Here is a 115,343-nt window from a genome sequence, read left to right on the forward strand (position 1 = left end):
CTATATTCGGCGCTGGGTATCTTTTTGCCGCTCATCACCGTGAACTGCGCCATCCTTGCCGGTTCACTCTTCATGGTTGAGCGCAGCTACAACTTCGCTGAATCCGTCGTTTACGGCGTTGGCAGCGGCAGTGGCTGGGCGCTGGCGATTATCGCAATGGCGGGCATCCGCGAAAAAATGCGTTACGCCGACGTACCCAAAGGGCTGGAAGGGCTGGGTATCACCTTTATCATAGCCGGCCTGATGGCACTGGGCTTTATGTCCTTCTCGGGCGTACAACTATAAAGGGGGACAAACATGGAAATATTCTACGGCGTACTCATCTTCACCGGCCTCATCATCATCCTGTCCGCCATCATCCTGCTGGCGCGCAAATACCTCGTGCCGCAAGGTAACGTCAAAATACTCGTTAACGGTGAACGCGAACTGGACGTACCAATGGGCGGCAAACTGCTCAATGTTCTGGCGGATAACAAAATCTACGTCTCCTCCGCTTGTGGCGGCGGCGGTAGCTGCGGCCAATGCGTCGTCAAAGTACACGAAGGCGGTGGCGAAATCCTGCCGGTCGAGCTTAACCACATCAGCAAGCGCGAAGCACGCGAGGGCGAACGCCTGTCCTGCCAAGTTGCGGTAAAGAGCAACATGAAAGTCGAAGTGGACGAATCCGTCTTTGGCGTCAAAAAATGGGAATGCACCGTCATCTCCAACGACAACAAAGCGACCTTCATCAAAGAACTCAAACTCAAGATCCCGGAAGGTGAAGTTGTGCCTTTCCGTGCGGGTGGCTACATCCAGATTGAGTGCCCAGCCTACGACATCAAATACAGCGACTTTGACATCGCTCCGGAATACCGCGACGACTGGGAAAAATACGGCCTGTTCAAACTTGAAGCGCATAACGCGCATCCGACCATGCGCGCCTACTCAATGGCCAACTACCCGGACGAGAAAGGCATCATCATGCTTAACGTCCGTATCGCCACCCCGCCGCCGAAAGTCCCCGAAGCCAAGCCAGGCATCATGTCCAGCTACATCTTCAACCTTAAACCCGGCGACAAAGTCACCATTTCTGGCCCCTTCGGCGAATTCTTTGCCAAAGACACCGATGCGGAAATGGTCTTCATCGGCGGTGGTGCCGGTATGGCGCCGATGCGTTCGCACATCTTCGACCAGCTCAAGCGCCTGCATAGCAAACGGAAAATTACCTTCTGGTACGGCGCGCGCTCCAAGCGGGAAATCTTCTACCAGGAAGACTTCGATGCCCTCGCCAAAGAGTTCCCGAACTTCACTTGGCACGTTGCGCTTTCCGACGCCTTGCCGGAAGACAACTGGACAGGCTATACCGGCTTCATCCACAACGTCGTGTATGAAAACCACCTGAAAAACCACCCTGCGCCGGAAGACTGCGAATACTACATGTGCGGCCCGCCGATGATGACCAAATCCGTCATCGACATGCTGCATAACCTCGGCGTGGAAGACGAAAACATCCTCCTCGATAACTTCGGAGGCTGAAGTGCATCGCACGAGCACAACAAAACAAGCGCTGTTGCTATTGGCAACAGCGTTTTTCCTTATGGCCTGTGGCGAAAGCCGCGCCGAAAACGTGAGTCGGCTTTCAGGCGAGACCATGGGCACCTTCTGGAACGTGAGCATCGCGGCCGAGCTTGACGATGCTGCCAGAAATACCCTCAAACAGCGCATCGAGAGCGAACTCGAAGCGGTGAATGACAGCATGTCCACCTACCGCGACAATTCCGAGCTGATGCGCATCAACCACAGCCGCAATACCAGCCCGCAGACTGTGAGCGATGGCCTGCGCCGCGTCCTCGCCAAAGCGCTGGAAATCAGCAAAGAAAGCGAAGGCGTGTATGACATTACCGTCGGGCCGCTGGTCAACCTGTGGGGATTTGGCCCGGAAAAGCGGCGAGACAAGCCTAGCGACGCGGAAATTGCCGCTGCCCTGCAACACGTCGGTTACCAAAAGCTGCAACTCAGTGCGGAAGGACTCAGCAAAAGTGACCCGGAAATCTTTATAGACCTCTCATCCATCGCCAAAGGCTATGGCGTGGACGTCGTCGCTGAAACCATCGATGCAGCGGGATACCCCAACTACCTCGTTGAAATCGGTGGTGAAATCCGCAGCAAAGGCAATAAATATGGCGCACCGTGGCGCGTCGGTATTGAGCGACCGGAAGCCGGGTTAGTCAGCGGTGCAGCCGTGGCCAATATCATCGCGATGAATGACCGCCTGCCAGCCATGGCAACCTCCGGTAACTACCGCAACTACGCCGAAAAAGGCGGTGAAATGGCCTACCACATCATTGATCCGAAAGACGGCAAATCGCATAGCTCGCGTCTCTTGTCCGCGACCGTTCTCGCGGGCGATTGCATGACGGCAGATGCCTACGCCACCACCCTGATGCTGCTAGGCGACAAAAAAGCGTTGGTCTTTGCTGATGCGCACAACCTTGCTGCCGAACTCATCTTGGCAGGCGAGGGCGACAAACCCTACCTCATTCAGAGAAGCAAAGCCTTCACCCAGGCCATACAGGAGGAACAACCATGAGCACCTTCATCGTCGCATTCATCATCCTCATGCTCGTCGGCGCCGGCATGGCTATCGGCGTCATTTTTGGCCGCCAGCCCATCAAAGGCAGCTGTGGCGGACTGGGCGCCGTTGGTGTCGAGCGCGCCTGCGGCTGCAAGGACGTGTGCGAAAACAGAGAACCACCCGCTACGGACGAGCCAACAGATACGGCAAAAGTCGAGCGTTATCGCCCCTGACGCCTGCCAGATATCGATAAAAAACGGACGCCGTAAGGCGTCCGTTTCTTTTTGGCATCGCACTTGCTACATGCAAATTTTGTTGCGAAACGGGATGCAAACGAAGGGTGGCGCGTTGGTGGGAGACGGCATGTGTCATGCGCATCAACCCACCCCAATATCATGAACGGAAAATTCAAATAATAACGCAAAAACAAAATCTTATAATCCACCAGCTTTTTCGCTGAATGCAAGGAATACCGCATTCGCATTCACTTTTTTACAGGAAACCCCATGAACCATATCTTCAAAACTTACTACAACCGTGCCCTCGGCACTTGGGTCGCCGTGCCGGAAACCGCATGCGTCCACGGCAAATCATCCACTCGTGCGGGCAAACCGCGTTTTATCCGCCATGCACTGGCTGCGGCACTGTTCTTTGTTGCCGCGCCGGGCCTAGCAGCGCCGGTGATAAATAACGGCTCCAACCCCAACAGTTTGATCATCAGTCCTAACCCGGCCACCCCGGCCCAGGCCAGTGGTACCGATGACATAGCAGTAGGTAACGGTAGTAAAGCCGACTCCAGTAACCATTCACAACATAAGCGGGGCGCCATTGCCATTGGTAGAGATAGCCAATCCCTTAATAAGGAAACCATCGCCATCGGCTATAAGGCTAACGCTGCGTTGAGCCAGGGCATTGCCATCGGCGCCGAAACCAAGGCCACCGGCGATCAGTCTACGGCCCTGGGCAATAACGTGGTGGCCCAAGGCAATTCCTCGGTGGCTATTGGTGGCGATGACCTTGATAAATTCGCCGTAACAAACGGAGCGGGTCTTTATAAGACGTTGACGGGTGACGAAATAAAAAACGGGGTATATGTCTCCACAGCAGCAGGTGATGCCGCCGTCGCTGTCGGTGTACAGGCGACCGCCAAGGGCAGCCTGTCCACTGCCTTTGGTACGAAAACCACCGCCGGTGGTTTAGCATCCACCGCTCTCGGCGTTGGTGCCAATGCCAATAAGGATAACGCTGTGGCACTTGGGGCAGGGACGACCACGGAAACAAACGCAACAGCCGTTACCACAGCCACTGTCGGCGGAATCACGTATAAAGATTTTGCCGGTGGTGCCAATATTCAGGCGGGCGATCAAGTATCCGTAGGCAAACTGAATTTCGAGCGGCAAATCAAACACGTCGCGCCGGGGGAAATCAGCAAGACCAGCACGGATGCCATTAACGGCAGTCAGCTTTATGCCGTAGCGAAGCAAATCGACGCCAATAAAACGCACTATTACAGTGTCAAAGGCAGTGCCTCCACGGATGGCAACTACAACAATGATGGAGCAACAGGCACACACGCACTTGCCGCAGGAGTAGGTGCACTAGCAAGTGATGAGCACAGTATTGCCGTAGGATCAGATGTGCAGGCCACCAAAAGTGGTGCGATTGCGCTGGGCAATACGGCAAGGGCGACGGGGCAGGATTCGATGGCGATCGGCAAGGCCAGTAAGGCGGCTAAGAAGGATGCAACCGCCGTCGGTAATACCGCGAATGCGACAGAAGAGGCGGCGACAGCAATAGGTACCAATGCACAGGCGACAAATACGTATACCACAGCCGTTGGCACTGGCTCAGCTGCCACCGGCGGTTCTTCGTCAGCTTTTGGAAATGATGCCAATGCAGGTGGATGGAGCGCTGTCGCCGTCGGACGTGCTTCAACGGCTTCGGGCGCATCGGCGGTGGCAGTTGGTGAAACAGCCACGGCTTCTGCACAAAAAACAGTAGCTGTGGGTTTTAACGCCCAGGCGACGAAGGATGGCGCGGTTGCCGTTGGATCCGATTCACTAGCGACCAATGCTTCAACCGCGCTTGGTGACCATTCAACAGCAACCGGCCTTAATGCTACCGCACTAGGCTGGCAGGCGAATGCTGCCGGGCGTGCGGATGTCTTTATCGGCAAGCAGGCGGGCTTTGGCACCAACAACAGTGACAATTTTGACAATGTGGGCATTGGGGAGGGTGCCGCAAAAAATGCGGGTAGCCCCACGAAGGCGGTAACCAATATTGTCGCCATTGGTACTGGTGCTGCCGAGGGCATTCAGGACGACCACAACATTGCTGTCGGTGCTTATGCTAATGGTACGGGCAGCGGTAATCCGCAGGTAACCACGAGTAACAACATCGCCATTGGTCAACGTGCCTACGCAAAAGGGGGCAACTCCATTGCCATGGGCCAGCGCACCAAGGCTGAGGGAAGTGCTGCCCTGGCTTTCGGGGTTAGTGCCAATGCGGCCGGCACCAATTCCTTTGCGGCCGGACAAAATGCTAAGGCGAGCGGTGCCGGTTCAGTGGCCATTGGCGGTTCGGCCCAAGCAGCATCGGCAGCTCAAGCGAGCGGCTCTCAGGCTATTGCCATTGGTCAGGGCGGCAATGCTACGGCTACCCAGACAATGGCGATGGGCGTCAATGCCAAAGCGACCCACGCCAAGGCCGTAGCCCTTGGCTCTGAATCTGAAACCGCCGCTGCCGTCGGCACCAATGAAGCGACGGTGAATGGTATCAAGTACAAAGGATTTGCCGGAAAGACCCCCATCGCTACCGTCAGTGTGGGCAAGGCAGGAGGGGAGCGCACCCTCACCAACGTGGCCGCCGGTCGCATTAATGCCACCAGTACCGACGCTATTAACGGCAGCCAGCTTTATCTGACGCAGCAGGCACTAGGCAACGTTGGCAAGACTACGGCTGCAACATTGGGCGGCGATGCCAAGATAGATGAAGACGGCAACATCACCATGACTAACGTCGGCAACACCGGCAAGGGCACCGTGCATGACGCCATTGAGGCCGTGAATAAGACGGCCAATGCCGGCTGGAAAGTCCAGGTCAATAGCGGCACGAGCGAGAACGTTAAACCGAATGACACCGTGAAATTCAAAGATGGCAATAACATCACCATCAACAATAGCGGCAAGGAAATTACTATTGCCACCAAGCCGGATTTGACAGCGGACAGCCTGACCATCAACAACGGCGGCCCGGTCATTAACGGTAGCGGCATTGATATGAAGAATAAAAAAATCACCAACGTCGCTGCCGGCACGGCGGGCACCGATGCAGTCAATGTGAGCCAGCTCAACCAAGCCATAAATAACGTGAATAACAATGTGGCTGCCGCGAAAACCCACTACTACAGTGTCAAATCCAGCGAAACCGGTACCGGTAGCAACTACAACAACGATGGCGCCACCGGCACCGATGCTCTCGCTGCCGGCGTCAAAGCGTCTGCCGCCGTGAACGAATCGGTAGCTATCGGCAAGGGTGCTAAAACCACTGGTACAGGCTCCGGTGCCACCGCTATCGGTCGTAATGCCACGGCCAATGGTCAGGGTTCCACCTCCATTGGCATCAATGCCCGTTCGGATGGGCAATCCATTGCCATCGGTACCAATGCGAACAACCGTTTTGGTACCCCGGGAGCCATCGGAAGCAGCTCAGTCGCTATCGGCAATAATACCTCGGCTGCGGGTATAAACACCGTCGCCACTGGCAACGAAGCCATCGCCAGCCGGGAGCAGGCGACGGCGATTGGCTTCAATACCAAGGCCTACGGCAAATCGTCGGTAGCCCTCGGCGACAGCGCCGTGTCTGGTGTTGAAAATGACGCCGAAGTAGCGCAAACCGTTGCGGTTGGTGTGAGCAGTCAGGCGACGGGGCATGGATCAAGTGCGCTGGGTTCGCGGAGTAAATCTACCGCCCTCTACGGCACTTCCCTCGGTATCAGCAGCAAAAACAGCGTTGATTTCGGTGTGGCGCTGGGTGCACTCAGCACGACGGACGGCTTGACTGTGGGTAATGCCGGTTATGTCATGCCAAGCGCAAATGCAGCAGATAAAGCGGCGGTAGCGGCGACCAAGAGTAATGCCGCTGGGGTCAGCATTGGCGGTAAAGCCGAAAGCGTACCCTTCATGCCCAACGGGGTAAGTCCCGGACAGGAGATTCGTCGTCAGATTCATTACGTGGCCGCCGGTACCGCTGACACTGATGCCGTCAACGTCGCCCAGCTCAAAGCAGCGCAGACTCATTATTACAGCGTCAATGACAACGGGACGCAGGTGAATAACTACAACAATGACGGTGCGAAAGGCGTAAATTCCCTTGCTTCCGGTACCAGCGCCAGTGTGGGTGAAAGAGCCGATAACGCCGTGGCAGTCGGTAATGGGGCAACGGTTGCCGATGATGCGAAAAATGCCGTGGCCGTAGGCAACGCCGCCAAAGCGCAAGAACAAAACGCCGTCGCCCTCGGCAACAGCGCCGATGCGGCCAAAACAGACAGCACGGCCCTTGGCAACGGCGCCCGAGCGAGCGAGGATGGCGGTGTGGCGCTGGGGTCCGCATCCAAGGCCGATCGCGCTGCCCTGCCCGTAGGTGCTGACGCAACAGACAGCGCCAGTGCGGCCACGGGCACAGTCTATGCCATGCCCGATGCGGATGCGGCAGATGTCGCAGCCATCAGTGCCACCGTCAAAGGCGACAAAGGTGCCGTTTCCGTCGGCGATGCCGGCAACACCCGCCAGATTATCAACGTTGCCGCCGGTTCCGAAGATAGCGATGCGGTTAACGTTGCCCAGCTGAAAGCTGTCGCCAAAAAGGCGAACGGTACGACCATCCACAATCACAGTCACGTTACCCGTGTTACCCAGGTCGTGAATAACACCAAGGTGTCTGCCGGTAAAAATATACAGGTGCGCAAAAATGGTGATGACTACAACGTGGCTCTTGCTGATGACATCACCCTTAACAGCGTGACGACAGGCGACGCGCGCATGAACGCGGACGGCTTCGCTATCGCCGGCAACAGCCTCAATAAAGACGGGCTGACGGTCAACGGCGATACCTACGTCAGCGCCGACGGCCTGAATGCCAATAACCGTGCCATCCAGAACGTCGCCCCCGGCCGTATTGCGCCGGACAGTCAGGACGCCGTCAACGGTGCACAGCTCTACGCCTTTGGCCAGCGCATGGATAAGCGCATCGACAGCGCCCGCGCCGGTGTGGCGTCTGCCATCGCCACAGCCGGACTGCCGCAGGCTTACCGCCCCGGCGCCAGCATGGTTGCCGCCGCAGGCGGCTACTACGACGGTCAATCTGCCGTCGCCGTTGGTCTTTCCACCATCAGTGACAATGGTCGCTGGATCATCAAAGGTGCGGCTAACGTCAACAGCAAAGAAGCCGGCGCCAGTATCGGCGTGGGCTACCAGTGGTAAAGGGGAAACACATGAAACACACACTGCTTGCCATCATCACCACCGCCGCCCTGCTCACCGGCTGCACCTCAACCGTCAGCAAAAACGTGCGCGCAGACGGCAGCGTCGGCGAACTCGTTTGGCCTACGCAAAAAGACAGCTGGCGCAAAGAACCGTTGCGCCTGCCGTCGCCGACGATTGCCGCCGTAAAAGTTGGTCTGGAACGCTCCAACGTCTTCACCCTGCTGGATGTACCGCATTTCAGCGAAATCCGGGGCGCACGCGAATGGAACTACATCCTGCAACGCCCGGAATACACTCCGGAAAACCGCGCGATTTGCCATCTGAAACTCATCTATGGGGATGACAACCGCGTCGCTGCCAAATACTGGTTGCCGGAAGACTGCGCCCGCGTCTATGACGCAGAGCAGGCACAACCCTTCCGTCTCGCAACCGATGCGCTGTTTGATTTCGACTCGGCGACACTCAAAGCCGACGCCACTGGCGCCTTGCAAGATGTGCTGCACAAACTTGATGCCGCTGACAAAACGGCGCGCATTACCGTGACTGGACATACCGACCGCCTCGGCAGCGATGCCTACAACCGCGACCTCTCGCGTCGGCGCGCCGAAGCCGTGCGTGATTACCTCGTTCGTGGCGGCATCGCGGCGAGCCGCATCCGCAGCGCCGGCCTGGGCAGTGCGCACCCGCTCAGTAACTGTCGTGACAGCCTGGGCAAAGCGGCGCTGATTGCCTGCTTGCAACCCGATCGCCGCGTGGAAATCACGGTTGGTACGGCGGGTGAATAAGCGGTATGCCGCAAGCGCAGTAAAAGGCGTAGGATAACGACGACTTCCCCAACCATAGAGAATTGACCATGAACCGCAAACATACCTTCCTTGCCGCAGTCCTCGCCCTTGCACTTAGCGGCTGCGGCATCAGCCACGGCGACCGCCTGAACTACGGCAACGTTAATGCCATCCAGCGCAACGTCACTACCGAAGCACAAATCCGCGCCATGTTCGGCGAGCCGGTTTCCGTACAAATCAACCAGAAACTGGGCGTCAAGAAACTGGTCTATGCCTACCGCAACGATGACAGCATCAAGAAAGGGGCAGCGGGTATTGGCGGTGCCATCCTCGGCGGCGTGCTCGGACACCAGATTGGTGGCGGCAGCGGCCAGGCGATTGCTACCAGTGTAGGTGCCGCCGCCGGCGGACTGCTTGGCGACAATGCCGTGACCGCGCGTCAGGAATCGCAAATGCTGGAAGTGGAAATCTCGCTCGCCACAGGCCGCGTCAGCGATTACAACTACACCGAGCAAAAAGGGCGCACGCAGAGCTGGGGCATCAGCGGTGGCGTCGCTCCCTTATAAAATCTCCGCTGCGCATTGCAGTCGCCAAATCCTCCCCCAGCGGGAGGATTTTTTATGGCCGCGTCCTGCGGACATGACAAAACCCGGTATTGACGCCGCTGGGCGGTAGTTCGATTTAGCCCGCCATGCCTTTTTGCGGGCGGCGAAAACCAGCCCTACGCAACTCCAAGATTTATCCCGCTTGGCGGGGCAGATTCCCCCAAGAAAAGGTTTTTATCCGGGTGTGTGCAGCAGCTGCCGTATTGCCGGAATGAACAGCAGCGCGAGCAGCAGCAGGATGGCTTTTTCGTAGGGACGCAGACGCGGGAAGTAGCCGAAGTAACGGGTCTGCGCGTAGAGAAAGAGGGCGACGCCGGGTACGTAAAGCAGTGCGGCAAGCAGCAGGTGTTCGATGCCCGCCGCGTAGAGTATCCACACTGCGTAGAGGGTGGCGAGCACGGCGGTTAGGCGGATACGCAGGGTGAGGCGTTCGCGCCAGGCGATTTGCAACAGGTAGGCACCGATGAGGAGGTAAGGCACGAGGATCATCGAGGTCGAGATTTTCAGCAGGGTGCTGTAGCTGTTGCTGGTCAGTTGTACGAGCAGCAGGCAAATCTGGATGGTCAGGCAGGAGAAAAGCAGCGAGTGATGCGGCACGCCGCGCGCGTTTTGTGCGAGGAGGGTTTTGGGGAAGGCGCCGTATTGGGCGCCGTAGTAGGGCACTTCCATCGAGTAGAGGATCCAGCTCAGGTAGGAGGCGAGCACGGAGACGATGAGGCAGAGGGTGATGATGATTTTCCCCGCCGTGCCCATCATCGCTTGCAGCACGCCTGCCATGGAGGGATTGGGCAGGGCGGCAATGTCGGCGCGCGACAGGATACCGAGGGCCAGTACGGTGATAGCAATGTAGAGAACCAGGGCGATGAGGATGCCGAGCACGGTGGCGAGGCCTACGTCGCTGCGCTTTTTCGCGTGCGCGGAGAGGATGGCCGCGCCTTCGACACCGGTGAAGACCCACAGGGTAATGAGCATGGTGCCCTTCACCTGGGTGAGGGTGGAGGTGCCCAGCGTCGCGCCGTTGAAATCGGTGTTGAAGGTCGCGCCATTGAAGTACCACAGGGCGAGGGCGATGAAGAGCAGCAGCGGGAAGACTTTGACGATGGTGGCGATGAGGTTCACCCCCGCCGCTTCTTTCACGCCACGCGAGGCGAGCCAATAGACCGCCCAGACGATGAGGGATTCGCCCATGAAGGCGTAGAAGGTGTTGCCCTGGCCGAAGATGATGCGCTCCGGTGTGTCGGTGAAGGTGCCGATGCCTTCAAAGGCGACAACGAGGTAGCCGGTCACGCCGATGGTGGCGCAGAGCCAGTAGCCCCAGGCGGAGAAGAAACCGACGAGTTCGCCGAAGCCGGCACGGGCGTAGGCGTAGATGCCGCCGTCAAGATCGGGGCGCAGGCGCGACAGGTACCAGAAGGAGAGGCCGAGGGCGATGATGCCGACGCCGGTGATGAGCCAGCCGATGAGAAGGGCTTCGGCACCCGCGACTTCCGCCATGTTCTGCGGCAGGCTGAAGATGCCGGAGCCGATCATGGAGCTGAGGACGAGGGCGGTAAGGGCGGTGAGGCCGATTTTTTGGGGTTGCATGGGGTTCCTTGGGGCGGGGTTAATCTGCAAAGTTCACGGGACGGCGTTGCGCCTTGCTGCGCGGCGGGATGTCGAGCTCGATATCCGCCAGCGCTTCTGCCAGTTCCGGCGGTGGCGTTAGCACTTCCAGTGCGGTTTGGGGCGCATCGTTCATGTGATGTCCTTAGGCCTTGGCCCAGGCGCGGAAACTTGTCGGGTTGCGCGAACTGAGGATGACTTTGCCGTTGCCGCTGAATTTGAGCACCACCGCTTCGCCGCTCGTCACGCTATTGACGAGGTTGCCGATGAGGCCGCGACTGTTACCGGTGGTTACCGAGATTTCGTAGTGCAGGCGGCTGTCCCAGGCGACGACGTGGCCGTTGTCGATGATGACCGGATTGTCCGCCGTGACATCCAGGGTGAAAAGGGTGCCGAAGCCGTTGACCACCAGTTGCCCTTCGCCCGCCGTCTGACCGATGAGGAAGCCGCCGGTGCCGGCAAAGAGCGCCGAGCCGATGTTCTGCATCCGCGCGGTGAGGGAGACACCGCTGGTCGCGGCGAGATAGGCGCCGTCGTTCAGGTTGTACTGGGTTTTGCCGATGTCGAGGATTTCCAGGTCGCCCGGCATGAGCGGGGCGAGCAGGCAGTCGCCGTCGCCGCGTTCGGCGCGGATGTGCTGCTGGAAGAAACTTTCACCGTTGGCGAGGCGGCGCACCAGCGCGCTCATGAAGCCGCCCTGCATTTTCCCGCGCAGTTCGAGGGTGTTGTCCATCATGACCATGGCGTCGCTTTCGCAGTAGATTTCTTCGCCACGGCGCAGGTGGACGTGCAGGAAGGGGTCTTGTTCTCCGGTGGGGGTAAAGATAGGCATGGGGGTTCCTTTATTTTTTGCCCGGATTGAAGGGGCTGAACGAGATTTCGAATTTGCTGTCCTTATCCGCGCCGCCAGGAATGAATTTATCGAAGATTTCGGCCTTGGCTTGCGGGTTGTCGCCGAGGACGCCTTGCAGGATGGCGAGGGCATTGACGGCTTTGTCTGGCGCGATGTCGTCCAGTTCCAATAGCAGTTGGTAGATGCGGGCGTAGTCTGCTTCGATCATCGCGTGGGTGATGGCGGAGACGAGAGTTTGTGCTTTTTGCGCGTTTTTCATGGGGCTTCCTTGGCTGATGCCGGTTTATGAACAGGGATGTGGATTTGCGCGGACGGCACGCAGGGCGCAAACGGCGAGGAGAAATCCGGCGAGGACATCCACGCCGTAATGGTAGCGCAGGTAGATGGTGGCGACGATGGTGCCGGCAGTGAGCGGGGCGCAGATGAGCGCCGCCGTGCGTTTGCCGTCGCGCCACAGGTAGGCGGTGATGTAGAGGGTGAGGGCGGTGTGCAGGCTGGGGAAGACGTCCATGCCGGTAACGCCGTCCTTGATGATGGCGATAAGCGGTGGCGCGATGATACCGCTTGCGCCGCCGTCGGGATGGGTGGTGAAGGCGGGACCGGCAGCGGGCAGAAGGAAATAACCAATAAAGCCCGTGCTGTAGAGGAAGATGAGACCGTTGAAATAGCGGCGCGCAGCCGGCGTTGCCCGCGTGTAGGCGTACCAGGCGACGCTGCCGAGGACGATGGCGTAGAAGCTGAAATAGCAGGCGGCGAGCAGGTCGGTGAGATGCGGGTGCGCTTCATAGCGGAAATAGGCGGGCAGAATGCGCCCGCCCCAAAGATGGCGGTCAATAGTGGCGAGCAGGGCGTCCGCATGCCAGGGAAGGAGATAGTAGTTGATGTCCTTCAGCAACGGGAAGGCAAGCCAGGTGAGGAGGAAAAGATTGCTGCCCGCCCAGTCACTGCGGCAGTGGTACGCCGTCCAGCCCCAGAGCAGGCAGCCGGCGGTGAGTAGCGGCAGGTTGCCGCTGTCGGCAGCGCGGAGAGTGGCACAGGCGGCAAGGACGAGGATGGCGGCAAGCAGGGCGAGGTGGAGATGGAAGAGGGTGCGGTTCATGGGCAGTCAATGCGGTTCGGTGCGGCGGAAGATGCCGAGGTAGCGCAGGGCGTAGAGGGTAAAGGCAGCGGCGATGCAGGCGGTGGGGATGGCGTAGATGGTGATGAGGTTCGGCAGCAGCAGGGCACCGAGGCAGCGGCTGATACCGCCCGCGAGGATGAGAGCAAGGGCGAGGCGGGTGTCCGGATAAAAGCGCAAGTCCAGACCGCTGTGGCGCATACCGGCGATACTCATAATGACCAGCACCATCGCCAGCATGGCACTGATGGCGAGTAGGTGCCGCGCCGGGCTGAAGAACGCGGGTAGGCCGAGCTGGGCGACGCCGAGCAGGGTGTAACCTGCGACCAGCGCCAGGCTGACGGCGTAATGGGCGCGGACGTAAGGCGCGCGCAGCAGCATGAGACAGTGCCATTCTTGCAGGCGGGCGGCGAAGGCAGCGGCGGTGGCAAGCGCCAGCCAGCCCTGGATGGGTTCGGCGGCACCGCAAGCGGCAACGGCGGCATAAAGGCCGAGGATGAGAGCGCTGATATTTTTGGTATAGGGATTGGGCAGGAAGGTCAGGGTGCTGTGGCCGCCGTCTTCCAGCGCCTGATTGCCGATAGCGCGACCAACGCGGAAGTTGACCAGCGCCACGGCGATGAGCATCACATCCACCATGCGGTGCAGGATGTCGCCTGTGGGCCGCAGACTGTAGGCAATGGCGCAGGTGGTGAGCAGGGTGAGGACGAGGATAAAACTGATGAGACGGCTGTTGCGGTTGCGGATGACGCGCAGCGCAGTGTAGGCGGTGAGGTAGAGCCAGAAGATGCCACTAGTCCAGGCGGCAAGCGTGGGGTAGGGCAGGGCGACGAGAATAGCGGCCCAGAGGACGAGCAGGATGGTGCTGTGATAGCGGCGCGGCGCAGGGTCATCCGTCCAGGCAGGCAGGGCGGTCATGAGGAAACCGACAAAGCCCGCCCCGGCGCAGAGGTTCAGGAAGGCAAAAGCGTGCCAATGCAGTGGATAAGCGGCGTGTGCGGGGGCGAGCAGCAGCGCCAGCCACGGCAGGAGGGCAACCCAGGCACCAAGACAGGCGAGCGGGAAGAAAAGGCGGAAGGGGTGTTCGCGGTTACGCAGGGTGAGGAGGGGCATAGTTACGGTACCTGTGGGCGGGTTTTCTGGTAATGCCCGCGTCCGAGGAAAGTGAGTTGTCCCCGGTCGCGCAGGGTTTGCAGCTGTTGGCGGATTTTCGCTTCGATGTTGCGGTTGTCGGGGTAGGCGCGTTGCAGCGCGGGCACGAAGCGGTAGCAGTCGGCGAGGGTAAAGCTATCCGGCAGTTCTTCGAGGCAGCGCATGACGGCGAGCAGCCAGGTTTTCTGCGGGGTTTCGTCGCGCAGGAAAAGGTGGACACGCCATTGTCGGCGCACGGTTTCGCGGTCAACGGGCTGCATCCGGTCGATGAGCAGGATTTTGCCGCTGGCGGGTAGTGGCGTGAGGTCAATGGTGCTGCCGATCCAGTCCCGGCGCTTGGCGCGGGCGGTGAGCGGCTTGCGCGGGCGGATGTGTTCTTCGGTGAGGTAGTGTTTGGGAATAAGGGTGAGTTGTTGCACGGCGTAATCGGCGGCGCGGTAGCTGAGGATGAGGAAATTGGGATTGTCGGCAGCGCGCAGGCGGGCAAGCAGGGTGTGGTAGGCACCGTTGGTGATGGTGTTTGGCGCATGGTTGCCCCGGTGGCTTTTCAGTTCGTAGTTTTCACGGCAGCTGGTGCAGTTGAAGTCGCGGGCGGGGCTGTTGTTGCTGGTTTTGATGAGCGGTGCGCCGCAGTTGATGCAGGAGACGTTCGTTTTCAGCCAGGCTTCGGAGAGGACGCGCACGATTTGCGCCCGGCTTTTGTAGCCTTGGGCGAGCTGCGGGTCAAAATAGAGGTTCATGTTCACGCCTGCTCGATATACACCGTCTGCTCGATGTGCTTGATGCGGTCGCGTAGGGCGGCGGCCTGTTCGAATTCGAGGTTCTTGGCGTGGGTGAGCATTTCTTTTTCGAGTTGTTTGATGAGTTTGGCGGCGGCCTTCGGGTCGGCGGGCATCGTTTCTTTGTCGCGCTCGCGGTGCGCTTTTTTGGCTTTGATGGCAACGTGTGCCCCTTCCATCACGTCGGTGATTTTTTTGCGGATGGTCTGCGGGGTGATGCCGTGCGCGGCGTTGTAGGCCTGCTGTTTTTCGCGGCGGCGGCTGGTTTCGTCCATCGCTGCCTGCATGGAGCGGGTGATGTGCGCCGCGTAGAGGATGGCTTTGCCTTTGGCGTTGCGCGCGGCGCGGCCGATGGTCTGGATGAGGGCGCGTTCGCCGCGCAGGAAGCCTTCTTTGTCGGCGTCGAAGATGGCGACCAGCGAGACTTCCGGCATGTCCAACCCTTCGCGTAGCAGGTTGATGCCGACCAGGACGTCGAAGGTGCCGAGGCGCAGGTCGCGGATGATTTCCATGCGTTCGACGGTGCCGACGTCCGAGTGGATGTAGCGCACGCGCACGTCGTGTTCCATCAGGTAGTCGGTAAGGTCTTCCGCCATTTTTTTGGTCAGCGTGGTGATGAGGACGCGTTCGTCAGCGGCGACGCGGGCGCGGATTTCGCCGAGCACGTCTTCAACCTGGCTTTCGACCGGACGGATTTCGACTTCGGGGTCGAGCAGGCCAGTCGGGCGCACGACTTGTTCGACGGTCTGGCCGCTGTGTTCGCGTTCGTAGTCGCCCGGTGTGGCCGAGATGTAGATGGTCTGCGGCGCAATGGCCTCAAATTCTTCAAAGCGCAGCGGGCGGTTATCGAGCGCGGATGGCAGGCGGAAACCGTAATCCACTAGGGTTTCTTTGCGCGAGCGGTCGCCCCGGTACATGCCGTTTAGCTGCGGGATGGTGACGTGGCTTTCGTCAATCATCAGCAGCGCGTCGGCGGGCAGGTAGTCGTGCAGGGTCGGTGGCGGTTCGCCCGCTTGCCGTCCGGAGAGGTAGCGCGAGTAGTTTTCGATGCCGGAGCAGTAGCCGAGTTCGTTCATCATTTCGAGGTCGAATCTTGTGCGCTGTTCGAGGCGCTGCGCTTCAACGAGTTTTTTCTGCTCGACAAGGGCGGCGACGCGCTCGCGCAGTTCTGCTTTGATGAGTTCGATGGAGGCGAGGATGTTGTCGCGCGGCGTGGCGTAGTGGGTTTTCGGGTAGATGGTCACGCGCGGCACGGGGTCGAGCATTTCGCCGGTGAGCGGGTCGAAGTAGCGGATGTTTTCAATGGTGTCGTCGAAGAGTTCGATGCGCACTGCGTACCAGTCGGATTCGGCGGGCATGATGTCGATGGTGTCGCCTTTGCTGCGGAAGGTGCCGCGCGCGAGCTGGATGTCGTTGCGTGTGTATTGCAGCTCGGCGAGGTGGGTGTGCACGTCGTGCGGGTCGATGCGTTCGCCTCTGGAGAGGTGCAGGCGCATTTGCCGGTACTGGCTGGGGTCGCCGAGGCCGTAGATGGAGGAGACGGAGGCGACAATGATGGTGTCGCGCCGCTCCAGGATGGCTTTGGTGGCGGAAAGGCGCATCTGTTCGATGTGTTCGTTGATGGAGGCGTCTTTTTCGATGAAGGTGTCCGAAGCGGGGACGTAGGCTTCCGGCTGGTAGTAGTCGTAGTAGGAAACGAAGTATTCGACGGCGTTATGCGGGAAGAATTCGCGCATTTCGCCGTAAAGCTGGGCAGCGAGGGTTTTGTTTGGCGCGAGGATGAGCGCGGGGCGCTGCGCACGGGCGATGACGTTCGCCATGGTGAAGGTTTTGCCGGAGCCGGTCACGCCGAGCAGGGTCTGCTTGGCGAGGCCGTCTTCCAGCCCTTCGAGGAGTTGGGCGATGGCGGTCGGCTGGTCGCCGGAGGGCTGATAATTGCTGACGAGTTGGAAAAGGTCGCCGCTGGCGGCGGGTTTGGGGTCGCGCATGGTATGGGGCAGGGAAGGGGACAGGCGGGGATTATAGTGACTTCAAATAGAAACGATACGGTGTTGGCGCGACTCGCCGTACTATTTGTACTGTCTTCGCCGCGCCGCCTTGTCTCCTTTCTATTTGAAGCCACTATATACGACGGGGCTATGTGTGGAGCGGCAAGCGGCGTCGTTACTGGCCCCGCCAAGCGGCGTGGTTGCCGGGTCCAACCCGGGCAGGTTGATTTTTCCTAACCGAATAAATCGGCATGGCTACCGGTGCGCGACAAGATCAGCGCCCCATCATCTACACGGTAGAGCAGTAGCCAATCCGGCTCAATATGGGCATCACGCCAATCCTGCCAGTCCCCACCAAGTGGATGATCGTGATAGTGAATGGGGAGTGGCTGTTCTTCCAGTAGCAGCACAATCAATGTTTTCAGTTTTTCCATGTTTTTGCCGCGCTTTTGGCAGCGTTTGATGTCGCGCTCAAATTGTTTTGTGCGTAGCGGTCGCAGCGGCATTAAATCCCCAGCTTTTTGAACAGGTCCTCGGCATTTTCTGCCGCAAGCAATTCTTCGCCGCGTTCGGCTTTGGTCAGGGTTTCTGCTGTTAATGGGTTGGGGGTCTCCGGCAATGTTGCCTTGCGTTTGCGTGGGCGCGTTTTGTCATGCACGAAGTGTAGTAAATCCGTCATATGGGTTCTCCGGGTGGTTTCTGAAGGGTGATTGTAGTCCAAAACGGTATGTCTTCCAGGCAGTCAGTGCGCCTCATCCCAGTTGGCGCCGAGGCCGGTATCAACGATGAGCGGGATGCTCAGTTGTGCGGCGTTTTCCATCAGTGTCTTGATTTGCGGGATGAGGGTGGCGGTGCTTTCCGGCGCGATTTCAAAGACGAGTTCGTCATGCACCTGCATGATCAGGTGCAGGTCGTCCCTGCTGCCGAGAGCCCGGTCGAGGTCGAGCATGGCGCGCTTGATGATGTCGGCAGCGCTGCCCTGCATCGGCGCGTTGATGGCGAGGCGTTCGCTGGCCTGCCGCCGCTGCGGGTTTTTGCTGTTGATGTCCGGCAGGTAGAGGCGCCGCCCCAGGAGGGTTTCGACGTAGCCCTGACGGCGCGCGGTTTCGCGCGTCGTTTCCATGTAGTCGCGCACTTTCGGGTAGCGCGCGAAGTAGGTGTCGATGTAGTCCGCCGCCTGGCCGCGCGGGATGTTGAGCTGGCGGGCGAGGCCGAAGGCGCTCATGCCGTAGATGAGGCCGAAGTTGATCGCTTTGGCGTCGCGGCGCTGTTCGCGGCTGACGGCTTCCGGCGCGACGCCAAAGATTTCGGCAGCGGTGGCGCGGTGGATGTCGTCGCCTCTGGCGAAGGCGGCGAGCAGGCCGGGGTCGGCGGAGAGGTGCGCCATGATGCGCAGTTCGATTTGTGAGTAGTCGGCGGCCAGTATTTGCATGCCGTCGGCGGCGATGAAGGCCTGGCGGATGCGGCGGCCTTCGTCGCTGCGCGCCGGGATGTTTTGCAGGTTGGGGTCGCTCGATGAGAGGCGGCCAGTGCTGGTGACGGCCTGGTGGTAGCTGGTGTGGATGCGCCCCGTCTGCGGGTTCACCAGTTCGGGCAGGCGGTCGGTGTAGGTGCTTTTCAGTTTGGCGAGGCTGCGGTGTTCGAGGATGAGACGCGGCAGTTCGGCGCCGTGGGTTTCGGCGAGTTCGGCCAGGGTTTCTTCGTCGGTGCTGGGCTGGCCTTTCGGGGTTTTGCGGATGATGGGCAGGTTTTGTTGTTCGTAGAGGATTTTTTGTAGTTGTTTGGGTGAGCCGAGGTTGAAGGCTTCGCCCGCGAGGTCGTGCGCCTGTTGTTCGAGGGTGGCGAGGCGGTCGCTGATTTCGGCGCTGTGAGCGGCAAGTGCAGCAGGGTTGATGCGCACGCCGCGTTCTTCGATGCGGTAGAGCTGTTCGGCCAGCGGCAGTTCGAGGTCGCGGTAGAGGGCTTCAAGGCGCGGCACGGCGGCGAGTTTGGGCGCAAGGTGTTCTTTCAGGCGCAGGGTGATGTCGGCGTCTTCGCAGGCGTAGTCGCTGGCGGCTTCCAGCGGGATTTGGTCGATGGTGAGTTGTTTGGCGCCTTTGCCGACGAGGTCTTCGTAGGGGGTGGTTTTGTGGTTGAGGTAGTAGTCGGCGAGATCGTCGAGGTTGTGGCGGGTGGCGGTGCTGTTGATGGTGTAGCTCATCAGCATGGTGTCGTCCGTGATGCCGCGCAGGGTGATGCCGGCGTGGGCGAGGATGTGGCGGTCGTATTTGTGGTGCTGGCCGGTTTTGGCGATGGCGGGGTTTTCGAGGATGGGTTTGAGGCGGGCGAGGGTGGTGTCCCAGGGCAGGTTGGGCGTGAGTTGGTGCGCGAGCGGCAGGTAGTAGGCTTCGCCCGCCTGCACGGCGATGCTGATGCCGACGAGGCGGGCGCGCATGTAGTCGAGGCTGTCGGTTTCGGTGTCGAGCGCGAAGCCGTCTGCGAGTTGCGGCAGGAGGGCGTCCAGCTCTGCCAGGGTGGTGATGGCGCGGTAGTGGGTGGCGACGGGTGCGGGCGGCGCGGCGGGCGCGCTGTGGCTGAGGTATTGGGCTTTGATGCTGGCGAGTTCGTAGGTGTCGCAGAGGGCGGCGAGTTTGTCCGGCTGGCGCGGTTGCAGGGCGAGGTCGGCGATGGTGGTGCCGAGTTCGAGCCGGGTGTTGATGGTGGCGAGTTCACGCGCGAGGTGCAGGGTGGGGATGCCGGCGCGCAGGTTGTCGCCGATTTTGCCGGGGATTTTGCTGGCGTGGTCGATGAGGTTGTCGATGTTGCCGTATTCGGCCAGCCATTTGGCGGCGGTTTTCGGCCCGACTTTGGGCACGCCGGGGATGTTGTCGGCACTGTCGCCGACGAGGGCGAGGTAGTCGATGACCTGGTCGGCGCGCAGGACATCGACTTTGAAGCGCGCTGCCACGTCATCGGCGGTGGTGATGGCGTTTTTCATGGTGTCGAGCAGGGTGATGTCGGCGTGAACCAGGAGTTGCGCCATGTCTTTGTCGCCGCTTGATATGACGACCTGGTAGTGCTGGGCCAGCGCCTGCATGGCGAGGGTGCCGATGACGTCGTCCGCTTCGACACCGTCTTCGATGATAAGCGGGAAGCCGAGTGCTTCGATGAGGCGGTGCAGCGGTTCGATTTGCGCGCGCAGGTCGTCCGGCATCGGCGGGCGATGCGCTTTGTAGGCGGGGTAGAGGTCGTGGCGGAAGGTTTTGCCCTGGGCGTCGAAGACGACGCCGATGTAAGCGGGTTGGTGGTCGTCGTAGAGTTTGGCCAGCATTTTGACGACGCCATGCAGGGCACCGGTGGGGTGGCCGTCGCGGGTGGTGAGCGGCGGCAGGCCGTGGAAGGCGCGGAAGAGGTAGGACGAGCCGTCCACGAGGACGACGAGATGGTTGGGATCGGGGTGTTGCATGGGTGTCCTTGGATGAAATACCAATGCCAGACATTCGCTGAGCAGGCGGCGCGCCAACAGAGTCAGATGATGTCAGGATTGGTATGGATAGGGCTTTGCGGCACAATGCGCGCTTTCTCCGGTGCGCGGTATTGTGCGGCGCAGCGGTTTTTTGTCAATTTTTAGAGGGACTATTTATGGCTAAACGTCGTCCACCGAAGGATGTGCATGCGAATGGACAGAACATGGAAGGGGAAGCATGGCGGATATTCCGCATCGTGTCGGAATTTGTGGAAGGTTTTGCGCGGCTTGCGGTGATTCCGCCGTCGGTGAGTATTTTTGGCTCGGCGCGTATCCCGCCGGAGCATCCGGTCTATCAGCAGACGCAGGACATCGCCAAACGTCTGTCGGATGCGGGGTTTTCCGTGGTTTCCGGCGGCGGCCCCGGCGTGATGGAAGCGGCGAACAAGGGCGCGTATGCGGGCGAGAAGGGGCTGTCGGTGGGGGTAAATATCGTGCTGCCGCATGAGCAGTCGTCAAACGAGTTTCAGGATATTTCGCTGCTGTTCAGCCATTTTTTTGCGCGCAAGGTGATGTTCGTGCGCTATGCCAACGCTTATGTGGTGATGCCGGGCGGCTTCGGCACGCTCGATGAGCTAGCGGAGATCCTGGTGCTGATTCAGACGGGGAAATCGCGCAAGATTCCGGTGATTCTCGTCGGCAGCGATTTCTGGCGCGGGCTGCTCGCCTGGATGGAAACGACGATGGTCGCCGGCGGGCTGATTACCGCCGAGGATATGGCGCTGGTGTCACTGGTCGATGACACGGAGGCGGTGATTCAGGTCATCCGCGATTTTTATGCGGATCGCGAGTTTGCCCCCAGTGCGGAGGAGGAGCATTTGTTGCGGCATTTGTGATGCCCTTGCGAAAGCCCGCTACGGCGGGCTTTTTTGTGGGCGGCGAAAGCGAGGGGTTTCCCCGCTTGACGAGCCCAGTGTTTATCCCGCTTGGCGGAACCGAAACCCATATCCCGCACATATAGTTAAACATCTAAAAAATCGTAACGGCGTTGCGTCGCCTTGCCGTACTACCTGTACTGTCTGCGGCGACGCGCCTTGTTACGCTTTTTTATCTATCCAACTATAAAAAAGCTGCCCGCAGGCAGCTTTGGCTATGGCAAAGGGGAATCAGATATTGACGCCGTAATTCTTAGCCAGCGGGCCGAGGCCGCCCTTGAAACCCTGACCGATGGCCTTGAATTTCCACTCACCGTTGTGGCGGTAGATTTCGCCGAAGATCATCGCGGTTTCGACCGAGGCATCTTCAGAGAGGTCGAAGCGGGCAACTTCGGTGTTGTTGTCCTGGTTGACGCAACGGATGAAGGCGCTGGATACCTGGCCGAAGTTCTGGCCGCGCGCTTCGGCGTCGTGGATGGTAACGGCGATGGCGATTTTTTCGACATCTGCCGGGACTTTGTTCAGCTCAACGATGATGGCTTCATCGTCGCCTTCGCCTTCACCGGTGCGGTTGTCGCCGGTGTGAGCGACACTGCCGTCGGCAGATTTTGGCTGGTTGTAGAAGATGAAATCGGCGTCACTACGGACTTTGCCGTCGGCACCGAGGAGGAAGGCGCTGCCGTCCAGATCGAAATCGGCGCCGTCGGTGGCGCGTACGTCCCAGCCGAGTCCGATGAGCATTTTTTGCATGCCGGGGGCTTCTTTGCTCAGGCTGACGTTACCGCCTTTTTGCAGGCTGATGGCCATAAGGGTTCTCCTGTGAATTGAGGGGAAATGGGGGTGCAGCGGGGCTGCGCGGGCGATTATATAAGAAACCCCGCCGATGGCGGGGCTTCTGTGGGGTTATTGGCGTTTGCCGCCAAAGCCGCCCCACACGGTGCTGCCGTCCTGGTCGATGTGGCTGTAAGAGCCGAAGATTTCTTCAGCCAACGGCCCGGCAAAATTACCGCCAATGACGGTTTTTTTCTCGTCGGCGCCGAGGAAGCCGTTGCCGTTGATGTGGGCGTCGGTGATGCTGCCGCTGTGTGACGGGGTTTTGACGCTAAGGTCGAGGGTGCCCTTGGCGAAGTCGGCGCGGGCGTTCATCGTGCCGGTCTCGGTGCGCAGGTACTGTTCGTCCTTGTTGTGGAAGTTCAGGATACTGTCGCCGCTGTAAGTGGCGCTGCCGCCGCCCGGCATTTGCGTGGTTTCGTTGCCGCGCGCGAAAAACAGGCGTTCATCATTCTGGTCAAAGTTAAAGTTGCCGAACTGGATGTAACGGTAGCTGTTGTCGCTGACCTGGAAGCTGTTGTAGGACAGGTCTTCTTTGCCGTTGATATTGTTGAAGATGAGCAGGCCACCTTTGTGCTCGCTGGCTGCGAAGGTGGGCAGTTTGATCTGGCCAACGCTGAGGTTACTTTGGTCACGGATATTGCGGGCAACGGGGGTGCTCAGGATCCCGGTCGTCAAGGTGTAGGTGGCGCCGGTCAGTTCGCCGCTACGGGGAGCGATGGTCAGCGCGCTGTTGTTTGATGGTGGGTTCTGGCCGTTATTGTCAGGGTTTTGCTGGGGGGTATTGTCAGCGGTGTTGTCTGTTTGTCCGTTATCCGCCGGGGTGTTGTTTGAGGAAGTATTGCCCGTTTGTCCACTGTTGTCTTGTTGGGTGATGGGGGTGTTGCTGTCATGCGGGCTGCTGGGGCGTTGCTGGCTGTCGGTGGGCTGGATGGCAGCGCTGTCGTTGTCGCTGCTGCTGCCGCCGCAGGCAGTGAGCAGGGCGATGGTGAGAGTGGCGAGAATGGCCTGATTTTTCATGGGGGTCCTTCATGGTCTGTGTGAAAAGGGCGCGCATTGTATAGTCGTTTCAAATAGCACGGATACGGTTTTGGCGAGCCCTATTGGAAACAGCGGTACAGAAGCCATGGCAATAAGAAACCCCGCCGGGCGGGGTTGCGGAACGGTCGCTAGCATTATTTTGTCGCTGCAATCCAGGCTTCCAGTTGCGCGACGGCGGGGGCGATCTGCGGATGGCTGGACCACGTTGCATCCACCGGCGCACTGGGGGTGGCTTCGTCATCGGCGTTGTCGAGGTAGAGCGCGGCGATGGCGGTGGCGGTTGCGGCACTGGTGTCCGTTTGCAGGCTGCGCCAGTAGTCGAGTGCGCTGGCGAAGGCGAGGTTGCGCGGTGCGACATTGTCGGCGGGGTAATCGTCACCGAGGGCGGCGGCGACTTGATCGAGACTGTCGAGTTCGGCGCCGATGCGGCGTTCGTTCCAGTCCTGTTCGCGCACAAGCAGGCGCAGACGGCGGTAGTGCGGCTGTTCGATGGTGAGTTCCTGCGCGACTTCTTCGTCGCGCACCTGGGTTTCCAGCGCGGTGATGACTTTGCGCGCGAAGCGTTCCAGCGCAACTTTGCCGTGCTCTTGCAGTTGGGTGTGCAGATGGTCGAGGGTGTCCTGATAGTTCATGGTTTACTCGCGGTTGGCGCCGAAGACGGCAGTGGTTTCGGGATGATTCTGGCGGTTGACGGCTGCCGGCAGGCTGAACTGGCCGACGAGGTGTTGCGCATTCGGCCCGGCGAAGGTGGCGTCCAATACGCCGCCGCTGTACGGCACGGGGTTTTCCAGCGTGCGGTCGTTGTAGTGGACGTTACCGCTGACGCTGTTCCCGGCGATGGTGCCCTGCACGTCCAGCGCCTGGCCACCGACCGCCGAGAGGCCGCGCACGTTGCCGCTCACTGCACGGCTGCCGAAATCGACGGCGAGGCGGATTTGCCCGTCTTCGTTGTCGCGGTAGATGACGTTGCCGGCGTAGCTGGCTGTGCCATGACGTGGCATGGCAGCGGTGGGCGTCGGTTGCAGGACGTGGAAATGGCGGTAGCGGTCGCCGCTCGCGTGGAAGCTGCCGAAGGTGGCGTAGGAGAGGTTGCGGTAGAGCAGGGCGGCACCGCCGCGTGTCCGGGTTCGGAAGGCGCCGTTGCCACCGTTGAAGGTATAACTGCTGTCGCGGTCAACCGTTGCGATACAGCTGCGGCAGACGCTGCTTCCCGGGAAATAGCGCATCACGCCGTCGCCATCGACGCGCGCCGTCGTTACGCGAAAGCCGTTCAGGCGGCGCCACTGCGCACCGGGCGTCGTCGTGCCACTGTCGCCGCCGATATTGCCGGGCGGCACGAAGGCACCGCCGCCGATGTTGCCGCCGTTGTCGTTATGGTTGCGCTGCTGCCCGTTGTGGTAGGTGTTGACGGTGAAGCCGGGGCCGTTGATGGACACGGCGACGTCGTTGCCGCCGCAGGCGGCGAGCAGCAGGGCGGACGCGAGCGCACAGAATCCGTTACTGAAGCGCATGGATAACCTCCTGATTACAAAAATCTCATTGTAGCGCACAGACGCAAACTCGTCGGGCGCAGGCCGCGCCCATCCGCCGCCCGCCATACCTCGTAGAAACCGAGCGCCTGCCAGAATGCCGCCAGTTCCGCGCTGTGGCCGTAACTCACCCCTAGCGGCGCGGGGCAGGCTGCCTGTGCCGCCTGAATCAGCGCCGTCGCGATGCCTTGCCGCCGCAGGGCGGGATGCACAGCGATGCGGCTGATGCGCGCCCAGGGGTGGTTGAAACGCGCCTCCTGGGTGCGGGTGAGCAACTGCTGCAACAGCAGCCGCCCCTGCGGTCGCCGCTCGCCGCGCAACACCGCCGCCGCGAGCTCCTTCGGCAGCGGCGATTCCAATAAAATCGACAGCACCCCCGCCACCCGCGCACCGTCGGCGGCGACGAACAGCATCTGCTGCGGCAAATCCAGCAGACGTTTCAAATCCTCCGGCGTGGTGCGGTAATGCGCGGCAAAGAGCAGGGCAAACACCGCCTGCAACAAGACCTCATCCGCCGCCAGTTCTGCCCGCCCGACCTGACGCACCGTCCATGAAGCCGGTGCCTCCCCCAGCTCCGGTTGCAACAAAAACGCCGCATCCAGCACCGCTTCCAGCGCGTCGCCATGCGCAAAGCGCCACGCCTGCCGCTCGACGATGACCTCCGCACCATCACGCGCGACGAGCTGCGGCAGCACCTGCAAGGAAAACACCCGCCCGTGTCCCTCATAGCCGTCCTCACTGGCGGCGAGCGCATAGCGCGGGAAACGCGCCGTCAGCGCCAAAAGCTGCGCGGGCGGCACGGCAGAGGCTTCATCGACCAGCAAAACATCCGCTTGTGGCGCACGGAAGAGTGCGTCATCCGGCGAGAGGAAAAAAACGTTATCCATATCCGCCAGCAGCTGTTGCAAGCGGGTGAGATTGCTGCGAAACGGCGCCACCACCAGTAGCCGTTTCTCCGCCCCCAACCAGCGCGCCTTCGCCGCTAAACGTGATGACTTGCCACGTCCGCGCCGCCCAACGAACACCTGCGGCCCCTCGCTGAACTGCACCACCTCCGCTTCCGGCGCGGCATCCGTTGCCACCATCTCATTTGAGGCGAAGTGGCGCAGGCGGGCATTAAAAAAATCCGCGCAACCGTCGGTGGGGAGGCCAAAATCCAGCAGGCGGCGGTGATCGGGGTCGCCGTCCGGATAGGCGGGCGGCAAATACAGGCGCAGGTCGTGCCCGTCCGTGACCGTTCCCGCCAGCGCGGTAAACGCGTTGGGGAACAGACCGCCGCTGGCGTCGTAGCACAAACCATCGCGCGACTGCCCCAAATAGCGGCGAAAATCGCGCAAGGCCAGATCGCGCCCGAATACCCCGCTCTCGGGCAAATTCCCCGCTTCGACCAGCCGCAAACGCCGCATAATGCCTCCTCCAATCATGACTGACTGGCAATGCTATCATCCCGCCCCTATGAACACCCCTCCAGCCCTCACCCTGCCCCTGCGTGGCCGCGCCCTCATCGAAGCCTCTGCCGGCACCGGCAAAACCTGGACGCTCACCGGCATCATCCTGCGCCTGCTGCTCGAAACCGCTACCGCCCCGAGTGACATCATCGCCACCACCTTCACCCGCAAAGCCGCCGCCGAAATGCAGCACCGCGTGCGCGACCGCCTGGACACCTTGCGCGAGCGCCTCAAAAACATCGCCGATGCCTACCTGACGGATCAAACCCTGCTGGATGACGACGACGCCCTCGCAGCCCGCCTCGGCGCACAGCTTGACCGCGCGGGCGAAACCGACCCCACCAACCGCCACCTCATCCTCGCCCCCGTGCGCGAACGCGGCCTGGACGGCCTCATCCACCTCTACCGCCGCATCGAAGACACCCGCATCGCCCTGGACGAACTCACCATCGGCACCCTCGACAGCATCTGCCAGCGCTGGCTCATCGAAAACGCGCTGGAAACCGGCAGCGACGAACACCTGCAAATCAACGAACACAGCAGCGCCAACCTCGACACCATCCACGATCACCTGCGCCGCATCCGCCACGAACTCGCCCAGGCCCACCCCGCCGAATACGCCCGCCTCGTCGCTGGCGGCGGCCTGCACGACAGCGACGCCTACCTGGGTGCCGTTGCCGCCGCGACCCGCTACAACGAAGCCGCCATCACCCCCGTCACCCCGCCGGACGCAGCCGACAGCGCCGCTACCCGCGCCGCCCTGCGCGACTTTGACCCCGCCCTCATCGCCGATTGGCAGACACTTACCGACAGCGACGCACTCCTTGCCGCCACCCGCAAAGACGCCGCCTGGAAAAAACACCGCGCCGCCCTGCCCGCGCTTATCGCCCAACTACGCGACAACCGCCCGCTGGACGACGCCTGCACTGCCCTCGCAGCCGGCATCCTCGACCCCAAATTCAACAAAGGCCACGACGCCCTCGCCGCCCGCTACCACGACCACCCGCTCACCACCCTGCTGCGCGCCGCCCTCGCCCACCAGCACGACCACGACACCCTCGATGCCGCTGCGACCGCCGCCCTCATTGCCGCCGTCCGTGCCGAACTGCCCGCCGCCCGCGAACAGCGTGGAGAAACCACCTTCAACGACAAAATCACCCGTCTGAACCGCGCCCTGGAAGGCCCGCACGGTGCCGCACTCGCCCGCTACCTCACCCACCGCTACCCCGTCATGCTGGTGGACGAATCCCAGGACCTCAACCACGACCAGGCGCGCCTGCTCGAAAACACCTACCTGCGCGACGATACCGCGCCGCCGCGCAGCTTCCTCCTCCTCGTCGGCGACCCCAAACAGGCCATCTACGGCTTTCGCGGCGGCGACGTCGCCAACTACAACCGCCTCAAACAGCACATTGCCCCCGCCGACCGCCACCAGCTCCTCACCAACCACCGCAGCGCCGCCAACCTCATCGCGGCGCACAACGAACACTACACCCATCACGACAACGACCGCCTCGGCGACAACATCCACTACCACCCCGCCAGCGCCGCCAACCTGAAAAACCGCATCGTTGACCACCACGGCAATCCCATCGCCGCCCCCCTCATCTGGATGGACAGCGGCCAGAACCAGGACGAAGAAACCGACAAAATCGCCGCCCTCACCGCACAACTCCTCGCCGAAACCTCGCCCTACGCGCGGCGCAACGACGACGGCAGCCTGAGCCGCATCCGCCCGCGCGACATCCAAATCCTCATGCGCAGCAACAACGGCCTCGTCACCCTGCAACAAAAACTGCACCGGCACGGCATCGACAGCGAACTCCAGCACGAACAAAACCTCTTTACCGGCAGCGTCGCCCGCGCCTTCGCCGACCTGCTCGCTGCCATCCGCGACCCCGAAAACAGCGCCCACCACAACCGTCTCCTCTCCGGTCCCTACTACAACAAAACCCAGGCCGACCTCGACCACCTCGCCGCCATCGAACAAGGCGAAAACGAAGCAGCGGCAGACGAATACACCCTCGCCGACCTGCGCGCCGCCCTGAACCGCGCCCGCGCCCAATGGCAAAGCGGCGGCCTGCTCGCCGCCCTCACCCCGCTGCTTGACCACCCCAAACACAGCATCTGGCAAACCCTCGCCGCTGCCCCCTACCCCGACAACCACCGCCACCTCCTCGACCTGCGCCACATCCAGCAACTGCTCGCCGAACGCCCGCCCGAACAAAACCCCGCCCATTACAGCCGCTGGTGGCAACGCCAACTCGCCGATCCGCCCCAGGCCGACTGGGCCACCGTGCCGCCTTTGTTGCTGCCGCCGGGGGCGAGGATGACGATGGGCGCTTGCAGGCCTTTGGCTTTGTGGATGGTGAGGAGTTGTACGTCGTTTGTGCCCGGCAGCGGCGGCAGCAACAAAGGCGGCAACCGCGACAGTGGCGTCCGCCTCTACCCCGTGCGCGACGGCGACCGCCTCAGCCTCAGCCCGTACAAACCCGAAGGCAACGCCAAAACAGAAAACGAACGCCACGAAGACGAAGAAAACCGCCGCCTGCACTACGTCGGCATCACCCGCGCCGAAGACCTGCTCATCATCGCCAAACGCCATAAAAGCCCCGCCAAACCCAGCGAAGCCCTCTACCAAAGCCAGACAGAAAGCCCGCACAGCCAAATCCTGCCGGAAGGCGTCAGCCTCAGCCAGCACGAACGCGTCCTGCCTGCCGCCGTCGCAGAAACACCTGCTGCCGCGCCAAACGGCGAAGCCGAACCCTGGCCGCGCAAACACTACTACGGCTGGCAGCGCACCAGCTTCACCGCCCTCAGCCGCGACACCGACAACCACACCGCCATCGACCTCGCCGACTACGCCGTTGCCGAACCCCGCGACAACGCAGCGGAACCCACCTCTGACGACGCCGACATCCGCTACACCTTCCCGCGCGGCCCGGCGGCGGGCAGCTACCTGCACGCCATCCTCGAACACACCCACGGCGACCACCGCGCCGACTGGCGGCAAACCCTCAGCCGCCACGCCGCCGAATGGCAAATCCCGCTGGATGACGCCGGCCTCAGCGCCTGCGAACAATGGCTGGCGGACATCTATGCCGCGCAGTGCCCGCAAAGCGGCATCAGCCTCGCGGCAAGCAAACGCGGCGCCCACCGCAGCGAATACAGCTTCAGCCTCGCCCTAGATGACCGCGACCCGGCCAACATCGACCGCATTGACGCCCTTTTCACCGCCTGCGGCCTCCCCCTCGGCCTCAAAAAAAACCACAAACACTACCGCTACCTGCGCGGCGAAATCGACCACCTCTACAAGCACGGCGGGCGCTACTACATCCTCGACTACAAATCGAACCACCTCGGCGACAGCCCCGCCGCCTACAACGCCGCTGCGCTCAAACAGGCGATGGACGACCACCACTACTGGCTGCAAGCGGCCATCTACCAAGTGGCGCTACACCGCCTGCTGCAAACACGCCTGCCCGATTACGACCCCGAAACCCACCTCGGCGGCGTCGAATACCTCTACCTGCGCGGCGTGGACAGCACCGACCGCACAAACGGCGGCCTCGGCCACCGCTACCCGACCGACTTCATCCTCGCGCTTGACCGCGAATTCGGCTACCAGAACCCCTACCCGCGCCAAACCGCATGAACGCACTCGCCCACTACCTCGCCGCCCGGCACGGTTGCCCCGCTTGTGGCGACAGCCTCGCCGTCCTCCTCACTGCCCTGCAAGACGCACACGACAACGGCGACACCCTGACCATCCTCAAAGACAACACCGCAGCAAACGCCCCACCCGTAACCGATAGCAGCACCAAAACCCCTCCCCCGGCGGACAGCCGCACAGAAAAAAACCCTCACTCGGCGGACAGCGGCACAGCAAGAGCTCCTTCCCTAGCAGATAGCGGCACAGAAAAAGCCCCTCCCCCCATGGGGGAGGGGTTGGGGTGGGGTTAAAACAAACCAGCCATACCATCACTGTCCCCCGCTTACTTGGGGATGATACCGGGGATAGCGAAGAACCCTCCCCCCGCTTGCGGGGGGAGGTGCTGCGAAGCAGCGGAGGGGGGGTGTCACCCGACACACCCCCCATCACCGCCGCCATCCTTGCAACCCTCGCCGCGCATGGCCTCATCGGTGACGGCAGCCAGCCCACACCACTGGTGCGCCACGGCGACCGCCTTTGGTACTACCGCAACTATCAGAACGAAGCCCGCCTCGCCGCCGCCATCCACGCGCGCCTTGCCACAGACGGACAAAGCGCCGACGCGGCAGCACCCGCCGCCGACCCCAACCTGCGGCCGGAACAACAGCACGCCGTCGCCCTCGCCCGGCGCCACCGCCTCACCCTCATCAACGGCGGCCCCGGCACCGGCAAAACCCATACCCTTGCCCACCTCATCGCCGCCGAACTGCACGAACACCCCGCACGCCGCATCGCCCTTGCCGCGCCGACCGGCAAAGCAGCGAACCGCATGGAAGAAAGCCTGGCGCGGGCGACCGCCCATCTTCCCGCCGCCGCGCAAGACGCCGTCCGCCGCGCCACTGGCCGCGCCCGCACCCTGCACCGCCTGCTCGGCATCGGCACGAACGGCGTTCCCCAATACCACGCCGCGCGCCACCTGCCCTACGACGACATCATCATCGACGAAGCCTCCATGCTCCCGCTCGAACTCGCCGCCGCCCTCTTTGCCGCCACCGCTCCCGACACCCGCCTCATCCTCCTCGGCGACGCCGACCAGCTCGCCGCCGTCGAACCCGGCGCCATCCTGCACGACCTCAGCCACCACCCCGCCCTGCAAGCACACCGCATCACCCTGCACGAAAGCGCGCGCTTCACCGCTGACAGCGGCATCGGCCAGCTCGCCGCCATCCTCGGCAGCGGCGAGACACGCGGCGCGCGCCTTGTTGCTGCGCTCGAAGCGATGGCAGTAGATTTCCCCCCTTCCCGCCGCGACGAAGCACAACAGCACGACACACCGCAAGAAACACCCCCTCTCCCGCTTGCGGGGGAGGGCCGGGGTGGGGGTGTCCCGCACAGCGGGATGACGACAACCAAAACCAACCACCGCGCACAGACACCCGCCATCCACTGGCAGCCCACGCCCAGCGCCGATACCTACCGCGACCTCCTTGCGCCCTACGGCGACTACCTCGCCCTGCTGCAAAACCCCGCTGCCGACCCGGAAACACTGCTCGCCGCCTACGACCAGTACCGCATCCTCTGCGCGGGACACCACGGCGCGCTCGGCACAGCGCGCATCAACGCCGCACTGCGCCTCCTGCACCAGCGCGCGCACCACCTCGACACCACGCACAACCACTACCACGGTCTGCCACTGATGATCCTCGCCAACGACCACCGCCAGCAACTCTACAACGGCGATACCGGCATCTGCCTCGACAGCCCACACGGCCTGCAATTGCACCTGCCCGGCCGCGAGCCCGTGCCGCTCGCCCGCCTCAATCCGGCAAACCTCGCCGATGCCTACGCCCTCACCATCCACAAATCGCAAGGCTCCGAATATGCGCGCGTGGCGCTGGCCCTGGACGCGCACAGCGAACGCCTGCTCAGTCGCGAACTGCTCTACACCGGCATCACCCGCAGCAAAGGCGCGCTTGACCTCTACGCCGATGCAGCGACCCTCAGCCACGCCGCCGACACCCCGACCCAACGCAGCACCGGCCTCGCCTGGCACCTCAGCCGCCAAGAGGCGTAAATGCGGGCCTCATCAACGGGATAAATGCCCGTTTGTTGTAGAGACGTTGCCTGCAACGTCTCCATCCTAGCTATCAGCCTGCACCAAACCCCGTTAAGCGGGGTAGTTACTGGGCCCGCCAAGCGGGATAAACGCTGGGTTTGTGGGCAGGGCATGGTGCCAAGCGGGATAAATCCTGGGTTCGTGGGAAGGGTAGGGCGCCAAGCGGGATAAAACCTGGGTTCATGGCGAGCCGTCAAGCGGGATAACACTGGGCTCATAGCGTGAGCCGTCAAGCGGAATAACCACGGGCTTCTTGTTTTTTGAGACATTGCAGGCAACGTCTCTACATTTTTCTCTCTGCCGTAGTGCTGTTGTGCGATGCGAATGTCGTCAAGCGGCGTCGTTACTGGGCCCGTCAAGCGGGTATCACCAGGCTGCTTATCTATAAAACATGGCGCTCTGCTGTTTTGGCCAGCGTAATCGGCTGTAAAGAAACCGCCCTTCGGGGCGGTTTCTTATGGCGGGCAGGTTTGGGTCAGCGGCTGCTGTCCGGGCGCGTCGGGTCGGCAATTTCGCCGCTGATGTGGTGCGCGTCGAAGCAGGCAAGCAGGGCTTCCAGTCCTTCACGGTTGAGCAGTTCAATTTCGCCGGCGTAGAGCGGCATCAGGCAGTAGATATTGATGCGGTTGCCGTCTTTGCTGCGGTAGGTGCCGAAGTCGTGCGAGTGGCTGACTAGGGGCGGCAGGATGGTCACGCCGCTGAATGGGGTATCGGCGATCGGTGTCATCGGGTTGCCGTTCGGGAAGAGGTTGCCGATGGCAATCCAGTTGTCCCGGCTCTGGGCGTAGTCCGCCAGCATCGACAGCCAGACGATCGGCCAGTAGCCCTGTTCGCTGTGCAGGTTCTTCGAGCTGAGTTGCCAGTCGGGCGGCAGCATGATCATCAGTTCGGCGCGCTCGCGCTGGGCGCGGCGCGGGCCATCCGGGACGTCCATTGGCCGGTCGGAGAGCCCGCTGGTGATCAGGGCGTGGTAGGGGTGCTCGTCGCCGGGCGGCAGCCAGAGCAGGTCGATGCTGCTGTCGCTTTCTTCCCGCTTGAAGGTAGCGGCGATGGGGCCGATGTGCTGCTCAATGTGCGCGCGGATTTCGCTGCGGTAGCTGTGGTTTGCGGCGGCAAGCTGCGGCGGGTCGTCGTTTTCTTCGGGGTAGAGGGTGTAGCTGAGGAAGGTGTAGAGCCATTCGTCGAAGCTGTCGTAGTCGGTGATGATTTCGTAGTCTTCGCCGCTGTAGATGACGAGTGGTTGTCCCGTGTTGCCGTCTTCGGTCGGCGCGTAGTCGAGCGCGATGATGATGTCGCCCATTTGGTAGATGGGCAGCCACATGGGGTGGTAGTAGTAGGGCTGGGTCTGGCTGCTTTCTCCGGCATCGGGGCGTTCGGTGGTGGCGGGGTCGCTGCCGAGGCGGGCGGCGAGTTTGTCGCGCCAGGCGGCCTGCGCGGTGGCGATGGCGTCGTGGCCGATCCAGTATTCGCGGTTGTCGGCGGTGGGATGTTTGTAGCCGTTGTAGGCGTGCCAGATGGTTTTGAGGTTGTCGGGGAAGCGGATGCCGTTGATGTGTTCGGTGATGCGGATGTCGTTCGGGCTGGCGGGCGGGTTCAGCGTGAGCGCCGGGTTGAGTCGCTGGTAGGTGAGGTATTCGTCGATGAGGGTGGTCAGGCCGACGGTGTGGTGGCTGGCGCCGAGGGCGTGCGCGTGGCTGTCGAACCACAGTGCGAAGCTGTCGTCGAGGTGGATGATGTCACTGGTGGTGGGGTCAGTGTTGATTTTGGTGTAGATGATTTGTCCGCTGCTGCCGCCCGCTTCAGGATCGAAATCGACGCAGTAGAAGCCTTCGTTATCAGCCATGAAGGGCAGCCAGAAGGGGTTGTAGAGGGTGTTTTTGGCCAACCCTTCGGCGTCGATATGCGGCAGGCGGACGTTCGGCCAGTGTTTGCCATAGTAGGTTTCGCAGAATTCGCGCCATTCTTGCTGTTTGCCGTAGATTTCTTCCAGACCAAGCCAGCGCGGTTCGCCCGGCGGGATGAGTTCGTGGATCTGCCCGTTGAAGGCGCGGTAGATACTGGCAAGGCTCTCCGGCAGACGGATGCCGTGTTCGCTTTCGAAGTTTTTCAGGTCGGCTTCGGTCGCGCCCGGATTGAGCGCACTGCTGAGGCCGCGGGCGGCAAAGGTTTCGAGGTAGTGGCGCAGGCTTTCGGCGGTGTCCATGTTGGTGTTTTTGGCTGTGATTTGCCCGGCATTGTACGGGCTTTTTGCCCAGGCGGCGCGTAGAATGCGGCCTGTTTTCTTTTGTTGAGGTGTTTATGTTCGCTTTTTCTGAAACAGCCCGCTTGTTCAGTTTTCCGGTGTTTTTTGATGGTGGCGTTGCGCCGTTTGTGAAGGATGATTTGGCGTCGTTTGCCCTTGCCCAGCCGCAGGTGCGTGCGCAGGCGCGTCCGGATGATGTGCTGCTTGGGCTCACGGCGGATGCGGGGCAGGTGCGGGTAGTGTTCGTGTTTGTGGTCGATGAGGTGTTGCCGTGGCCGGAGTATGCAGCGAAAACGCGCAGCGAATGGCGCAACCGCGTGCCGCACAATGTGCTGGATGCTGCCGATGCAATATGGCCGCCGCAGAGCCGTTTCCCGTTGTCGTCATGGTCAGGGCATGGCGAGGGCGATTTCGGGCGCGATGTAGAAGTGGGACGCCATGTGCTGCTCAGTCGCCGTTTCTGGTATTTCGGGCGGGGCGACAAGGTAGCAGTGCTGTTGCCGCCGGATTTGCAGGCGTTGCTGCCCGCCGAAGGCTTCCGCGCCGGGGCGAATGAAACATGGCGGGCACACTTTGCCGAGGTATTCAATGCCGCATTGGCTGCCGCCGGGGTGCAGGCGTATGGCTGCTACGGTCAACCGCAGCATCAGCCCGAGCTGGAAGGCTTTGATTTTGTGATGTCGTGCAGCACGTTGTCCGCCAGTGCGGATGGTTGCGGGGCGCAGGTGGAAGGGCGCGTTGCGCTGGACGTGCTGCGTGATGCCGAGCGTGCAAGTGATGCCGTTGACGAGCGTTTTGATTAAAGGAAGGTAAAATTTCTTTGCTTTTTGCAGGTCGGATTATTACAATTTCTACACGACAATTTAACCTTTAACACGCCTCACCGTGGCCCACAAGGAGCGTCAACCTGCTTCGAGTAGGGTTTTCGCCGTAATTTTTTAAGGATGTTTTTATGGCTGCGACACACAATTATTACCGCATTCTGGGTGTCCCCAGTACCGCCGGTGTCCCGGAAATACGCAATGCTGTCAGTGCATTGCGCAAGCGTGACGCCGCCGGCAGTTACACCGCAACCCTCAACACGATTGAGGAGACGTTGAGTGATCCGCAAAAACGCAATGCTTATGACGACCAGCTGGGGCTAACGGCGGGACTGCGTGGCGATTATTACGTTGCCATCCAGGCACAGGCAGAACCGAAGAAACAGACATTTGTCGATGTGACCGGGCGGGAATACGGTTCTGAAGAAGCGCTGCGCAATGCGCAGCAGGCGCGCTATAACCAGATGGCGGCTGAGCTGGAAGATTGGGAAAAGGGTCTGACGGCACGTGATCATCTGCTCTCCAGCGGACGCGCGATGCTGTTCCTCGGCATGCTGGCTCTGGCCTTGGCCATCGCCTTTTTTTCCGGTAAGCCGTTTTACGATGATTATCGCGCCAAGCAGCAATCAGAAGAAGCCTATGTTGCCTTGAGCAATGCGGGCAACGAGGTCATGTCGCTCATCCGCAGCAATAAGGTTTTCCCTTCCAGCTATAGCAACGATGGCGAGTACTACCACATCGGTGTGGAAGGGGATAATGCCATCAAGCTGAGTTTCAACCAGAATGCTTACAACGGCCTGCAAGGCAGCAGCATTACCTTCGAGCTGTATCAGATTCCTAACGCGGGGGTGGACTGGCGTTGTCACTCCGATTTGCCGGAAGAATATATTCCGGTGCGTTGTCCCAAGTAATTATTCAATGCCTTTCTCCGGGGACAGGCGGCGTAGCAATACGTCGCCTGTTTTTTTGTGCCCGTTGCCGGTCGCTTCAATTCTCGGTGTCGCTAGCGAATTGCAGCGGCTGGATCATTTCCAGGCGCTTGATGCCGGCGGCATTCACCACCAGGCGCACCAGCTCGCTTGCTTGCTGCCCGGCATAGTCGATATGCCGGATCATGTAGATGTGGTAGATGCGTTCGCCCCGGCTGTCGCCGTTTTCGTCTTCGGGCAGCGGCAGCGGCTCGAAGAGGTTGTCGATTTGTTTCAGGAAGTCGGCGATGTTGAAGCGGGTGATGTCCACGATGGAATACTGGGTGCGCTCGAACAGTGCCGGGCGGTTGTGCAGGGTCACGTCTTTTTTGTAGAGGAGGATGTCTTCGTCGCGCTGGTCGTTCAGCAGTTGCAGCCAGTGCCCCCGCTCACGCAGGGCGGCGATATCCGGTGGTAGCAGTTCGTGTTCGACGAAGCGGTAGTTTTCGCGGCAGTCACCGACGATGGTTTTTTCGTCGCGGTAGATGAGCAGGCGCCGGTCGGGAATCCATTTGCGGAAGAGGCGCAGCAGTTGTTCGCGGCCAATGTCTTTCATGCGGTCTTTGAAGATGTAGGCGATGACGACGGCCATGAAGAGGTTGCTGCTGAGTGCGCCGTATTTGCCCTGCCAGAAGAAGGCGACGAAGGTGGCGAAGATCATGGCAATCGCCGCCGCCACCGCATAGACGGTGTGCATGAGCAGCGGGTTGCCTTTTTTGCGGCGCACGTCGAGGTAGAGGTAGCGGTTGATGTATTTTTTCAGGGCGCTCCAGCGGTAGAGCACTTCTTCGTTCTTGCCGGTGGCATTCGGCATGCTCGCCGGGTAGTGCGCGCGGCAGTAGGCGGTTTCTTCCCGCCACAGGGTTCGGATGGCGGCGCGCGCGGGCACATCGGCAGGGGCGGCGAGGCGGCGCAGGTATTGCACGGTCATCAGCGTGATGTATTCGTCGCAGTAATGGAAGGCGACGGAAGAGAGGCGCGCCTCTGCCGCTGCGGCGAGTGGTGCCAGGGCACGGTAGGCAGCGAGTGCGGCGCGGATGGCAGCGAGGGTGGCGCTGACGGTTTCTGTGTTTTTTTTCTGCGGGTTTTTTTCGATGAGTTTGACGGCGAGGCGCAGGGCGCGTTTATAGGTGAGCGCGTAGCGTTTCAGGGTGTTTTCGTAATCGTCTAGCGTCAGCGTCGGGTCGTCGCGGTGGGCGGCGAGCCAGGCGGCGAGGATCTCAAGCGCGCCGCCCGCTTCGCTGAGGTGGGCGATTTTTTCGGTCGGCGGGCGCAGGCGGACGTAGTTTTTCAGGCTGCGGCGGAAGTCGCCGGTGGTATAGAAGTCGGGATTGATTTGCAGGGCGGAGGGCAGGAAGAACCAGGTATCGATGCGGTAGCGGATTTCTTTGGCGTGGCGGTCGAAGAGGACTTTCTGCTTGATTTCAAGCTGGTGTTTGCCATGCGCCTTGACGGATTCTTTGATCATGCCCTGTCCCTGTTTTTACCCCCTCTGTAAAAGAGGGGGATGCTTTACCACAAGCGGCTGTTAAAGCCCATGAGCGGCATGACGTAGTGCGTCCACAGGATGAGGATAATCCAGATAAGGATGAGCTGGATGATGCCGTATTTGAAGGAATCGCCGGTGGAGTACTGGTCGGTGAGGTAGCTGATGTTGGCAGGCTTGGAGTTGAAGTAGAGCACATAAACCTGGTTGATCATGAAGCCCATCGGCAGGCAGAAGCCGACCAGATCCCAGTGGTAGCGCTGGGCGATGGCGATGATGATCGGGAAGAGGATGATGGTGCGCGCGGTTTTGCTTTCGCTGATGAGGGTGGTGAAGCCGAAGACGGCGCTGAGGACGGCAAAGACCAGCACTTTGCCCGCACCCTGCGGGTCGATGTTCCAGTGGTCGAAGGCGCGGTGCACGTAGAGGCCGACGATGTCGGTCTGATCCATCATGCCGCCCAGCACATAAGCACCGAAGCTGAACATCATCATGTGCCAGGGGATGTCGGCGTCGTTCCATTTCATTACGCCGATGGCGGGCAGGTTGGAGAACGACGGCATGAGCACGGCGCAGGCACCAGCAAGCGCGACGACTTCAGCCTTGATACCTGTCCATTTGCCGGTGCACCACAAGGCCAGCACGATGAGGAAGACGACGCCGGCCTTGATTTCTTTCACCTGAATCTTGCCGAGTTTGTCGTATTCCGCGCGCAGCCGCGCCATACCGCCGGCGAGTTTCGGGCGGCTGTCTTCTTCTTTTATCGGGAAGATGAAGCGCGTACCTGTCCACCAGGCGACCAGGCATTGCACCACCGCGAGCGGGAAGAGGGCGAGGAACCAGTCCTGGTAGGTGACGAGCGCCCCGGCTTTTTCCAGCATGGCGACGGCGAGGAGGTTGGCGGCGGAGCCGGTGAGGAAGGCGCTGGCGGAGACGTTATTGGCGAGCAGGTTGAGCAGCACCATGTTACGCCCGACGTGGTTGCGTGAAGTGCCGCCGGTCGCGCCATAAATGGCGGAAATCACCATGAAGAGCGGCAGCAGCAGCGCGGTTTTCGCCGAAGTGGCGCTGATGAAGGCGCCGAAAATCAGGTTCAGCGCGACGAAGCAGAGGAAGAGCATGGTCAGCCGTTCCTTGGTGCGCAGCACGAGGATGAGCGAAATCCGCTTGGCGAGTCCTGTCGTCACCAAAGCGCTGGCAAGGATGAAGCTGGCGATATTCAGGATCATCACCGGTTCGCCGAGCATGGCGAAGGCGGGGCGCATCTTCATCACCCCGGTGAGGACGACAACGACAATGACCAGCAAGGAAGTGAGGTAATTGGGGATGGCCTCGGTCAGCCAGAGGACGAGCGAAGCGAGGAAAATGCCCATCGCACTGTAACAATGGGCGGGCGGCACCTTCGTCTGCGTTTCAAACAGCTCGATGGTGCCGCACCAGCGCAACTGGAACATCAGGAAGAGCAGCACGGCGAGCGGCACGCCGATCAGTTTCAGGCGCTGCATGATTGGCCCGGCTTTAATTTCCTTGAATTTCTCCAACGAATAATTGCGCATATCGAGCGGGTCGAATGCGGTTTTGTCTATATCGGCCATTATCGACTCCTTATGTATCCCATTGCAGTTATAAGCCGCTGGTCAGTAAGCGGCGCGAGCATTACGCCATACCGACGACCTGCTTTCCGGCTTTCAGATAATTGATATTATCGAGTTGGGCAATGCCCAGTTTTTCAGCGGCGGATTTAATCCCCGCATAATCCTCGCTTTCACAGCAGGCAGTTTCCATCAGGGCACCGTTGAACCATACCTGCGCATATTCGCAGATGATGCCGTCCACACTGAAACCATAACGCATCTTTTCTACCGATACCGTGCATAAATCAGGATGCGCTTTGGCCATTGCCACAAATTCCGCCAATTCATATTGCGCCTTATCAAGGGCAATATCGACTTGCAGGAAACCGAGAATCGTCTGCAAATCGGCTCTACTCACCGGGAACTGGAATTTGCCGCGCGGCTGGAAGATTTCAAAACCTTCCGGCGTTTCGCCGACCTTCAGCTTGATGTCGAGCAGACTGTCGCGCACCTTGACGTTGGCGGCATCCGTTTTTGCCGAGAGAAAATAAATCTCGGCGGGCATACGGCGGGCGGCATACAGCGTCGCTTTCGCGTCCCACATATGCTGCTGCACCCCGTGGATAATATCCTTGCCGAATACGCGGAATTCGGCGCGCGGCGTAATCTTCGCGGCATCAGCGGCAGAAGTGGCGACATTCTTGGCATACGTATTCATGGCGGCCTCTCTATTTATCCCAGGTTGTATAAGGATTCTTGACCAGATTGGAATTGAAATAGCGCGGATCGGATGAAATTTCTTCACCCACCCAGGCGGGTTTCTCGAAAGCCTGCGATTCACTGGCGAGTTCCACCTCGGCGACAATCAAACCGGCATTAACGCCGAAAAATTCATCAATCTCCCACGTCAAACCGGCGAAAGGAATCTTATAGCGCGCCTTTTCAATAATCGGTTTCTCGGCGAGATTCTCCAGCATTTGCACACAATCGGCATGCGGGATTTCATATTCATATTCCTGACGGGTAACACCGACGGTCGGGCCTTTCACCGTGAGATAGGCCTTGTCGTCAATCGTGCGGATGCGCACCGTCCGCTCCTTGGCGCTGTTGAGATACCCCTGGCGATAATGGGTCCCCTTGGCGAGCTGCCGCCAGTCGTCGCCGATTACCAAAAACTTGCGTTCAATTTCTTTGGCCATGATGAGCTCCTGTTATGGATTCAGAGGTGAGTTTGCCACATCAATTCACAAAACAACAATTATTGTTGAGCATAATGCGTATAAGCTGTGCTTATGTGTTGAAACACACGGATGTGCCGCTTGGCGGGCCCAGCAATGACGCCGTTTGACGGGTCCAGCATTTACGCCGCTTGGCGGGGCCAGTATTGACGCCGCTTGGTGGTAAGCCCAGGTTTTATCCCGCTTGACGTGCTGCCCAATCCCAAATTTTGCACGGAAAAATCCCTTCCTCCGCTTGCGGGGGACGGGGCTCCCATGAAAAAATGCTCGCATTTTTTTCATGGGTACCCGGGAAGGTGGCCGAAGGCCGGAAGGGGGGATAAAAAACCAGGATTTATTCCGCCAGCGGCGGCAAGGCGTGTAAAAACTGCATGGCAGCAGGCGAGAGTTTGCGCTGGCGCGGGCGGAGCAGGTAGTAATCCGCATTCAGGGCAAAATTTTCTACCGCCAGCGCCATCAACGTGCCGCGCGCCAGGGCGTCGGTAACCGCGAGGCGCGGCAGCGCCGCCGCGCCAAAGCCTGCTGCGACCAGATCCCGCGCCGCTTCCAGGCTGCCGACGGTAATCAGCGGCGCTGACGGCGCGCGTTTGCCGCCCTGCTTCCTCACCCATTCCTCAATCTTGGCGCGGGTACGCGTGCCCTTTTCGCGCACGACCACGCTCGCCTGCAAAAATTCGTCAAGACGCAGTGGGCGGTGCATATCCAGTAGCGGCGAGCCCGCCGCTGTGACCACCACATACGGTTCGCGGTAGAGCAGGGTCTGTTCGACCTGCGCCGGGCGGCGCGTGCGGCCGGCAAAGCCCAGTTCGGCTTCCTGCCCCGCCACCCAGTCGAATACCTGTCCGGAATTGCCGATGCGGATATTGAAGCGGATTTGCGGGAACCGTTTATGAAAGCGGCGTAGCAGCGGCGGCAGATAGTAGCTGCCCATCACCGCCGAGGCGGCTAGGGTGAGCGTGCCCGCCTGCAACAAGCTGAGATCCTGAAAGACTTGGCCGATTTCGTCGAAAAGTCCGAAGAGGCGGCGGGTATAGCCATAAAGCACTTCCCCCTCGGCGGTGAGCGTGATGGAGCGGCGCGAGCGGTCGAAGAGGGCGACGTGCAGCGCATTTTCCAGTCCTTGCATTTGCTGGCTGACGGCGGGCTGGGTGAGGAACAGTAACTGCGCCGCCCGGGTAAAACTGCCGCTTTGCGCGACGTAGTGAAAGGTTTTCAGGTGTTCGAGATTCATCCGGCTGACCGCCGGCGGCAGGGGTTCCATAAGCGGCTCCGTGAGGGATTGTTCGCATATAGTTAAACATCTAAAAAATCGTAACGGCATTGCGTCGCCTGATCGCAGCAAAAAGCCCCGCTTGTGCGGGGCTTGCCATTGCAGGCGGCTATGGATGTCGGGTTATTTCGGATAAACCATGTTTTCCGGCGCGATGATTTTTTCCAGCTCGTCTTTGCTGAGATAGCCTTTTTCCAGCACGATGTCGTACACCGAGCCGCCGGTACGTTTTGCGGTTTTGGCGACGTCGGAGGATTTTTCGTAGCCGATGTAGGGGTTGAGCGCGGTAACGAGGCCGATGTTCGACAGCACTTGTTCGCGGCAGTGGGCTTCGTTGAGCTGTATGCCGTCGATGCATTTTTCGGCGAAGGTTTCGCAGGCGCGGGAAAGCATGACCATCGCGGTAAAGAGGTTGAAGGTGATGACGGGCTCAAACACGTTCAGTTGCAGTTGTCCCGCTTCGGAGGCGAGCGCGATGCTGTGGTCTATGCCCATGACGTGGAAGCAGGTCTGGTTCACGACTTCCGGGATGACCGGGTTGATTTTGCCCGGCATGATAGAGCTGCCCGGCTGTCTGTCTGGCAGGATGTAGTTCGCCAGCCCTGCGCGCGGACCGGAGCTGAGGAAGCGCAGGTCGTTGGCGATTTTCGAGAGGCGGGTGGCAATCAGGCGCAGGTTGCCGGAGAGGTGGACGTAGGCGCTGGTGTCCTGCGTTGCCTGGATGAGGTCTTGCGCGGTTTTGTACGGTTTGCCGGTGACGGCGGCGAGATGGCGTGCGCAGGCGGGGATGTAGCCAGCCGGGGCATTCAGGCCGGTGCCGATGGCGGTCGCGCCCATGTTCATTTCGTAGAGGCGGCGGCGCGGTTCGTCCAGACGCTCGATTTCGGTCGCAATCATGGTGGTGAAGGCGTTGAATTCTTGCCCGGCGGTCATCGGTACGGCGTCTTGCAGGTGGGTGCGGCCCATTTTCAGTTTGTCGCCAAATTCTTTGCTCTTGCGCGCGAAGCTGTCGTGCAGTTTTTGCAGCGAGCCGATGAGGCGTTCGATGTAGCCGTCAAGGGCGACGTGCAGAGCAGTCGGGTAGGCGTCGTTGGTGGACTGCGATTTGTTGACGTGGTTGTTCGGGTGGCAGTAGTCGTATTCGCCTTTTTTGTGGCCGAGGATTTCCAGGGCACGGTTGGCGATGACTTCGTTGGCGTTCATGTTGGTGGAGGTGCCCGCCCCGCCCTGGATCATGTCCACCAGGAATTGGTCGTGCAGTTTGCCGCTGATGATTTCGTCGCAGGCGGCGCAGATGGCGTCTTTGATTTTGCCGTCCAGCGCACCGACTTCGTGGTTGGCGAGGGCGGCGGCTTTTTTCACTTGCGCGAAGGCGTTGATGAAGGTGCTGAACTGGTCGAGGTGCACACCAGTGATGTTGAAGTTTTCCAGGGCGCGCAGGGTCTGGATGCCGTAGTAGGCGTCGGCGGGGACGTCGCGTTCGCCGAGTAAGTCATGTTCACGTCGTGTTGCTGTCATGAGGGGTCTCCTGTTAGGTTTTGTGTATTTTAACGCTGTGGACTGTGTTTGTAACGTGAATTTCGCTTTTCTTTCCGGAGGATATTACTCAGAAATTCACGAGTCCTTGTTTTTGTTATGTTCTTTGGCTGCGGGATGCTGGCGGTTTTCTGGTGTTTTTCACTTGTTGCGCCGCTTGCACCCCCACTGCATTTCCGCTTGGGTGGCGTGAATATCACTCTTTTGCGGGTGGTTTTGCGGAAAAGCCCGCTAGCGCGGGCTTTGGGTTGTGTGCTGACGCCTTCCGGTGTCTTTATTGCAGGAAGGGTTCGAGCAGTTTGTTGGCTTCTGCTGCGTCAATCAGACACAAGTCAGAGTCATTTTTAGATTTAACAATGTTGCAGTTATAGCGGTAGGCATAACCCACACCGCCATGAATGGCAGGGTCGTACACATAAACCATCATCACATCTTTGATGTCGCTCAAAGGATATTTGGGTATGGCAACGCTGTCTTTCAGCAAGACCGCTGCACAAGGTTGCTTTTGTTCCTCTTCTTTCAAGCAAGGGTCAGCACCTGCAACCCTAACATCAAAGGAAGACGCAGATGCGCTGATGTGCGCGTGCTTGACACGCCCCGTGTTCTGTTCGCTGCTTTTCTCACCAGAGCAGGCGGCGAGCATGATGAACAGGGTTGGAAGCAGGATTTTTTTCATGGTTCACCTCTTTTTGTGCTACGAGGCACGTTAGTCGATGGCGGTGGTTTATGCGGTGGGCCAAGGCCCACCCTACGCGAGTTATGGTTTTTTCGGCGATGTCGCTATTTAAATCGCCTCGGTGTTTTTGATGAGCCAGTAGTGCGCAGCTCCCGTGGTGTGCGGTGCCAGTTTTTCCCGCACAAGGGCGTGGTAGGCGTTCAGCCAGCGGGTTTCCGTCTTGTTCAACAGGGTTTTGTCGATAAGGCGGGTGTCGATCGGGCAGAGGGTCAGGGTTTCGAAGTAGAGGTAGTCGCCGAAGGCGGTTTCCGCCGGGTTTTTGACGCGGCGGTTGACGGCGAGGTTTTCGATACGGATGCCCCACTGGCCGGGACGGTACAGTCCGGGTTCGTTTGAAGTGATCATCCCCGCTTTCATGCCGCTCGCGCTGTGGATGGGCGCGTAGTAGGAAAGCACTTGCGGCCCTTCGTGTACGTTCAGGAAGAAGCCGACGCCGTGACCGGTGCCGTGGCCGTAGTTGCATTGTTCGCGCCACATCGGGGCGCGGCAGACGGCATCCAGCAGCGGGGCGGCGATGCCGTCGGGGAAGATGGTTTCCGCAAGGGCAATATGCGCTTTCAGGACGAGGGTGTAGTCGCGCTGCATGGCGGCACTCGGCGTGCCGATGGGGATAACACGGGTGATGTCGGTGGTGCCGTTCTGGTATTGGCCGCCGGAGTCGATGAGGAGCAGGCCGTCGCGGCCTATTTCGCTGTGGTGTTCCGGGGTGGCGCTGTAATGGGGCAGGGCAGCGTTGGCGTTGTAGGCGGCGATGGTGTCGAAGCTGGGCGAGATGAAGTGTGGCTGCGCGCTGCGGTGGGCGAGGAGGATGCTATCCACGTCGAGTTCGGTCAGCCGCTCACCGGCAGCGAGGCGGGCTTCGAATTCGGCGAAGAAGCCGCACAGCGCCACGCCATCCTGCACCATCGCGGCGTGGGTATGGGCGATTTCGTCTTCGTGTTTGCAGGCTTTGAAAAGGGTGCTGGGGTTGATGGCCTCGATAAGGGTAACGTCGGGGGGGAGTTTGCGCAGGGTACTGACGGCGGTTTTATCCGGATTGAGCAGCAGGCTACCGCTCAGTTTGCCGACGGCGTCAGCGATGGCTTCATAAGCGGCGACGTGGATGCCGGCGGCGGCCAGTGTCGCGGTGGCGGCGGGGTTAAGTTTGGCGGCGTCCACATAGAGGGTGGCATCGTGGTCGTTGATGTGCAAATAGGCGAGGAAGACGGGGTTGTAGGGCACGTCGCTGCCACGCAGGTTAGTGAGCCAGGCGATGTCGTCCAGCGAGGAGATGAGGTGGTGCATGGCGCCTTTTTCTTGCATTGCCGCGCGGACGCGAGCGAGTTTAGCGGCGGCGTTTTCGGGGACGTAGGCGGGGTCATGCGGGTAGATTTCCGCTTTGGGCAGCGCGGGACGGTCGTGCCAGAGCTCGTTCATCAGGTCGTGATGGTGGTTCAGGCGGATGTTTTTCGCGGCGAAGGCCGCTTCCATCTGCCGCTTGGCGGTAAGCGAGAGCATATCGGCGGCGATGCCGACGATGGCACCCTGCGGCAGGTAGTCGGCGAGCGCGTCGATGTGGGTGCGGCCGGCGCCGAGTTTTTGTAATTCGATGCCGCTACCGGCGAGTTGTTGTGTCGCCTGTTCCCAGTAGCGGCTATCCGCCCACAGTTCGGCACGTTCGGCGGTGACGATAAGCGTCGGCACGGAGCCGGTGAAGCCGGAGAGCCAACGCCGCGTCTGCCAGTGGTCGGGCAGGTATTCGGAGAGGTGCGGGTCGGCGGAAGGCGCGACCCAGGCGTCAAGGTTGTGTTGCTGCATAAGCTGGCGCAGGGTGGCGAGGCGTTTGGCGTAGAGGTTCATGGGGATTCCTTGTGGCTTGGATGGCGCGCGGTTGAGCGGGGCAACCGCGCGATTTTATCGGCGGGAGGGTGTTATTCCGCCCCTTTGAGCATTTTATTCAGCATCGGCACCATCACCAGCAGAACGAGGCCGGTAGCAATGGCGATCAGTGTGGTCAGAACGTAGAAAGAGGCCGGATTCTCCGCCTGATAGCAGGTGGAAAAGTATTTGCCGCCGAGGGTGAAACCGAGCGACAGGCTGAGGAAGTTTAGCGCCACCATCTGGGTTTTGAAGTGTTCCGGCGCGATGCGGGTGACGAAGGACAATGAAATCGGCGAAAGCAGGAGTTCGGCGAGTGTGTTGAACAGCACGGCAAGGGCCAGCACGAAAAGCGGCATTACCGTCCCGCTCATCAGGAAGGGAACGAAGACGAGATAGCTCAGGCTGAGGACAAAGAGCGATAGCGCGAATTTCAGTGGCGTTTTCGGTTGGCGTGCGCCGAGTTTCGTCCATACCGCTGCCATGATGCCGGAGAAGGCGATGACCCACAGGCTTTGCAGCGAGTCTTTCCACGAGACGGGGATGACGAAATCGCCGAAGGTGCGTTTTGCCGGCATCACTTCGTCAAAATAGACGGTAAAGGCGGTGTAGATTTGGAACCACAGCGCCCAGAAGATGCACATTGCGGAAAAGAGCGGGATGTAGGCCAAGATATAGCGGCGGTGTTCAGCGTCCACTTTGTCATCGTTCATCAGGCGGACGAAATAGCCGGTAACGGCGAAGACGACCACGACCAGCAGCACGGTGGCGAAGTTGTCCAGGCGCAGTTCCTTGAAGAATACGGCGGCGGCAATAAAGGAAGACACAATCAGCACGGCGGCAATGGCGATTTTGATGCTGTCCGGCGGTAACGGATTTGGTGCGCCGGTGCGCGGCAGATTGCGGCGACCGATGGCGTAAATCAGCAAACCAATGGCCATACCGATGGCAGCCGCGCCGAAGCCATAGTGAAAACCGCGCGTCGTTTGCAGCCAGCCGGTGATGATGGGGCCGAAAAAGCCGCCGACGTTGATGCCGAAATAGAAAATCGTAAAGCCGGCATCGCGTAGCGGACGCAGCGCGTCATCCTCATACAGCGAGCCGACCATCGAGCTGGAAGACGCCTTGACCCCACCGCTGCCCAGCGCTATCAGCACCAGACCGCAGATAAGCCCCGTCACCCCCGGCACGAGGGCAAGCGCGATATGACCGAGCATCACCGTCACCCCGGAATAGAAAAGGGTGCGCTCTGCGCCGAAGACGCGGTCAGCCGCCCAGCCGCCGAGAATGGTGGAAAGATACACGCTGCCGCCATAAGCACCCATGATGCCACCCGCGACGGTTTTATCGATGCCGAGGCCACCTTCGGTCGCCGCGTAATACAAGTAAATCATGAGGATGCCCTGCATCCCGTAGAAAGAGAAGCGCTCGAACATCTCAATGCTGAACAGCGAGAAGAGCTGGCGCGGATGGCCGAGGAAGGATTTGTGCAAATGCGTTGAAGCAGACATAGCGGGACTCCCGTTATAAGTGGTGAACTGCATCACGCGCCGACGGTGCGTGTGCATTCGGAGCATCCCACAGGGGATCGCCCCCGAACGCGCTGAATGTAGCACAAGAATCCACAAGTAAGCCACATAAAAAATAAGCATTGCTGTTAATCAGCCACAGCAAATAACATCTCAGCTTACTGCGGCTGCGCCTATAATCCGCCAATCTTCACTACCGCTTCTGCTTATGTCCAGTACGCCGCTTATTCTGCCGCGCCGCTGCCGCTTCCTCGGCTGGCTCGTCCGCACCCTCTACTATCGCCGCGTGAGCGTGCGCGGTGACAGCGTTAGCCGTCGCCCGACCCTCTTCCTCCTCAGCCACAGAAACGGCGCGACCGACGGGCAAATCTACATGACCGCCCTCGGCGATACGCCTTCGCTCATCTCCATCCAACTGCTGCGCCACTGGTATCTGCGCCTCTTTTTCGCCGGTATTCCGGTGGTGCGCGACAAAGACCGCATCCGCTACGGTATCGCTGCCGACGCCGTACCCTCGCCGGTGCGCGCCGCCATCGCACAAATCAAGAACGGCGGCAGCCTCTGCCTCTATCCCGAAGGCACCAGCGCCTGGCAGGCGCATCCCTTGCCCTACCATAACGGCATGGCAGTTATCGTCGCCCGTCTCAAAGCCGCCGGGGTGGATTTCGACGTGCAGCCGCTTGCCGCCTATTACAGCAAGCCGGACGGCTTCCGCAGCCGCGTCAGCATCATCGTCGGTACTGCCTTTCGCCCGCTGGGCGAAAGCATCGCCGATTTGCAGGCAGAACTCGCTAATGCCCTGGACTACATCAGCGTCAACGCCGCCGACAACGCTGCCTTTAACCGTATCCAGGCACGGGCCTGGCGGGGGGCGCGCGACGGTGCGGATTACGGTGCCGTCTTCCTGCGTACCCAGGCGGCAGAAAACACCGCGCAAAACTGTCCGGAAAAACCGCTTCCCGCCACCTGGCTCGTTACCCGTGCCTACCCGCCCGCAAATACCGTAGACCTCCGCGCCAGCAAAGCCGAACACCGCCCGTGGGCCAAGGTGCTGTTTGCTCTCGGTTTCCCGCTTATCGCCGCCGCGGCGTTACTCGCCGGGCGCGCCGCCGATGGTCGTAACAACACCACCTTCTTCCGCGTCCTCGGCGGCGCCGCTGCCGTCGTGCCGCAAATACTTCTCTGGCTCACTGCCTGTTACTGCGCGCCGCTGCCCGCGCTGCTGTGGCTCGTTCTCGGCATCTGTGGCTGGTATTACTACCCCGAACCGGCGCCTGTGCCGCTGGCAGAACATCCCGACGCCGCTGCGGATCATGCGGCAGACGAATAAGCTGCCTGTTGACGCTCGACCTGTGTAACGGATTCTTGCGGCAAAACGCCGCCGCAAAGTTGAGTATCAACGGGCTCTGATACATCCGCTTTACATTGCCGGCAAGCGCCTGTATGATGCGCGCCTCTTTCAATGGAGAGGTGGCCGAGAGGCTGAAGGCGCTCCCCTGCTAAGGGAGTATAGAGTTTATAGCTCTATCGGGGGTTCGAATCCCCCCCTCTCCGCCAGAACAACAAAACCACCGTCAGCGGTGGTTTTTTTGTACCCGAATGGCAGATGATGCGGATTTTTGCCCGCTGCTCCGGCAAGCGACTTTGCTATCATTACACGAACATTAACCACCCGTCCCGTCAATGTCCCGCCTGAACGCCATTCTCACCCGTCTCACACCGTTTTTCATCCATCCGGCCATCTTTTATTCGCTACTCGCCGCCTTTTTCGTGCTGTACCGTCCGCTGTCACCGGCGCTGCCGTGGTGGCAGGATGCGGTTGTCATCGTCCTCCTTGCCGTGCTGTGCGGCCTTGCGTACCACAGCAATCCGGTAGGACTGGATATCCCGATTATTATGTTCAGCGGCTTCGTCTATTCCGTTGAAGATCCGTATTTTTTCGCCCCGCCCATCCTCACCGCCCTATTCTTCTACCTCATTACCCTATGGCAGGACGTGCGCCGCAAAACCCCGCCGACGCGGCTTGAACTCGCCGCCGATTACACCGCCCACCTCGCCAACTTTGCCATCACCCTGCTGTGGCTGACGCTCGCCCGCGCCCATCCGCAATACACTGAGCTCGCCACCTACCTCATCATCATGACCCTGTTCAGTGGTGCCGCACTCCTCCACCGCACCGCAACAGCCCTCCGCCAACCCTAAGGAACCCCCATGCGCCGCCTCCCCGTTTACCTCGTTATCGACATCTCCGAAAGCATGGCTGGCGACAACCTGCGCCAGATGCAGGAAGGCATCGACCGCCTCATCAAAGCCCTGCGTGCTGACCCGTATGCGCTTGAAACCGTGCACCTCGGCGTTATTGCCTTTGCCGGTGTCGCGCGCACCATTGCGCCGCTCACCGAACTCTTCGCCTTCTACCCGCCGCGCCTGCCCATCGGCTCCGGTACCTCCCTCGGCACTGCGCTCGAACACGTCATGGCCGAAATCAAAAACAACGTCGTCGCCAACAGCCCCACACAAAAAGGCGACTACAAGCCCATGATCTACCTCATGACCGACGGCAAGGCGACCGACGACCCCGCCGCCGCCATTGCCCGCTGGCAGCGGGACTACCAAAGGCGCGCCACCCTTGTCACCATCGGCATCGGCCCCTTCGCCGACCTCGGCGCCCTGAGTAGCATCAGCGACCACACCCTGCGTCTTGATAATAACGACGAAGACGACTTCCGCACCTTCATCAACTGGATCTCCTCCTCCGTCTCCGCGCAAAGCAAAAGCCTTGGCGTGGACGTGCCGCTGACGCTCGACAAAAACGAAAGCCCGGCGCTCAGCCTCGTCAAAGACGCGATGGCTGCCGCCGCGCTGGACGAAAACTACGTCATCATCACCGGCCTCTGCGCCAAAACGCGCCTGCCATATTTGATGAAATACGAGCGGATGCCCGACATCGGCGACATCCCCTTCTTCACCAAACAGGCGCCGCAGGTGTACCGCTACGTCGGCGTCTATCCGGCGGAAAAAGACTACTTCGACTGGTCGGACACACGCGCCAATGCCAACACCATCGCCGCCTCCATGCTCGAAGGCGGTGGCGGCTGCCCGCACTGCGGCGCGACATACGGCCTCGCCACCTGCTCCTGCGGCCAAGTCTTCTGCGTGGACGGAGACGGAGAAGTCACCTGTCCCGGCTGTAACAAAACCATCTACATGGGTAGTGCCGAAGGCGACTTCGACATCGCCCGCTCACGAGGCTGACCATGACCCCGAAAACCCTCAAAGAATGGCTGCACCACGCCGACGACGAAATCCTTGCCCGCTTCATCGCCAATCACCAGAACCTCATCGCCCAGCTCATGCAGGCCTGGCAGCGCCAGCTCAACAAAGAACAAGCGGCCCACAACCTGCCGGATGACACAGCCATCACCAATAACCCCTCCCCGCTTGCCGATAACCCGGACGATATGGCGGACGACGCGACCGTCCCCCGTCCCCACGAAGGAGAGGACGACAAACAAACCGCCAGCGAAACCACAGCGACTGCTAGCATCACCCAAGAAACCCCGCAAACAGACGACGAATTCGCCCCGCTTGACCCCACAACCCCGGATACCGCCATGCCCTGCCCCGCCACCCCCACGCCTACCGCCGTGCAAACCCCGGTCATCCACCTGCCGCCATTGCCGAACGCCAACCAGGGACAGCCCTACGCATACACCCTGCCCGCCGACCTGCCCATCACCGGCCTCACCATCGAAAACGCCGACAGTGGCCTTGCCTGGGATGATGACACCCGCCGCATCTACGGCACCCCGACCGTGAGCGGCGACCTGACCATCTACATCACTCTGCGCGACAACGACAAAGAAGTCCCCATCCACCTCAACCTGCACATCAACCCCGATCCGAAAAGCCTGTGGCAAAACCTGCCCTCCGACCAGGACGCACCCTTTGCCAAACCTGACAGCGCCCACGAAGAACAAACCACCCCGCATGGCCGCCTCATCGCCGCCCGCCAGCGCGGCCGCTCACACGCCCACATCGGCAGCTACTGCGACGACGACTACCGCCTCCACTACCACGCCGCGAGCGGCCTGCACCTCCTTACCGTTGCCGACGGGGCCGGCAGTGCCGCCCATTCCCGCTACGGCTCACAACAGGCGGTTGAAGCCGTCAAAAACACCATCATCGCCCTGCTGGACGACACCGACAAACCACACTACAGACTCGCCCACGTCGATCCCGCGCAGCGCGAAAAAATCGCCGCCAACCTCATCAGCCACGCCCTGCATGCCGCGCACAAAGCCCACCTCGAAGCCGCACAACAACACGGCCTCGAAGCCAAAAGCCTTTCCTGCACCCTGCTCATCGGCCTTGCCGTCGCCCTGCCGGACGGCAGCTGGTACCACGCCGCCTACCAGGTTGGCGATGGCGCCGCTGCCCTGTGGCAGCCGGAAAGCGGCACCCTGCACCTGCTCGGCGAAGCCGACAGCGGCGCCTATTCCGGCGAAACCCAATTCCTCAGCCGTGCCCAGCTCGACGAAGCCGACATCGCCCGCCGCATCCGTCACCACAACGACGCCGCGCCATACATCCTCATCCTTATGACCGACGGCGTCTCCGACCCCAAATTCGAAACCGACGCCGGCCTGAAAAACCCCGCACTGTGGCAGGCACTGTGGCAAGAACTAAAAACCCCGCTCGCCGATCCAGCACCCGATACCGCCCTGCTTGACTGGCTGGGCTTCTGGTCCAGAGGCAACCACGACGACCGCACCATCGCCCTCCTCATCCCCGCCGACAAGGAAAGCGCATGAACAAAAACATCATCACCCTCACCGCAACCAACGGCCAGACCATCCGCTTCATCGACGAAGTCAAAGCCCAGGGCGGCATGAAAGACGTCAAATTCTCGCCGGATGGCGACTACGTCGTCGCCTTCTTCCGCGAAAAAGCCGACCCGGCCACGCGCGAACGCCTGGAAATGATCACCGGCCAATACCGCGAGCGCATCTTCAACCAGGAAGGCGGCAACTACCTGAAAAACCTCTACTGCTGGCCGACTGCTGTCGTCGAATACGAAAACCGCCTCGGCGTCGTCGTCCCCTTTTACCGTAGCAACTTCTTCTTCCAGTACGGCAGCAGAAACCACGACATGCTCAACATCAAGGGCAAAGAAAAAGACGGCAAATGGTTCGCGAGCGCCAACAACCGCAACAAATACCTTGACCCGCGCGAACTTGGCGACTGGATGCGCCACCTGAAAATCTGCCTCATGCTGGCGCGCGCCGTGCGCCGCATGCACATGGCCGGCCTCTCGCACAGCGACCTCGGCTACAAAAACTGCCTGATTGACCCGACCACGGGGCAAGCCTGCCTCATCGACATCGACGGCCTCGTTGTGCCCGGCAAACACCCACCAACCGTAGTCGGCACCCCAGATTTCATCGCCCCGGAAGTCGTTGAAACCGCCCATCTCGACAAAGATGACCCCAAACGCAAATTGCCGAGCCGTAGCACCGACCTGCACGCACTTTCCGTCCTCATCTACATGTACCTGCTCTACCGCCACCCGCTCCGGGGCGACAAAATCCACGATGCGAACGACAGCCAGCGCGACGAAGAACTGAGCATGGGCAGCCAGGCTCTCTTTATCGAACACCCGATGGATACCAGCAACCGCATCAAAACCGCGCAACTCAAAGCGAGCGAACTGCCGTGGAAAGACACTGCGAAAACCCCCTACACCCTGTGCGGCCCCTACATCGCGAAACTCTTCGAGCGCGCCTTCATTGATGGCCTGCACAACCCACCTGCGCGACCGACCGCCGACGAATGGGAACACGCGCTCGTCAAAACCGTTGACCTGCTGCAACCCTGCGGCAACGAGCAATGCGAGCAAAAGTGGTACGCCTTCGACAACAGCCGCAGCCCGCGCTGCCCCTTCTGCGGCACGGCGCACAGCGGCAAATTGCCGGTCCTGAACCTCTACTCGCAGGCGCCCGGCGGCAGCTACCGTCCGGATAACCACCGCATCATGGTATACAGCGGCCAATCCCTCTTCCGCTGGCACGCCGACAGCCGCGTCTTCCCCAACGAAAAACTGGCGGCGGCGGATGCCAAACGCGTCGGCTACTTCGTGCAGCACAATGGCGACTGGTGGCTGGTCAACGAACAACTACCGGATTGCTACGACGTACAAGGCAAAACCGCCATTCCGCCCGGCGGCAAAATCAAACTGGAAGAAGGCGCACAAATCCTCCTGCAAAAAGGCGAAGGTGGCCGCCTGCTGATGGTGCAGATGGCGGGAGCATAGCTGCCAAGCGGCATAAATACTGGCCCTGCCAAGCGGCGTAAACACTGAGCCCGCCAAGCGGCGTAGTTACTGGGCCCGTCAAGCAGCGTAGTTACTGGGCCCGCCAAGCGGCGTAAACACTGGGCCCGCCAAGCGGCGTAAACACTGGGCCCGCCAAGCGGTGCAAATACTGGACCCGCCAAGCGGTGAAAACACTGGACCCGCCAAGCGGTGCAAATACTGGACCCGCCAAGCGGTGAAAACACTGGACCCGCCAAGCGACGAAAACATTAACTCCGCCAAGTATCCACGAAGGTGATTTTCTTGCTATGTGCGAGGAAGATTGGAAAGAGATTTTGCGCGCAGGTTTCAGAAATCGTGCTGCTGCGCCCAACCAAGAAAGCGCTGGTGCAGTGCGGCGAGTTGGTGATAAGTTGCGGGGATGCCGCTTTCGTTGTTGACGATGAAATTGGCGCGACGTAGGCGCTCCTCACGTGAAATTTGTGCGGCGATGATGGCGGCGATAGCGTCGCACCGTTGCCGGTCACGCTGGCTGCCGCGCAATAGCTGTGTGGCTGCGGAGACATCCACGACCAAGACAAGATCACAGAGTACATCCAGTCCGTTTTCCAGCAACAGGGGGGCACTAAGCAAGCGGTAAGGTTCAGGCGGTGCCGCCTGCAATTGTTGCAGCAAGCGGTGACGAATGGCGGGCTGCATGATGGCATTCAGGCGGTTACGGGCAGCATCGTCTATAAAAGCGCGTACCCGCAGCACACCACGGTTGAGGTCGCCATCGGCGGTCAGAATATCGCGGCCAAACACGTCGGCCAGTTCCTGCAACAGCGGAGAGTCATTAGCGACAACTTCCCGTGCAATGATATCGGCATCAATGACGGCAACAGAACGGGCGGCAAACCAGTCGCTACATAAAGTCTTGCCACTGGCTATGCCGCCCGTCAATCCAATAATCATGAATGCTAGAGGGACAGGCCGGTTAGCGCTGCGATTCGTCCGCCATACATGAAAGTAAGCCAGCCGGCGATGGCCAGATAAGGACCAAAGGCCATCGGAATACTACGGCCAATACGATTAATAATGGCGAAGATAAGCCCGGTCACTGCCGAGAAGAACAGAATAAACGGCAGCATGGCAATCCCCTGCCAGGCACAAAGCAGCGCCAGCAGTTTGAAATCACCATAGCCCATTCCTTCCTTACCAGTTATCAGGCGGAATACCCAATATACCGACCACAATGAAAGATAGCCGACAATGGCTCCAATCACACTGGTATGCAAACTGACAAAGAGACCACCATGAATGCAGGCTGCGATAATACCAAGCCACATAAACGGCAGGGTTATCACATCAGGCAACAGCTGTTTTTCTGCATCAATGAAAATCATGGCAAGCAGTGCCCATGTCAACAGCAGGGCAAAAATTAGTTGCCATGGATCGGGGTAACGCAGCACAACCAGAATACTCAGCACGCCGCACAGTAATTCCACCAATAAATAACGGATAGATATCTTTGTGCCACAGCCGACACAGCGACCGCGTTGCAAGAGATAACTCACGATAGGAATATTCTGCCAGAAACGAATGTGGGTACCGCAATTTGGACAATGCGACCCCGGAAACATCAGATTGAAGGTTTCCGTTGTTTTGAAAGGATTATTGTCTCCACCTTCCGTTTCACCATGCAGGATCTCCCAAGCGTACATTTTCTCTTCGCGCTCCATCATGACGGGCAGGCGATAGATAACGACGTTGAGAAAACTCCCCACCATCAAACCCCAAACGCCAATCAGCACAATGCCGAAAGGCGTTTGGAAAAAAACGGCGTCTAAAGACATCATTAGAACAATTGACCCAGATTGAAGATAGGCAGGTACATCGCGATAATCAAGCCGCCAATGACAATCGCCAAGAATGCCATAATTGCCGGTTCGATCATGGCGGTCAGGTTATCAATACGCCAATCCAGTTCTTCTTCGTAATAAGTTGCAACCCGTCCCAGCATCTCACCCAAGTTACCGGATTCCTCACCGATGGCGGTCATTTGTACGGCAATCGTCGGGAATAAACCGGTATTTTTCATGGCAAAGCTCATTTGCTGACCGTTTTGCACGTCATCACGAATTTCATAAACCGCTCTTTCAAAGAGGACGCTGCCGGTTGCCGGTGCCGTTGCCTGCAAACCGCGCATTAACGGGACACCAGCATTAAACAAAGTAGACATGGTACGGGCGAAACGGGCATTGGCGCCGCATTTCAAAATTCCACCGATAACGGGCGTCTTGAACATGACAATATTGGTTTTTTCCTGCAGGTTTTTATTACGCCGTTTTATCCAGAAAAACAGATAGCAGAAGAAGATGAAGGCAATAAAGAAGTAAATTCCTTTTTGCACCATAAAGTTGGACATTCCCACGACCATTTGTGTCAATCCAGGCAATTCTCCACCATTGGCAGTGAAGAATTCAGCAAATACCGGGACGACTTTAATTAATAGAATTGCTGTTACAACAACCGCAAAAACCATAACAATTGCCGGATAGGTTAGAGCTTTTTTCACTTTTTTCTTGGTCGCTTCACCTTTTTCCAGGTTCAGAGCGATATTATCCATGGTGGACTCCAGCATACCAGCATCTTCACCCGCAGCGATCAAGCTCGTATAAAGATCGTCAAACTGCAGAGGGTGTGCCCGCATGGCTTCTGCCAAAGTTGCGCCGTTCTGGATACGTTCGTACAGATCAAAAACCATTTCCCGCATGGCCAAAGGCTTTTCAATACTTTCACCGACCAAATCCAAAGCGCGCAAAACCGGCATCCCCGCGCGCAGCATGGTCGCCATCTGACGGGTAAAAAACAGGATATCTTTACTCTTAATTTTCCCTTTGGATTCAAAGAGGGGTTTGGGTTTCTCTTTGACCGAGACATTAACCAATCCCTGTTTGGCTAGAAATGCCTTTAATACAGCATCATTTTTAGCATCGTTTTCACCGGAAATTTCTTTTCCCAGTTTGTTTCTGCCTTTCCATTGATAGGTCTTTAGTTCTTTTTTCGTTTCCATGGTGACTCCTTAACTAGTTAGTCTGTGGTGACGCGTAAAATTTCTTCAATACTGGTGAGGCCTTGGCGTACCTTGTTAAGCGCTGATTGACGCAAATCCCAGTATCCTTCTTTCTGGCATTGTTCGGCGATATCGGCTGCTGATGCATTGTGCAGGATCATTTCCGATAGTGATTCTGAAATGGGGACTACCTGATAAATACCTGCACGTCCGCGATATCCCTGATAGCTGCAGCGCTCGCAGCCTTTGGGGGCGTAAATGCGCAAATCATCAATTTCATCTTCGGCAAATCCCAAAGCTACCAGTTCGTCATGACTATGCCGACGATCGCGTATTTTGCAGTTACCGCACAAGCGGCGAGTCAAGCGTTGCGCCATGATCAGGTTGACGCTCGCCGCGATGTTATAGGACGGAATGCCGATATTGACGAGACGGGCGATCGTTTGTGGCACGTCGTTGGTGTGCAGGGTGGAAAGCACCAAGTGTCCTGTTTGTGCTGCTTTTACAGCAATCTCACCCGTCACAATATCCCGGATTTCCCCGACCATAATGATATCGGGGTCTTGTCGCAGAAAAGCCTTGAGGGCAGCGGCGAAATCGAGTCCTGTTTTGGGATTGACGTTGACCTGATTGATACCGGGCAAGTTGATTTCTACCGGGTCTTCCGCAGTGGAGATATTGACGGTTGGTTTATTCAGGATAGACAGCCCTGTATAAAGGGATACGGTTTTACCGGAACCCGTCGGACCGGTAACCAGCACCAATCCTTGAGGCTTACTGATAGCGTCTAGATAATGCTGTTTTTGATCCGGCTCGAAGCCCAAAACATCTATATTTAGTTTTGCAGCCGAGCTATCCAAAATACGCAATACAATTTTTTCGCCCCACAGCGTAGGCAGTGAACTGACCCGAAAGTCTATAGCCTTGGTTTCGGAAACTTGCAATTTTATCCGGCCATCTTGCGGCACGCGTTTTTCGGCGATGTCTAAGCTGGCCATAACTTTCAGACGAGCAGTAATCCGGTTGGCGATATTGGGCGGTGGCGCGGCAACTTCCTGCAAAACACCATCCCGACGGAAACGTACCCGATAGCTGGTTTCATAGGGTTCGAAATGCAAGTCCGAGGCACCCGTACGGATAGCATCAAGCAGCATACCGGATACAAAGCGAACAACAGGCGCTTCTTCTTCCGTTCCAGGCATGCCAGCGAGCGCTTCGCTGATAGCATTGATATTTTGTTCTTGGTTTTCGTCATCCTCAAAGATTTGTTCCATGCCGCTTACGCCGGCATAGTGATCCTCGATGAGCGCTTCGATTACACCCATATCGGCAATAATGGGCTCTACGGAAGTGAATTTCCCTTGATATTTGAATTCATCCAGCATCATGCGATTGGATGGATCAAAAGTAGCAATAAACAGGCGACCACCTGCCGCGTAAAACGGCAGAGCCATATGTTTGCGGACAATGGCTTCTTTGAATTGTGCTGTCAATTCCCGGCGAATATCCATTTCCCGCAACATGACATATGGAAGATTATAGACTTCCCGATTTATCTTTGATAACCGAGAGCCATCTAGCAATCCATCGCTAAGTAATTGTTGAAGAAAATTGCCACGTTTTTTCTGTACGCTAATCTGCACTTCCCTGATTTGTTCGGGGGTACAGATTTTATGCTGCACCATATAACCAATTAAGGGATCATAATCGCTCATGCCATAACCTTCCTGTTGTCGCCTGCGAATGTTTTAAGAAAATTGCCCAGCATTTGATGGCCGCATTCGGTCATAAAAGATTCGGGGTGGAATTGCACGCCTTCCATCATGAGTGAGGGATGGCGCATTCCCATCACGACTTGCTGGTCACCGTCGAATGACCAGGCGGTCATCATGAAACCCTGCGGTAATTGCTGCGGCGGTACTGCTAATGAATGGTAGCGCACGACTTGCACGGGATTAGGCAAATCGCGAAAAACGCCCTCGCCCTTATGAAAAACCGTCGAGGTTTTTCCGTGCATCACCATCGGTGCTCTTGTGACCGTGCCACCAAACACGTACCCCATGCATTGGTGACCCAAACACACGCCAAGTATCGGAATTTCTCCGGCAAAGGCACGGATGATGGCGTTTGCCCCTTCTGCTTCAGCGGGGGAACAGGGGCCGGGGCCGATAACGATGTAATCAGGCGACAGTGTGTGTGCTTGTTCCGGGGTGATTTCGTCATTACGATAGACAACCGTCTCCTGCCCCAGTTCAGCAAAGTACTGTACGAGGTTGTAGGTGAACGAATCGTAATTATCTATCATCAAAAGCACAGCAAAATCCCGCCTTATCTAAACAAATTGCAATTATAGCACCATCTTTTGTGCAAATGATACATATCGAACAGGAACCCGCCTTCGTCTTGCACCGCCGTCCTTACAAGGAAAATCATTATTTAATTGATGTACTTAGCGTACATTATGGCTGTTTTCGTGCCAGTGTACGCATCCCGCAGCAGCGAACGCACCGCCAGACTCATATTTATGCCCCTTTTCATTTATTAGCTGTATCAGGACAGCGAAAGGGGGAACTTGCCAGTTTATGGCAGGCGGAGGTCCAGGGCAGTTTTATCCCGCCGGCCGGTCAGCCTCTGCTAAACGCTCACTACCTGAACGAAATTCTTTTGGGCCTGTTGCCGATGGACGATCCCGTGCCGCAATTGTTTTATCAATATGCCCAAGCCCTGCAATCTCCAGATGCCTCTGCGTTGCGCCGCTTTGAATACGCCTTGTTGATGCACTTGGGCTTGCTGCCGGAGATGCAGGGGCATGCACCCTATTATTCCCTGGATAGCAGCGGAGATACGGCGGTACTGTGTGCCGCAGCGCAGGGCTATCGCCGTGAGATATTGCAGGGATTATTGCAGGGGGATCCTGATTGGTCCCATCCGGATACGCGACATTTATTACAGCGACTTGTGCATCTCTATAGTCAGCGGCGCGCCAATACCCGTAAAACCACCATCGCGCTAAAACAGCTCCTGCAAAGGTAAGCGCTGAAAAGGCGCTCATCCTTTGCCAGGGTCAATGATTTATTCGTGGCCAATTTGCGGAATCGGGCTGTCATTGCCATCACCAATGAGCCCCGTTTTGAGATAAAGCGCCAGTTTGCTGCGGCTATCGCTGATGTCGAGATTGCGCATGGTCAGCTGGCCGATGCGGTCGGCGGGGGTGAATGCCGCATGTTCCACTTTTTCCATTGACAGACGTTCCGGCGCGTAAGAAAGGTTTGGCGATTCGGTATTGAGGATGGAATAGTCGTTGCCGCGACGCAGTTCGAGGGTAACCTCACCCGTGATGGCTTTAGCGACCCAGCGTTGCGCGGTTTCGCGCAGCATCAGCGCTTGCGGGTCGAACCAGCGACCCTGATAGAGCAGGCGGCCGAGGCGGATACCGTTGATGCGGTACTGCTCGATCGTGTCTTCGTTGTGGATGCCGGTGACGAGACGTTCATAGGCGATGTGCAGCAGGGCCATACCGGGCGCCTCGTAGATACCGCGTGATTTCGCTTCAATAATGCGATTTTCAATCTGATCGCTCATGCCGAGGCCGTGACGCCCGCCGATGCGGTTAGCTTCCAGCATCAGCTCAACCGGATCGCTGTATTCATGTCCGTTCAGGGCGACCGGTACCCCTTCAGCGTAACGGATGCGCACTTCTTCCGGCGCGATGGCGACATCCTGCTGCCAAAAGGCTACGCCCATAATCGGCTCGATGATGCGGATGCCGCTGTTCAGATATTCCAGGTCTTTCGCTTCATGGGTGGCGCCGAGCAAATTGGAATCCGTGGAATACGCCTTTTCCGCACTCATCTTATAGTTGAAGCCGTTGGCGTTGAGGAACTGCGACATTTCTGTGCGACCGCCGAGTTCATCAATGAAGTCTTGATCCAGCCAGGGCTTATAAATTTTCAGACGCGGGTTGGTCAAAAGACCGTAGCGGTAGAAGCGTTCAATATCGTTACCTTTATACGTACTGCCGTCGCCCCAGATATGGACGCTGTCTTCCTGCATCGCAGCAACCAGCCTCGTGCCGGTCACGGCGCGGCCAAGCGGAGTGGTGTTGTAATAAATACAGCCGGCAGTGGTGATGTGGAAAGCGTTGCACTGGATAGCGGCGATACCTTCACGCACCAGTTGGGCACGACAATCCACCAGGCGTGCATGTTCAGCGCCAAAAGTGAGAGCCTTTTGCGGAATAGCGGCATAATCGCTTTCGTCGGGCTGACCGAGATTAGCGGTATAAGCATAAGGGCGTGCGCCTTTTTGCTTCATCCACAGCAAAGCGGTGGACGTATCCAGCCCGCCGGAAAAAGCGATACCGACTTTTTCACCGACGGGCAGGTGTTGCAGGATGGTTGCTTGGCTCATGAATTATTCCGGTAAAAAAAGACGAAAGGGCATTCTAGCACCACGAGGCGCAGATGGTAGCGCTAAAGCGTACATTACATTAGATATTCCCTATAATTGCCGATTTTTTGAGGAAAAATCGTCATGAACGAGAAGATTTTAGTCATTTTTTCCGGCGGACAAGATTCAACGACTTGCCTACTGCAAGCAATCGCGACGTGTGGGGCACCCCAAGTCGAGACAATAACCTTTTGCTATGGACAGCGACATGCCATCGAACTGGAATGCGCGCGCCGGATAGCCGCTGATTTGCAGGTACGGCAAACCGTGCTGGACATCCCCCAACTGCAAGCCGTAACCCATAACGCGCTGATAGATGAAAACGCCGCGATTACCCAAGGGGATGACGGCCTGCCGACCACCTTCGTGGACGGGCGCAACGCCCTGTTCCTCCTCTATGCGGCGATTTACGCCAAAGGGCGCGGCATCCGCCGCATCATGATTGGCGTATCGGAAGCAGATTTCTCCGGCTACCCCGACTGCCGCGACATTTTCATCAAATCCATGAACGTCAGCCTGAACCTGGCGATGGCTTACGACTTCCGCATCGAAACGCCACTGATGAACCTCAAAAAAGCGGAAGTCTGGGCGCTTGCCGACCAACTGGGGCGACTGGATTACGTCCGCGAATACAGCCACAGCTGCTATCGCGGCGTGCGCGGGGGTTGCGGCACATGCCCGGCCTGCGAACTGCGAGAACGCGGCTGGCGTGAATACCAGGCTCTACGCCAGGCGCGGGGATAAAACCGGCACCGAACTCACGGCGCCATTCCTAAAAACTGGGCTCGCCAGGCACTCAGATTCCATCTTCCGCTTGCGGGGGAGCGTTGGGGTGTGCGTCCGCAGAAGAGAAACGCCGCCAAGCGGGATAAATGCTGGGGTTGCGTAGAGTAGGCCTTGACCCACCGTAAAACGATGTTGCGATGGCATGGTGGGCTAAAGCCCGCTCTACCGTTCAAATCGCCGCCAGGCGGGATAACGGCTGGGGTTGCGTGGGGTAGGCCTTGACCCACCGCAAAACGATGTTGCGATGGCATGGTGGGCTAAAGTCCGCCCTACGGTTCAAATCGCCGCCAAGCGGGATAAATGCTGGGGTTGCGTAGGGTGGGTCTTGGCCCACCGTAAAACGATATTGCGATGGCATGGCGAGCTAAACCCCACCCCTATAGTTCAAATCGTTGCCAAGCGGGATAAATGCTGGGGTTGCGTAGGGTGGGCCTTGGCCCACCGTAAAACAATGTTGCGATGGCATGGTGGGCTAAAGCCCGCTCTACGGTTCAAATCGCTGCCAAGCGGCATCAGTACTGGACCCGCCAAGCGGCGTAAATGCTGCTCTCGCACCAAGCGGGATGGATACTGGCTTCTTGCGCACGAGGTTGCGGCGTGGTTTAGCGCGGTGTGAACCGGATTTCCACGCGCAGGCCGTTCTTGCTGTGGTGGGCGTCGTGCAGGCTGAGCTGTGCGCCGTGTTTGTCGCAGAGGCTTTTCACGATGGCAAGGCCCAGCCCCGTGCCGTCGCTGCTGTTTTCCAGGCGGCGGTAGAAGGGGTCAAGGACGCGTTCGCGTTCGGCAGCGGGGATGCCGTCGCCGTTGTCTTCGACGCTGAGGGTGGTGGTGCGCCCGTTTACTGCGATGCCGAGGTCTATGCGTTGTCCGCCGTGGCGGATGGCGTTGTCGGCGAGGTTTTTGATGAGGGTGTAGAGCTCGGTCGCCGGTAGCGGCAGTTCGGCGTCTGTGCTGTCGCTGATGCCGAGGTCGCAATCTGCCGCTTCTGCCAGCGGCAGCAGGGTTTCCACCACTTGCCGGTACACCGCTTGCACATGACAACTGGCCGGGGCGTCGTCCCGATGCTGGCTGCGCGCGAGGGTGAGCAGTTGTTCGAGCAGGGCACTGCTGCGGCGGATGCCGCTGCGTAGCGGTTCCAGCTCGCGTCGGGCGGCGTCGTTATCCATCTGCGCGGCGAGGCGTTCCGCTTGCAGGGTCAGCGCGGTCATCGGCGTGCGCAGTTCGTGCGCGGCGTCGGCGATGAAGCGTTGTTCGCGTTTGAGGGCGGCGTCGATCCGCGTCAGCAGGTGGTTGATGGCATGGATGAAGCCGCTGATTTCGCTGGGGATATGCGCGTCGGCCAGCGGCGAGAGGTCGCGTTCGTCGCGCGCGGCGAGTTGGTGCGAAAGGCGGCGCACTGGGCGCAGGGCGCGGTGTACGGTGATGAGGCTGACCACGATGAGCAGCGGTACGAGGAGGAGCAGCGGCGTGATGACGTGCCGCGCGCCAGCGTAGGCGGCCTGATCACGGTAGGTGCTGTCCTGAATGAAGGCGAGGCGGTAGCCGTCCGGATAGGTGTGGATGTACACGCGGTAGCGCTCGCCGCGCCGGCCGATGTCGTGGAAGCCGTCGGCAGGATTCTGGCGGAAGAAATGGCCGTAGCGGCCAAAGGGCGAGACGGGCTGGATATCGATGTGGTTGCTGTCGTCGCCGTCGTAGAGCGGCAGCGGGTTGTAAGGATCGATCAGGGAGGCGGTCTGGCTGAGGAGGCTGTCCTGCTCGTCGTGCGTTTCATCCAGGATGGTGTAGAAGGCGGCCGCCCCGGCGCCGATGGCGACAAGGATGATGGCGACAGTGAGGGCGAGGGCGAGACGCAGGCGGAGGGAAGGGGGCATGGTTATATCCGGTGGACGACGGGAAGGCGACGATACTGATATGGCGGGCGGAATGCCATGCCCCGGCGGACCCGGTAACGACGTCGCTTGACGGGGCAGTATTTACGCCGCTTGGCGGACCCAGTAATGACGCCGCTTGACGAACCCAGTAATGACGCCGCTTGACGAACCCAGTAATGACGCCGCTTGGCGAGCCCAGTAATGACGCCGCTTGGCGGGGACAGTATTTACGCCGTTTGACGAACCCAGTAATGACGCCGCTTGGCGAGCCCAGTAATGACGCCGCTTGGCGAGCCCAGTAATGACGCCGCTTGGCGAGCCCAGTAATGACGCCGCTTGGCGAGCCCAGTAATGACGCCTCTTGCCGGGGCCAGCAATGACGCCGCTTAGCGAGCCCGGCATTTACACCGCTTGGCGAGCCCAGTAATGACGCCGCTTGGCGAGGCCAGCAATGACGCCGCTTGGCGGACCCAGCAATGACGCCGCTTGGCGGCGTTTGTCCCCTTCCCCCGTGGGGAAGACCGGGATGGGGGCAGTGAACAAGTCGCGAAGCGATAAAACTCCATAACCACGTCACTTGCCGGGTCCAGCAATAACGCCGCTTGGCGAGCCCAGTAATGACGCCGCTTGGCGGCATTTGGCATGGCACAACAGCACAACGGCAGGAAAACGACGCTGGGCATAACGTCTAATCCCTTTGGTTCAGGGACGTTTTTTATTCCGAACGTAAAGCCCAACAAGAAGAACCTAAGTTGTCTTAATCCCTTTGGTTCAGGGACGTTTTTTATTCAGGAGTCTCTATGAATTTTAGTGAAATTCATCGGGTCTTAATCCCTTTGTTCAGGGACGTTTTTTATTCTCAAAGCAGGACTCAAAGAAGCTGCTCCAGACTGGTCTTAATCCCTTTGGTTCAGGGACGTTTTTTATTCAGATCCCGAGCACGTGTTTCCCCAAGAGCTAACGGTCTTAATCCCTTTGTTTCAGGGTCTGCCGATTGTTAGAGATCAGTTTTCCGTCATTCTAGGGCGGTTTTTCTGCAAATGCCATGTCATGTTTTCTGCGGTTTTGCCGTGTTTGCGCGCTTCGCGCCTGCAAGCCCGCCGGGGCGGTTTTCCGGCGGCGGGCAGGCATCGCAAGGGGCGGCGGCTCAGAGGGTCAGGGTTTTGAGTTTGTCGAGGCAGTCTTCCAGTTCGCGGCGGAGTTTGTCTTCGTTGTTCAGGGTGGCGGTGATGTAGTCATTGCCTCTTTCGCCATGCGTGAGCGCGTTGCGAATGTGCTGCAGCTTTTTGTATTTGTCGTAGAGGGTGTGGCTGTGCTGGCTGCCGTTTTTAGTGTCGCGCCAGTCGGCTTTGCGGCTTTGGATGTAGCGCAGCACGGCGTTTTTGCGTGTTTCGTAGTCGTCGTTGTGCTGGAAGTGGTTGTCATCCAGGATGCGTTCAAAGATGGCTTCGTAGCCGTAGAGGGCGGCGCGCAGGTAGTCGCCGTTGTGCAGCGCCTGTGTGGCGAGGTGGAAGCGGTGTTCCCAGTCGCGTTGTTTGGGGTCGAGTTTGAGGCGTTCGTGCAGGGTTGGCTGGATGAGGCCGAGCAGCGGGGTCGGGGGTTCTTTTTTCAGGGCGGCGAGGAATTGCTGGATTTTCTCGCGGTACTGGCGCAGGTTGTGGGTTTGTTCGGCGAAGGAGGCCTGGGCGAGCAGGCGGGTGGTGGCATTGCTGATGCCGATGGTGTTGAGGATGGGGACAAGGGCAGCACTGTTGCCGCTGTAATCGTAGGCGGCGAGGGCGTTTTGCCAGGCGCTGATGTGTTGCAGGCCGTCCATGCGCAGGACGGGCGTGGCATCGTCGCGGGTGAGGTCGAGTGCGCCGTAGTAGATACCTTCAATGCTGGTGCCGCGCAAAGTGGGCAGGAGGTTGGCGATTTGCTGGATGAGCATCGGCAGGTGGCGCAGGCCGTGGGTCACATCAAGGATGGCGCGGTCGCCTTTGGTGTAGTAGTGGAGGATGTGGTCTATGGTGGCGATTTGTTCGGCCTCGCTGCGGCCATAGGGGATGAGGTCGCAGGTGACGGGTTTGCCGAGCTTGTCGCTTGCCGCCTGCGCGAGCGGGGCGAGAAGGGCAGGGGTGACGCTGTCCTGTTCGGCGGCTTCGAGCAGGGCGAGGTCAGCATCAATGCTGAGCCGTTGGGCGAGGTTGTCCCACATGCTGCCGCTGGTGCCGAGGATGATGAGGTGGTCACTTTGCAGGTGTTGGTCGAGGGCAAGGCCGAAGTAGGAGGTGCGGTAGGTTTGGTCATCCAGCAGGTAGTTGGCTTCGCGGTAGTCACCGCCTTTTTGCGCTTTGCCGAGGAGGGTGATGAGTTTGCGGGTCATGGTGCGTTCTCCGGTTGGTTGGGGCAAAGGGCTTCGATGTGGTAACGGCGCAAGGTGCAGCCCATCGCCGCCATGTCGGCGGCGCTGTATTCGCTGCCGCGCTGCGCCGCTTCTTGCGGCAGTTGCAGGAAGTAGTAACGCGCGCCTCTGGCGCAGACGGCGGCGGCGATGTGGATGGGCAGGGTGCCGAGGACGGTGTCGCCGTTTTGGATGATGGCGGGGTCGTCGAGGTGGGTGAGGTAGTGGTCAATGTGCCATTCGTTCTGGCTTTTGATCCAGTCGATGGCGCCCGGGTGGCGCGAGATGAACCAGGTACTGCCGCTGTTGGTTGCGGGGGGTAAGGGGGTGAATTTGCCGAGTTCGTCGCGGGTGTCGATGTAAATGGTCAGCTGGTTGCTGTCGCCGCTGCGTGCGGCGACGATGGCATCGAGGAATGCCGGTTCGCTCAGGTAGGGGATGTTGTAGTTGCCGCGACAGCGGTCGCTGAGGATGCCTTTGATTTCCTGGCGGCTGCACAGGTAGCGCGGGATGGCGATGTGGTATGCGGGGGTGGTGTCGTCGTTGCGCAAACGCAGGGTGAGGTCGATGTTTTCGGCGTCGAGCCGTTTTTGGTTGCGCTGGTTGAAGTAGTTCTTGCCTGTGAAGAAGAGGGTGAAAGGCAGCAGGCAGAAGTTGATGAAGTTCAGGACGATTTCGAGGAAGCCGAGGTTGTTGCGATAGGTATTCGGGTATCGCTGCGCCAGGAAGAGCAGGAGGATGAAGATCAGGGATAGGGTGAGGATGATGATGAGTTCATGTTTCGGTTTTTTCATGGGTGCTCCGTGAGGGTGTAGCGGCCGAGGCCGAAGGTGGTGTTTTTGCCGAGGTGCAGCCACTGGCCGATATGCAGGGCGCAGGCGTGTTCGGGGGCAAGGTTGCCGAGATGCCAGTCGCCGATGGCGCCGCCGAGGTGCATGCTTTGTTGCTGGCGGTTGGAGTAGCGCTGCCAATCGTACCAGCGCAGGGCGGGGCGTGAGCGGACGGTGGCGGCGTGGGCTTTGAGCGCGGCGTAATCGGCCTGTGGGGTGATGCCGAGGTGGATTTGGCAGATGAGGCTGAGACGGCGCAGGGCCTGGCTGAGCAGGGTCTGGGCGCTGAGGTGGTCTACGCCGAGGGCGATGCCGTTTTTTTGCAGACGCAGCGGGGTGAGGATGTGCAGGGTGAGGTCGTGCGGGTGGTTTTCCGGCAGGGTGAGGTGGTTGTCGTGCGGGGTGATGCGACCGTCGGCGTAGATGTTTTCCCAGCCGTCTGCCCGCTCGATGGCGATGTCGGTGAGTTCGCCCTGGCCGTGCGCGATGCCGTCGCGGTTTTTGAAGGCTTGTTGCCAGGCGTAGCTGATCAGCGGCAGGTGGTGGCGGGCGTCGCCGATAAGGACGAGGCTGAAGCGGTAGGTGCTGCCAGCGGGGTATTCGCAGCGTTCGCCGTATGCTTCTGGTTCGATGATGTAGGGCGGCGGGATAGTGGCGGGGTTGGCCAGACCGATGTCGGGGCGCGGCGCGGGTTCGAAGATATGGGTGTAGGGACTGTTTTGCAGGAGCAGGGCGGAGGGTGCATGGCCGCGCGGCACACAGGCACGGCGCAGGGCGTGTCCGAAGGCGCCACGCAGGGCGGAGCCGGGGTAGGCGGGGGCGCGCATGGCACGGGTGAGGGTGAAGGTGTAGCGGTAGCGGGCGATGGCGAGGGTGGCGGGGAGGTTGAGGATGGTCATGGGATTGGTGGTTGTTCTTTTTTCCGATATGCAAAGGCTACGCTTGGCGGTGGGCTGAAGCCCACCCTACGTGTGCAGGTAAGGCTCAAGCAGTTTGTAGGCTTTGTTCTCGTTCTTTTTGTCGCTTGTTGCCCAGCCCTGCACGATGTCGCCATGTAGTTCCCCCACTAAAGCGGCGACTCTGGCGATGTCATCATTGTTGTCGGCGTCCAGTCCCAATTCTTCCAAGTATTTTTTCTTGTTTTTGCTGAGGTTGTCGGCCAGTTTACGGGGATCTTCGTGTGCGATTTCATGACGCAGCAGGGCATCGGGGTCGCTTTGCAGACAGGCTTTTTCCCAGTTATTGTGGATTTTTTCGACTATTTTGTCGTAGATCGCGTTGTTGTCACTGCGGAAGTAGCCGTAGCCCGAGGCGGTTTTGCTGCCGAGGCCCTGGTGTTCGAGGGTGGCGTTGAGGAGTCCCAGGGCGTAGCGCGTCCAGTCAGGTGCGCCTTCGATGACGAAGTAGTAGGCACCGCCGGTGGCGATTTGCTGGTTGGGGATGGGCGATTCGCTGCCGTCCGCCAGCGGGGTTTTGCCGTTGTAGTACTCCTGGTGGTGCACGGTGACGACTTCGCTGATGTAGGGACAGTCGCGTTCGTTCAGCGGCAGCCACCAGGCGTCGTGCCAGACGAGGGCACCGCTGGGTTCGCCTGTTTCACTGTCGCCGCCGAAAAGTTCGTCCAGATAGGCCGGGGCGAGGCCGTTTTGTTCGGCGTAGTGGCGTACTGCGCCTTTGATGCTGCTGCCCGGCAGGTATGGTACGCCGTAGCTGTGATGGGTGTGGACGCCGGTTTCGAGGGTGTTGCCGGTTGCAAGGCCGATGTAGAGGCGGTTTTCGCAGTGCAGTACGGTGCTGGTAAAGCGGTTGTTGTTGCGGGTCAGTCCTATCCAGCGCGCCAGGGCGAGGTGGTAGTGGTTGGGGACGGTGGTGTGGGTGATGCGTTCGATGAGTTTGTTTTTTTCGCTTTTGTTGCCGCTTTCCCATAGGGGCAGGCCGCGTTGCTGGAGGAGGCCGGCGTGGGTATCGCGGGTGTTTCGGGTGATGGCACGCAAGGCCGGGCGCATGAGGGTGGTCATCGGTGTTCTCCTGCGGTGTTGTTGGGGCTGCCGAGCAGGGCCTGGGTGTAGCGTTTGAGCCAGGCGGTGGCATCAAGGCTTTGTCGGGTGAGCAGCTGGTAGTGGCGCAGGTCGGCTTTGAGGACGTCTTCGTGCAGCTTTTGCGTATCGTCTTTGCCAAGTAGCAGTGTGGCGAGGTGTTGCAGCAGTTTGCGGTGTTCTTCGCCCCCTTTGGCGATGAGGAAGCCGACAGCCTGTGCCAGCCCGGCCTGCATGATCATGGTGGGGTAAGCGAGGGCGAGGGTGCGATATTTGGCTTCTATCGGGCTGTGTTTGATGGCGGCAACGAGCGGGTAGGCGGTCTGCGCGTAGTGTTGGGTACGGATGTGGTGGTTCATGCGTTTTCTCCTGTGCCGGGGTGAGCAAGCAGCAGGCGGCAGAAGCCGCGCCCGACGGTATGTTTGCCGCCCAGTTGTAGGGCGATTTCGCCTTCTGGTAGCAAGACGCTGAGTTCGGCGGCTTTTTTGGGGTTTCTGTCACGGTTGCGGGCGTCACTGATGCCGATGATGCCCCAGAGGACGGTTTCGGCAGGCAGGTTTTCTTCGGTCCACAGGGCACCATCCTGCACGATGCGGGTGTCGCGGTTGATGCGGATGCGGGTGCGGATTTCGGTGGCGGTGTCGGCGAGGTAGCTATAGATGTCATCAGGCAGGACGATGAGGCGTTGTGTCAGGCTTTGGCGCCATTCGGTCGCTTGCGGGGTGCCGTCGGGATAGAGGGCCTGGCTGAGGTGTTGTGCCCAGGCGGTGGTGGTGTTGTCTTCGACGCCGTTGAGGTCTAGGTCTTCGAGGGCAACTTTGTCACCCTCAACGTGCAGCAGGCTGCTTTGGGGGAGATAGGCGGTTTCTTCGCGTGCGTTCGGGATGGCGAGGTCGAGGCCGAGGTCGCGTGCGTAGCGGCGGAGGATGAAGGGGCAGGTGGCGTAGGCCACGGTGCCGGCGAAGGAGCGCACGGGCAGGAGCAGGAGGTGGGCGTCGCCGAAGGCCAGGGCGCCTGCGTGGCTGTCGGCGTCGCTGCTGTCAGGGCCGAAGAGGGTGCGGATGTCGCTGTGGTTGAGATTGTATTGGGCAGCGGCTTCGTCGCGCAGGACGCCTTTGATGGCTGAACCGGGGATTTGCGGCAGGTTGGTGGCTTTGGCGCGGGCGATGGGCAGGTCAACGACGCCGACGCCTTGGCCGGTGCCGATATGCAGGGCGGTGAGGGCTTGGATGTGGTAGGTACGTGCTTGCATGGTGGGGTTCCTTGTGATGGTGGGTTATAGTCAAACATCTAAAAAATCGTAACTGTGTTGCGTCGCCTTGCCGTACTAGTTGTACTGTCTGCGGCGGTGCGCCTTGTTACGCTTTTTTATCTGTTCAACTATAGTTGGGGGTGTGCCAGGCAGCGATGCTGACGATGCCGAAACCGTCGCGCTGCGCCTGCGGATCGTCACTAATGGCGGAAAAAGCCAGGGCGGCGATGTGGTCAGCGGGGGTCAGGGTTTCCAGCCAGTACACGGCGCCCGCTGCGACGGCTTTACGCATGGCTTTTGGGCGGTGGTGATGCATGTCCCAGCCGGAGACGGGCTGCCAGCGTTCGATGGCGCAGGCGCGCAAGCGGACGCGGATGTCGGTGTGCGGCAGGGTGCCGTGCAGGGTGTCGTCCAGCCAGCCCGGCCGCCAGCCGTGCTGGAAGATGGCGGGGGTAAGCAGGGTCAGGCGCAGGCCGCGCGCGGCGTTGATGGTGTCGGCAAGGTCAGCGGCAGGGATGAAGGCCGGGTCGGGCGGGATTTGGCGGCAGCGCGACAGGCGGCCTTCGCCGCCAAGGCGGACGAGGGGGCTGTTGCTGTCTACTTCACTCTGGATGAGGAGGCGGTAGGCGCACTCTTCCCAGCCCTGATGGTGGTTTTTGCGCGCTGCTTGCAGGTCGTAGGCGGCAGTTTGGTACAGGCGCCCTTCTGCGGCGGCATCGCGCTCGCGGTCAATTTGGACATGGGTGCGGGTTTCGATTGGTAGGGTGTGTGCGGGCAGGTCGGCGAAGTTCAGGGATTCGCCACGTTGCCAGCGCAGGCTATGCTCAAGCGGCCAGTAGGCGGGGCCGGGTTGGGGTTTGCCTTTGACGGTGTTTTGTAGCTGGACGGGCAGGAGGCCGGGCGGCAGGTCACAGCCGTCGGCATCGTGGGGCCACGGGGCGGGACGCAGGCGGTGAATGTTGGTTTTGTTGGTGGTGCGTTCTTGCAGGTAGAGGACGTCTGCCGGTTTGGGGACGAGGACGGTGATGTTGCCGTCCCGGTCTTCCTGGGCAAGGAAGGGGCCTTTGCTGGCGAGTTGTTGCAGCGCGTGGTGCTGGTCGTCGCGCAGGCGACCGCGTGTGCTGTTTTCTGTTTCTGCGTCGAGTATCCAGCCTTGGGCTTCGAGATGTTGGCTGCGCATCAGTCCTGCAGCGGCCGAAGGCAGGGGAAAGTTGATGTCGTCCGCGTCGGCTTGGGTGCCGAAGGGGCGGCCGCTGCGGCAGACCAGTGGCGCCAGCGGTTCAAGCAGGTAGTGTTTCATTGTTCTTCTTTTCCTATCTCGCGTTGGGTTTTGGCTGTCAGCCAGCGGGCGGTGATGAGTTCGTTGGCCAGTGCGTTCAGGTCGGCCAGGGCATCGTGTCGTGTACGCAGGGCGTCTGTCTGTTTTTGGTCCAGCTTGATGCCGTCACGAGTGCAGGCCTGGGCCAGCATCCGTGTCAGTTCGGCGTTGCGGATGTCGCGTAGCAGGGTAGAGTTGGTGGTGATACCGAAGTCAGTGCGCTGGTAGATGGCGCGGGCGTCGTAGGCGATGCGGCTTGGCAGTTGTTTGTCGCAGAAGGCGTTGATCCAGCCCTGGAAGGCGAGGTGCGCATCGCTGTCGTCCCAGCGTAGGCGGATGTCGCTGGTGCTGCCGGAGCGTACGGCCAGGGTGATGCCGAGGGCGTTGCGCTGTTTGTCGGGCGCACTCTGGTCACCTTTAGCAACGCGCTCGGCACGTGCCGCCAGGCTGCGGATGTGACCAAGCGGGGTGTTGATGTGGGCAATGGCCAGTCCGACGGACAGGGTGGGGGGCCGTTCTGCCTGTAATTGGGTCGCCGGTTTTTGCAAGGCGTCGGCAAAGTGCTGTGCCAATGCCTGGGTGCAGTTGTAGGCGCTATCCAGCGGGACGAAACCGAGGACGTCGTCACCACCGGCGTAGATGGTATGGCCCCGGTACTCGCGCATAATGCCGGGTACGCTGCCCGCAAATTTAGTCAGGGCGCGGGTGATGTTTTGGTGCTGCTCTATGGTCGTGGCTTTGTCCAGCAGTTCGCCCATGCGGTCACCGTCAGCGAGGAGCAGCACGCCGTAGCTGCACGGCGCATCATAATCCCGCCACAAAGAGCGCAGGACGTTGCGCAGTTTATCCAGGGCTTCGGCTTCGGCGGGGCTTTTGGGTTTTTCTGCCGCCAAACGGGCGGGATAAAGGTATTGGGCATCGTAGGGGAAATCGTGGTAGCAGCCGCTATTGCCTTTGACGCGGGTGGCGAGTTCGCAGGTAACCAGCGGTTCGTAAGCCTTGCACAGTTCGGGGAGGACAGAGGCGGGCAGTTGCCGCAACCAGCTGTCGGCAGCGATGCGGGTAAACGGGGTGAATTGTTCGGGGTCGCCGCAGAGGCGCTTGGTGACGCCGGCGCAGTCGAGTTGTTCGGCATCTGCCAGCCCCAGTTTGCGCCGGGCGGTTTGTCCCAAGGTTGGTGCTAGCAGGACGGTTTCGCGCGCGCCGTCCAGCGAGGATTTGGGCAGGCAGCGTGTGCTGTCGTCGGCGGTCAAGGCGGCCGGCAGGAAATCGCGGGTGGCTTTGCGTGCCGCCAGCAGGCTTGCCGCCCGTTCGCAGGCCAGTCGGTAGCCGTCTGCCGTGTCGTCAATGTGCGCCCATGCCGCCTGTACTTCGACGTAGTCGTTGATTTGTGCCTGCCAGATGTTATCGCGCAGGGCGGCATCGCCCAGTTTGGCGCGGGCTTCTGTGGCGAGGGTGATGAAGCGTTGTCGCACTGCCTCAGCTGCGGCGGCAGCAAGTTGGCGCACGGCGTCGCTGTCGGCTGCGGTGACGCAAGCTTGAATTTTGTTGCCGACCGAGAAGTTTTTATCGGTCAGTTTTTTTTCGTCGGTCTCAGCAGGGAAAATGAGTTCGGCTTTGTTGTGCAGCAGGTGCAGCGCGGCGGCTTTGGCGATTTCGGATAGCAGCCAGGATCCGCACCATAGGTCGCGGCTGCGTCGGGCGGCGGCGATAAAGCCCTGCACCGGCCCGATGGACTGTATCAGGATGTATCGGTTCATCTGTTTCTCCTTGTCGTGGTCATGGGGCGGCGAAGTAGTGCAGGAAGGCGTGCAAGGGATCGTCCGCCTGCTGCGTTTTGATAGGCTCGATGCTTGCTGCCAAGCGTTTTTCCCACAGTTTTACGGGGTATGTCTTTTCGCTTCCTCGCTGTAAAACGACGGGCATCTGCTGCAAATGTTCATGCGGCAGCAGTAGGGCGGCGGGTAACCATTGGCCGTTGCCGTCATGGTAGGGGCGCAGTATCAGCGGGCTGGGCAGCCGGTCTTTGCTTTGCGGTTGTAATTGGTGATCAGCCGGCTCGCCCCTGCCAACGAAGTGGAAGATGATCGGCATGCCGAACATCCCACGCGGAAAGACGTTGCCCGCCAGGTGTTCGGGCGCGTGCATTGCGGCATGTTGTCCACTCAAACGGCGGACGGCATCAGCTTCCGGCCAGCGGCTGCGCCCCGCCGGTTTTTTATTGCCCGCTTCTTTGCCTGGCAGATTGCGGCCAAGTCCCGCTTTCTGGCGGAAATCGCGCAGGCGGGCAATGGCCTGTTTCCATGCAGCGACAGGGTTGTTGCTGCTGTTTTGCCGCAGGGTAAGGCAGCACCTCGCCTCCTCTGCTTCTTGTTTGGTGACGGGGTTCAGTAATGACGGCAGGCTGTCTGCCTGCTCTACCTGTACCGCGCCCGTGCCGCGGCGGTTACGCGCACCCAGTCCGCCGAAGTTCGCCCACCAGCGCAGGGTCTCGATCACCTGCTGCCGCTGCGTTTCACTGGCGACGGTGGCAAAGCGCAGTTGCAGGGTGAAGTGCAAGCCTTCTCGTAAAACGTCGTGGCTGACATCGGTGTTTTTATCGTTGTCAGCCGGGAAGAAAACGTAGGCCAATGGCGCGTTTCTATTGTCGGCATAGTCGGTGTAAGGCACTTTGTGGATGTCCCGCACATTACGCACCCGCAGGAAAACCAGGCTGGCCGATGCCTCGGTATCATCGCTGCCCATGCCGCCCCAGAGCTGAAATTCGGCACGGCGGAGATCAGGCAAGTGCCATTTATGCGCCGCCAACAGGCGCCACCAGAAGCGTAACTGGCCGCGCAGGGCGCTGATGCGGATGGGCATGGTTTCGTCCACCGTCGCCGCCTGCACTCCGCCGCCATACAGCGGGGTGATGAGGCGGCAGCGGATGTCGTGCCAATCGCTAGGATTGCTCGGCAGGGCAGCATCTGCCGGGGCTTCGATACGGTGTTTGCGTAAACCCATAATTGTGATCCTCCTGCAATGGGTGATGGGTGTGGTGTGATAGAAGCGCGGTAATGCCGGGCATAAGAAAGCGCCCGATTTTGTCCTAAAGGGGCGCGGTGGGTGTGGCGTCTTGCTGCATGGGCTTTCCTTGCACGGGGCGGGGGTTGGGATTTTGATGTGGATTTTTTTGCAACTATAACGGATTTCGTGTGGTTTTTCGTGGTTTTTGCAAAAAAAAAAAGCGGCATCCGGAGATGCCGCTGTTGCTTGGTGTGAGCTTAGGTCGAGGCGTGCTGTTTGCGGAAGTTTTTGCCGCCGTCTTTGCGCGCGGCGAAGGGTTTTCCGCCTTTATGGGCAAAGGGTTTGCCGCCTTTTTTGCCGCCCCAGCTTTTTTTGTCGTCAAATTTTTTGCCGTAGCCTTTGCTCGGGTTGCCACGGAATTTTTTTGACGGTTTGGTTTTGGGTTTGCTGGTGATTTTTGGCTCCATGCCTTCGATGCGGTGTTCGTCGATTTTGCGTTCGAGGTAGCGGGTGATGGCCGAAAGCTGGCTGCGGTCGGCAAGGCTGCACAGGTTGATGGCTACCCCGCTGCGTCCGGCGCGGCCACTGCGGCCAATGCGGTGCACGTAGTCTTCAACTTGGCGCGGCAGGTCGTAGTTGATGACGTGGCTGATGGCGGGGATGTCGATGCCGCGCGCGGCGACGTCGGTTGCGACCAGGATGTCGCATTTGCCTTTACGCAGGTCTTCAACGATGCGGTTGCGTTTGACTTGCGGCAGGTCGCCATGCAGGAAACGGGCGCGGTGGCCGTTGTCGCGCAGGCTGTCGGCGATTTCTTCGCTGCTGCGTTTGGTGGCGGCGAAGATGATGGTTTGCCCCATGTCTGGATCGGCAACGAGGTGTTCAAGGATGCGGTTTTTGTGGCCCTGGTCGTCGCAGAAGTACACTTTTTCTTCGATGTGCGCGCTTTCAACTTTGATGCTGATGCGCTCAGGTTCGCGGGTATAGCGCGCGGCGATTTTGCCGACGGCGCCGTCCCAGGTGGCGGAGCTCATGATGGTTTGGCGGTTTTCCGGCAGGGCGTCGATGATGGCACCCAGGTCATCAGCGAAGCCCATGTCGAGCATGCGGTCGGCTTCGTCCAGGACGAGCATGTCAAGCGCCGAGGTGTCGATGCGTTCGTCGCGCAGGTGGTCAAGCAGGCGGCCAGGGGTGGCGACGATGATTTGCACGCCTTTTTTCAGGGCGCGGATTTGCCCGCCATAGGGTGCGCCGCCGACCAGCGGCACGGAGAAGAGCCATTTCAGCTCACGCCCGTATTTACGCACTTGATCCTGCACTTGCAGGGCGAGTTCGCGGGTTGGGGTGAGGATGAGGGCGCGCGGTTTTTTGCCGCGTTGTTCGCTGGTAATCAGGCGGGTAAGGATGGGCAGGACGAAGGCGGCGGTTTTGCCGCTGCCGGTTTGTGCCGAGAGTTGCAGGTCGCGCCCGGCGATGGCAAGCGGGATGGCTTGTGCCTGGATGGGGGTCGGGGTGGTATAGCCGCTGGCGGCGATGGCATTAAGCAGGGCTTCGGGGAGGTTGAGGTCGGTAAAGGTTTGCATGTTGTTTCCGATGGGTTGTGGCAAACCGTGACGACCGCAACGCCTGATACCAATCCCGGTTATAAGCAGGGGTTGGTAATTGAGGGGGATACGAATATTGATGGTTTGCCGAGAGGTCAATTTCAATTCATCGGCAACAATCAGGGGAAGCCTCGTGCTTCGGATCGCGGGCGATGTCGTCAAAAGGGCGCGCATTGTACGCTTGTGCGGGGAGTTGTCAAAAGGATTCATCCGGTTTGGTCTTGTTATCATGCCGCGAACCCTGCCGTTCGGAGCTTCTCATGTCACCTGTTCCCGCTTTTTCTCCTGCTTTTGATGATCCGCGTACCCTCGGCTGGGGCGGACGCCGGCTGTTTTCCGGGGGCGCTATTGTTTTTATTTGTCTGCTCTGCCTCGGTGCGCTGTGGATGGTCTTTGCCATGCTTTACGGCGCGCACAGCAAGGAGATTATCTGGTGGTGGGCGTGCTGGTTGCCACTATGGGCGCTCGGCAGCGGTCTCTTCTGGTGGCGGCACGGCGTCGTGCATCCGCCGTGCGTGGTCTGCGACGCGCAGGGGCTGACGCTGTACCGCCGCGACCGCATTGTCGGGCAATGGCGTTGGCAGGCCCTGCAACGGGTGGATGCACTGCCCGCGCGTCGTTTGCTCGTCATCATGCCGCACGCGGGTGGCCGCTATTTGTATGGCGAACGCCGCCTCAGCGCAGCGGATTGTACGGACATCATCCGCACCGCGCAGGCGTTCATGCAGGGAACCGCCGCTGCGCCACCTGCTCCGGCGGTTTCGCGGCAGTGGTTCAAGCGTAACGACACCGCTTATGCCGCTGTCCGCAATTTGTCGTCTTCTCTTATGTTGATTTGCATCATTGCTTATATGCTGTTCGACGGCTGGCAGCAGGCACAGAAGCCGAAAACGCCTTTTGACGATGAACCCGCGCCTTATGCCCTGCTCTTTGTCATCGTCGCTGTGGTCGTGGTGTTCTTTTTGCTGCGCCAGGTGGTGCGTCATTACCGCTATTATCTGGCTGGACAGGAGGTATTGCTGGCCGCGATCGACGGCAAGGGGCTCACCGTGCATTTTCCTGATGGCCGCAGTGTGCATGTGCCCTGGGCGGAGATGCGCGACATCAGGGCCGTGCAACGGCACACGAAGCACGGCACTACCGAGTACCTGCTGTGGACTGACCGCCTCGGCAACACGCGGGAAATCAACGCCGATCATCTGGAAAGTTTTGCCACTGCCGAGGAGATTGTGGTGGCGGTGAATGCGGTGCGCCACGGTATGCCGCTGTTGCCGCCGGGGAAAAATGCGCAGCCTGGCGGTATTCCGCGCGGCGCGGTGGCGATGTTCTGGACGCACGCCGTGGTCTATAGCGGGCTGTTTATCCTTCTTGGCAAGAGATTGCCGCTGCCTGAGGAGGTTTTTGTCGTCGCTGTTGTGCTGCTTGGCATCACAGATGTGTTTCCGCGCGTCTTTTTCGGCTGGCTGGATCGCTGATGACAAAGGCAGTCAGATGGTGCAGCCTGTTAAGCGGCGTCAATGCCGAACCCGCCCCGCCGTTCTTGCCGCTCTCTTACCGCTGTGTTACAAAGCGGTTCTGTTTTTTTGTCCGCGCCGTCGCGCGGTTTTGTTTTCTGTTTGAGGAGGGGATTATGTTGATGTTGCGTCGGAGTTTTTTGGCCGTGGCCGCAGCGTTGTGTGTGCTGACAGCGGGTGCGGAGAATGCGAAGGTGAAGGTCGGTTTTATCGCCCTGCCGTCACATGCGCCGAATTTTCTCGCCAAGGAACGCGACTTTTACGCCGAGGAAGGGCTGGATGCGGAGTTGGTGCCGTTTCAGGCGGCGCAGGCCATGGCGGTTGCGATTGCTTCCGGCGATATTGATTTCGGCGTAACGGCGGTGTCCGGCGGTCTGCTCAATCTTGCTGCGCGCGGTGATGCGGTGCGGATTTTTGGCGGCGCGCTGACGGAAGCGAAGGGCACGCCGGGGCATGTGCTGCTCGCCAGCAAGGCGGCGTTTGATGCCGGTTTGAAGTCACCCAAGGATTTGGACGGCAAGCGTTTTGCCATCACCACCCAGGGTTCGTCGTTTGCGTATATGGGCGCGCAGATTGCCAAGCAGGAAGGTATCGCCATCAAGCCGATGGCGCTGAATACGATGCCGGCGATTGCCGCCGCGTTGCAGGCGGGCAAGGTGGATGCTGCTGTCGTCCAGCCCGCGTTTGCCGCTGACTGGGTGGCGCAGGGCGCGGCGGTGGAGATTGGCCGCGTCGCCGATTTTCTGCCGGATTATCAGGTAACGGTGCTGTTTACTTCGGCGAAGCGCGCGCAGGATAACCCGCAGTCGCTTGCCGCTTTCCGGCGCGGTTTTGCCAAGGGCGCGGCACTTTATAACGCGGCGCTGGTCGATAAGTCGCTCTCTGAGGCGGAAGTGGCGGCAGTGGTCGCCGATGTGCACCGTTATGTGTTTGTCGATAAGCCCGAAGCGGAGGCGGCCAAGCTGATTCAGGCGGGGGCGATGCGCGTCTCGCCGGATGCGGCGCTGAACCGTGCCGATGTGCTCAAACAGGTGCAGTGGTTCAAGGAGGAGAAACTGGTGCCGGACGCGCTGGATGGCAACGCGCTGCTGGTGGACTGATGCGTCTGCTGGTCGATGATGTGTCGCACCGTTATCACGGGCGGCTGGTGTTGCAGGATGTGTCGTTTGCGATAGAGGCGGGCGAGATTGTCTGCATTATCGGCCCGTCCGGCTGCGGGAAATCGACGCTGCTGCGTTTTCTGGGCGGACTGGAAGCGCCGGATGCGGGCGTGGTGTGGCTGGAAGGTGAACCGCCTGCCGCATCGCTCAACCCGCTGACGTTTGTTTTTCAGGATTTTGCCCTGCTGCCGTGGCGTACGGTGGCGGAGAATGTGGAGCTGGTGCTGGCGCATCATCCGCTCTCGAAAGCGGAACGGCGCGAGCGGGTGCGCGATGTGCTGGCGCGTACGCAGCTTAGTGAGTTTGCCCATGCCTGGATTCGCCAGCTTTCCGGCGGGATGCGGCAGCGGGTGGCGATTGCGCGAGCGCTGGCGGTCAATCCGGCGGTGATGCTGCTCGATGAGCCGCTCTCGGCGCTGGATAGTCAGACGAAGGATTTGCTGCTCGATGATTTTGTCCGCCTGTGGCTGGCCGCGCCGTTTTCGGCGGCGTATGTGACGCATAATTTGCGCGAGGCGGTGCGGCTGGGGCACAAGGTGGTGGTGCTGTCGCGCCGCCCCGGCCGGGTACGCGAGGTGGTCTCGCTGGATATGCCGCTGGATGCGCGCGATGAGCGGGATCCTGTGTTGCTGGATGTGGAAGAGCGCTTGTGGGCGTTGATGCGCGATGAGGCTCGCGCCGCCGAACGGGAGTTGGAGGCATGAATACGGTGAATCGGATTGCGGTGCCGCTGCGTACCCGCGTGTTTGGCGGCAAGGCGCCGCGCTGGCAGGGTTGGCTGGTGTTTGCCGTGTTGCTGGTGGTTTGGGAGACGGCGGTGCGTCTCGGCTGGATCAGCCGCGCTTTTATCGCGTCGCCCTCGGAAATTGTGGTGCAGCTCAAACAGTTGCTCGTGTCCGGGCTATTGTGGGAACACTTGTGGGCGAGTGTGCGCCGTCTCGCTATCGGCTGGGGGCTGGGCACGCTGCTTGGTATCGTCATCGGGCTGTTAATCGGCTTGTGGCGGGTCGCGCGCGGCACGTTGCTGCCGCTGGTCTCGGCACTGTTTCCCGTGCCGAAGATTGCGCTGCTGCCGCTGTTTCTGGTGTGGTTCGGCATTGACGAAGGCTCGAAGGTGGCGACGATTCTGATCGGCACATTGTTCCCGACGGTGATTGCGACGTATGCGGCGGTCGATAATGTGGATCGCGGCCTGATTCGCATGGGACAGTCGTTTGGGCTGCCGCAGGCGGCGGTCATCCGCAGCATCATTCTGCCCGGCGCGATGCCGGGGATTTTTGCCGGCTTCCGCATTTCGGTGTCGATTGCCATCACCATGCTGGTGGTCGCCGAGATGATGAATGCGGAAAGTGGCATCGGCGCGTATATCGCGAGCGCCGGCGCGCTTTATCAGATGGATCAGCTGCTGGCGGGGGTCACGCTGCTCGCTCTCTTGGGCATCGTGCTGTCGTGGTTGCTGGGGGTGATTGAGCGGCGGGTGTTGCGCTGGCGGGAATGAAGGCTGTGATTATCCCGCTTGACGGGCGGTACGAACCCAGTGTTTATCCCGCTTGGCGGGCGGCGCGAACTCAGTGTTTGTCTCGCTTGGCGGGCAGCACGAACCCCGTGTTTATCTCGCTTGGCAGGCGGCGTGAGCCCAGTGTTTGTCTCGCTTGGGCGTCTTTCATATATGACAGAGGATTGTGATGAAAAAATTATGGTTGATGTTGTTATCCGCGCCGCTGTGGGCGCAGAACGAACCGCCGGTGGCGCTATTGCCGGTGCAGGGCGACACCTTGACGCCGGAAGCGGCGCTGGCGCGATCCAAAGGCGACAGCGGACTGCCGCAATTATCCGCGCGGGCAAACCCGCCTGGTCAGGGGGCAGGCCCGGAACCGCTTACCGCGCCGGCGGATGATTTGCCCGCCGACATTCCGGTGGTGGTGCTGAAGGACGAATCAAAGAACCCACCGCCGCCCGCTGAAGAAGCGAAGCTTGCCGCAGAGCCAGCAGAAAAAACCGCTGAGGCGAAAAAGGACAGCAAGAAAAAGACGAAAGCGAAGAAGTCTGCCGAGAAGAAAAAGCCTGCGGCAGAGGAGAAACCGGCGGAAGAGAAGCCCGCTGCCAGCGAGGAAAAACCGGCAGCCGCTAGCGAAGATAAACCCGCTGCCGCCGCAGAAAAAAAGGATGGGCAGCCTGCCGCTGCTCCTGATGCGGAAAAGCCCGCGCCGGTGAACGAGAAAGCGCAGGCGGAGGCAGCAGAAAGCGACACCAAACTGCAGACACCCGTCACGCCTGCCGTCGGCGAAGTGCAACCGCTCGCGCCCGCTACCCCGGCGCCGACCGCTGCTGAAGAAGAAGTCGATCCGCCGTGGGCAGGTTATGCGCAGGCGCAGTCAATGGCGGAAAACGGCAACCCGCGCGGTGCCCTGCGCCAACTGGAAAGCCGTCTCGCCACCAATCCGCAGGACAGCCGCGCCGCCTACCTGAAAGGGCTGGTGCTGATGCAACTGGGGCGCGGCGAGGAAGCCGAGCGTTGGTACAAAATGATGCAGGCCAATTTCCCCGACCTGCCGCAGCCGGGTAACGCCCTGGCGGTGATTTACGCGGGGCGCGGCGATTTGCCCGCTGCAGAACTGGCGCTGCGCGATGTGTTGCTGAAACATCCGGAGCACAACTCGGCACGGGTCAACCTCGCCCGTCTCTACGTACAAATGGCGCAGGCCGAGTACGAAAAGGCACTGAAAGCGACCCCTGACAATGCTATGATTGCGCGCAAATTAGAGGCCTTGAAGGCCATGCAGTAACTTGAAAACTATCGGATTTTTATGGCGAAACAGACAGAAGAACAGCAAAAGGCGCTTGCCGCCGTGCTGGCACAGCTTGACAAAACTTTCGGCAAAGGCACGGTGATGCGTCTCGGCGACCAAACCGCCGCACTCGACATTCAGGCCATCTCAACCGGCTCGCTCGGCCTCGACATTGCCCTCGGCATCGGCGGCCTGCCGCGTGGCCGGATTGTCGAAATCTACGGCCCGGAATCGTCGGGTAAAACCACGCTGACCCTGCAAGTCATCGCCGAAGCGCAGAAAGCGGGCGGCACGACGGCCTTTATTGACGCTGAACACGCCCTTGACCCGATTTACGCGCGCAAACTCGGTGTCGATACCGACAACCTCTACATCACCCAGCCGGACACCGGCGAACAGGCGCTGGAAATCACCGATGCGCTGGTGCGCTCCGGCGCGTTTGACGTGGTGGTGGTGGACTCGGTCGCCGCGCTCACCCCAAAGGCGGAAATCGAAGGCGACATGGGCGATTCGCACGTCGGCCTGCAAGCCCGCCTGATGAGCCAGGCACTGCGCAAACTAACCGCGAACATCAAGCGCACCAATACCCTGGTCATCTTCATCAACCAGATCCGCATGAAAATCGGCGTGATGTTTGGCTCGCCGGAAACCACCACCGGCGGTAACGCCCTCAAATTCTATGCCTCGGTGCGCCTCGATATCCGCCGCATCGGCTCCCTCAAAGACGGCGACGAAGTGATCGGCAACCAGACGCGGGTCAAAGTGGTGAAAAACAAAGTTGCGCCGCCGTTCAAGCAGGCCGAATTTGAAATCCTCTACGGCGAAGGCATTTCCCGTCTCGGCGAAATCATTGATCTCGGCGTCGCCATTGACGTCATCCAGAAATCCGGTGCCTGGTACAGTTACGGCGGCGAAAAAATTGGTCAGGGCAAGGAAAAAGTCCGCGCCTTCCTCAAAGAAAAACCGGAACTCGCCACCGAAATTGAGGCAAAAATCCGCGAATACTACATTGGCAACAGCGACGCCGAACTGCCAGTCAGCAGCGGCCAGAGCGATGACGGCGAGAATGCCCAGCCGTCTTTGACCGATGGCGATGAACCCTTCTGAGTTCACCCACCCCGACGACGAACAGCGCGCTATCGAAGCGCGCTGTCTCACTGCGCTCGCACAACGCGAACACAGCCGCGCCGAACTCGCCGCCAAGCTGCACGGTTTTACCTCTACTGCGATTGAAAGCGTCCTCGACACCCTCGCCGCGCGCGGCTGGCAGAGCGATGCCCGCTTTGCCGAAGCCTTTGTCCGCAACCGTCTCGCGCGCGGGCAGGGGCGGCTTAAAGTCCGCCACGAACTCGAAGCACGCGGCATCCACGGCGAACTGCTGCGCGACGTGCTCGACGACGCCGACTGGGCGGACGCCGCCCGCAGCGCCTATCTGAAAAAATACAGCACCCCCGCCACGACGGCGCAGGAAAAAGCGAAGCGGCAGCGCTTCCTCGCTCAACGCGGCTTTTCCTACGACGACATCCAGCAAGCAATGAAAGCAACCCACGATGACACATAAACGACCCACTTCTACCGCCGACATCCGGCGCGCCTTTCTCGATTACTTCGCCGAACACGGCCACAAAATCGTTCACTCTTCCTCGCTGGTGCCGGGCAACGACCCGACCCTGCTCTTTACCAACGCGGGCATGGTGCAGTTCAAGGACATCTTCACCGGCAGCGAGACGCGCGACTACAAGCGCGCCACCACCTCGCAGCGCTGCGTGCGCGCTGGCGGCAAGCACAACGACCTGGAAAACGTCGGCTACACCGCGCGCCACCACACCTTCTTTGAAATGCTGGGCAATTTCAGCTTCGGCGACTACTTCAAAGAACAGGCCATTCCCTTCGCCTGGAACCTGCTGACACAAGTCTTCGGCCTGCCGCCGGAAAAACTCTGCGTCACCGTCTATCACGAAGACGACGAGGCCTACGCCATCTGGCGTGACACCGTTGGCCTGCCGGAGAACAAAATCATCCGCATCGGCGACAAGCCGGGCAAAGCCAAATACGAATCTGACAACTTCTGGGCGATGGGGGACACCGGCCCCTGTGGCCCCTGCTCGGAAATCTTCTACGACCACGGCCCGGAAGTGTGGGGCGGCCCGCCCGGTTCACCCGAAGAAGACGGTGACCGCTTCATCGAAATCTGGAACATCGTCTTCATGCAGTTCGAGCGGGATGCGACGGGCAACATGAAACCGCTGCCGCGCCCGTCCATCGATACCGGCATGGGGCTGGAACGCATCGCCGCCGTGTTGCAGCACGTCCATTCCAACTACGAAATCGACATCTTCCGCAACCTGATTGCCGCCGCTGCTGAGGCAACCGGCTGCGACGATCTCGAACAGACCTCGCTCAAAGTCATCGCCGACCACATCCGCGCCACCGTCTTCCTGATGGTCGATGGCGTACTGCCCGGCAACGAAGGGCGCGGCTACGTCCTGCGCCGTATCATGCGCCGCGCCATCCGCCACGGCTACAAACTGGGACAGAACCAGCCGTTCTTCTACAAACTCGTCGCACCGCTGGTGGCGGAAATGGGCGAGGCCTATCCGGAAATCGTTGAAGCCGAAGCGCGCATCACCGAAGCCGTCAAGCGGGAAGAAGAGCGCTTTGCGCAAACGCTGGATACCGGCATGAACGTCTTCCACAAAGTGCTGCACGGCCTGAAATTCCTCAAACTCGAATCCCTCCTGCCGCTGGACGGAGCGCAAAAAACCATCGAACTGCACACCGCTGACGGCAAACCCTTCAACGTTAGCGCCCTGCAAGCGGCGAACCGCAAACAAATCCTGCTGCGTACCCCGCAGGGCGAGACGAAAACCATCGATATGGAAGACATGCTTGGCGACGAATCCAAATTCAGCGATTCTGAAGCCGCACCCTACATCGCCGCGCTGGAACAATACCTGAACGATAACCTCGCAAACAGCAAGCTGATTATCCCCGGCGAAGTCATCTTCAAACTCTATGACACCTACGGCTTTCCCTACGACCTCACCGCCGACATGGCGCGCGAACTCGGCATCGAACTCGACAGCGACGGCTTTGAGCGGGAAATGGCAGCGCAACGCGAGCGCGCTAAAGCCGCCGGCAAATTCGACGCCGCGCAGAAACTTGATGTCAGCGGCAAAACCGCCTTTGAGGGTTACGAACACGACCACGGTACCGCGCAAATCATGCAAATCTTTGCCGATGGCGCAGCGGTCAACCGCCTACTCGGCGGCGAACAGGGCGTTATCGTCCTTGACCGCACCCCGTTCTATGGCGAATCCGGTGGACAAGTCGGCGATACCGGCACCATCCGCACCGCAAACGGCATCTTTGCCGTCGCAGACACGCAGAAACAGGGCGATGCCTTCCTGCACTTCGGCCATGTCATCGAAGGCAGCGTGACCAGCGGCGAAGCGGCAGAAACCCAAATTGACGTGGATCGCCGCGCCGCCATCAAGCGGCACCATTCCGCCACCCACCTGCTGCACAAAGCCCTGCGCAGTACCCTCGGCACCCACGTTCAGCAAAAAGGCTCGCTGGTGGACGAACGCCGCACCCGCTTCGACTTCTCGCACGACAAACCGCTCAGTGCCGACGAAATCGCCCACGTCGAAACCATGATGAACGCGCAAATCCTGCGCAACGCCCCAGTGACCATCGAACAAATGGGCCGTGATGATGCGCAGAAAAAAGGCGCGATGGCACTTTTCGGCGAAAAATATGGCGACGTGGTGCGCGTCGTCAGCATGGGCGAAGACGGCTTCTCCATCGAACTCTGCGGCGGTACCCACGTCGCCCGCCTGGGTGAAATCGGCATCGCCAAAGTCGTCTCGCAAGGGGCCGTCTCGGCCGGGGTGCGCCGCATCGAAGTCGTCTGCGGTCTCGCTGCACTGGAACACCTGGCGCACAGCGACGCCCTGCTCGCAGAAAGCGCCGCCCTGCTGAAAACCGACGGCGAACACCTGCCGGAGCGCATCGCTGCCCTGCAACAACAGCTGAAAGCACAAGAAAAAGATATCCAGACCCTGAAACGCCAGCTGGCACAAGGCGGCGACGGTGGCAGTATCGAAGTGAAGACCGTCAAGGGCTGGAAAACCCTCGCCCTGCAACGCGACGGCCTCGATAACGCCACCCTGCGCGACACCGCCGACCAACTGCGTGATCGCCACGGTGCGGACGTTGTCGTCATCGGCAGCGCGGACGGCGATACCGCCCGCCTGATCGTCAGCGTCAACAAAACGGCAAAAGCCCTGCACGCCGGCAACATCATCCGCGAACTTGCCACCCATATCGGCGGTAAAGGCGGCGGCCGTCCTGACTTTGCCCAGGCAGGCGGAAAAACTCCCGCAGGACTGCCCGCAGCCCTTGCGGCACTGGCAGATGCCCTGCCCGACAACACATAGAGGAAACCACATGGCACTAATCGTCCGAAAATACGGCGGCACCTCGATGGGCTCGATTGAGCGCATCGAGAACGTCGCCGAACAATGTATCGCCGCACAAAAAGCGGGCAACGACATCGTCGTCACCGTCTCCGCGATGAGCGGCGAAACCAACCGCCTGATTGCGCTCGCGCACGACATCACGCCGCGCCCCAGTCCGCGTGAAATGGACGTCATCATGTCCACCGGCGAACAAGTCAGCATCGCCCTGCTCGCCATCGCCATCGAAAAACGCGGTGTGCCGGCCGTGTCCTACACTGGTGCACAAGTCAAAATCCTCACCGATAGCGCGCACATGAAAGCGCGCATCAAAGGTATCGACAGCGATAACATCAAGCGCGACCTGCAAGCGGGGAAAATCGTCATCGTCGCCGGCTTCCAGGGCGTGGACGAACGCGGCAACATCACCACCTTGGGACGAGGCGGCTCCGACACCACAGCCGTCGCCCTCGCCGCAGCGCTTCATGCCGACGAATGCCAGATCTACACCGACGTGGACGGCGTGTACACCACCGACCCGCGTATCGAACCGAAAGCCCGCAAACTTGACCGCATCACCTTTGAAGAAATGCTGGAAATGGCGAGCCTCGGCTCAAAAGTCCTGCAAATCCGCGCAGTCGAATTTGCCGGCAAATACAAAGTCCCGCTTCGCGTTCTGTCCAGCTTTGAGGACGGCGAAGGCACCCTGATCAGTCTAGAAGAGGAAAAACCCGTGGAATCAGCCATCATCACCGGTATCGCGTTCAGCCGCGACGAAGCCCAGGTCAACGTCGTTGACGTGCCGGACACCCCCGGCATTGCCTACAAAATCCTCGCCCCCATCGGCGAAGCCAACATCAACGTGGACATGATCATCCAGAACATCGGCATCGAAGGCAAAAACGACTTCACCTTCACCGTGCCGCGCGGTGACTACGACACCACCCTGGAAATCCTGCGCAAAACCTTCCCGCCGGAAAGCGGCGTCGTTGTCCACGGCTCGAACATCGCCAAAGTGTCCATCGTCGGCGTGGGGATGCGCTCGCACGCAGCCGTCGCCAGCACCATGTTCCAGGCGCTTGCCAAAGAAAACATCAATATCCACATCATCAGCACCTCGGAAATCAAAATCTCCGTGGGTATTGACGAAAAATACCTCGAACTCGCGGTGCGCGCCCTGCACGAAGCCTTCGGCCTCGATAAAGCCTGATACGCCGTTGCTGAAAACAAAAAGCGGGCAGGTCCCGCTTTTTTATACACACGCGATAAACCGCATAGTTGTCCGCCCGGCGAGCTCAATATTGATCCCGCTTGCCGGCTTGCAGCACAGAATGCTCAAAACACCCATGATAGGCACTGACATCATTGACAAACGTCGTATCGCCGCCTTATGGCGTACACACGGACAGCGTTTGGCAGAAAAAATTCTGCACCCAGACGAACTCGCCCAACTCAGTGTACAACGTGACCCGGTGCGCTATCTCGCCATGCGCTGGGCAGCCAAAGAAGCACTGGGCAAAGCACTCGGTACTGGTTTGCGTTCGCCGTTGGTCATGCCTGCTATTCGCCTCGAAAAAACCGTACTAGGTGCGCCACAATTTGCTGATACCGAACCACTGCACAGCCTGCGTCGCGCACGAGACATCGCCACCATTCATCTTAGTCTGAGCGACGAACGTGATTACGCCGTCGCTTTCGTCTGGTGCGAGCGGTAAAAATCATTGCATTGGTTACAGTCTAAAAATAACATCAAAAACATATGTATATGTGTTTTTCCTAGGCTGAAGGGCAGAACAAAAGTTGTAAAATAACCACAAAAAAAGCCTTGTTGGTTTCTTGCAACAAAATGGTTGCACGGGCACAAAAAAGCCAGTATGATTGCCCCCGGATTAGGCGATCCGCGAAATTGAATTTAGCTATTGCTAGGAGACTTAACATGAAAAAATCACTGATTGCATTGAGCGTTCTGGCCGGTATGTTCGGCGTTGCCCAAGCAGAAAACACCACGACGCTTTACGGCGCTATCGGTTATTCCGTCAAAGTTGCCGATAAATCCGAAAATAATCGTCCTTTGGAACTCAGCAAAACCACTTGGGATTTGAATCGCAGCGTTGCCCGTTTCGGTATCCGTGGTACTGAAGACCTCAACGGCGGTTTGCAAGCGTTCTACCGCTTCGAGTTCAACGTAACTGATGCTGGTGTTACAGCTAAAGAAGGCACCCGTTACGCTTATCTTGGCTTGAAAGGTGACTTTGGTACCCTGACCTTGGGCCGTCAGAAATCTATCTTTGCAACCGCAACCGATTTCAACGATAACTTCCAAGACACTTATTTCAAATATCACCACGGTCCTAATCGTCTGAGCAAAGTTATCAGCTACGTTAGCCCGGATATCTACGGCTTCAAGATTGGCGCCTCCATGATCTTGGATGGTGATAATAGTGTTATCACTACTTCTGATTCGAAGGGTATTGACGCTTGGGAAGCTGGTGCATTCTATGAAAATAGCGGCATCTTCTTCGGCGGTGCTTACCAATATCGTGATCAAGGTAAAGGTTCTACCGAGTTTATGGGTGGTTCTACTGGCTACAAGAACGACACTTTCAAAGTTGGCTTGGGCTACGAGCACGAGTCTAGCGAAGACAGCTACTACAACTTGGCTGGCGAATACTACCTCGGTAACAACACTTTCCGCGCTGGCTTCGGCTATGACGACGGCAAAGGTAAGAACGATTGGTATGAATATGCCCTTGGTTACCAATACAACCTCAGCCCGCGTACCTACACTTGGGTTGAAGGTTCTTACTATGATCCGCGTCAAAAAGGTGCAGAAGATAACTACGAAGTTGTTGTTGGCGTTCGCCACGACTTCTAATCGGTATCCTCTACCGCAAAAAGCGAACCTTCGGGTTCGCTTTTTTATTGTCCATAGAATGCTTCTATTTGTGCATCAAGGTCACGGAGTCATCCTGTCTGACAGCGGTGTTTCCGCTACACACGCAAAACAGTGGCATGGGCAGATTTTGTTTATAATGCGAACTCCACGATTTAACACAGATTTTTGCGAGTATGATGAAAAAAATGCTTTCTCTTGCACTTGCCACTTTGCTGTTGCAAGGCTGCGGCATGATGCTTGTTGGCGGCGCGGCAACGACAGCCGGCATGGTGCATGATCGGCGCTCAGCAGGTACTATCATTGACGATAACGCCTTGGAATTAAAAGTGCTGAACACCATCCGCCAAGCAAAGACACTTGCCGATAACAGCCACGTCAGCGCCACCGGCTACAACGGTATGGTCCTGCTCACGGGCGAGGCTTACAACGAAAACATTCGTCAACATATCACGGCTGCGGTGGAGCAGATTCCTGGCGTCAGACAAGTGCGTAACCAGCTGGTCATTGGGCGACGCAGCACCTTCATGGAGCGCGCCTACGATTCCAAGCAGACAGCGAAGGTCAAATCGGCACTGCTGGACGTAAAAATTGCTGGATTCGACCCGACCCGCGTCAAAGTCGTTACCGAGCATGGTTACACCTATTTACTCGGCATCGTCAGCGAAGAAGAAGCGCAGGCTGCGGTAGATATTGCGCGCCGCGTCTCCGGCGTGAAAGAAATCGTCAGCATGTTTGAAATCGTCAATAATCCGGCGGCAACTACGCTCGGTGGCAATATCTAAGCCCACTTTTCCATAAAGTCGACCGCCTGCGGTCGGCTTTATCGTTTCTATTCCCAGCAAAAAACAGGCAACCATCATGACAAAGGCAATCCCTCTCCGTTCCCAAACTTCCACTGCCGGACGCAATATGGCCGGTGCCCGCGCCCTGTGGCGTGCTACCGGCATGAAAGATGAAGACTTCCGCAAGCCCATCATCGCCGTGGTCAACAGCTTCACCCAGTTCGTCCCCGGCCATGTGCACCTCAAAGACATGGGGCAACTGGTCGCGCGCGAAATCGAAGCGGCGGGGGCGGTCGCCAAAGAATTTAATACCATCGCCGTAGATGACGGCATCGCCATGGGGCATGACGGTATGCTCTACTCGCTACCAAGTCGCGACATCATCGCCGATTCTGTCGAATACATGGTCAACGCGCACTGTGCCGACGCCATGATCTGCATCTCTAACTGCGACAAAATCACCCCCGGCATGTTGATGGCGGCGATGCGCCTCAACATCCCTGCCGTCTTCGTCTCCGGCGGCCCCATGGAAGCGGGCAAAACCGCACTTGCCAAGCACAAACTTGACCTGGTTGATGCCATCGTCTATGCCGTGGATCCGGCAGTGGATGACGCAACCGTTGACGATTACGAAAAAAACGCCTGCCCGACCTGCGGATCCTGCTCCGGCATGTACACCGCCAATTCCATGAACTGCCTGACCGAAGCGCTCGGCCTGTCGCTGCCCGGTAACGGCACCACCCTCGCCACCCATGCTGACCGCAAACAGCTCTTCCTGCATGCCGCGCGCACTATCGTCGCCATTACCGAGCGTTACTACCGCGAAGGCGATACCAGCGTTCTGCCGCGCTCCATCGCCAACTTCGACGCCTTCCAGAACGCCATGACCCTCGACATCGCCATGGGCGGCTCAACCAACACCATCCTGCACTTGCTTGCTACCGCACAAGAAGCGCACGTCCCCTACACCATGAAAGACATTGACGCCCTGTCGCGCCGCATCCCGCAGCTGTGCAAAGTCGCGCCGAACGAGCCCAAATACCACATCGAAGACGTACACCGCGCTGGCGGCATCATGAACATCCTCGCCGAACTCGCGCGCGCAGGCCTCATTCGTACCGACATGCCGACCGTGCACAGCGCAACCTTGCAAGAGGCCATTGACCGCTATGACCTGACCCGCGACCCTGCCCCGGAAATTCGTGAATTCTACCAAGCAGGCCCCGCCGGACTGCGCAGCCAGACTGCCTTCTCGCAAAACTGCCGTTACGACAGCGTGGATGATGACCGCGCGAATGGCTGCATCCGCGACATTGACCATGCCTACTCGCAGGACGGCGGCCTTGCCGTCCTCTACGGCAACATCGCCGAAGACGGCTGCGTCGTTAAAACCGCCGGAGTGGACGCAAGCATTCACACATTCAGCGGCAAAGCTATCGTTTACGAAAGCCAAGACGCCGCCGTGAACGGTATTCTCAAACGCGAAGTCAAAGCGGGCGATGTTGTCGTCATCCGCTACGAAGGGCCGAAAGGCGGGCCGGGGATGCAAGAAATGCTCTATCCGACCAGCTACCTCAAATCCATGGGCCTTGGCGCCAAATGCGCGCTGCTCACCGATGGCCGCTTCTCCGGTGGCACCTCCGGCCTCTCCATCGGCCATGCCTCGCCGGAAGCAGCATCAGGTGGCGCCATCGGCCTCGTGCGCGACGGCGATACCATCCACATTGATATCCCCGCGCGCCGCATCCACCTCGACATCAGCGATGAAGAAATGGCACGTCGCCGTGCCGAACAGGACGCCAAAGGCTGGAAACCCGCCGAACCACGCGCGCGCCAAGTCTCTGCCGCGCTGAAAGCCTACGCGCTGCTTGCCACCAGCGCCGACAAAGGGGCGGTGCGCGATCTCAGCAAGCTGGATTGAACTTTCTCGCCATAAAAAACGGGCCGTAAGGCCCGTTTTTTATGATCGCGTTGCCTAGGTAGGGCAGGGTGGTTCAGGCGGAAGTGCCCGTCTGCGGCAGTGTGGCGTTCAGCTTCGCTTCCAGTGCGGCAATACGCGCTTCCGCTTGTGCCAGCAGGCGTTCCTGTGCTTCAAATTCGCTGCGCGGCACCCAGTCAAATTTTGCCAGCCGCTCATCAATCATGGCGCGGGCGGCGGTGCGGATTTCCGCTGGCATTGGGCGCAAGGAATCGGGCAATTTTTGTTCCAGTTGATCCAGGAAAAAGGAAAAGGGGTTGTTTTTCATCGCAAGCTCCACGGCATGACATAATGGCGGCGCAGTGTAACACAGAGGCCATTATGAAAAATTCCATCATTATTATGGTTGTATGCTTCGCCGCTCACGTCGCTATCAGTGCCGAAAGTGGTGATGCAGCACGTGGCAAGGCGTTGAGCGGCGCCTGCGTTGGCTGCCACCAAGCGGACGGCAACGGTCGCGACAATGCCAGTGGGGAAGCCTGGCCGCGTCTGGCCGGACTTGATGCCGAGTACCTAGCCGCCCAGCTCGCCGCCTATAAAAGTGGCGAACGCAAGTCCGCCTCAATGAAGACGTTTTCCAGGATGATGGACGAGCAGAAAATGGCGGATATTGCCGCTTATTACGCGACATTGCCGCCCGCACCCGTTACCGCTGCCGCAGCGCCTCCTGAGGAAGCGCTACTTGCGCGCGGCAAGGTATTGGCGGAGCAGGGCGATTCCGAACGTAACATCCAGCCTTGCACGCAGTGCCACGGGGCGGGCAATCGCGGCGACGGCAAAATCCCCGCCATTACCGCCCAGCCCGCGTCGTATCTGCGCGCGCAAATTATCGCCTGGCAACGTGGCGACCGCCCCAATGACAGCGCCGACGACAAGGGAATGTTCCCGAACGCGAGTCACTTGAATAAAGAAGATAGTGCCGCTGTCGCCGCCTGGCTCTCGACGCAGGAGCCGTGACGGCGAACATGGATGCCGCTTGGCACACGTAGGATGGGCTTTCGCCCATCAAGCAGACGCTGCCTGCTTTTTGCATTCTTGCTAAGAACGACCGCAAGCGGGAAAACCAGGCGTTTTCTTGATTTTGAGAAGTTGCAGGCAACGTCTCTACGAGACCCAGCAACTACACCGCTTGGCGCCATCTGGCATCCTTCTCCGCGTGCCGCAGGTACAATGCCGCTTTCCCGCTTTAATCCAGGAACACCCTTATGAACACCGTCGTCGTTATCCCCGCCCGTTTTGCTTCCACCCGCCTGCCCGGCAAGCCGCTGCGTCTGATTGCCGGGCTGCCGATGGTGGTGCGCACGGCGCGGCAGGCGGTGCAGGGCAGTTTCCCGGTATGGGTTGCGCATGATGATGCGCGCATTGCTGCCGCGCTTGTCGGTGAGCCGGTGCAGGTGGTGGCGACGCGCAGCGATCATGCCAATGGTACGGAACGGCTGTGTGAGGTTGCCGATAAGGAAGGCTGGGCGGATGACACCATCGTCGTTAATGTGCAGGGCGACGAGCCGCTGTTGCCGCCGGCGCTGATTCGCGAGGTGGCAGCAACCCTAGGCGCGCATCCGGAGGCAGCGGTGGCGACGCTGGCCACGCCGTTTGCTGCCTCTGATGATCCGACGGCGGCGACGGCAGTGAAGGTAGTGCGCGATCAGCAGGGGCTGGCGCTGTATTTCAGCCGTGCGCTGATCCCGTTTGTGCGTGATGCAGGCGGGTTTGATGCGGCGTTTCCGTATCTGCGCCATATCGGCATTTATGCCTATCGTGTTGCGGCGCTGAAGCGCTATCCGCTGTTGGCGGCAACGCCGCTGGAAGAGGCGGAGAAACTGGAGCAGTTGCGCTTTTTGGAACACGGGCTGCGCGTCGCGGTCGGCGTGGTGAGCGAGGCGCCACCGCCAGGGGTCGACTGCGAGGAGGATGTGCGGCGCGTTGAGGCACTTTTGGACGGAGTATGAGCGAGTCCAATCAACGCCGCTTCGACCCGAAGACGTTTCTCAGCCACGTCGCCACCCTGCCGGGCGTCTATAAGATGCGTGACGGCGACGGCACGGTGCTGTACGTTGGCAAGGCGAAGAATCTGCGCAGCCGCTTGTCGAGCTATTTCCGCGAAAGCGGCATGAGCGGCAAGACGCGGGTGCTGATGCGGCAGGTGGTGGATATTGATACGACGATTACGCACAGCGAGACCGAGGCGCTGATTCTTGAGAATAATCTGATCAAGACGCATCTGCCGAAGTACAACATTCTGCTGCGCGACGACAAGAGTTATCCCTATATCCACCTCAGTGCGCATGCGTTCCCGCGTCTGACGCTGCATCGCGGCGCGCGCAAGGATGGCGAGTATTTCGGGCCGTATCCAAATGTGCAGGCGGCGCGTTATGCGCTGGAGATTCTCGCCAAGGTATTCCGCGTGCGCCAGTGTGAGGACAGCTATTTCGCCAGCCGCAGCCGTCCCTGTTTGCAGTATCAGATAGAGCGTTGCTACGCGCCCTGTGTCGACTATATCGACCGCGCCGCCTATGCGGAGACGGTCGCGCATACCCGCGATTTTCTGAACGGCAAGAGCGACATGCTGTTGCAGGAACTCACCACCAAGATGGAAGCGGCGGCAGAAAACCGCGCTTACGAGCAGGCGGCGCTACTGCGTGACCAGTTGATTCAGCTGCGCAAGACCACCGAGAAGCAGCATATGGTGGCGGGCGAGGCCGATGTGGACGTGCTGGCAGTGGCGACCGCTTACGGCGAGGCCTGCGTGCAGGTGCTGTTTTACCGTGACGGGCATAACGTCACCTCGCAGGCGTATTACCCGAAGCTACCGGAAGAAACGCCGGAAGCGGATATCCTCGCCGCCTTCATCACCCAGTATTACCACGAGCGCCAGGCACCACCACAGTTGATTCTGAACCATGAACTGGCCGATGCCGACACCATCGCCGCCTGGCTCAGCGAGAAAAACGGGCGCAAGACCACGCTAAACAGCCACCCGCGCGATACGCGACGCAAATGGCTGGAACTCGCCGAAGAAAATGCGAAACTCAGCCTCGGCCTGCGTCTGACCGGCAAACTCACCATGCAGCAACGCTTCGCCGCGCTTGCCGAAGCCTTCGCCTGGCCGGACATCCCCGAACGCCTCGAATGTATCGATATCAGCCACACCCAGGGCGAGGCAACCGTCGCTTCCTGCGTCGTTTTCGACCATCGCGGCGCGCTGAAAAGCGATTACCGCCGCTACAACATCCGCGACGTGGCAGCAGGCGACGATTACGCCGCCATCCGTCAGACCGTCAGCCGTCGCTTCGAGCGTATTCGGAAAGAAGACGGCGTCCTGCCGGATGTGCTCTTCATCGACGGCGGCAAAGGACAGTTGCGCCAGGCGGTGGAAGTGTTCAACGAACTCGGCATCAGCGGCGTGCACCTCGTCGGCGTCGCCAAAGGCCAGGGACGCAAGGCCGGGCTCGAACAATTCTGGTTCCCGCACGAAGAAACCGCGCGCTACCTGCCGCCGGACAGCCAGGCGATGCAGCTCATCGTGCAAATCCGCGACGAAGCGCACCGCTTTGCCATCACCGGACACCGCGCCGGACGCGCCAAAAACAGCAAACGGTCCGTGCTCGAACAAATCCCCGGCGTAGGTGCCAAACGCCGGCAAGCGCTGCTAAAATATTTCGGCGGATTGGCACAAATCCGGCTTGCCGGCGTCGAAGAACTCGCACGCGTTCCCGGCGTCAGCGAAACCCTGGCCAAAGAAATCTACGCCACCCTTCACGAACAAGGCTGACCCATGACACCCACACCCCCCAAACATTTCCTCAGCGGCTGGGCGATGAAACTCACCATCCTGCGCATGGTGCTCATCCCCCTCTTCATCTTCACCTACTACTGCCATCCGCACAGTTGGGGCCAGTGGCTCTCGCTCGGCGTCTATACCATCGCCTGCCTCAGCGACTTCTTCGACGGCTGGCTGGCGCGCCACCTCAAAGAAGAAAGCGCCTTCGGCGCCTTCCTTGACCCCGTTGCCGACAAACTCATGGTCGCCGCCGTTCTCATCGTCCTCATCAAAGAAAACCCCAGCATCTGGCTCATGCTCTGCGCCCTTATCATCATCGGCCGGGAAATCTGGATTTCCGCCCTGCGCGAATGGATGAGCGGCATCGGGCATCGCGGCGTCGTCGCCGTCGCCAAAATCGGCAAATGGAAAACCACCGTGCAAATGTTCTCGATGGGCTTCCTCATCTACCGCGAAGACTGGCTGGGTCTGCCCATCTGGCGTATCGGCCAGGTGCTCATCCTCATCGCCTCCGTCCTCACCATCCTCTCCATGTGGCAATACACCGCTGCCGCCTACAACTACTTCCGCGCTGCCATGCAAGAAAAAACCTGAGCCGCGCCATTGGAACCACACATGCCCCAAACCCTCATCAGCCAGCGCTTTCGCGGCTTCCTGCCGGTCGTCATCGATGTTGAGACTGGCGGTTTTGACGCGAAAAAAGACGCGCTGCTCGAAGTGGCTGCCGTCCTCGTCAACTTCGACAGCGACAACCACCTCACCCGCACCCACACCATCCACTACCACATCCACCCCTTCGCCGGCGCCAACATCGACCCGGAAGCCCTGAAAATCACCGGTATCGACCCATTTCACCCGCTGCGTCCCGCCTATCACGAAGACAAAGCGGCCGAACGCTTCTTCGACGAAATCCGCGCCTACCAAAAACAACAAGAATGCAGCCGCAGCATCCTCGTCGGGCACAACGCCACCTTCGACCTCGGCTTTATCAATGCCTTCGCCGAACGCACCGGCTACAAGCGCAACCCCTTTCACCCCTTCAGCGTCCTTGACACCGTCACCCTCGGCGCACTCGCCTACGGACAAACCGTGCTGGCGCGCGTCGCCAAACAGGGCGGCTTCGAATACGACAGCCAAAAAGCCCACGGTGCCAAATACGACGCCGAACTCACTGCTGACATCTTCTGCCACATCATTAACGCCTGGGCAGACAAAATCGGCTACAACTGGCCGAATAACGAGGAAACCCCATGACCGACATTGCTACCCTGACCCCACCCAAAGGCTGGAAAATCCTGAGCCATGCCGAACAGCAAGCCTTCATCCGCGAACATCTCGGCGACGCTAGCGACATCATTGCCATCGCCCTGCCGAGCGGCGGCGACGGCAGCGTCTTTGCGCAACTGAGCTACCGCCCCGTCGGCTATGTGGACGACAACACCCCGATTGACCCGACCCGCGTCCGTCAGGGCATCAGCGAAGACCTCGACATCCTCAACCAGGAAAGCGGCCTTACCGGCAAAGACGCCGTGCGCTGGAAAACCTTCGCGCCTGCGCCGAAATATGACCCCGCGAGCCGCTGCGTCGAATACGGCGTCGAACTGAGCGTCAGCGGCGACCCGGCCCTGAACCTCTACAAAATGTGCCTGGTACGCAACGGTGCCATCGTCCTGACCCTGGTCGGCACCCCGACGGATGGCCTCGACCTGAACAACTGGGTCATCACCCCGCAGAACAACCTGCGCTACGAACGCTTCGATCCGAAAAGCGACCGGCGCGCCGAGGGCAACCTCATCAACCTGCTGTTGATGAACCGCTTTATCTGAATACGCCAAGTGATAAGACGGCGGGGTAACTCCCCGCCGTTTTTTTTGCCCGCGTATCGCACGGAATTTATCGTCAATCTTAATAAAACCTTTATTAAACATACGGAGGTGCATATTGAGATACACAAGATGTTGAGGTGTTGGTTATAGATTACTACTATATATTGCGTATTATGGCTGAAACGTAGTTTCAGCCATGAGTTCACTTTATCCACCCGCAAAAAGCAGGAGAAGTTCAACCATGCTGCGCTATGTGCACGAAGACATCGTATGGCAGGAAGTGCCGGGCGAGGTTTCACTCGCCTACACCATCGTCGGCTGTCCGTTGCGCTGCCCCGGCTGCCACAGCACCTATACCTGGAACCCCGACCAGGGCGACGAGCTCACCCCCGCTCGTCTGCAACGCCGCATTGAGGATTACGCCGGAATGCTGTCCTGCGTCCTCTTCTTCGGCGGCGAATGGCAGGGCGAAGCGCTGCTGGCTTGCCTGCGCACGGCACGCGCCGCCGGGTTGAAAACCTGCCTTTACACCGGACTCGATGACGTTCCCCCCGCCATCCGGGCGGAACTCACTTTTTTGAAAACCGGCGCTTGGCGGCGTGAGCGGGGTGGTCTGGACGACCCCGCCACCAACCAGCGCTTTATCCGCACCGCCGATGGCGAAGTGCTGAATCAACTTTTTTGGAGGAACTGACATGCTGCGGCTGACCCCCGAACAGATTCAACTGAAACTGGACTTTATGGATGACTACGTGCGTGCGCACAACGCCGCCGATGGCTCAAAACTCGACGCCAACGCCAACGTCACCCAGAAAAATATCGCCACGCTGGAAAGCGAGCTGATGAAAGACCTGATGGTGCAGGTGAACCGCGCGCAAGTCAGCCGCAAAATCCGCGAAATTTTTGGCGACGCGGATGCCGCCGAATATATCCGCCAGATTGAGGCGCACGAAATCTACATCCACGACGAAACCAGCCTCAAACCCTACTGCGTTTCCATTTCCATGTACCCCTTCCTGCGCGACGGCCTGACCAAACTTGGCGGCGAATCGAAAGCGCCGCAGCATCTCGCCTCCTTCTGCGGCTCGTTCATCAACCTCGTCTTTGCCATCAGCTCGCAGTTTGCCGGTGCGGTGGCGACCGTCGAATTCCTCACCTACTTTGACCACTTCGCGCGCAAAGACTTCGGCGACGACTACTTGACGACGCACGAGCGCGACATCGCCAACTGCCTGCAACAAGTGGTGTACAGCATCAACCAGCCCGCTGCCGCGCGCGGCTACCAGAGCGCCTTCTGGAACATCTCCATCTACGACCAGTACTACTTTGATGCCATGTTCGGCGACTTCGTTTTCCCCGACTTCAGCAAACCCAACTGGGAAAGCGTCGCCAAACTGCAAAACTACTTCCTGCGATGGTTCAACGCCGAGCGCAAGCGCGCCATCCTCACCTTCCCGGTCGTCACCGTCGCCATGCTCACCGAAAACCGCCGCTGCAAAGACCAGGCGTTTGCCGACCACATGGCTGCCGAACTTGCCGCTGGCAACTCTTTCTTCGTGTACCAGTCCGACAACCCCGACTCGCTGGCCTCCTGCTGCCGCCTGCGCAACGCCATCGAAGACCGCACTTTCAGCTACACCCTCGGCGCGGGCGGCGTGGCAACCGGCTCCATCAACGTCATCACCATCAACATGAACCGCCTCGTGCAGGATGGGCGCGACCTCCTGAGCGAAGTCGAAAAAATCCACCGCTACCAGTACGCCTATCGCAAGCTGATGGAAGAATATCTTGAAGCCGGCATGCTCACCGTCTATGACGCGGGCTTCATCACCCTCGACAAACAATATCTCACCATCGGCATCAACGGCATGGCGGAAGCAGCCGAATCCCAGGGCATCACCGTCGGCAACAACCCCGCCTACATCGCCTTCGTGCAAGAAAAACTGAAAACCATCTACCACGCCAACCAGCGCGCGAATAAAGCCTACGGCGTCCGCTACAACACCGAATTTGTGCCGGCGGAAAACCTCGGTGTGAAAAACGCCGCCTGGGACAAACGCGACGGCTACCAAGTGGCGCGCGACTGCTACAACTCCTACTTCTACCTCGTCGAAGACGACCACAAAACAAACGCGCTGGACAAATTCATCCTGCACGGCCGCGAACTGATCGACTGGCTGGACGGCGGTTCGGCGCTGCACCTCAACCTTGATGAAGCCCTCACGCAAGCAGGCTACCGCAAACTGCTCGACATCGCTGCGCACACCGGCTGCAACTACTTCTGCGTTAACGTGCGCATCACCATCTGCAACGACTGCAACCACATCGACAAACGCACCCTGACCGCGTGCAGCGCCTGCGGCTCAACCGATATCGACTACGGCACCCGCGTCATCGGTTACCTGAAACGCGTCTCCGCTTTCAGCGCGGGACGCCGCGCCGAACACGCCCTGCGCCACTACCACCGTGAGCATCAGGAACAGGGACAACGGGAAGTGGCAGAGAACGCCGCCTGACGGATCTTCATATATAAGGAAAAAAGTGGGGCCATGCCCCGCTTTTTGCTGGGAAGCCCCGTGTTTATCCCGCTGGACTGCAACCCCAGGTTTTATCCCGCTTGACGCGCTACCCAATCCCAGATTTTGCACGGAAAAAATCCCTTCCCCCGCTTGCGGGGGAAGGTGGTTGAAGGCCGGAAGGGGGGAATAAAAAAACCAAGATTTATCTCGCTTGGCGAGCCCAGTAATTACGCCGCTTGACGAGCCCAGTGTTTACGTCGCTTGGCGAGCCCAGTAATTACGCCGCTTGGCGAGCCCAGTAATTACGCCGCTTGGCAGGCCTAGTGTTTACGCTGCTTGGCGGATCCAGTAATTACGCCGCTTGACGTGTACCCGAACTTGAATCTTGTGCAAAAAGAATCTTCCCCCGCTTGCGGGGCAAAGTGTCGCGTAGCGACGGAAGGGGGAATTATGGCAAACACCCATGAAAAATCATTTTGTCGAGTACGCAAGGCAGGGCTATAAAAAGAGCGGGGCAATATCCCGCTCTTTTATGATAAAAACCGTGTCTTGCCACAACCCCTTCCGGAATCTCTCATGACCCCTGCCGACTACCTTGCTCCCTACCTGCCTTCCCGTCTTGAACCCCTCGAAGCCGCCACCGCCTATGCGCCCGCCAATATCGCGCTCGCCAAATACTGGGGCAAGCGCGACCGTGTGCTGAATTTGCCGGTGAATGGCAGTCTTTCCATCTCGCTTGGCAGCCATGGCAGCCGTACCACCATTCGCGCGGCAGATGCCGACAGTATCACCCTGAACGGCGAACGCGCAGCTGGAGACAGTCCCCTGCACCGCCGCACCTTCGCCTTCATCGAACACATCCGCCGGGGCGCACCGCAGCCGCTGGCTATCAGCAGCGAAAACACCATTCCCACCGCCGCCGGTCTTGCTTCCAGCGCCTCCGGTTTTGCCGCCCTCACCCGTGCGCTCAATGCGTACTGGCAGCTCGGCCTGCCCGACGCCGTCCTTTCTGCACTCGCCCGCATCGGCAGCGGTAGTGCGGCGCGTTCGCTTTGGCACGGTTTCGTTAAATGGGACAAAGGTGAACAGGCGGACGGCAGCGACAGCATCGCTGCGCCCATCGTTAGTGACTGGCAGGATTTGCGTATCGCTCTCCTACCCATCGACAGCGGTGCAAAGAAAACCACGAGCGGCGATGGCATGAACCACACCACCGCCACCAGTCCGCTCTATGCCGCTTGGCCGACGACTGCCGCCCGCGATCTCGCCACCATTGAAGCGGCTATTCATGCCAACGACTTCACCACCCTCGCTGCGACCGCCGAAGCGAATGCTCTCGCTATGCACGCCACCATGCTCGCCGCTCGTCCCGCCTTGTGTTATTTGCACGGCGCGAGCCTTGATGCCCTGCACCGCCTCTGGCAGCAGCGTGCCGACGGCCTTGAAATTTACGCCACCATCGATGCCGGGCCAAACATCAAAATCCTCTATCAGCAGCGCGATGAAGCGGCGGTGCGCGCCGCTTACCCGCAGGCGGTGTGTATCAATCCCTTTGTTGTTGCCGGTTAGCGCCCCCGCAGTCGCCGCACCAGTGCCGCGATCTGCGCATCGTCGTCTTCCACGCCATGAAAGAGGCGGTCAAGGATATCGGGGTCCTGATATTCCAGCAGGGCGGCAAAAGCCTGCTGTTCGGCAGGCGGCGCATCTGCGTAGTCATCCTGCAAATAACCTTGCAGCACAATATCCAGTTCCTTGATACCGCGACGCGACAGCCAGACCAGTCTTGGGTTCATAATGTTTCCTCATCGACATAAAGAGAGTTTTTAAGTATATCGCCCGGGGCTATAATACGGCTACATAAAATCCACAAAAAACCACAGGAAAAACACCATGATTGACGATTCCCTCATTTTGAAAGTGCATGGCATCTCGGCGGGCAGCTTCCTGCAAGAACAACTTGATGGCGATCTGAATGCCTTGGCGCAAGGGCACTGGACATATGCCACCTACTGCAATGAAGAAGGAAAAGTACTGGCCTTTCTTTGGGTTTTCCCGTGGGCGGACGGCATCCTGCTGCGCCTGCCGCGTTCAACCGCCCCCACCTTTCTCGCCCATATCGAGCCGCATATCGATAACCGCGACGTCCACTTCACCGCCACTGCCCTGCATTTTGGCGCCTTGGTCAACGACAGCTCCGGTGCCGATCCCGTTCTCTACACCACCGAGGCCAATATCACCCTGGTCAGCGGCGTTCCCGGCGTCATCCCCTGCATCAGTGAACATCCCGTCGCAGAAGCGCTGGCCACAGAAGCGTGGTATGCCGCGCGCATCCGGGCAGGGATTCCCGAAATCTACGCCGATACCGCCAACCGCTTCTTGCCGCAAATGCTTAACCCCGGCCTCATGCGCCGGCACGATAACCATGACGATCACCACCTCAGTAAATGCGCACAGCATCGTCATCTCGCTTACGCCATCGTTTCTACCTACAAGACCGGGTGCCGCGCCCTTTATCACAAAAACTCACCGGCAGGCACCATTCTCGATTATGGCCACGACGACCATACCAGCATCGTCCAGGCCGTCGTGGAAGACCGCTTCATCGGCAAAAAACTCACCACACGCGACGGCGAGCAAACCCTGATCTTTCAGCGGGTCGCCGCCAATTAACCTTTTTTATTCATAGGAGCACACATGACCCCATCCGTCCTCGTTGCCGCCGCGCTCGGCTTTTTCATCGGCGCCGTTCTTGTCTGGATCATCAAAGGCACCAACCAGAGCAACGAACAGCACGCGGCAGAAGAAACCGAAACCCTGCGTAAAGAACGCGATGCCCTGAAACAATCCTATGCCCGCTTCCGCAGCAGCGTGAACGAGCACTTTGCGCGCACCGCTGACGCCGTGGATCAGCTGACCGACAGCTACAAAAATGTCTTCAACCAACTGAGCAGCGGCGCGCAAGACCTGATGGATAAAGACGCGCTGAAACAGCAACTGGAAAAACGGCGCGGCAAGACCGTTACCCTATCGTATCTCGCACAAGAACACGAAGCGGCCGAATCCGCCGCCAACAAGCCTGCCCCTGCGCCTGCGGCTAAACCAGCTATGGCAGCACCGATGCCGACAGAGGCCGCTACGGGCGACAAAAACGAAACCCCGCAGGAAGCCGTCAAACGTCACATTCACAACAACCGGGAGCAAACCCTATGAAAAGCAAAAAAATCCTCCTCGCCAGTGTCGCCCTCTTGCTCGGCGCTTGCCAGAGCGGAGGCATGAACAGCCATGACCCGACCACCGATACCGGTGGCAATACGCAAGGGCAGTGGGTGCTCGAATCAGGACAAGCCGATGGCAAAGCCCTCAACACTGCCGCCGGCAAAATCACCCTGAATACGGCAAATAAAGATGCCTTTACCGGCACCTCGGTCATCAACCAATACAACGCCCCCGTGAAAATACGCGGTAACACCATTGAACACACCGGCGAAACCACCATCACCCTGATGGCGGGCAACATGGAGGCGATGCGCCTTGAAAGCGACTACATCAAAGCGCTGAATGCGACCAAGAGCATTCGTCGCGACGGCAATACCCTCACCCTCAGCGGCGATGGGATAGAGTTGCGCTACCGCCCCGGTCCCTAAACCTACTGACAACAGACGCCGCGTCAGCGGCGTTTTTTTAACCCCGAACCCCATGACGATCAGCGAAAAATACCAGCGCAGCCTGCACGCCCACATCAGCCTCGGCACAAACTCGGACGACCGCTTCATGCCCGCCGGTTACGTGCGCAGCTTTGCGCAAAAGCCTGCCCTCGTCCTCACTGAAAAACTCGACGGCCAAAACAACTGCTTTAACCGCTACGGCGTCTTCGCCCGCTCACACGCCGCCCCCAGCCAGCACCCGTGGGACAAACCCCTGCGCGAACGCTGGCAGCATATCCGCCACGACCTCGGCGACCTCGAAGTCTTCGGCGAAAACCTCTACGGCGTCCATTCCATCGCTTACCACGCCCTCGAATCCTACTATTACCTCTTTGCCGTGCGCCAAGGCGGGCGCTGGCTTGGTTGGGAAGAAGTGCAGTATTACGCCGCCCTGTTCGATTTCCCGACCGTCCCTGAAATTCCCATCACCACGCCGCTTTCCGCCCTCTACGACGACAAACGCGACGAAAACCGCATCCTTGCCGACTGGCTCACCGCCAACCTCGGCATGCCGTGGACAGATGCCGTCGAGACCGCCGGCGCGCTTGGCGGCTACGACCCGGCAAGCGGCGCGCCCTGCTGCGAAGGCTTCGTCATCCGCAACCGTGACGGCTACCTCACTAACAACGGCGACCTGCCCGTCGCCGCAAACGAATTCGACAACCTCTGCAAACTCGTGCGCGCCAAACATGTCAAAACTGACACCCATTGGAGCAAAACCTGGCAGCCCGCTCGTCTCATTGACTATCAGAAATACGGCTGGGACGCCTACGCCTATCGGAGCAACTGAACATGTGGACCTTCCCGCACTACCACCCCGGGCACGACCCCGATTGGTCGAACCTCACCGCTGCCTACCCGTGGCTGGCAGACATGGCCGGCGTGCCGCAAGATCCCGAATGGCACGGTGAAGGCGACGTCCTCACCCATACCAAAATGGTTGTCGCCGCGTTGCTTGAGCAAGCGGACTACCAGGCGCTGGACGAAGAAGCGCAGCATATCCTCTTTGCCGCTGCCCTCATGCACGACATCGAAAAACGTAGCACGACGACCCGCGAAACCATCAATGGCAAAACCCGCATCACCTCGCCGCGCCATGCCAAAAAAGGAGAGTACAGTGCGCGCCGCATTCTCTACACCGATATTCCCACGCCCTTTACCGTGCGCGAAAGTATCGCCAAACTTGTGCGCTGGCACGGCCTGCCGCTGTGGGCCATCGACAAAACCCATCCCGCACACCGCGTTATCGCCACCAGCCTGCAAGTGAACACCCACTGGCTGACACTGCTTGCCCGTGCCGATATCCATGGCCGCATCTGCCAGGATGCCGACACCCTGCTCACCCGCATAGACCTCTTCGCCGAACTCTGCCGCGAAAACGACTGCTATGGCCAGCCGCGCCTTTTTGCGAGCGCACTCGCCCGCTACCACTACCTCAACAACCCGGACAGTTACCCCGACTACATGCCCTACGACGACCTGAAAAGCGATGTGTACATCTTGAGTGCCCTGCCGGGCAGCGGCAAAGATACCCATATCCGCATGCATTACCGAGAACTGCCCATTCTCTCGCTTGATGACATCCGTCGCGCCGCCGGTATTGATCCAACTGACAAAAAAGGTAATGGCCGCGTTATCCAGCAGGCGAAAGAACAGGCGCGTAGCTACCTGCGCGCCGGCCAGCCCTTCATTTTCAACGCCACCAACATCAGCCGTGATATCCGCGACAAATGGACGGGGCTTTTCGCCGACTACCACGCCCGCATCCACCTGCACTACCTCGAAGTGCCCTACACACAACTGCTGCAACAAAATCGCAACCGCGAACATCCCGTGCCGGAAACTGTCATCAGTCACCTGCTTGACAAACTAGATATCCCCGATTACAGCGAAGCGCATGAACTGACTTATCTCGTTACCGGCAACTGATGGCGAGCCCAGAAAATAATGGTGTTGGTATGCCAGAGTAGGCATCTATGAAAGACACAGCGATTTTTATAGAAAACCTGTGCCGTACAGCCTTTACCGTCTTCGGCGTACCGCCTTCCCGGTTTATAGTCGTTTCAAATAGAACGGAGTGGTATTGGCGCGCCTCGCCGTACTATTTGTACCGTCTTCGGCTCGCTGCCTTGTCTCATTGCCATTTGAAACGACAAAAATTTCTGTGCTTGGTATGAAATAGCCTAATGACGATAAAACCCCGATGGGTAAGGGAGTTTCAGCGGCTATCCGCATGGTTTGAACGGTGGTTTCTCCTACCTCCCTCCACTATTTTCTGTTTGCCAGAGCAGATTCTGACGACTGCTAGCGAGCGATGCATACAAAAAAATCCGCAACTCAAAAAAGTTGCGGATGCATATAAAGTGGCGGAGAGAGGGGGATTCGAACCCCCGATACGCTATTAACGTATACACACTTTCCAGGCGTGCGCATTCGACCGCTCTGCCATCTCTCCGGGGTATGTCATGTAAAACGGGCGCGGATTATAGCGGATTTTTTGCCTCTTTGATAGAAAGTCGCACACGTCCCTGCCGGTCGATTTCCAGCAGTTTGACTTTGACTTCCTGACCAACGCTCAATTCGTCTTCAACGTTGGTCACGCGGTAATCAGCGATTTGCGAGACGTGAACCAAGCCTTCTTTGCCGGGCAGGAAAGCGACAAAGGCACCAAAATCGGTAATTTTCACGACTTTGGCATCATAGATACGGCCGATTTCCGGTTCAGCGGTGATTTCTTCGATGATACGGCGGGCATCATCGGCAGCAGTTTTATCCACAGCAGCAATTTTGATGGTGCCATCATCTTCAATTTCGATGGTGGTACCGGTGCTTTCGGTGATGCTGCGGATGGTCGCCCCGCCTTTACCGATGACGTCTTTGATTTTCTCGACGTCAATACGCATGGTGGTGAAACGCGGTGCAAATTCAGAGATTTCCGCGCGCGGTGCAGCAATGGCTTGATTCATGACTTCCAGGATGTGCAGGCGTCCTGCTTTAGCCTGGGTCAACGCCTGCTCCATGATTTCGCGGGTGATGCCATCAATTTTGATGTCCATTTGTAAGGCTGTCACGCCGTTCACGGAACCGGCAACTTTGAAGTCCATATCGCCAAGGTGGTCTTCATCACCTAGGATGTCAGTGAGGACAGTGAAGCGGTCACCTTCTTTGACCAAGCCCATAGCAATGCCCGCCACCGGCGTTTTGACGGGTACGCCTGCGTCCATCAGGGCGAGGCTGGTGCCGCAAACAGATGCCATTGAGCTGGAGCCGTTAGATTCGGTAATTTCCGAGACGACGCGGATGGTGTAGGGAAAGTCGCTTTCTTTCGGCAGGATAGCGGTGACGCCACGGCGTGCCAAGCGGCCATGCCCAATTTCGCGGCGTTTGGGTGAGCCGACACGGCCAACTTCACCAACGCTGAATGGTGGGAAGTTGTAGTGCAGCATGAAGATGTCGCGATATTCTCCGGTGAGTGCGTCAATGATTTGTGCGTCGCGGCTGGTGCCGAGGGTGGTCACGACCAGTGCCTGGGTTTCGCCACGGGTGAATAGGGCGGAACCATGTACGCGCGGCAGAACGCCGGTGCGGATGGTGATAGGGCGGACGGTAACGGTGTCACGGCCGTCAATGCGGGGTTCTTTGGCAAGGATGCGGTCACGCACTACGCGGTATTCGAGTTCATGTACGGCGTTGCCAACGGCTGCAGCGGTCCAGCCGTCTTCGCTAACCAGGGCTGTTTGTGCTTCTTCGTGAATGGTGGCAACGGTGTTTTGGCGTTCGAGTTTATCGGCGATTTGGTAGGCAGCGATAAGTTTGTCGCGGGTCAGTTCGCGGACTCTGTCGTGCAGGGCCTCGTCTTGCGGTTCTGCCTGCCAGTCCCAAGCAGGTTTGCCCGCTTTGGCGGCCAGTTCGCGGATGGCGTTGATGGCCGTTTGCATTTGCTCGTGTCCGAACATGACGGCACCAAGCATGATTTCTTCGGATAATTCGTTCGCTTGTGATTCGACCATCAACACGGCGCTTTCAGTTCCAGCGACGACGAGGTCAAGGTCGGAAGCCAATAATTCTTTGTCGGACGGGTTAAGCAGATAGTTGCCATTTTTGTAACCGACACGCGCAGCTCCAATAGGGCCATTGAACGGCACGCCGGATAGGGCGAGTGCGGCGGATGCGCCAATCATGGACGGAATGTCAGGGTTTACATCGGGATTGACCGACATCACGCTGGCGATAACCTGTACTTCGTTGAAGAAGCCTTCAGGGAAGAGTGGGCGCAGTGGGCGGTCAATCAGGCGGGAAATGAGGGTTTCGTTCTCGCTTGGCCGGCCTTCGCGGCGAAAGTAGCCGCCGGGGATGCGGCCGGCGGCGTAGGATTTTTCTTGGTAATCAACGGTCAGCGGAAAGAAATCTTGTCCTTCAGCGACGGTTTTTTTCGCAACGGCAGTCACGAGAACGACGGTACCGTTCATGTTGACGATGACAGCACCGTCGGCCTGACGGGCAATTTCGCCGCTTTCCAGGATTACTTGATGGTTCCCGTAGGTAAAGGTAATGCTTTCTTTCACGCTGGCAGTCTCTTCTCAGGATTAGCGGCGCAGACCGAGGTCAGCGATGAGTTTGCGGTAGCCGTCGTAGTTGACGCGTTTGAAGTAGTCAAGGAGGCGGCGGCGCTGGCTGACCATTTTCAGCAGACCACGACGGGAGTGGTGGTCTTTTTTGTGGGTTTCGAAATGTTGTTGCAAGTCAAGGATACGTGCAGTCAAAAGGGCAACTTGCACTTCAGTAGAGCCACTGTCCCCTTCTTTGCGTTGATATTTTTTGATGATTTCGCTTTTTTGTTCAGCGGTAAGCATATTGATAGTCTCCGATTAAGTTTCACTTTGCCGATGGCGTTGGGCCTGTGAAAAGAGCGCGGATTTTACGGTGCCGGTTACGTAAAAGCAAGGAATGCGCAGGGATGTGGATAATTGATGCTGCTTTTGCTAAATATCTATGATGATGTGAAAAATTTAGTATTTTCCGCTTCCTTTCATCACTTGCGCTGCTTTATATTAAGCGCGGGCAATAATTTTGAGAGGAACCCGTTATGTCTGTTAATTCTCCCGTCACTTCCAACGAGATTAAGGGCTTTTTTCCCCCCGGTATTGTGACCGGCTTGGGCATCATTGTCGCTGCTTTCGTTGTTGCATGGTTGTCGTACCAGTATCTGCCTTATAACAATGAGGCCAACAAGGGATTGGCGCTGCTGATTTTTGTCGCCATCCTCTGGTTTACGGAAGCAGTTCACATCAGTTTGACTGCCATCATGATTCCCATCGGCGCCCTGCTACTGCATATGCCGGAAAAGATGAACCCTGATGGCACTTTTGAGAAAGCGATGACGATGAAAGCGGCGCTTGCCGGCTTCGCCGATCCGATTATCTACCTCTTCCTTGGCGGGTTCGCCTTGGCGACTGCGTTGCAGGTACAGAAGATCGATAAGAAGATCGCCAGCATCATTATCCAGGCGGCGGGATCGAGTATGTTGTGGTCTACCATCGGCCTCTGCTTCATCACCGCTTTCCTGTCAATGTGGATTTCCAACACTGCGACGGCAGCGATGATTCTGCCGCTAGCGATCGGCCTCTTGTCTTCAGTAGATAAAAATGATCGCGGTACACGCGTCTTCGTTCTGCTCTCCGTTGCCTATTCCGCGAGTATCGGCGGTATGGGGATGTTGCAAGGTTCACCGCCGAACGCCATCGCCGCCAAAGCGCTGGATATGGACTTTGTCGCCTGGATGAAAGTTGGCTTGCCCGTTACCCTTATCCTGATGCCTGCGATGTTCATCACGCTTTACATTGTCTGCAAGCCGAACTTTAAGCAGAAAATTCAGCAAAGCAATGCGGAACCTATCCCGTGGACCAAACAGCGCGTACTGACGCTTGTCGTTTTCGTCGCGGCCGCTACAGCCTGGATTTGTGGCAACCAGATTAAAGCCGCGCTCAATATCACCTCGCCAGACACCTTCGTTGCCCTCTGCGCCATCATCGCCGTCGTGGTGTTGGGGCTCGCCAGCTGGAAAGAGGTGACTGACAATGCGGACTGGGGCGTACTGCTCCTCTTCGGTGGCGGCATTACCCTGAGCAACGTTCTCGGCGCATCTGGTGCTTCGCTAGAAATCGGGCAAATGCTCGCAGCCAAACTTGGTGGTGTTTCGCCGCTCATTGTCATCTTTATCGTGGCTACCTTCATCATCTTTCTCACTGAATTTACCAGTAATACCGCTTCTGCTGCATTGCTAGTACCGGTCTTTGCGGCGGTTGCTGAAAAAATGGGATTGCCGAAAGAAGTGCTGGTGCTGGTGATCGGTATCGGTGCGTCATGCGCCTTCATGCTGCCGGTTGCGACCCCGCCAAACGCGCTGGTCATGGGCACGGGCGAAATCAAATCACGCGACATGTTTGTCGCCGGCCTCGTGCTCAACTTCGTCAGTATCGCTGTGGTGGCGCTTTTCGCCTACTACGTCATTCTCAAATGATCCCATCCAGCTTATATGGGCCCGCTTCGGCGGGCTTTTTTATCGCCTATGGCATCCTGCAAAACAGAATGGCATGGCGCGTGTTGTACCAACAGCGACACCTTGCCAACAAAAAGTGTCAAAACCGTCGGGAAAGGTTGCTGGCGGGAAAGAAAGCGTCAGACGGCAGCAAAAAATTGTCGCTTTGCTACTTGTCATACCACCTGAAAACACGAAGTAAAAATGGTAAAAGCGGAGGAATGACTACAGGCTATCTTTTTAACACATTGAAAATAAATAAAAAATATAAAATGGCACGCTGCTGGCATATAGGTTCTCAACAGCAAACGCTGTTACTAACCACAGCGAAAGCTGTTATTCAAACCTGAAATCTTAAATGGAGTAACCCATGAAAAAAATGCAAAAAGGCTTCACCCTTATCGAACTGATGATCGTTATCGCTATTATCGGTATCTTGGCTGCTATCGCTCTGCCGGCTTACCAAGACTATATCGCTCGTACCCAAATGTCTGAAGCCATGAACCTCGCTGGTGGTCAGAAAGCTTCTGTAACTGAATATCGTTCTAACAAAGGCACTTGGCCGAGCGACAACACCGCAGCTGGTATTGCCGCTCCTGCCGATATCACCGGTAAATACGTTGCCAGCGTAACTGTTGCTGGTACTAACTCTGCTGGTACTATCAATGCCCTTATTAAATCTTCAGGCGTTTCTGATAAAATCAAAGGTGAAAGCCTGACCTTGACCGGTACTGAAACCAGCGGTTCTTACACTTGGACCTGTAAATCTTCTGCTTCTAGCAAATACCTCCCGTCTTCTTGCCGTGACAGCTGATTCTTTAGCTGCTTAGGCATAAAGATAAAAAGCCACACTAACGTGTGGCTTTTTTAATCGCATTTACAAATTACAGGGTGAAAATGATGAGAAAACGGGATAAAAAGCAGGGAGGTTTTTCGCTCATTGAACTGATGGTGGTTATTGCCATTGTAGGTATTTTATCGGCAATAGCCATTCCGGCATATCAAACCTATATTGCTAGGACTCAAGCGGCAGAAGCTATTCAGTTACTCGGAGGTATCAAAACAACGGTTAGCGAATACCGTGTTAATCAGGGTAGATGGCCGATAGATAACGGTACTGCCGGTATTGAGATTGATGCGTTGGAAATTCGTGGTAAATATGTGCAGCAGGTTGAGGTGGGTAAAGATATTTTTGGCGCAGCAAGGCCGGGAGCAATTACAGCGACGCTTCGTGCCAGTGATGTCGCCGCGCCACTGCGAGGAAAGAAGGTGGGATTAATACCGGTTGACAATGCTGATATTTCAATTTGGAATTGCGTGTCTGACGTTGATACCCGCTATTTACCATCTATTTGTCGCCAGTAATGTAAGTGTGCAATACAAAGAAGCTGAAAAAAAACAGCATCTTCCTGTTCTTTTAGCAAATTTGAAATTATACTAAATAAGTCATGCCAAAGTTCGTACACACTATCCTTACGTTTTCTATAAGTTTATAGATGCTGGCATATAACTTGCTGTGGTAATATTGCGGATGTTATTCGCATAAAATCAGAAACTTAACATAAAGGATAATTTATGAAAAACTATCAAAAAGGCTTTACGCTCATTGAACTAATGATCGTTATCGCTATTATTGGCATATTGGCGGCTATTGCACTGCCTTCTTATCAAGACTATCTGGCACGTTCACAAATGACGGAAGGATTGAATTTGGCAGGAGGACAAAAGAGTTCGGTAACTGAATACCGCTCTAATAAAGGTGCGTGGCCTAGCTCCAATACTGAAGCAGGTATTCCGGCTCCCAGCGATATTGCAGGAAAATATGTTGCGAGTGTAACTGTATCAGCCAGTGGCAGCAATGGTAATATTAGGGCGCTGATGAAAAGCAGTGGCGTTTCAGCCCGCATTAGCGGTGCTGAACTCATTTTGCAAGGCACAGAAACCAGCGGTGCCTACGCTTGGACCTGTAAATCCAGTGTGAACGATCGCTTCCTGCCTTCCAGCTGCCGCGACTAGTTCTTAATGATATAAAATAATAAGAAAGCCGTAGTCATTACGGCTTTCTTCTTTGTTAGCAGCTTCTTTTAATTGATGACGCATTGCGGCCTATCGCTGCAACAAAGTGTTAGGATTTAAGGGAAAAGTTGATTTCTCGTTTGACCATTGATGTAGATGGTCGGTAGCATTTTTATGGAGTGTAGAATGCGTTATTTTAAATTTTGGGCATGTGTCTGTATTTTAATGGCAGTAAGTATGACTATAAGCGTTACTGCTTTTTTTAATCCTGATGGCTGGGGGCTTTCTTTTGAGAATCCATTTTCCCAGGATATGCCCTTTGTATTTAATAACGTCGGGGTGTATTTCGGCATTACAGGGACAATCCTATGGCTAGGAAAGCTATTTCCTTTCTCCAATAAGCTAATGATAGTTGCTCTAATTATTGGCTTTATATCTTATTGGTTACAATATTTTATTGATCCTTTAACTGGGGCTAGTGCAGCTCAGCGCTTGGCAATAATGTTATGGGCGATAGGTACAATTTCATTGATAACTTTTGTTATTTACATATCGCCTTTGCATAAATGGTTCGGCTACCAAAAAACAGAGCAAGATAAACAGTTTGTCTTGGGTTTTTTGTGTTTGACCATCGTTAATCTGTCACTGGGTTCTGCGACTAATGATGCGCTGCAACTTAGTACAGTCCTTTTGCCGGAGGCTATTGATACTGACCTTATCAAGATGGATATGGCCTATTATGGTTTTGCAGGATGGTTATATTCTTCATTTGAAAGTACTCCTCCGGCGTGGCAAACATTAGTTTATGTGACGTATGAGTTTTTATCCATATTTATTTTATTGATGCTGGGTTTGGTTTATAGGGAGCGTAAAACAGTATCGCTAAATGCTCTGCGTATGCTGGTGGTGCCATTCTTGTTAGCTTTTGCGCTCTATTGTTTTACGCCGGTTGTTGGCCCCAAATACGCCTTTGGTGAAAATTATCCGCATAATCTTGAATTTATGTTGGCTTATCCTGCAGGCGGGGGAATTCTTATCTCGCCGACTTTGCGTAATGGCATGCCTTCCATGCACTTTACCGGCGCCATGTTGATTGTGCTAGCAACGGCGTGCCTGTCACGCAAAGTCTGGTTTTATGCTGCTTGTTTTTTTGCGGTCTTAACTTTTATTGCGACGATGGCGATTGGCGAACACTATCTGATTGACTTGATTGTTGCTATGCCATTCTGTATTGCCCTGGGGACAGCGTTAATTAATCCGCGTGGCTGGCAGTTTTATAAACGTAGTGTGTGGTGGGCCTGTGCGCTCAGTGCGGCGCTATGGGAAATTATGCTGCATGCTGCCGCAACCCGCATTTTCCTTGGCGAAAATCTGTGGTTTGTGCAGCTTTTTTCGCTTGTTAGTGCAGTTCTCTTTATTTGGGGATTCATTGCCTTCTTGCGGGTCGTGTGGCAGATGCCATCGCCGACAGAAACTGAATGGCTGGCTTCGTTACGGCCAATAAAAACAGTAGCACAGCAGAATTTAGCTTCCGTCCGCTGGGTGTTTGGCCTCTTCGTTTGTTCAGGCTTTGCGGGATTGCTCTATGAAGTTGTCTTTGCGAAGCATCTTGGCGTGATTTTCGGCGGTACCGCGTTGGCTGCATATACCGTTATGGCCACTTATATGGGGGGCATGGCATTGGGGACCTGGTTGGGCGGTATAGTTGCTGACCGAGTACGTAGCCCGCTTAAATGGTACGCACTGTTTGAGGCGGCTATAGGTGCTTATGCGCTCACAACGCCGACACTATTCAAATGGATTGAGCATATTTATGTTGTGCTTGCCGCTGATGTCCGTCCTGATGCACCGACCTTGACGTTATGGCGCATACTACTTGGTGTGGCGGTTCTTGGTATTCCAACAATCCTTATGGGGACGACCCTGCCCATCATGTTTAAGTTCCTGCGCGGTCATCTGCCCGGACGAGGCAATATTATTGCCGGTTTGTATACGGCCAATATTATTGGTGCTGCGTTCGGTGCATTGGCGGGAGCCTACATCATTTTGCCAACTTTCGGTCTACTGAGTTCTATTCGTTTGGCAGCGTTATTCAGTCTAATGATTGCACTGTATGCGATTGACCGTTTGAAAGCATTAGCGATAAAGAAAAACGAGCAGATTCTTTCCTTGCCAGAAGAGAAAACTGGCCATATAGCGTTGCCACCATATAACGCTTGGCAACAACGTCGCCTGGGGTTGGCTGCCTTGTGGTTAATTTCCGTTGGCGGCATTGTTTCGCTTGCTTTGGAAATCACCAATATGCATATGTTGGCGATTATTGCAGGTAACAGTGTGTACGCCTTTGGCCTGATGTTAGGTACATTCCTTCTTGGTCTTGGAATTGGCTCTTTTGCCTATGGGAAGTTACGTTTCCTGACTACTGATCCAATTATTGCTGCTATTGCACAGTTGGGTATTTTCTTCACGATCGTAATTTCTGCTTTCCAATGGGATGGCCTAGCCGCGTATTTCTCGTTCTTTGGCCCGATGCAAGAGTATCAACATCTTGATTTCTTGGCGCGGGAAATTATACGAAGTGGTGTCTGTGCCATCATCATGATGCCGTCAGCGGTCTTTATTGGCTTGGGTTATCCGGCAACCATGGCTCTGGCCTCTGATTGGCTGAAAAATCGTGGCGACGCTACAGGATTAGGGATTGCCGGTCTGTGTAATACCCTTGGCAACATCACAGGTGTCCTTCTAGCAGGATTCGTTTTCCTTAACTGGTGGGGTTCGAACCGCTTGTTGTTGATATTGGCAGTAATCTCCCTATTGCTTGCGCTTTATATGGCATGGGCTGCCCGTGTTGCCTGGCCACAAATGTTCCGCTACAACAGCACAGTGCAGCGTGGTAGTGCAGCAGTAACGCTACTTGCCGTGTTGTTCGCATTATGGGTGTATCCGGCACAATGGAATCTGAACAAAATCGCAACTGGTGCTAACGTATATTTCGCGCCAACCTTGCGTGGTGATGTCATTGATTTCAGGGAAAGTGTTCAGGGAGGCTTGACGACGGTTAACCGCTTGGAAGAGGTTGCTGTCGATGGAAAAGCACATGTCACACTGACGTTGCTTACTAACGGTAAATTCCAAGGCAATAATGCAAATGAAACTGAAGCACAGAAAGCCTTTGCCGAAGTGCCGCTCTTGCACCAGCCCAAGCGGGAAAATGCACTGGTCATTGGCTATGGCACGGGTAACTCAGCGCGTGTTTTGCATGATCATGATTTTGCCCGCTTGGATATTGCCGAACTCTCTCC

The 115,343-nt window shown here is 58.6% G+C and carries 99 protein-coding genes, 2 tRNA genes, 2 pseudogenes and 1 CRISPR repeat array (2 of these 104 only partly in view); of the genes and pseudogenes, 55 read left to right on the plus strand and 48 right to left on the minus strand.

Going from position 1 to position 115,343, the window contains the following annotated elements; translation table 11 throughout:
• From nqrE to LG374_RS07680, 8 genes and pseudogenes are all read left to right on the plus strand, one after another.
• Positions 1-285 carry the 3' portion of an NADH:ubiquinone reductase (Na(+)-transporting) subunit E gene (gene nqrE / locus LG374_RS07650; protein ID WP_225757133.1) on the plus strand. 327 nt of this gene lie to the left of the window's left edge, so only the last 285 of its 612 coding nucleotides appear in the window; the start codon falls outside the window, past its left edge; it ends in the stop codon at positions 283-285.
• Between the two features lie 12 nt (positions 286-297).
• Complete coding sequence (gene nqrF, locus LG374_RS07655) at positions 298-1,515, plus strand: NADH:ubiquinone reductase (Na(+)-transporting) subunit F (protein ID WP_225757134.1); 1,218 nt, start codon at positions 298-300, stop codon at positions 1,513-1,515.
• 115 nt (positions 1,516-1,630) lie between these two features.
• On the plus strand, positions 1,631-2,569 hold the full coding sequence (locus LG374_RS07660; protein WP_225757135.1) for an FAD:protein FMN transferase: 939 nt from the start codon (positions 1,631-1,633) through the stop codon (positions 2,567-2,569).
• Positions 2,566-2,787, plus strand: coding sequence for a (Na+)-NQR maturation NqrM (gene nqrM, locus LG374_RS07665; RefSeq protein ID WP_225757136.1), 222 nt, complete (start codon positions 2,566-2,568; stop codon positions 2,785-2,787). The genes LG374_RS07660 and nqrM overlap by 4 nt, the downstream gene beginning before the upstream one ends.
• 273 nt (positions 2,788-3,060) lie before the next feature.
• Positions 3,061-4,983: pseudogene (locus tag LG374_RS12520) on the plus strand (ESPR-type extended signal peptide-containing protein); the annotation flags it as partial.
• Between the two features lie 231 nt (positions 4,984-5,214).
• Positions 5,215-8,034: pseudogene (locus LG374_RS12525) on the plus strand (YadA-like family protein); the annotation flags it as partial.
• Between the two features lie 11 nt (positions 8,035-8,045).
• Complete coding sequence (locus LG374_RS07675) at positions 8,046-8,822, plus strand: OmpA family protein (RefSeq protein WP_225757138.1); 777 nt, start codon at positions 8,046-8,048, stop codon at positions 8,820-8,822.
• A 68-nt stretch (positions 8,823-8,890) separates the two neighbouring features.
• Entirely contained in the window at positions 8,891-9,388 is a 498-nt protein-coding gene (locus LG374_RS07680) for a glycine zipper 2TM domain-containing protein (protein ID WP_225757139.1), read from the plus strand.
• A 213-nt stretch (positions 9,389-9,601) separates the two neighbouring features.
• Here the strand turns inward: LG374_RS07680 and LG374_RS07685 are convergent, their stop codons facing one another.
• The 11 genes from LG374_RS07685 to polA form a co-directional block, all read right to left on the minus strand.
• Positions 9,602-11,011, minus strand: coding sequence for a basic amino acid/polyamine antiporter (locus tag LG374_RS07685; RefSeq protein ID WP_225757140.1), 1,410 nt, complete (start codon positions 11,009-11,011; stop codon positions 9,602-9,604).
• A gap of 19 nt (positions 11,012-11,030) precedes the next feature.
• Positions 11,031-11,165: a hypothetical protein gene (locus LG374_RS12425; protein WP_255594455.1), complete on the minus strand. Its 135-nt coding sequence runs from the start codon at positions 11,163-11,165 to the stop codon at positions 11,031-11,033.
• A 9-nt stretch (positions 11,166-11,174) separates the two neighbouring features.
• Positions 11,175-11,861 carry a TIGR00266 family protein gene (locus LG374_RS07690; protein ID WP_225757141.1) on the minus strand — a complete coding sequence of 229 codons (687 nt, stop codon included), beginning with the start codon at positions 11,859-11,861 and terminating at the stop codon, positions 11,175-11,177.
• 10 nt (positions 11,862-11,871) lie between these two features.
• The gene (locus LG374_RS07695) at positions 11,872-12,141 is read right to left on the minus strand and encodes a hypothetical protein (protein ID WP_225757142.1); all 270 of its coding nucleotides are present in this window, start codon (positions 12,139-12,141) and stop codon (positions 11,872-11,874) included.
• A 24-nt stretch (positions 12,142-12,165) separates the two neighbouring features.
• Complete coding sequence (locus LG374_RS07700; RefSeq protein WP_225757143.1) at positions 12,166-12,981, minus strand: phosphatase PAP2 family protein; 816 nt, start codon at positions 12,979-12,981, stop codon at positions 12,166-12,168.
• A 6-nt stretch (positions 12,982-12,987) separates the two neighbouring features.
• Positions 12,988-14,112, minus strand: a complete 1,125-nt coding sequence (locus LG374_RS07705; protein WP_225757144.1) for an NnrS family protein — start codon at positions 14,110-14,112, stop codon at positions 12,988-12,990.
• Positions 14,113-14,114: 2 nt separating this feature from the next.
• Positions 14,115-14,891: a DpnI domain-containing protein gene (locus tag LG374_RS07710; protein ID WP_225757145.1), complete on the minus strand. Its 777-nt coding sequence runs from the start codon at positions 14,889-14,891 to the stop codon at positions 14,115-14,117.
• A gap of 2 nt (positions 14,892-14,893) precedes the next feature.
• Positions 14,894-16,918 carry an excinuclease ABC subunit UvrB gene (gene uvrB, locus LG374_RS07715; RefSeq protein ID WP_225757146.1) on the minus strand — a complete coding sequence of 675 codons (2,025 nt, stop codon included), beginning with the start codon at positions 16,916-16,918 and terminating at the stop codon, positions 14,894-14,896.
• A 233-nt stretch (positions 16,919-17,151) separates the two neighbouring features.
• Positions 17,152-17,424: a type II toxin-antitoxin system YafQ family toxin gene (locus tag LG374_RS07720; RefSeq protein WP_225757147.1), complete on the minus strand. Its 273-nt coding sequence runs from the start codon at positions 17,422-17,424 to the stop codon at positions 17,152-17,154.
• Positions 17,424-17,597, minus strand: coding sequence for a hypothetical protein (locus tag LG374_RS07725; protein ID WP_225757148.1), 174 nt, complete (start codon positions 17,595-17,597; stop codon positions 17,424-17,426). The genes LG374_RS07720 and LG374_RS07725 overlap by 1 nt, the downstream gene beginning before the upstream one ends.
• 63 nt (positions 17,598-17,660) lie before the next feature.
• Positions 17,661-20,363, minus strand: coding sequence for a DNA polymerase I (gene polA / locus LG374_RS07730; protein ID WP_225757149.1), 2,703 nt, complete (start codon positions 20,361-20,363; stop codon positions 17,661-17,663).
• A 176-nt stretch (positions 20,364-20,539) separates the two neighbouring features.
• Between polA and LG374_RS07735 the strand changes: the two genes are divergently transcribed.
• Positions 20,540-21,259: a TIGR00730 family Rossman fold protein gene (locus LG374_RS07735; RefSeq protein ID WP_225757150.1), complete on the plus strand. Its 720-nt coding sequence runs from the start codon at positions 20,540-20,542 to the stop codon at positions 21,257-21,259.
• Between the two features lie 270 nt (positions 21,260-21,529).
• On the opposite strand, the gene LG374_RS07740 is transcribed toward LG374_RS07735, so the two are convergent.
• The 5 genes from LG374_RS07740 to LG374_RS07760 all read right to left on the minus strand — a co-directional run bounded on the left by LG374_RS07740 (position 21,530) and on the right by LG374_RS07760 (position 26,105).
• Positions 21,530-22,105, minus strand: coding sequence for a TerD family protein (locus LG374_RS07740; RefSeq protein ID WP_225757151.1), 576 nt, complete (start codon positions 22,103-22,105; stop codon positions 21,530-21,532).
• Positions 22,106-22,201: 96 nt separating this feature from the next.
• A complete protein-coding gene (locus LG374_RS07745) occupies positions 22,202-23,149 on the minus strand; it encodes a transferrin-binding protein-like solute binding protein (protein ID WP_225757152.1) in 948 nt (315 codons plus the stop codon).
• Between the two features lie 155 nt (positions 23,150-23,304).
• The gene (locus tag LG374_RS07750) at positions 23,305-23,802 is read right to left on the minus strand and encodes a hypothetical protein (protein WP_225757153.1); all 498 of its coding nucleotides are present in this window, start codon (positions 23,800-23,802) and stop codon (positions 23,305-23,307) included.
• Positions 23,803-23,805: 3 nt separating this feature from the next.
• On the minus strand, positions 23,806-24,681 hold the full coding sequence (locus LG374_RS07755) for a transferrin-binding protein-like solute binding protein (RefSeq protein WP_225757154.1): 876 nt from the start codon (positions 24,679-24,681) through the stop codon (positions 23,806-23,808).
• A 14-nt stretch (positions 24,682-24,695) separates the two neighbouring features.
• Positions 24,696-26,105, minus strand: a complete 1,410-nt coding sequence (locus tag LG374_RS07760) for a GNAT family N-acetyltransferase (RefSeq protein ID WP_225757155.1) — start codon at positions 26,103-26,105, stop codon at positions 24,696-24,698.
• Positions 26,106-26,154: 49 nt separating this feature from the next.
• Between LG374_RS07760 and LG374_RS07765 the strand changes: the two genes are divergently transcribed.
• From LG374_RS07765 to recD, 3 genes are all read left to right on the plus strand, one after another.
• Positions 26,155-29,802 (plus strand): exodeoxyribonuclease V subunit beta, encoded by a 3,648-nt coding sequence (locus LG374_RS07765; RefSeq protein WP_225757156.1) that lies wholly within the window; start codon positions 26,155-26,157, stop codon positions 29,800-29,802.
• A complete protein-coding gene (locus LG374_RS07770; RefSeq protein ID WP_225757157.1) occupies positions 29,799-30,110 on the plus strand; it encodes a hypothetical protein in 312 nt (103 codons plus the stop codon). The genes LG374_RS07765 and LG374_RS07770 overlap by 4 nt, the downstream gene beginning before the upstream one ends.
• A 113-nt stretch (positions 30,111-30,223) precedes the next feature.
• Positions 30,224-31,873: an exodeoxyribonuclease V subunit alpha gene (gene recD, locus LG374_RS07775; protein WP_225757158.1), complete on the plus strand. Its 1,650-nt coding sequence runs from the start codon at positions 30,224-30,226 to the stop codon at positions 31,871-31,873.
• 517 nt (positions 31,874-32,390) lie between these two features.
• Here the strand turns inward: recD and LG374_RS07780 are convergent.
• The gene (locus LG374_RS07780) at positions 32,391-34,118 is read right to left on the minus strand and encodes a suppressor of fused domain protein (RefSeq protein ID WP_225757159.1); all 1,728 of its coding nucleotides are present in this window, start codon (positions 34,116-34,118) and stop codon (positions 32,391-32,393) included.
• Positions 34,119-34,213: 95 nt separating this feature from the next.
• On the opposite strand from LG374_RS07780, the gene LG374_RS07785 reads away from it, so the two are divergent.
• Positions 34,214-34,960 (plus strand): hypothetical protein, encoded by a 747-nt coding sequence (locus LG374_RS07785; RefSeq protein WP_225757160.1) that lies wholly within the window; start codon positions 34,214-34,216, stop codon positions 34,958-34,960.
• 149 nt (positions 34,961-35,109) lie between these two features.
• Positions 35,110-35,889 (plus strand): J domain-containing protein, encoded by a 780-nt coding sequence (locus tag LG374_RS07790; protein ID WP_225757161.1) that lies wholly within the window; start codon positions 35,110-35,112, stop codon positions 35,887-35,889.
• 76 nt (positions 35,890-35,965) lie between these two features.
• On the opposite strand, the gene LG374_RS07795 is transcribed toward LG374_RS07790, so the two are convergent.
• From LG374_RS07795 to LG374_RS07835, 9 genes are all read right to left on the minus strand, one after another.
• A complete protein-coding gene (locus LG374_RS07795) occupies positions 35,966-37,414 on the minus strand; it encodes a hypothetical protein (RefSeq protein WP_225757162.1) in 1,449 nt (482 codons plus the stop codon).
• A gap of 44 nt (positions 37,415-37,458) precedes the next feature.
• The gene (locus LG374_RS07800) at positions 37,459-39,027 is read right to left on the minus strand and encodes an SLC13 family permease (RefSeq protein ID WP_225757163.1); all 1,569 of its coding nucleotides are present in this window, start codon (positions 39,025-39,027) and stop codon (positions 37,459-37,461) included.
• Positions 39,028-39,088: 61 nt separating this feature from the next.
• Positions 39,089-39,724 carry a hypothetical protein gene (locus LG374_RS07805; protein ID WP_225757164.1) on the minus strand — a complete coding sequence of 212 codons (636 nt, stop codon included), beginning with the start codon at positions 39,722-39,724 and terminating at the stop codon, positions 39,089-39,091.
• Between the two features lie 10 nt (positions 39,725-39,734).
• Positions 39,735-40,205, minus strand: a complete 471-nt coding sequence (locus LG374_RS07810; RefSeq protein ID WP_225757165.1) for a CYTH domain-containing protein — start codon at positions 40,203-40,205, stop codon at positions 39,735-39,737.
• Between the two features lie 373 nt (positions 40,206-40,578).
• Entirely contained in the window at positions 40,579-41,505 is a 927-nt protein-coding gene (locus LG374_RS07815) for a LysR family transcriptional regulator (RefSeq protein ID WP_225757166.1), read from the minus strand.
• Between the two features lie 132 nt (positions 41,506-41,637).
• On the minus strand, positions 41,638-43,032 hold the full coding sequence (gene aspA / locus LG374_RS07820) for an aspartate ammonia-lyase (protein ID WP_225757167.1): 1,395 nt from the start codon (positions 43,030-43,032) through the stop codon (positions 41,638-41,640).
• Between the two features lie 292 nt (positions 43,033-43,324).
• Positions 43,325-43,726, minus strand: coding sequence for a hypothetical protein (locus LG374_RS07825; RefSeq protein ID WP_225757168.1), 402 nt, complete (start codon positions 43,724-43,726; stop codon positions 43,325-43,327).
• A gap of 108 nt (positions 43,727-43,834) precedes the next feature.
• The gene (locus LG374_RS07830; protein ID WP_225757169.1) at positions 43,835-45,625 is read right to left on the minus strand and encodes an aminopeptidase P family protein; all 1,791 of its coding nucleotides are present in this window, start codon (positions 45,623-45,625) and stop codon (positions 43,835-43,837) included.
• Between the two features lie 71 nt (positions 45,626-45,696).
• Complete coding sequence (locus LG374_RS07835; RefSeq protein WP_225757170.1) at positions 45,697-47,154, minus strand: peptide MFS transporter; 1,458 nt, start codon at positions 47,152-47,154, stop codon at positions 45,697-45,699.
• Positions 47,155-47,380: 226 nt separating this feature from the next.
• Between LG374_RS07835 and LG374_RS07840 the strand changes: the two genes are divergently transcribed.
• The 6 genes from LG374_RS07840 to LG374_RS07865 all read left to right on the plus strand — a co-directional run bounded on the left by LG374_RS07840 (position 47,381) and on the right by LG374_RS07865 (position 53,485).
• Positions 47,381-48,502, plus strand: coding sequence for a hypothetical protein (locus LG374_RS07840; RefSeq protein WP_225757171.1), 1,122 nt, complete (start codon positions 47,381-47,383; stop codon positions 48,500-48,502).
• Positions 48,503-48,636: 134 nt separating this feature from the next.
• Positions 48,637-48,729: transfer RNA gene (locus tag LG374_RS07845), tRNA-Ser, on the plus strand.
• Between the two features lie 126 nt (positions 48,730-48,855).
• Positions 48,856-49,374 (plus strand): hypothetical protein, encoded by a 519-nt coding sequence (locus tag LG374_RS07850; protein ID WP_225757172.1) that lies wholly within the window; start codon positions 48,856-48,858, stop codon positions 49,372-49,374.
• Between the two features lie 9 nt (positions 49,375-49,383).
• Positions 49,384-50,427: a TerY-C metal binding domain-containing protein gene (locus tag LG374_RS07855; RefSeq protein ID WP_225757173.1), complete on the plus strand. Its 1,044-nt coding sequence runs from the start codon at positions 49,384-49,386 to the stop codon at positions 50,425-50,427.
• A gap of 2 nt (positions 50,428-50,429) precedes the next feature.
• On the plus strand, positions 50,430-51,986 hold the full coding sequence (locus LG374_RS07860) for a protein phosphatase 2C domain-containing protein (RefSeq protein WP_225757174.1): 1,557 nt from the start codon (positions 50,430-50,432) through the stop codon (positions 51,984-51,986).
• Positions 51,983-53,485: a helix-hairpin-helix domain-containing protein gene (locus tag LG374_RS07865; protein ID WP_225757175.1), complete on the plus strand. Its 1,503-nt coding sequence runs from the start codon at positions 51,983-51,985 to the stop codon at positions 53,483-53,485. Before LG374_RS07860 ends, LG374_RS07865 begins: the two co-directional genes overlap by 4 nt.
• Before the next feature lie 348 nt (positions 53,486-53,833).
• On the opposite strand, the gene coaE is transcribed toward LG374_RS07865, so the two are convergent.
• The 5 genes from coaE to LG374_RS07890 are packed head-to-tail and all read right to left on the minus strand — an operon-like array spanning position 53,834 to position 58,854.
• Positions 53,834-54,439 (minus strand): dephospho-CoA kinase, encoded by a 606-nt coding sequence (coaE, locus tag LG374_RS07870; RefSeq protein ID WP_225757176.1) that lies wholly within the window; start codon positions 54,437-54,439, stop codon positions 53,834-53,836.
• 5 nt (positions 54,440-54,444) lie between these two features.
• Positions 54,445-55,320: an A24 family peptidase gene (locus LG374_RS07875; protein WP_370639334.1), complete on the minus strand. Its 876-nt coding sequence runs from the start codon at positions 55,318-55,320 to the stop codon at positions 54,445-54,447.
• A gap of 2 nt (positions 55,321-55,322) precedes the next feature.
• Complete coding sequence (locus tag LG374_RS07880; RefSeq protein WP_225757178.1) at positions 55,323-56,540, minus strand: type II secretion system F family protein; 1,218 nt, start codon at positions 56,538-56,540, stop codon at positions 55,323-55,325.
• Between the two features lie 17 nt (positions 56,541-56,557).
• Complete coding sequence (gene pilB, locus LG374_RS07885; protein ID WP_225757179.1) at positions 56,558-58,255, minus strand: type IV-A pilus assembly ATPase PilB; 1,698 nt, start codon at positions 58,253-58,255, stop codon at positions 56,558-56,560.
• A complete protein-coding gene (locus LG374_RS07890; RefSeq protein WP_225757180.1) occupies positions 58,252-58,854 on the minus strand; it encodes an aminodeoxychorismate/anthranilate synthase component II in 603 nt (200 codons plus the stop codon). Before LG374_RS07890 ends, pilB begins: the two co-directional genes overlap by 4 nt.
• A 56-nt stretch (positions 58,855-58,910) precedes the next feature.
• Here LG374_RS07890 and LG374_RS07895 point away from each other — a divergent pair, with 56 nt between their 5' ends.
• Positions 58,911-59,573, plus strand: coding sequence for a DNA repair protein RecO (locus LG374_RS07895; protein ID WP_225757181.1), 663 nt, complete (start codon positions 58,911-58,913; stop codon positions 59,571-59,573).
• A gap of 39 nt (positions 59,574-59,612) precedes the next feature.
• Here LG374_RS07895 and argG read toward each other — a convergent pair whose 3' ends face one another.
• The gene (argG, locus tag LG374_RS07900) at positions 59,613-60,950 is read right to left on the minus strand and encodes an argininosuccinate synthase (protein ID WP_225757182.1); all 1,338 of its coding nucleotides are present in this window, start codon (positions 60,948-60,950) and stop codon (positions 59,613-59,615) included.
• Between the two features lie 123 nt (positions 60,951-61,073).
• Here argG and queC point away from each other — a divergent pair, with 123 nt between their 5' ends.
• Positions 61,074-61,733: a 7-cyano-7-deazaguanine synthase QueC gene (gene queC, locus LG374_RS07905; protein WP_225757183.1), complete on the plus strand. Its 660-nt coding sequence runs from the start codon at positions 61,074-61,076 to the stop codon at positions 61,731-61,733.
• A 644-nt stretch (positions 61,734-62,377) separates the two neighbouring features.
• Here the strand turns inward: queC and LG374_RS07910 are convergent.
• The 11 genes from LG374_RS07910 to LG374_RS07960 form a co-directional block, all read right to left on the minus strand.
• A complete protein-coding gene (locus LG374_RS07910) occupies positions 62,378-63,649 on the minus strand; it encodes an ATP-binding protein (RefSeq protein ID WP_225757184.1) in 1,272 nt (423 codons plus the stop codon).
• A 689-nt stretch (positions 63,650-64,338) separates the two neighbouring features.
• Positions 64,339-64,648: direct repeats of the CRISPR family, unit length 32 nt; unit sequence TAATCCCTTTGGTTCAGGGACGTTTTTTATTC.
• Positions 64,649-64,796: 148 nt separating this feature from the next.
• Positions 64,797-66,014, minus strand: a complete 1,218-nt coding sequence (gene csx2, locus LG374_RS07915; protein ID WP_225757185.1) for a TIGR02221 family CRISPR-associated protein — start codon at positions 66,012-66,014, stop codon at positions 64,797-64,799.
• Positions 66,011-66,826, minus strand: a complete 816-nt coding sequence (gene csx16 / locus LG374_RS07920; protein ID WP_225757186.1) for a CRISPR-associated protein Csx16 — start codon at positions 66,824-66,826, stop codon at positions 66,011-66,013. Before csx16 ends, csx2 begins: the two co-directional genes overlap by 4 nt.
• Positions 66,823-67,761: a CRISPR system precrRNA processing endoribonuclease RAMP protein Cas6 gene (gene cas6, locus LG374_RS07925; RefSeq protein ID WP_225757187.1), complete on the minus strand. Its 939-nt coding sequence runs from the start codon at positions 67,759-67,761 to the stop codon at positions 66,823-66,825. Before cas6 ends, csx16 begins: the two co-directional genes overlap by 4 nt.
• Before the next feature lie 66 nt (positions 67,762-67,827).
• The gene (locus LG374_RS07930; protein WP_225757188.1) at positions 67,828-68,880 is read right to left on the minus strand and encodes an RAMP superfamily CRISPR-associated protein; all 1,053 of its coding nucleotides are present in this window, start codon (positions 68,878-68,880) and stop codon (positions 67,828-67,830) included.
• Positions 68,877-69,257, minus strand: coding sequence for a type III-B CRISPR module-associated protein Cmr5 (cmr5, locus tag LG374_RS07935; RefSeq protein WP_225757189.1), 381 nt, complete (start codon positions 69,255-69,257; stop codon positions 68,877-68,879). Before cmr5 ends, LG374_RS07930 begins: the two co-directional genes overlap by 4 nt.
• The gene (cmr4, locus tag LG374_RS07940; protein ID WP_225757190.1) at positions 69,254-70,150 is read right to left on the minus strand and encodes a type III-B CRISPR module RAMP protein Cmr4; all 897 of its coding nucleotides are present in this window, start codon (positions 70,148-70,150) and stop codon (positions 69,254-69,256) included. Before cmr4 ends, cmr5 begins: the two co-directional genes overlap by 4 nt.
• A gap of 124 nt (positions 70,151-70,274) precedes the next feature.
• Positions 70,275-71,450, minus strand: a complete 1,176-nt coding sequence (locus LG374_RS07945; protein ID WP_225757191.1) for a type III-B CRISPR module-associated protein Cmr3 — start codon at positions 71,448-71,450, stop codon at positions 70,275-70,277.
• Positions 71,447-73,228, minus strand: a complete 1,782-nt coding sequence (cas10, locus tag LG374_RS07950; protein ID WP_225757192.1) for a type III-B CRISPR-associated protein Cas10/Cmr2 — start codon at positions 73,226-73,228, stop codon at positions 71,447-71,449. Before cas10 ends, LG374_RS07945 begins: the two co-directional genes overlap by 4 nt.
• Before the next feature lie 19 nt (positions 73,229-73,247).
• Positions 73,248-74,471 carry a type III-B CRISPR module RAMP protein Cmr1 gene (cmr1, locus tag LG374_RS07955; protein ID WP_225757193.1) on the minus strand — a complete coding sequence of 408 codons (1,224 nt, stop codon included), beginning with the start codon at positions 74,469-74,471 and terminating at the stop codon, positions 73,248-73,250.
• Between the two features lie 260 nt (positions 74,472-74,731).
• On the minus strand, positions 74,732-76,057 hold the full coding sequence (locus LG374_RS07960; RefSeq protein WP_225757194.1) for a DEAD/DEAH box helicase: 1,326 nt from the start codon (positions 76,055-76,057) through the stop codon (positions 74,732-74,734).
• Positions 76,058-76,338: 281 nt separating this feature from the next.
• Here LG374_RS07960 and LG374_RS07965 point away from each other — a divergent pair, with 281 nt between their 5' ends.
• The 13 genes from LG374_RS07965 (at position 76,339) to ilvD (ending at position 91,600) form a co-directional block, all read left to right on the plus strand.
• On the plus strand, positions 76,339-77,553 hold the full coding sequence (locus LG374_RS07965; protein ID WP_225757195.1) for a hypothetical protein: 1,215 nt from the start codon (positions 76,339-76,341) through the stop codon (positions 77,551-77,553).
• Entirely contained in the window at positions 77,553-78,692 is a 1,140-nt protein-coding gene (locus tag LG374_RS07970) for an ABC transporter substrate-binding protein (RefSeq protein ID WP_225757196.1), read from the plus strand. The genes LG374_RS07965 and LG374_RS07970 overlap by 1 nt, the downstream gene beginning before the upstream one ends.
• The gene (locus tag LG374_RS07975; RefSeq protein ID WP_225757197.1) at positions 78,692-79,456 is read left to right on the plus strand and encodes an ABC transporter ATP-binding protein; all 765 of its coding nucleotides are present in this window, start codon (positions 78,692-78,694) and stop codon (positions 79,454-79,456) included. The genes LG374_RS07970 and LG374_RS07975 overlap by 1 nt, the downstream gene beginning before the upstream one ends.
• Positions 79,453-80,250: an ABC transporter permease gene (locus tag LG374_RS07980; RefSeq protein WP_225757198.1), complete on the plus strand. Its 798-nt coding sequence runs from the start codon at positions 79,453-79,455 to the stop codon at positions 80,248-80,250. The genes LG374_RS07975 and LG374_RS07980 overlap by 4 nt, the downstream gene beginning before the upstream one ends.
• Positions 80,251-80,437: 187 nt before the next feature.
• Positions 80,438-81,538: a tetratricopeptide repeat protein gene (locus LG374_RS07985; protein WP_225757199.1), complete on the plus strand. Its 1,101-nt coding sequence runs from the start codon at positions 80,438-80,440 to the stop codon at positions 81,536-81,538.
• Positions 81,539-81,559: 21 nt separating this feature from the next.
• Positions 81,560-82,648: a recombinase RecA gene (gene recA / locus LG374_RS07990; protein WP_225757200.1), complete on the plus strand. Its 1,089-nt coding sequence runs from the start codon at positions 81,560-81,562 to the stop codon at positions 82,646-82,648.
• Entirely contained in the window at positions 82,635-83,102 is a 468-nt protein-coding gene (locus LG374_RS07995; protein ID WP_225757201.1) for a regulatory protein RecX, read from the plus strand. The genes recA and LG374_RS07995 overlap by 14 nt, the downstream gene beginning before the upstream one ends.
• Positions 83,092-85,983: an alanine--tRNA ligase gene (gene alaS, locus LG374_RS08000; protein WP_225757202.1), complete on the plus strand. Its 2,892-nt coding sequence runs from the start codon at positions 83,092-83,094 to the stop codon at positions 85,981-85,983. The genes LG374_RS07995 and alaS overlap by 11 nt, the downstream gene beginning before the upstream one ends.
• A 10-nt stretch (positions 85,984-85,993) precedes the next feature.
• The gene (locus LG374_RS08005) at positions 85,994-87,211 is read left to right on the plus strand and encodes an aspartate kinase (RefSeq protein WP_225757203.1); all 1,218 of its coding nucleotides are present in this window, start codon (positions 85,994-85,996) and stop codon (positions 87,209-87,211) included.
• Between the two features lie 121 nt (positions 87,212-87,332).
• Complete coding sequence (gene acpS, locus LG374_RS08010) at positions 87,333-87,716, plus strand: holo-ACP synthase (protein ID WP_225757204.1); 384 nt, start codon at positions 87,333-87,335, stop codon at positions 87,714-87,716.
• A 221-nt stretch (positions 87,717-87,937) separates the two neighbouring features.
• Complete coding sequence (locus LG374_RS08015) at positions 87,938-88,876, plus strand: porin (RefSeq protein ID WP_225757205.1); 939 nt, start codon at positions 87,938-87,940, stop codon at positions 88,874-88,876.
• A 194-nt stretch (positions 88,877-89,070) separates the two neighbouring features.
• On the plus strand, positions 89,071-89,679 hold the full coding sequence (locus LG374_RS08020) for a BON domain-containing protein (RefSeq protein WP_225757206.1): 609 nt from the start codon (positions 89,071-89,073) through the stop codon (positions 89,677-89,679).
• A gap of 76 nt (positions 89,680-89,755) precedes the next feature.
• Positions 89,756-91,600, plus strand: a complete 1,845-nt coding sequence (gene ilvD, locus LG374_RS08025) for a dihydroxy-acid dehydratase (protein WP_370639308.1) — start codon at positions 89,756-89,758, stop codon at positions 91,598-91,600.
• Between the two features lie 73 nt (positions 91,601-91,673).
• Here ilvD and LG374_RS08030 read toward each other — a convergent pair whose 3' ends face one another.
• Positions 91,674-91,925, minus strand: a complete 252-nt coding sequence (locus LG374_RS08030; RefSeq protein ID WP_225757207.1) for an accessory factor UbiK family protein — start codon at positions 91,923-91,925, stop codon at positions 91,674-91,676.
• Between the two features lie 53 nt (positions 91,926-91,978).
• On the opposite strand from LG374_RS08030, the gene LG374_RS08035 reads away from it, so the two are divergent.
• The 9 genes from LG374_RS08035 to mvaD all read left to right on the plus strand — a co-directional run bounded on the left by LG374_RS08035 (position 91,979) and on the right by mvaD (position 101,352).
• The gene (locus tag LG374_RS08035) at positions 91,979-92,614 is read left to right on the plus strand and encodes a cytochrome c (protein WP_225757208.1); all 636 of its coding nucleotides are present in this window, start codon (positions 91,979-91,981) and stop codon (positions 92,612-92,614) included.
• A gap of 248 nt (positions 92,615-92,862) precedes the next feature.
• The gene (kdsB, locus tag LG374_RS08040; RefSeq protein ID WP_225757209.1) at positions 92,863-93,606 is read left to right on the plus strand and encodes a 3-deoxy-manno-octulosonate cytidylyltransferase; all 744 of its coding nucleotides are present in this window, start codon (positions 92,863-92,865) and stop codon (positions 93,604-93,606) included.
• Positions 93,603-95,429 carry an excinuclease ABC subunit UvrC gene (uvrC, locus tag LG374_RS08045; protein WP_225757210.1) on the plus strand — a complete coding sequence of 609 codons (1,827 nt, stop codon included), beginning with the start codon at positions 93,603-93,605 and terminating at the stop codon, positions 95,427-95,429. The genes kdsB and uvrC overlap by 4 nt, the downstream gene beginning before the upstream one ends.
• Positions 95,430-95,432: 3 nt before the next feature.
• The gene (pgsA, locus tag LG374_RS08050; RefSeq protein WP_225757211.1) at positions 95,433-96,032 is read left to right on the plus strand and encodes a CDP-diacylglycerol--glycerol-3-phosphate 3-phosphatidyltransferase; all 600 of its coding nucleotides are present in this window, start codon (positions 95,433-95,435) and stop codon (positions 96,030-96,032) included.
• A gap of 21 nt (positions 96,033-96,053) precedes the next feature.
• Positions 96,054-96,692: a ribonuclease T gene (rnt, locus tag LG374_RS08055; protein ID WP_225757212.1), complete on the plus strand. Its 639-nt coding sequence runs from the start codon at positions 96,054-96,056 to the stop codon at positions 96,690-96,692.
• Positions 96,689-97,264, plus strand: a complete 576-nt coding sequence (locus LG374_RS08060) for a DUF2167 domain-containing protein (protein WP_225757213.1) — start codon at positions 96,689-96,691, stop codon at positions 97,262-97,264. Before rnt ends, LG374_RS08060 begins: the two co-directional genes overlap by 4 nt.
• Before the next feature lie 241 nt (positions 97,265-97,505).
• Positions 97,506-97,958, plus strand: coding sequence for an anaerobic ribonucleoside-triphosphate reductase activating protein (gene nrdG / locus LG374_RS08065; RefSeq protein ID WP_225757214.1), 453 nt, complete (start codon positions 97,506-97,508; stop codon positions 97,956-97,958).
• A gap of 1 nt (position 97,959) precedes the next feature.
• Positions 97,960-99,780 (plus strand): anaerobic ribonucleoside-triphosphate reductase, encoded by a 1,821-nt coding sequence (gene nrdD, locus LG374_RS08070; RefSeq protein WP_225757215.1) that lies wholly within the window; start codon positions 97,960-97,962, stop codon positions 99,778-99,780.
• Between the two features lie 579 nt (positions 99,781-100,359).
• On the plus strand, positions 100,360-101,352 hold the full coding sequence (gene mvaD / locus LG374_RS08075; RefSeq protein ID WP_225757216.1) for a diphosphomevalonate decarboxylase: 993 nt from the start codon (positions 100,360-100,362) through the stop codon (positions 101,350-101,352).
• Here the strand turns inward: mvaD and LG374_RS08080 are convergent.
• A complete protein-coding gene (locus LG374_RS08080; protein WP_225757217.1) occupies positions 101,349-101,576 on the minus strand; it encodes a succinate dehydrogenase assembly factor 2 in 228 nt (75 codons plus the stop codon). The genes mvaD and LG374_RS08080 overlap by 4 nt on opposite strands.
• A gap of 97 nt (positions 101,577-101,673) precedes the next feature.
• Here LG374_RS08080 and LG374_RS08085 point away from each other — a divergent pair, with 97 nt between their 5' ends.
• Genes LG374_RS08085 through LG374_RS08105 form a run of 5 tightly spaced genes read left to right on the plus strand, consistent with a single transcriptional unit; the run spans position 101,674 to position 105,416 of the window.
• Positions 101,674-102,453: a hypothetical protein gene (locus tag LG374_RS08085; protein WP_225757218.1), complete on the plus strand. Its 780-nt coding sequence runs from the start codon at positions 101,674-101,676 to the stop codon at positions 102,451-102,453.
• Between the two features lie 24 nt (positions 102,454-102,477).
• Positions 102,478-102,993: a YhcB family protein gene (locus tag LG374_RS08090; protein WP_225757219.1), complete on the plus strand. Its 516-nt coding sequence runs from the start codon at positions 102,478-102,480 to the stop codon at positions 102,991-102,993.
• Complete coding sequence (locus LG374_RS08095; protein ID WP_225757220.1) at positions 102,990-103,427, plus strand: META domain-containing protein; 438 nt, start codon at positions 102,990-102,992, stop codon at positions 103,425-103,427. The genes LG374_RS08090 and LG374_RS08095 overlap by 4 nt, the downstream gene beginning before the upstream one ends.
• Positions 103,428-103,479: 52 nt before the next feature.
• Positions 103,480-104,277, plus strand: a complete 798-nt coding sequence (locus LG374_RS08100) for an RNA ligase family protein (RefSeq protein ID WP_225757221.1) — start codon at positions 103,480-103,482, stop codon at positions 104,275-104,277.
• A 2-nt stretch (positions 104,278-104,279) separates the two neighbouring features.
• Entirely contained in the window at positions 104,280-105,416 is a 1,137-nt protein-coding gene (locus tag LG374_RS08105) for an AAA family ATPase (RefSeq protein ID WP_225757222.1), read from the plus strand.
• A gap of 435 nt (positions 105,417-105,851) precedes the next feature.
• Here the strand turns inward: LG374_RS08105 and LG374_RS08110 are convergent.
• The 3 genes from LG374_RS08110 to rpsO all read right to left on the minus strand — a co-directional run bounded on the left by LG374_RS08110 (position 105,852) and on the right by rpsO (position 108,340).
• Positions 105,852-105,942 (minus strand) — tRNA-Ser (locus LG374_RS08110).
• Positions 105,943-105,970: 28 nt separating this feature from the next.
• A complete protein-coding gene (pnp, locus tag LG374_RS08115) occupies positions 105,971-108,052 on the minus strand; it encodes a polyribonucleotide nucleotidyltransferase (RefSeq protein ID WP_225757223.1) in 2,082 nt (693 codons plus the stop codon).
• Between the two features lie 21 nt (positions 108,053-108,073).
• The gene (rpsO, locus tag LG374_RS08120; RefSeq protein WP_006985646.1) at positions 108,074-108,340 is read right to left on the minus strand and encodes a 30S ribosomal protein S15; all 267 of its coding nucleotides are present in this window, start codon (positions 108,338-108,340) and stop codon (positions 108,074-108,076) included.
• A gap of 233 nt (positions 108,341-108,573) precedes the next feature.
• On the opposite strand from rpsO, the gene LG374_RS08125 reads away from it, so the two are divergent.
• The 6 genes from LG374_RS08125 to LG374_RS08165 all read left to right on the plus strand — a co-directional run.
• The gene (locus LG374_RS08125) at positions 108,574-110,007 is read left to right on the plus strand and encodes a DASS family sodium-coupled anion symporter (protein ID WP_225757224.1); all 1,434 of its coding nucleotides are present in this window, start codon (positions 108,574-108,576) and stop codon (positions 110,005-110,007) included.
• Entirely contained in the window at positions 110,004-110,375 is a 372-nt protein-coding gene (locus LG374_RS08130) for a hypothetical protein (protein WP_225757225.1), read from the plus strand. Before LG374_RS08125 ends, LG374_RS08130 begins: the two co-directional genes overlap by 4 nt.
• 20 nt (positions 110,376-110,395) lie before the next feature.
• Positions 110,396-110,839, plus strand: a complete 444-nt coding sequence (locus LG374_RS08140) for a pilin (RefSeq protein ID WP_304518575.1) — start codon at positions 110,396-110,398, stop codon at positions 110,837-110,839.
• A 44-nt stretch (positions 110,840-110,883) separates the two neighbouring features.
• A complete protein-coding gene (locus tag LG374_RS08150) occupies positions 110,884-111,390 on the plus strand; it encodes a pilin (protein ID WP_370639309.1) in 507 nt (168 codons plus the stop codon).
• Between the two features lie 210 nt (positions 111,391-111,600).
• Positions 111,601-112,041 carry a pilin gene (locus tag LG374_RS08160; RefSeq protein WP_304518576.1) on the plus strand — a complete coding sequence of 147 codons (441 nt, stop codon included), beginning with the start codon at positions 111,601-111,603 and terminating at the stop codon, positions 112,039-112,041.
• A gap of 186 nt (positions 112,042-112,227) precedes the next feature.
• Positions 112,228-115,343, plus strand: partial view of a fused MFS/spermidine synthase gene (locus tag LG374_RS08165; protein ID WP_225757226.1) — the 5' portion only. 700 nt of this gene lie beyond the right edge of the window; the window shows 3,116 of its 3,816 coding nt (coding positions 1-3,116); its start codon is at positions 112,228-112,230; its stop codon lies off the right edge, out of view.

It is taken from the genome of Cardiobacterium sp. Marseille-Q4385 (genome assembly GCF_916618745.1).
Classification (GTDB): domain Bacteria; phylum Pseudomonadota; class Gammaproteobacteria; order Cardiobacteriales; family Cardiobacteriaceae; genus Cardiobacterium.

What these genes read in the sequence shown, in the direction of transcription:
- uvrB (WP_225757146.1), bottom strand. Translation starts at nt 16,918, where the DNA reads ATGCGCGACCCCAAACCCGCCGCCAGCGGCGACCTTTTCCAACTCGTC.
- LG374_RS07740 (WP_225757151.1), bottom strand. Translation starts at nt 22,105, where the DNA reads ATGGCCATCAGCCTGCAAAAAGGCGGTAACGTCAGCCTGAGCAAAGAA.
- LG374_RS07855 (WP_225757173.1), top strand. Translation starts at nt 49,384, where the DNA reads ATGCGCCGCCTCCCCGTTTACCTCGTTATCGACATCTCCGAAAGCATG.
- pgsA (WP_225757211.1), top strand. Translation starts at nt 95,433, where the DNA reads ATGACACCCACACCCCCCAAACATTTCCTCAGCGGCTGGGCGATGAAA.
- acpS (WP_225757204.1), top strand. Translation starts at nt 87,333, where the DNA reads ATGCTCAAAACACCCATGATAGGCACTGACATCATTGACAAACGTCGT.
- LG374_RS07750 (WP_225757153.1), bottom strand. Translation starts at nt 23,802, where the DNA reads ATGAACTATCAGGACACCCTCGACCATCTGCACACCCAACTGCAAGAG.
- LG374_RS07695 (WP_225757142.1), bottom strand. Translation starts at nt 12,141, where the DNA reads ATGAAAAACGCGCAAAAAGCACAAACTCTCGTCTCCGCCATCACCCAC.
- argG (WP_225757182.1), bottom strand. Translation starts at nt 60,950, where the DNA reads ATGAGCCAAGCAACCATCCTGCAACACCTGCCCGTCGGTGAAAAAGTC.
- LG374_RS08005 (WP_225757203.1), top strand. Translation starts at nt 85,994, where the DNA reads ATGGCACTAATCGTCCGAAAATACGGCGGCACCTCGATGGGCTCGATT.
- coaE (WP_225757176.1), bottom strand. Translation starts at nt 54,439, where the DNA reads ATGATTATTGGATTGACGGGCGGCATAGCCAGTGGCAAGACTTTATGT.
- LG374_RS07835 (WP_225757170.1), bottom strand. Translation starts at nt 47,154, where the DNA reads ATGTCTGCTTCAACGCATTTGCACAAATCCTTCCTCGGCCATCCGCGC.
- LG374_RS08035 (WP_225757208.1), top strand. Translation starts at nt 91,979, where the DNA reads ATGAAAAATTCCATCATTATTATGGTTGTATGCTTCGCCGCTCACGTC.
- rnt (WP_225757212.1), top strand. Translation starts at nt 96,054, where the DNA reads ATGCCCCAAACCCTCATCAGCCAGCGCTTTCGCGGCTTCCTGCCGGTC.
- LG374_RS08095 (WP_225757220.1), top strand. Translation starts at nt 102,990, where the DNA reads ATGAAAAGCAAAAAAATCCTCCTCGCCAGTGTCGCCCTCTTGCTCGGC.
- LG374_RS07985 (WP_225757199.1), top strand. Translation starts at nt 80,438, where the DNA reads ATGAAAAAATTATGGTTGATGTTGTTATCCGCGCCGCTGTGGGCGCAG.
- LG374_RS07805 (WP_225757164.1), bottom strand. Translation starts at nt 39,724, where the DNA reads ATGAATACGTATGCCAAGAATGTCGCCACTTCTGCCGCTGATGCCGCG.
- LG374_RS07830 (WP_225757169.1), bottom strand. Translation starts at nt 45,625, where the DNA reads ATGAACCTCTACGCCAAACGCCTCGCCACCCTGCGCCAGCTTATGCAG.
- LG374_RS08020 (WP_225757206.1), top strand. Translation starts at nt 89,071, where the DNA reads ATGATGAAAAAAATGCTTTCTCTTGCACTTGCCACTTTGCTGTTGCAA.
- LG374_RS07690 (WP_225757141.1), bottom strand. Translation starts at nt 11,861, where the DNA reads ATGCCTATCTTTACCCCCACCGGAGAACAAGACCCCTTCCTGCACGTC.
- LG374_RS07810 (WP_225757165.1), bottom strand. Translation starts at nt 40,205, where the DNA reads ATGGCCAAAGAAATTGAACGCAAGTTTTTGGTAATCGGCGACGACTGG.
- LG374_RS07760 (WP_225757155.1), bottom strand. Translation starts at nt 26,105, where the DNA reads ATGCGGCGTTTGCGGCTGGTCGAAGCGGGGAATTTGCCCGAGAGCGGG.
- LG374_RS08090 (WP_225757219.1), top strand. Translation starts at nt 102,478, where the DNA reads ATGACCCCATCCGTCCTCGTTGCCGCCGCGCTCGGCTTTTTCATCGGC.
- alaS (WP_225757202.1), top strand. Translation starts at nt 83,092, where the DNA reads ATGACACATAAACGACCCACTTCTACCGCCGACATCCGGCGCGCCTTT.
- LG374_RS07790 (WP_225757161.1), top strand. Translation starts at nt 35,110, where the DNA reads ATGGCTGCGACACACAATTATTACCGCATTCTGGGTGTCCCCAGTACC.
- LG374_RS07660 (WP_225757135.1), top strand. Translation starts at nt 1,631, where the DNA reads ATGGGCACCTTCTGGAACGTGAGCATCGCGGCCGAGCTTGACGATGCT.
- LG374_RS08080 (WP_225757217.1), bottom strand. Translation starts at nt 101,576, where the DNA reads ATGAACCCAAGACTGGTCTGGCTGTCGCGTCGCGGTATCAAGGAACTG.
- ilvD (WP_370639308.1), top strand. Translation starts at nt 89,756, where the DNA reads ATGACAAAGGCAATCCCTCTCCGTTCCCAAACTTCCACTGCCGGACGC.
- LG374_RS07960 (WP_225757194.1), bottom strand. Translation starts at nt 76,057, where the DNA reads ATGCAAACCTTTACCGACCTCAACCTCCCCGAAGCCCTGCTTAATGCC.
- LG374_RS07700 (WP_225757143.1), bottom strand. Translation starts at nt 12,981, where the DNA reads ATGAACCGCACCCTCTTCCATCTCCACCTCGCCCTGCTTGCCGCCATC.
- LG374_RS07865 (WP_225757175.1), top strand. Translation starts at nt 51,983, where the DNA reads ATGAACAAAAACATCATCACCCTCACCGCAACCAACGGCCAGACCATC.
- LG374_RS07860 (WP_225757174.1), top strand. Translation starts at nt 50,430, where the DNA reads ATGACCCCGAAAACCCTCAAAGAATGGCTGCACCACGCCGACGACGAA.
- LG374_RS08085 (WP_225757218.1), top strand. Translation starts at nt 101,674, where the DNA reads ATGATTGACGATTCCCTCATTTTGAAAGTGCATGGCATCTCGGCGGGC.
- LG374_RS07875 (WP_370639334.1), bottom strand. Translation starts at nt 55,320, where the DNA reads ATGTCTTTAGACGCCGTTTTTTTCCAAACGCCTTTCGGCATTGTGCTG.
- nrdD (WP_225757215.1), top strand. Translation starts at nt 97,960, where the DNA reads ATGCTGCGGCTGACCCCCGAACAGATTCAACTGAAACTGGACTTTATG.
- LG374_RS07770 (WP_225757157.1), top strand. Translation starts at nt 29,799, where the DNA reads ATGAACGCACTCGCCCACTACCTCGCCGCCCGGCACGGTTGCCCCGCT.
- LG374_RS07745 (WP_225757152.1), bottom strand. Translation starts at nt 23,149, where the DNA reads ATGAAAAATCAGGCCATTCTCGCCACTCTCACCATCGCCCTGCTCACT.
- LG374_RS08130 (WP_225757225.1), top strand. Translation starts at nt 110,004, where the DNA reads ATGATCCCATCCAGCTTATATGGGCCCGCTTCGGCGGGCTTTTTTATC.
- LG374_RS07765 (WP_225757156.1), top strand. Translation starts at nt 26,155, where the DNA reads ATGAACACCCCTCCAGCCCTCACCCTGCCCCTGCGTGGCCGCGCCCTC.
- LG374_RS07930 (WP_225757188.1), bottom strand. Translation starts at nt 68,880, where the DNA reads ATGACCACCCTCATGCGCCCGGCCTTGCGTGCCATCACCCGAAACACC.
- csx2 (WP_225757185.1), bottom strand. Translation starts at nt 66,014, where the DNA reads ATGACCCGCAAACTCATCACCCTCCTCGGCAAAGCGCAAAAAGGCGGT.
- aspA (WP_225757167.1), bottom strand. Translation starts at nt 43,032, where the DNA reads ATGACAGCAACACGACGTGAACATGACTTACTCGGCGAACGCGACGTC.
- LG374_RS07685 (WP_225757140.1), bottom strand. Translation starts at nt 11,011, where the DNA reads ATGCAACCCCAAAAAATCGGCCTCACCGCCCTTACCGCCCTCGTCCTC.
- LG374_RS07975 (WP_225757197.1), top strand. Translation starts at nt 78,692, where the DNA reads ATGCGTCTGCTGGTCGATGATGTGTCGCACCGTTATCACGGGCGGCTG.
- LG374_RS07675 (WP_225757138.1), top strand. Translation starts at nt 8,046, where the DNA reads ATGAAACACACACTGCTTGCCATCATCACCACCGCCGCCCTGCTCACC.
- cas10 (WP_225757192.1), bottom strand. Translation starts at nt 73,228, where the DNA reads ATGAACCGATACATCCTGATACAGTCCATCGGGCCGGTGCAGGGCTTT.
- LG374_RS07800 (WP_225757163.1), bottom strand. Translation starts at nt 39,027, where the DNA reads ATGGCCGATATAGACAAAACCGCATTCGACCCGCTCGATATGCGCAAT.
- LG374_RS08100 (WP_225757221.1), top strand. Translation starts at nt 103,480, where the DNA reads ATGACGATCAGCGAAAAATACCAGCGCAGCCTGCACGCCCACATCAGC.
- LG374_RS08060 (WP_225757213.1), top strand. Translation starts at nt 96,689, where the DNA reads ATGACCGACATTGCTACCCTGACCCCACCCAAAGGCTGGAAAATCCTG.
- LG374_RS08030 (WP_225757207.1), bottom strand. Translation starts at nt 91,925, where the DNA reads ATGAAAAACAACCCCTTTTCCTTTTTCCTGGATCAACTGGAACAAAAA.
- LG374_RS07755 (WP_225757154.1), bottom strand. Translation starts at nt 24,681, where the DNA reads ATGCGCTTCAGTAACGGATTCTGTGCGCTCGCGTCCGCCCTGCTGCTC.
- LG374_RS07995 (WP_225757201.1), top strand. Translation starts at nt 82,635, where the DNA reads ATGAACCCTTCTGAGTTCACCCACCCCGACGACGAACAGCGCGCTATC.
- cmr5 (WP_225757189.1), bottom strand. Translation starts at nt 69,257, where the DNA reads ATGAACCACCACATCCGTACCCAACACTACGCGCAGACCGCCTACCCG.
- LG374_RS07720 (WP_225757147.1), bottom strand. Translation starts at nt 17,424, where the DNA reads ATGCCGCTGCGACCGCTACGCACAAAACAATTTGAGCGCGACATCAAA.
- LG374_RS07945 (WP_225757191.1), bottom strand. Translation starts at nt 71,450, where the DNA reads ATGAAACACTACCTGCTTGAACCGCTGGCGCCACTGGTCTGCCGCAGC.
- LG374_RS07795 (WP_225757162.1), bottom strand. Translation starts at nt 37,414, where the DNA reads ATGATCAAAGAATCCGTCAAGGCGCATGGCAAACACCAGCTTGAAATC.
- LG374_RS08105 (WP_225757222.1), top strand. Translation starts at nt 104,280, where the DNA reads ATGTGGACCTTCCCGCACTACCACCCCGGGCACGACCCCGATTGGTCG.
- rpsO (WP_006985646.1), bottom strand. Translation starts at nt 108,340, where the DNA reads ATGCTTACCGCTGAACAAAAAAGCGAAATCATCAAAAAATATCAACGC.
- LG374_RS07840 (WP_225757171.1), top strand. Translation starts at nt 47,381, where the DNA reads ATGTCCAGTACGCCGCTTATTCTGCCGCGCCGCTGCCGCTTCCTCGGC.
- LG374_RS07895 (WP_225757181.1), top strand. Translation starts at nt 58,911, where the DNA reads ATGATACATATCGAACAGGAACCCGCCTTCGTCTTGCACCGCCGTCCT.
- LG374_RS07880 (WP_225757178.1), bottom strand. Translation starts at nt 56,540, where the DNA reads ATGGAAACGAAAAAAGAACTAAAGACCTATCAATGGAAAGGCAGAAAC.
- cmr4 (WP_225757190.1), bottom strand. Translation starts at nt 70,150, where the DNA reads ATGCAAGCACGTACCTACCACATCCAAGCCCTCACCGCCCTGCATATC.
- LG374_RS07980 (WP_225757198.1), top strand. Translation starts at nt 79,453, where the DNA reads ATGAATACGGTGAATCGGATTGCGGTGCCGCTGCGTACCCGCGTGTTT.
- LG374_RS07680 (WP_225757139.1), top strand. Translation starts at nt 8,891, where the DNA reads ATGAACCGCAAACATACCTTCCTTGCCGCAGTCCTCGCCCTTGCACTT.
- csx16 (WP_225757186.1), bottom strand. Translation starts at nt 66,826, where the DNA reads ATGAAAAAACCGAAACATGAACTCATCATCATCCTCACCCTATCCCTG.
- LG374_RS07825 (WP_225757168.1), bottom strand. Translation starts at nt 43,726, where the DNA reads ATGAAAAAAATCCTGCTTCCAACCCTGTTCATCATGCTCGCCGCCTGC.
- LG374_RS07725 (WP_225757148.1), bottom strand. Translation starts at nt 17,597, where the DNA reads ATGACGGATTTACTACACTTCGTGCATGACAAAACGCGCCCACGCAAA.
- cmr1 (WP_225757193.1), bottom strand. Translation starts at nt 74,471, where the DNA reads ATGGGTTTACGCAAACACCGTATCGAAGCCCCGGCAGATGCTGCCCTG.
- LG374_RS07785 (WP_225757160.1), top strand. Translation starts at nt 34,214, where the DNA reads ATGTTCGCTTTTTCTGAAACAGCCCGCTTGTTCAGTTTTCCGGTGTTT.
- LG374_RS08140 (WP_304518575.1), top strand. Translation starts at nt 110,396, where the DNA reads ATGAAAAAAATGCAAAAAGGCTTCACCCTTATCGAACTGATGATCGTT.
- LG374_RS08125 (WP_225757224.1), top strand. Translation starts at nt 108,574, where the DNA reads ATGTCTGTTAATTCTCCCGTCACTTCCAACGAGATTAAGGGCTTTTTT.
- uvrC (WP_225757210.1), top strand. Translation starts at nt 93,603, where the DNA reads ATGAGCGAGTCCAATCAACGCCGCTTCGACCCGAAGACGTTTCTCAGC.
- LG374_RS07735 (WP_225757150.1), top strand. Translation starts at nt 20,540, where the DNA reads ATGGCTAAACGTCGTCCACCGAAGGATGTGCATGCGAATGGACAGAAC.
- kdsB (WP_225757209.1), top strand. Translation starts at nt 92,863, where the DNA reads ATGAACACCGTCGTCGTTATCCCCGCCCGTTTTGCTTCCACCCGCCTG.
- recA (WP_225757200.1), top strand. Translation starts at nt 81,560, where the DNA reads ATGGCGAAACAGACAGAAGAACAGCAAAAGGCGCTTGCCGCCGTGCTG.
- LG374_RS07970 (WP_225757196.1), top strand. Translation starts at nt 77,553, where the DNA reads ATGACAAAGGCAGTCAGATGGTGCAGCCTGTTAAGCGGCGTCAATGCC.
- LG374_RS07780 (WP_225757159.1), bottom strand. Translation starts at nt 34,118, where the DNA reads ATGGACACCGCCGAAAGCCTGCGCCACTACCTCGAAACCTTTGCCGCC.
- LG374_RS07850 (WP_225757172.1), top strand. Translation starts at nt 48,856, where the DNA reads ATGTCCCGCCTGAACGCCATTCTCACCCGTCTCACACCGTTTTTCATC.
- LG374_RS07910 (WP_225757184.1), bottom strand. Translation starts at nt 63,649, where the DNA reads ATGCCCCCTTCCCTCCGCCTGCGTCTCGCCCTCGCCCTCACTGTCGCC.
- nqrM (WP_225757136.1), top strand. Translation starts at nt 2,566, where the DNA reads ATGAGCACCTTCATCGTCGCATTCATCATCCTCATGCTCGTCGGCGCC.
- mvaD (WP_225757216.1), top strand. Translation starts at nt 100,360, where the DNA reads ATGACCCCTGCCGACTACCTTGCTCCCTACCTGCCTTCCCGTCTTGAA.
- nqrF (WP_225757134.1), top strand. Translation starts at nt 298, where the DNA reads ATGGAAATATTCTACGGCGTACTCATCTTCACCGGCCTCATCATCATC.
- cas6 (WP_225757187.1), bottom strand. Translation starts at nt 67,761, where the DNA reads ATGACCATCCTCAACCTCCCCGCCACCCTCGCCATCGCCCGCTACCGC.
- nrdG (WP_225757214.1), top strand. Translation starts at nt 97,506, where the DNA reads ATGCTGCGCTATGTGCACGAAGACATCGTATGGCAGGAAGTGCCGGGC.
- pilB (WP_225757179.1), bottom strand. Translation starts at nt 58,255, where the DNA reads ATGAGCGATTATGATCCCTTAATTGGTTATATGGTGCAGCATAAAATC.
- LG374_RS07710 (WP_225757145.1), bottom strand. Translation starts at nt 14,891, where the DNA reads ATGAACCTCTATTTTGACCCGCAGCTCGCCCAAGGCTACAAAAGCCGG.
- LG374_RS12425 (WP_255594455.1), bottom strand. Translation starts at nt 11,165, where the DNA reads ATGAACGATGCGCCCCAAACCGCACTGGAAGTGCTAACGCCACCGCCG.
- LG374_RS07705 (WP_225757144.1), bottom strand. Translation starts at nt 14,112, where the DNA reads ATGCCCCTCCTCACCCTGCGTAACCGCGAACACCCCTTCCGCCTTTTC.
- LG374_RS07965 (WP_225757195.1), top strand. Translation starts at nt 76,339, where the DNA reads ATGTCACCTGTTCCCGCTTTTTCTCCTGCTTTTGATGATCCGCGTACC.
- LG374_RS08160 (WP_304518576.1), top strand. Translation starts at nt 111,601, where the DNA reads ATGAAAAACTATCAAAAAGGCTTTACGCTCATTGAACTAATGATCGTT.
- queC (WP_225757183.1), top strand. Translation starts at nt 61,074, where the DNA reads ATGAACGAGAAGATTTTAGTCATTTTTTCCGGCGGACAAGATTCAACG.
- LG374_RS08015 (WP_225757205.1), top strand. Translation starts at nt 87,938, where the DNA reads ATGAAAAAATCACTGATTGCATTGAGCGTTCTGGCCGGTATGTTCGGC.
- polA (WP_225757149.1), bottom strand. Translation starts at nt 20,363, where the DNA reads ATGCAACACCCCGATCCCAACCATCTCGTCGTCCTCGTGGACGGCTCG.
- LG374_RS07815 (WP_225757166.1), bottom strand. Translation starts at nt 41,505, where the DNA reads ATGGAACCCCTGCCGCCGGCGGTCAGCCGGATGAATCTCGAACACCTG.